This is a genomic window from Pseudacidovorax sp. 1753, assembly GCF_040544975.1.
Lineage (GTDB): Bacteria > Pseudomonadota > Gammaproteobacteria > Burkholderiales > Burkholderiaceae_C > Xenophilus.
Window position 1 is genome coordinate 112861 of sequence record NZ_JBEPKY010000008.1, and the last position, 109520, is coordinate 222380.

The following is a 109520-nucleotide window of genomic DNA, read 5'->3' on the forward strand; positions in this document are numbered from 1 at the left end:
GACTGGCAGGCGTTCTTGGCATCGCCGCTCATGTCGTCGCACTTTTCCTTGGCCACGTCGTAGGCAGCATCGGCCTTGGCCTCGGCAACCTTCTTGGCGTGGCTGTTGCTGGGCTTGTAGGACTGCTCCAGTTCGGCCTTGGCGATGTTTTCCTTGCCCTTGGCTTCCTTCTCGCACACGTCCTTGGCGTTGTCCTTCAGCGTGTCGCACTGGGCCTTGTCGGCCTTGTACTGGGCGGAGATCTTGTCCTTCTCGGCCTTGTACTCGTCCTTGGTCATGGCGCTGGCCTGGACGGCGCCGAACAGGCAGCCGGTGGCAATGGCGAGGGTGAGTGCGGTCTTCTTCATGGTGTGGTGCTCCTTGGGCAACGATTGAAATTCGGTTGTTCGGGTTCGGAGGAAGTGGCGCAGCGCGCTCAGTACTTTTCCATCCACAGGGCGGCGGGGGTGCGGCCTTCGGCGCTTTCCCAGGCCTTGACTTGCGCTTCTGCCTCGTCGCGGCTGATGCCATGACGTTCCTGGATCTTGCCCAGCAGCTGGTCGCGCTTGCCGGCCACGACGTCGAAGTCGTCGTCGGTCAGCTTGCCCCATTGCTCCTTGACCTTGCCCTTCAACTGCTTCCAGTTGCCTTCGATGATGTCCTTGTTCATGGGATCTCCTTTGGGTTGCTTGCGGGGCCCTGTCGGTGCCGCCGTGCTATGCACTGTGGTGGGGGTACGGTGCCGCCCCGGTAGGACGCCCAAAGGATGGCTCGTAGGCGCAGGCGCACCATGACCGTGATAATCCGTCTCACCATTTCCGGTGCCGGAAAGCCAGCCTTTCCGGGGAGACAACCGCGCCGCCCCGCGCCGAGCCGTTTTCATGATCATCCAGAGCCTTCTCGACACCGACCTGTACAAGTTCACGATGATGCAGGTGGTGCTCCACCACTTCCCGGGCGCCAAGGTCGAGTACCGCTTCAAGTGCCGCAACCCGGGTGTGAACCTGGCGCGCTTCGCGGCCGAGATCCGCGAGGAGGTACGGGCCCTGTGCAGCGTGCAGTTCAAGGACGCCGAGCTGGCCTACCTGCGCTCCATGCGCTTCATCAAGAGCGACTTCGTCGACTTCCTGGGCCTGTTCCGGCTCAACGAGAAGTACATCGAGATCGTGCCCGACGCGGCCACCGGCGAGATCGACATCCACATCAAGGGCCCGTGGCTGCACACCATCCTGTTCGAGATCCCGGTGCTGGCCATCGTCAACGAGGTGTACTTCCGCAATACGCAGCGGCAGCCCGACCTGGAGGAAGGCCGCCGGCGCCTGCAGGCCAAGATCGGGCAGTTGAAGGAAGCGGGCCTGGAAGACCTCAAGATCGCCGACTACGGCACCCGCCGGCGCTTCTCCAAGACCTGGCATGAGGAGGTGCTGCGGACGCTGACGGCCGAACTGGGCGCCGTGAGCCCGCAGCCGCGCGCTGCGGAGCGGCTGCCGCAGTTCGCCGGCACCAGCAACGTGCTGTTCGCGATGAAGCTCGGCCTGCTTCCGCTGGGCACCATGGCCCACGAGTACCTGCAGGCCTGCCAGGCCCTGGGCCCGCGGCTGCGCGACAGCCAGATCTACGGCTTCGAGATGTGGGCCCGCGAGTACCGCGGCGACCTGGGCATCGCGCTGTCCGACGTCTACGGCATGAGCGCCTTCCTGCGCGACTTCGACCTGTACTTCTGCAAGCTCTTCGACGGCGCCCGGCACGACAGCGGCGACCCCTTCGAATGGGGCGAGCGCATGATTGCCCACTACGTGGCCAACCGGGTCGATCCGCACACCAAGACGCTGATCTTCAGCGACGGCCTGACGGTGCCGCGCACCATCGAGCTCTATCGCCAGTTCCGCGGCCGCTGCCAGCTGGCCTTCGGCATCGGCACCAACCTCACCAACGACCTGGGCTACGAGCCGCTGCAGATCGTCATCAAGATGATCCGCTGCAACGGCCAGCCTGTCGCCAAGCTGTCGGACACGCCGGGCAAGGGCATGTGCGACGACGAGAAGTACCTGGCCTACCTGCGTCAGGTGTTCGAGATCCCCCAGCCCGCCACGCCTTGACCAACGCCAACGTGACTTCGCTTCTTCGCCGGATCCGCCCCTCGCGGGCTTTCATGGGGGCTGCACTGGCAGCCCCCGCGCTTTCGCAGGCGGCCACCTTCGACGGTGCCGCGCTGTCGCCGCTGTGGGGCCTGCCCTTCGCGGGCATCCTGCTGTCGATTGCACTGATGCCGCTGTTGGTGCCCACCTTCTGGCACCACCATTTCGGCAAGGTGGCGGCAGCCTGGGCGCTGGCCTTCCTGCTGCCCTTCGCGGCCGTCTTCGGGCCAGGCCTCGCCGGCGCGCAGGTGGTGCACGCGCTGCTGGCCGAGTACATCCCCTTCATCGTACTGCTGACGGCGCTGTTCACGGTGTCGGGCGGCATCTACATCCGCGGCAACCTGCACGGCTCTCCGGGGCTCAACACCGGGCTGCTGGCCATCGGAGGCCTGCTGGCCAGCATCATGGGCACCACGGGTGCGTCGATGCTGCTGATCCGTCCGCTCATCCGTGCCAACGACAACCGCAGGCACAAGGCGCATGTGGTGGTGTTCTTCATCTTCATCGTCTCCAACGTGGGCGGTTCGCTCACACCGCTGGGCGACCCGCCGCTGTTCCTGGGCTTCCTCAAGGGCGTGGACTTCTTCTGGACCACCTGGCACCTGCTGCCCGACACGGGCTTCGTCCTGCTGTGCCTGCTGGGCATCTTCTTCGTGCTCGACCGCTTCTATTACCGCAACGAAGGCGTGATGCCCGTCGACCCCACGCCCGACACGCGCGGCGTGCGCTTCGAGGGCCAGGTCAACTTCGCGCTGCTGGCGGTGGTGCTGGGCCTGGTGCTGCTGAGCGGCCTGTGGAAGAGCCCGGTGGTGTTCGACGTCGCCGGCACGCCCGTGGGCCTGCCGGGGCTGGTGCGCGACGTGGGCCTGGTCGGCGTGACGCTGCTGTCGCTGGCGCTGACGAAGCGCGAGGTGCACGAGGCCAACCAGTTCGGCTGGGGCCCCATGCTGGAGGTGGCCAAGCTCTTCGCCGGCATCTTCCTGACCATCGTGCCGGTGATCGCCATGCTGCGTGCCGGCACGGCCGGCCCCTTCGGCGCCGTGGTGTCGGCCGTGACCCGGCCCGACGGCCAGCCCGAGCCCGCCATGTACTTCTGGGCCACGGGGCTGCTGAGCTCCTTCCTGGACAACGCGCCGACCTACCTGGTGTTCTTCAACACCGCGGGTGGCGACCCCGCCACCCTCATGACCACCCATGCCGCGACCCTGGCCGCCATCTCGGCCGGTGCCGTGTTCATGGGCGCCAACAGCTACATCGGCAACGCGCCCAACCTGATGGTCAAGGCCATCGCCGAGGACCGCGGCGTGCGCATGCCCAGCTTCTTCGGCTACATGGCGTGGTCGGGCGCGGTGCTGCTACCGCTGTTCGTGCTCGTCACCTTCATCTTCTTCCGCTGAGCGGGGCGCGGCCGTTGGCGGCCGACCCGCATCGGCGGCTCTTTCGAAAAACGGAAACATCCATGAGCAAGCCCGCCGTCCTCGTCGCCCGCGCCGTCTTTCCCGAAGCCGTGGCGCGGCTCGCCGAGCATTTCGAGGTCGAGGCCAATCCCGCCGACGATCTCTGGTCCAAGGCCGAACTGATCCGCCGCCTGCAGGGCAAGGTGGGCGTGTTCACCACCGGCAGCGAGCGCATCGACGCCGAGGTGCTCGACGCCTGCCCGCAGCTGCGCATCTGCGCCAACATGGCGGTGGGCTTCAACAACTTCGACGTGGACGCCATGACGGCCCGCGGCGTGCTGGGCACCAATGCGCCCGACGTGCTGACCGAGACCACGGCCGACTTCGGCTTCGCGCTGCTGATGGCCACGGCCCGCCGCATCACCGAGAGCGAGCATTTCCTGCGCGCCGGCCAGTGGACCAAGTGGTCCTTCGACATGTTCGCCGGCGCCGAGGTGCATGGCAGCACGCTGGGCATCCTGGGCATGGGCCGCATCGGCCAGGGCATCGCCCGCCGCGGCGCGCACGGCTTCGGCATGAAGGTGGTCTACCACAACCGCTCGCGCCTCTCGCCCGAGCTGGAGACCGAATGCAAGGCGACGTATGTCGCCAAGGACGAGTTGCTGCGCACCGCCGACCACCTGGTGCTGGTGCTGCCCTACACGCCCGCCAACCACCACAGCATCGGCGCGGCCGAGCTGGCGCAGATGAAGCCGACGGCCACGCTGGTCAACATCGCCCGCGGCGGCATCGTGGACGACGCGGCCCTTGCCCAGGCGCTGAAGGACCGGCGCATCGCCGCCGCCGGCCTCGACGTGTTCGAGGGCGAGCCCAAGGTGCACCCCGACCTGCTCGCCGTGCCCAACGTGGTGCTCACGCCCCACATCGCCAGTTCCACGACCGCCACCCGCCGTGCCATGGCCGACCTGGCCGTGGACAACCTGATCGCCTTCCTCACCACCGGCCAGCCGCGCACGCCCGTCAATCCGCAGGTGCTGGGCCGGGTGCGCGGTCAATGACGGAGGCGATGACGCTGCAGGACTGGCTGCTGCTGGGTCTTGGGCTGCTGAACCTCCTACTGCTGGCCGTGCTGCTGCTGCGCCGGCCCGCCGAGCCCGACGTAGGGCAACTGGCGGCCCCGATCCAGGCGCTGCTGGAGCGCAACGAACGCGCACTGCGCCGCGAGATCGCCGACAACGCCCGCGCCGGCCGCCAGGAAAGCGCCGCCGCGCTGGCTACCTTCCAGCAGACCCTGCTGGCCCAGGGCGCCGAGGCCACGCGGACGCAGAACGCGCAGCTCGATGCTTTCGCGCAGCAGATCGGCACGCTCCGCCAGTCGCTGGCCGAGACGCTCACCCGCCAGCTGCAGGGCCTGAGCGAATCCAATGCCCGCCGCATCGCCGAGGTGCGCACGACCATGGAGACGCAGCTGGCCCAGTTGCAGGCCAGCAACAGCGCCAAGCTGGAGGAGATGCGCCAGACGGTCGACGAAAAGCTGCAGAGCACCCTCGAAGCGCGACTGGGCGAGAGCTTCCGCCAGGTGGCCGAGCGGCTGGAGCAGGTCTACAAGGGCCTGGGCGAGATGCAGACGCTGGCCCAGGGCGTGGGCGACCTCAAGCACCTGCTGACCAACGTCAAGACCCGCGGCATGTTCGGTGAGGCCCAACTGGCCGCGCTGCTGGAGCAGGTGCTGGCGCCCGAGCAGTACGCGGCCCAGGTCGCCACCCATCCGGAGTCGCGCCAGGTGGTGGACTTCGCCATCCGACTGCCGGGCCGAAGCGCCGACGGCACGCCGGTGTGGCTGCCCATCGACGCGAAGTTTCCCAACGAGGACTACGAGCGCCTGCTCGATGCCCAGCAGCGCGCCGACGCCCTGGCGGTGGAGGTGGCGGCCAAGGCGCTGGAGACGCGCATCCGCCTGGAGGCGCGCGGCATCCACGAGAAGTACGTGTGCCCGCCGCACACCACCGACTTCGCCATCCTCTTCCTGCCCACCGAGGGCCTGTATGCCGAGGTGCTGCGCCGGCCGGGCCTGATGGAAGCGCTGCAGCGCGACCACCGTGTGACGCTGGCGGGCCCCACGACGCTGCTGGCCATGCTCAATTCGCTGCAGATGGGCTTTCGCACCCTGGCGCTCGAAAAGCGCAGCAGCGAGGTCTGGCAGGTGCTGGGCGCCGTGAAGACCGAGTTCATGAAGTTCGGCGAGGTGCTGGACAAGGTCAAGCGCCAGACGCAGACCGTGCTCAACACGCTGGACCAGACGCAGACCCGCACCAATGTGCTGACGCGCAAGCTGCGCAGCGTCGAGGCCCTGCCCGATGCCCAGGCGCAGCAGCTGCTGCCCACGGTGGCCGAGGCGGCGGCCGACGCAGAAGAGTCCGAGGAGGGCGGCGCGCCGTGAGCGGCGCCGAACTCGCGCGATTGATCGCGGCGCAGGTCTGCCTGCACGCCACCATGGCCGGCATCCGGCTGGCGGCGCCGCTGCTGGCGCTGCAGCAAGGGCACGGTGCCGCCTCGGTGGGCGTGCTGATCGCGCTGTTCGCGCTGACGCAGGTCTTCCTGGCCCTGCCGGCCGGCCGCTACGTGGACCGGCATGGCCTGAAGCGGCCGATGGCGATGGCCGTGACCGCCGCCTTCGTCGGGGCATTGCTGCCGCTGCTGTGGCCGGCCTTTCCGGCCATGTGCGTGTCGGCCCTGCTCACCGGCGGTGCCACCGGCGCCACGGTCATCGCGCTGCAACGGCATGTGGGCCGGGCGGCGCAGGGCACGGCGCAATTGCGGCAGGTGTTCAGCTGGCTGGCCATCGCGCCGGCCGGTGCCAACTTCTTCGGACCCTTCGCGGCCGGCCTGCTGATCGACCATGCCGGCAGCACGGCCGGCGATGCGCGGGCCTACGCGATCTGCTTCGCTTTCCTGGCGACGCTGCCGCTGGCGTGCTGGATGCTGGTGCGGCCCACGCGGGAAGCGCCTTCGGCCGCGCCCGCCGTGCATGCGCCCGGCACCCGCGCCTGGGACCTGCTGCGCGAGCCCATGTTCCGGCGCCTGCTGTTCGTCAACTGGATGCAGTCCTGCAGCTGGGACGTGCATGCCTTCGTGCTGCCGCTGCTGGGTCACGAGCGGGGGCTGGGCGCCTCGGTCATCGGCACCCTGCTGGGTGGCTTCGCGATCGCGGCGGCGCTGGTGCGCATGCTGCTGCCGGTGCTGGCGGCGCGGGCCACCGAGCGGCAGGTGATTCTGACCTCCAACCTGGTGGTGCTGGCCGTGTTCGCGCTCTATCCGCTGCTGCGCGATCCGTGGGCGATGGGGGCCTGCTCCGTGCTGCTGGGCTTCGCGCTCGGCGCCGTGCAGCCTATGGTGATGAGCATGCTGCACCAGATCACGCCGCATCACCGCCAGGGTGAGGCGCTGGGGCTGCGGCTCATGACCATTAATGCGTCGAGCGTGGTGATGCCGTTGCTCTTCGGCTCGCTGGGCGCGCTGATCGGCGTGGCCGGCGTGTTCTGGGTGGTGGGCGCGGTGATGGCGGTGGGCACGCCGGCCGTGCGGGGGCTGCAGGCGCCCGACGACCACCGCGGCTGAGCGCCAGCGCGGCCGGCAAGGGGAAGAGCTGGGCCGCCGCGGCCTGAGTGTCCACAAACTGGACATGGATTGGATACAAAATGGCACGTCGATTGCTTGCGCTTCGGCATCCCTCCCGCCGGTGCACCAAACCGGCCCGAAAGTGCCCATGACCGAACCCCTCCACTTCGACCTGCTGCTGCTCGATGCCATCGCGCTGACGGCCGACCCCGCCCGCCCCGAGATCCGCGGTGCCGCCCTTGGCGTGCGCGATGGCCGCATCGCCTGGCTGGATGCCCAGCCCCCCGCGCAGTACACCGCCGACCGCACGCTGCAGCTGACCGACCATTTCGTGACGCCCGGCTTCGTGAACGTCCACACCCACAGCATCCTCAGCATGGTGCGCGGCGTGGCGGCCGACCTGGGCTTTGCGCCTTCGTACACGCCGGGCATTCCCAAGGGCACGCAGGTCGACGAGGCGCAGGCCCGCGCCCTGGCCCGTCTGGGCGCGCTGGAGGCGCTGCTGGCCGGCTCCACCCTGGTGGGCGACAACTTCGTGCATGCCGACATCTGCACCGAGGCGATGGCCGAACTGGGCCTTCGCCTGGCGCCGAGCTGGCGCATCCACGACGTGGACTTCGCGCGCGTGGCCCATGGCGACTGGCACCACAGCGCCGCCATCGGCCAGGCCACGCTGGGGGCCGGGCTGGCGCTGCACGATCGCTGGCAGGGCCATCCGCGGGTGCACGTCAACCTGGCGGCGCATGCGGTGGACACCTGCTCCGACGCCTTCCTGCGCGAGGTGGGCGAGGCCGCCGCCGCACGCGGGCTGCGCGTCAGCACCCACCTGGGCCAGAGCAAGGTGGAGGTCGAGCGCGTGCGCGCGCGCACCGGCCGCAGCTCCACCGAGGTGCTGGCCGACACCGGCCTGCTCAACGAGCGGCTGATGGGCGGGCACTGCATCTACGTGAGCGAGGCCGATGCCGCCCGCATGGCCGAGGCCGGCGCGCATGCGGTGCACATCCCCAAGTGCAACGCCGCCTCGGGCCGGCTGGCGCCCACCCCCATGCTCCAGCGCGCGGGCGTGAACATGGCACTGGCCACCGACACGCAGCATGGCGACATGGTCGAGCTGATGCGCTGGGCGCTGGCCACGGCCCGGGTGCAGGAAGGCGGCGTCGACGACGGCTGGCAGCCGCACCATGTCTTCGACATGGCCACGATGGGCGGTGCCCGGGCGCTGGGCCTGGAGGCCGAGATCGGCAGCCTGGCCGTGGGCAAGTCGGCCGACTTCGTGGTCATCGATGGCCGTCGCCCGCACCTGCGACCGCATGTGAATCCGCTGGGCGCCCTGGTGCACTGCGGCCAGGGCCGGGACGTGCGCCATGTGGCGGTGCAGGGCGAGCTGCTGGTGGAGGACGGCCTGCCCACCAAAGTGGACATGGACACCGTCTGCGCCGAGGCCGAGGCGGCATCGCGCGCGCTCTGGGGCGCGCAGGGGCGCGACTACTGGCGCTGAGGTTCCTGCGGCGCAGGGCCGCCGTCCAGGAAGTCCGCCACCTTCGACAGGAGCCGCACCTGGCTGCGGTCGATCATGGCGTTCATGGAGGCATTGCTGGCAAAGCGCACGCCGTTGGGTGCCCACAGCGTGGACGCCAGGTGGTCGTCGTGCCCGACCAGGGGCGGAAACAGCGTGCAGCAGCGCAGGCCCAGCGCTTCGAGGTAGCGGTCGATGGTGTTCTTCATCACGTCCTCGCCCTCGAAGCGGTAGTCGGCCAGGGCTTGCAGGGCCCGCGGGCCGTAGAGGCCGAAGACCATGCCGATCACCGAGTCGAGCCGGATGAGCAGGTCGCTGCCGTAGGGCTGCACGTCCAGCACCCGCGCCTGGGGCGAGAGGTCGGTGAGCAGGCCCGAGAACAGGTCCCAGCGCTCGGGGTGCGCATCCAGCTGTGCCAGCAGCGCGGGCAGACGGGTGTCGAAGTCCGTCGGCAGCCGGGCGTCGTCCTCCCACACCAGCAGCCTGTCGCGCCCGGCCTGCAGCGTGCGGCGCGCCAGGTCGCGGTAGCTGAGCGCCGTGCCCTTCCAGCCGTCCACATGGCGAAGTCCCGGAAAGAGCACGGCGCCGTGGCGCAGGCTTTCGCGCGCATGGGCGAAGCGCTCCGGCGCCTCGGGCAGGCAGAGCACCACGGCCTCGCCGTCCAGGCGGGTGCCGGCGGTGGCGGCCTCGAAGGCGGCATCGTCCAGCACGCCACAGCCATGCAGTGCCCGGGCCAGCAGGTGCGGCAGGCCGAAGGGCGTGCGGTCGTCCAGCGCGGCCGGGGCCGCGTCGGCCGGTGGCAGCGGCACATGGAAGATCTGGTGCTGCACCAGCCCGTCGGCCAGCAGCCTGGCAATGCGCGGCTGCACGGCCTCGAACACCGCGAGCGACTCCTGCAGCCGGGCCTGCAGCGGGTCGGCGTCGCCGGCCACGCCTTGCTCGTCCGGCACCTGCCACAGGATGCGCCGGTCGGCCGGAGGCAGCACCGTGAAGGCGCGCGGGTCCAGCACCAGGTACAGGTCGTCGGTGAAATCGGCCGGCATGGCGGCGTGCACCGTGCACTGCAGCGACAGGGCCTCCAGCAGCCCCGCCACGGCCGAGGCGATGTCCTGCCACAGGGCCGGGGCGACGAGCCTCACCGTGCGCACGGCCGCGAGCTGCCCCGAGGCGCGCAACGCCCGCATGCGGGTGCGGTAGTCCTGCACGGGCGCCGGCGCGGCCTGTTCGGTGGGCGGTGGAGGCGCCACCGCTGGCGTGGCGGCCGGCACAGCGGCAGGAGCGACCGCCGCCGGGGCCGGGACCGCGTGGCGCAGCAGCCGGCGAAGGTCGCGCGCCAGCCGGCGCAGCACACGGCGGGCGAAGGGCTGCCGGGCGGCCGCCAGTGCGGCGGCATGGCGCAGCCCCGCAATCTCTGCGTCCCGTCGGGCCAGTTCCTCGTTCAGACGGGCCACCTCGGCCTGCCGGTCGGTCAGCGCGGCGTGGCGTTCGGCCAGTTCGGCCGCCCGCGCGTCGAGTTCGCGGCGGTGCAGGTCGAGTTGCGCTTCCTGCGCCTGCAGGCGGCTTTGCAGATGCTGCAGGGCCGCGCGCAGGGCCTGGGCGGGCCGTGCTGCCTCCTGCGTATCGCCCGGCCGGTGGGCTTCGTTCCGATCGGCCGAGGAGGTGTTCATGGCCACAGCACCGGCGCTTCCTGGGGGCCTGACCGTTCCGCGACCTCGGCGGGCCGGCCCGGCATCAGGCCGGTGGCGTCGAGCAGGGCGCGCGGCAGGCCGTCCGCCGGCGCGGCGCGGTACGCGCGGGCCCGGCCGCGCAGCTGGGCCAGGTAGGCATCGTCCATGCACAGGCGCTCGATCTCGCGGCGCCAGGCGGGCCCGTCGTCCGGGTCGAGCGCGGGCATCAGGCCGGCCGAGGCTTCCACGATGGCCGGATGGTCCGACAGCACCACCGGCGTGCCCGCCGCCAGGCTCTCGGCCACCGGCAGGCCGAAGCCTTCGGTGAAGGACGGGAAGACGGCGAAGCGGGCATGCCGGTACAGCCACTGCAGATGCTCGTCCCGCGGCGATTCCACCACCCGCACATCGGGCACCAGCCGCCAGTTGCGTTCCACCGCCAGCCGGGCGCCGTCCACGCCCCAGCCCCAGCGGCCGGCGAGCACCAGCATCGGCAGGCGCCCGGCCGGCAGCCGCTGCCGCAGCTGCTCCCACACATGCAGCAGCAGGATGTGGTTCTTGCGGATCTCGAGGGTCGAGCAGTACAGGACGAAGGGCCGGGCCAGGTCCAGGCCCGGCGGTGGTGCGCCCGGCCGCGCGGGGCCGGTGTCCAGGCCGGCGGGGGCTGCCATGCGCAGGGGCGGCGCGGCGCGGCCCGCCTCCGCCATCGCGCGTTGTACCTGGCGCGCCGTGTGGCGCGAGACGGCCACCAGCTGGTCCGCCTCGGCGATGACGCCGAGCATGTCGGCCGTGTACTGGCGCGGATCGCGGCCGGCGGTCCACTGCGGCGTCTCCCACACCATCAGGTCGTGCACGGCCAGCACCACGCGCACGCCGCGCGCGCGCAGCGCCTGGAAGATCGGGACGCTCACATAGTCCCAGGGGTTGGAGACGCTCAGCAGCACATCGCCCGGGCCGGGCCCGTAGGGTCCCGCGCTGATGGGGGCGATGCGCACATTGGCCAGTGCACGGCCATGCAGCCAGCGGCCGAGGCGGCTGTCCGCCAGCCGGCGCAGGCGCGCCCTGCCGCCCTGGAAAGCGCCCAGCGCGCGCAGGCTGCGCCCCACCGACTGCGGCACGCGCGGCGGCGGCAATGGCGTGTTGGCCAGTTCGGCGGCAGCCAGCCGGCCGATGCCGTCGGGCGTGTTGGCCAGGAACTCCAGCTCCTGTCCGGTGAGCCGCCGATAGCCGCCGTCGTCGGCTCCGCGACGCACCAGCTGAACGGGCACGGGCTGCGCGGCCAGCAGATCGCCGGTATGGTGCTCCACCCGCGAGATGCCCACGGGCGAGTGCCAGCCCTTTTCGAGGCTGACGGAGACGTCGAACAGCAGCCCCGGGCCGGGCCGGCCGGCACCGGCCGGGGGCGCGTGGGGGCGGGGGCACCAGGCGCCGTCCAGCACGGCCGTGAGCTGGGCCAGCACCCGGGGCGTGGCGAAGTCGCGCCGGGCCCGCTCGCGCCCGGCCTGCCCCAGCCGGTCGGCCAGGGCGGTGTCACGGTGCAGTCGCTCGATGGCGGCGGCCAGGCCCGTCACGTCGCCTTCGTCGACGAGCAGGCCGTCGACCTCGTGCCGGATCAGCTGCGCCGGCGCGCCGCAGGCGAAGGCGATGACGGGCCGGCCCAGGGCCCAGGCCTCGATGATCGAGCGGCCGAAGGTCTCCGGTCCGCCATGGGCCGAGACCGAGGTGACGAGCACGGCCCGCGCCCCGCGCAGCAGCGTCGACGGATCGTCCACATGGTCGTGCAGGGCCAGGGTGGGCGCGGCGCCGGCCTCGGCCATCTGTGCCTGCAGTTCGCGGTACAGCTCGGGGATGGGCCGGTGGCCCACCGATGCGATGCGCAGGTCCGGGCAGCGCGGCCCCAGCAGTGCGGCGGCCTGCACCAGCAGGGCATGGCCCTTGAAGGGGTTGACCGTGGCCAGGTGCAGGAAGGGCGCGTCGGACGACAGTGCGGTTGCGGGCACCGGCGGAATGTCGACCGGGTTGGGCATGACCAGCGCCCGCATGGGGCCGTGCGGCCAGACATGGCGGGCGAGGTAGTCGGGTTTTTCGAGCACCGCGCGGTCGGGCACCAGCAGCGTGGCCCGGGGCACCTGGGGCAGCAGCTGCGCATGGTCGAACCACAGGAAGTCGTGCACGGCGACGCAGGCGATGACGTCCAGCCCGGGCAGCCAGCCGCCGGCCCGCGCCAGGATGCGCACCGAGTCCATCGTGTTGCTCAGGATGGCCGAGTGCCGCAGCGCCAGGAAGCGCTGCACAAGCAGCCGGGCGGCGCTGTCGGCGAAGTCTTCGCGGCCGGCGTCCACCGCGTGGATCTCCAGCGCGGGATGCGCCAGGTGCCGCAGCCGCTGCAGGTGCAGCGGGTTGCAGGCGAAGACCGTCACCGGCCGTTCGGCCAGGAGCAAGGGCAGCAGGGTCTCGATGTTGCGCTCGGCACCGCCGTAACCGGTGGCGACCGAGAGGATGAGCAGGGGCGGTCGGGCCGCGGTCGGGGCGGCGGTCGGGCGGGTGTCGGGCAAGGCGGCTTGCTGCGTCATTCGGGCGCAGGACAGGAGAGGGAGGAAGGCGACGCGAGGCAGTACTCGGCATGCAGCAGGCGCCCGGCCTCGCGCACCAGGCGCTCGGCCAGCACCGGATCGGTCAGCAGGGCGGCGCAGTGCCGTGCAAAGCGGTCCGCGCGGTCGGCCACGAGCAGGTGGCGGCCGGGCTCGACCGCCAGCCCGCGGGCGGCATGCGAGGTGGCCACCACGGGCCGTCCGTACTGCCAGGCCTCCAGCACCTTGAGCTTGGTGCCGCCGCCGCCGCGCACCGGCGCGATGACGGCCGTGGCCTGGGCGTACAGCGGTCGCAGGTCGGCGGGCTCGTGCGCATAGGCGATGCCGTGCGCCGCCAGCTGCTGTCGCAGCGACGCCTCGGCCCGGCCGGCCGCGACGACCTGCACATCGGGCACCCTTCGGCGCAGGCGGGGCAGCACGGCGCGGGCGAACCACAGCAGCGCATCCTCGTTCGGCGGATAGAACAGCGCGCCCACGAAGAGCAGCGTGCGCCCGTCCTTCGGCGGTGGTGGCAGGTCGGGCCCCGGATCGGGCACCAGCCGGTTGGGGCTGGCGTGCACCTCGCGCATGCCCGGCAGGCGCCCCACGCGGGCGGCGTCCTCGAAGGCGGAGAGATGGACGGTGCGGTAGGTGGGCAGCAGTTGCCGCTCCAGCCGGGCATAGCGCCGCGCCTGCAGCAGACCCTGCGCCGCGGCACGCCAGCGCCCGTGGCGCAGGGCCAGGCCGGCCAGGCTGCGGCGCGTGGCCGACTCCCAGTCGTCGCAGTCCATCTCGGCGACGGCGCGCCACGCGGCAGGCAGATGGGCCGCCAGGTCGTGCATGTAGAAGCGGAAGACGAGCACGCGCCCCGGCGCCGGGCCGGGCAGGGCAGCCAGCGCCGCGGCGGCGCCCGCGTCCGGCTCGAACCAGTCCGCCAGCGCGCGCGGCGCCAGGGCGGGGCCGGTGCAGTGCACCACATGCAGCCGGCCGGGCAGCGGCGTGCGCGGCACGGGCGTCTCGGCATGGCGGGTCACCAGCACGATGTCGAGTGCATGCGTGGCCGCCAGCTCGCAGGCCCAGCGCCAGCCCCGGCGCATCAGGCCCACGCCCTGCGGGTCGGGCAGCACATGGGTCAGCAGGATGGCCCGGCCGCGCGGGACCTGCGCGTCGCTCACGAGGCCCTCGACCCCCACAGCCGGCGCAACCACTGGCCCAGGGCCGACGGCGCGAGGCCGGGCGGCAGGTGCGGCCGTGCCAGGCGGGCGTAGGTGGTGCGCGCCTGCGCCACGTACTCGGGCGTGAGCTGCGTGTGGTCGAAGTCGGACATGTCGCGCCGGTCCACGTCCCACCAGAGGTGCGCCCACAGGTGCAGGCTGGTGGCGTCCGGCGGCAGCGTGCGGTCCTGCTCGAACAGGCCGGCGATGCCGTCGCGCGTCCAGTCGAGCGAGAAGAAGCGGCTTTCCGGCTCGACGCGGATCCATTCCGGGAACTCGCGGCTGAGCCGGTATGGCAGGAAGGTGGAGTGGTTGCTCCAGCTGCCGTCGAAGGCGCCCGGCATGCGCTCGATCCAGGTCCGCACGAAGGGCGAGCCGGGCTCGGCCATGATCAGCGCATTGCACAGCGAGCCCTCGGGCGAGGAGGGCGCGCCCACGTCGACGCGCTCATGGCCCATCACGCAGGATTCGTCGAACAGCGCGGCCGGCGGCGGCGCCACGAACAGGGTGTCCATGTCCGCATAGATGCCGCCCTGCTCATGCAGTACGCGCAGGCGGATGAAGTCGGACACATGCGCGTAGGCGAAGCGCCGGATGTAGTCGTCCTGGTAGTCCAGGTCGATGCGCAGCTCGTGCTCGGGAATCTGCTGCACCTCGATGCGCGGGCGGATGCGCTCCCACAGCGGCCCGTGCGGCTGGTTGTGCAGGTGCACCACCACGCGGTCCGGCCGGTTGACCTGCAGGCACGAGGCCAGGCACAGGTAGTGCAGCAGGTGGAAGGGCTCGGTCTGCGGCCGCAGGCCGAAGACGAAGTGGTAGGTGTTGGGGATGCGCGCGGGGCGCGCCGGCGCGGGAGGCGAAGTGGCGGTCAAGGTGGCTGCGGTCGCGAAAGGGCGGCAGGCGGCCATGCACTCGGGGCGCACCACCCAGCTGCCGCTTGGGGAGCCCCTGAGTCGATTTGTTATGTTTCGTCAAATATACACGACGGTTTTTTGCAATGAGCCCCAGTCCTCCCACGCCCCGCCGGGCGCTGCGCTACATCGGCCTTGGCGATACCAGCGGCTATGCCGTCGCGGCCGCGGCGCTGGTGCGCGCGCTGCGGGACGCGGGCACCGCCATCGCGTGGGAACCCATGCTGCCTGGTGGCGCGCTGGGCCTGGGCTATGCGCCGGCCGCCTCGCCGGAGGCCGGGCCCCAGGACCTCTGGCCCCTGCGCGACGACGCGCGCGAGTGCGACATCGCCATCGTGCACTTCGTGCCCGAGTACTACCCGCACTTCATCGCCCGCGAGCGCGCCCGCGGCACCCGCTGCGTGGTCGGCCACACGGTATGGGAGACCGACCGGCTGCCGCGCCACTGGCCCGCGCTCATCAACCGGCTCGACGCCGTGATCGTGCCGACCGGGTGGAACCGCCAGGTGTTCCGCGACAGTGGCGTGACGATCCCGATCTGGGTGGTGCCGCACCTGCCCCGGCCCGCGCGCGCCGCAACGGCGGCGGACCGGGAGCGGCTCCTCCAGCGCCTGCCGCCGCTGCAGGGCCGGCGCATCTTCTACACGGTGTCGACCTGGCTGGAGCGCAAGTCCATCGGGCCGCTGGTCGAGGCCTTCGCCGAGGCCTTCCGCCATGACGACCCGGTCGCGCTGGTCATCAAGACCACCGCGCACGACCTGGAGCGGGTGCGCCGCGATCCGGGCCACGAGGGCGAAAGCGTGCCGGTGCTGCCCCAGTTCGAGGCCATGGTGGGCCGCGCCGTGCTGCGCCATGGCCGCCTGCCGCCGCCCATCTGCCTGATCACCGACGAACTGCCCGACGGCGAGCTGCATGCCCTGCACGAACTGGGTGACTGCTTCGTCTCGCTGTGCCGGGCCGAAGGCTGGGGTCTGGGCGCCTTCGAGGCGGCGCAGGCCGGGCGGCCGGTGATCATCACCGGCTGGGGCGGGCCCACGGCCTTCCTGCGGCCGGATGCGGCCTATTTCGTCGAGAGCCGGCGGGTGCCCGTGCAGCCCGGCGAGGCCAATGGCAGCTACACCCCCGACCAGCACTGGGCCGAGCCGGACATCGCCGCGGCCGTCGCCGCGCTGCGGGCCGTGGCGGCCGACCCCGCCGAGGCGGCGCGGCGCGGTGCCATGGCGGCCCAGCACATCCGGCACGCCATCGAACCGGCGGCGGTGGCCGACGCGCTGCTGGAAGAGCTGGCCCGCTGCGAAGCGCGGGTCGAACCCGCGCCGGCCCCGGCTCCGGCCGATTCGGCTGCCCCCTTGGAAGCGGCGGCGCCGGCCGTGGTGCCGCCGCCGCCAGCCAGCCTGCCCCGGCGTGCGCTGCGCCGGGCGCGGCGTGTTCTCCGGGGGCTGATGGCGGGGCGGTGAGACCATCGACCTGCCGCCTTCCGCGCAGCACGATCAGGGCGCTGGCGCTCAGGGCCGCCGCTGCCGGATCAGCGTCAGCAGCGCCTGCGCCGCCGGCGACAGCGACCGGTCCCGCCGCCGCACCAGGTAGACCTGCCGGCTGAGCCCGGGCAAGGGCAGCGGCCGGGTGTGCAGCCCGGCCTGCTGGAAGTGGAACAGCGTCAGCGTCGGCACCACGCTGATGCCCAGGCCCGCGCGCACCATGCCCATCACGGTGGCCAGCTGCTCCACCTCCATCAGCGTGCGCAGCGGCTGCGGATGCAGGGCCGCCTCCAGGTACTGCCGCACGCTGCTCGTGCGCGCCAGGTGGATGAAGGGCCAGTCGCCCAGGTCGGCGGCCGTGAGCTTGCGGCGCCGCACCAGCGGATGGTCGTCGCGGCAGACCAGGTGGAAGTCGTCGCTGCAGAAGGGCTCGGCCTGCAAGAGTGGGGTGTCGGCGCGGATGGCGGCCAGCGCCAGGTCGGCCTGGCCGCCGGCCACGCGCTCGATGCAGGGCTCGGAGAGGACGTCCGCGATCTCCAGCACGATGCCAGGATGGGCCTCGCGGAATTCGGCCAGCACCTGCGGCAGCCAGCCCGCGGCCAGCGAGGGCAGCAGCGCCAGCGAGACGCGCCCGCGCCGCAGCTGGGCGCTGTCGCGCGCGGCATCGAGCGCCGCGTCGATCTCGGCGCGGATGCGCTCGGCCGCCGCCATGAAGTTGCGGCCCTCGTCGGTCAGCGCCACATGGCGCGTGCTGCGGTCGAACAGGCGCAGCCCCAGGCCTTCCTCCAGCGTGCGGATCAGCGCGCTGAAGGCCGGCTGCGACAGGTGGCACTGCTCGGCCGCGCGGGTGAAGTGGCGCTCGGTGGCCAGCGCCAGGAAGGCATCGAGCTGGCGGCTGCTCAGATTCATTGGGGATGCGGATGAATTGATCCTGACAATCTATTTCACAGAATAACGCTCCGCGCCTAGAGTGCCGTCGCAGGAGACACGCATGGCACTGAAGGAACGACTGCTGATCGGCTGCGCCGCTGGCTTCTCGGGCGACCGGGTGGACGCCGCCGCGCCCGTGGTGCGCGAGCTGATCGCCCGCGGCCAGAGCGCCGTGCTGATCTTCGAGACCCTGGCCGAGCGCACCCTGGCGCTGGCCCAGCTGGCCCGCCGCGACGACCCCGATGCCGGCTTCGAGCCGCTGCTGGACGAGCTGCTGCGCCCCGTGCTGGCCGACTGCCTGGCCCACGGCGTGCGCATCGTCAGCAACTTCGGCGCGGCCAATCCGCACGGCGCGGCGCGGCGCATCCAGCAACTGGCGCGCGGACTGGGCCTGCGCGCGCCGCGCATTGCCGTCGTGCATGGCGACGACCTCTCCGGCCCGGAACACCACGACCTGCTGGCCCGGTGCCTGGGCGCCGCCATGCCGGCCGAGCCGCCGGTCAGCGCCAACGCGTACATCGGCGCCGAGGCCATCGCCAACGCCCTGCGCGCCGGTGCCGACATCGTGGTCGCCGGCCGCGTGGCCGACCCGGCGCTGGCCCTGGGCCCGGCGCTGGCGCACCACGGCTGGGCGCTGGACGACTGGGACTGCCTGGCTGGCGCCACCATGGCGGGCCACCTGCTGGAGTGCGGCGCCCAGGTGACCGGCGGCTACTTCGCCGACCCCGGCTACAAGGAGGTGCCGGGCCTGGCCGAACTGGGCTATCCCATCGCCGAGATCGAGGCCGACGGCAGCTGCACCCTCTTCAAGCCCGAAGGCACCGGCGGCCGGCTGGACCTGCACACGGTCAAGGAGCAGCTCCTCTACGAGCTGCACGACCCCGGCGCCTATCTGACGCCCGACGTGGTGGCCGACATCCGCGAGGCCGAGGTGCTGCAGACGGCCGATGGCGTGCGGCTGCAAGGTGTGCGCGGCCATGCGCGGCCGGCCACGCTCAAGGTCAATGTGTGCCATGCCACCGGCTGGTTCGCCGAGGGCGAGATCAGCTATGCGGGCGCCCGCGCGCTGGGCCGGGCCCGCTTGGCCGGCGAGGTGCTGCGCGAGCGCCTGCGCGATGCCGGCGCGCTGCGGGTGGACCTGATCGGCGCCTGCAGCATCTTTGGTGACGACGCGGGTCGCGCCCTGGCGGCGACGCTCGATGCGGCCCCCGCTGCGCCGGACGATGCCCTGCGCGACATCCGCCTGCGCGTGGCTCTGCAGCATCCCGATGCGGCCGTTGCGCGCCGCCTGGTGCGCGAGGTCACGGCGCTGTACTGCTGCGGGCCCGCCGGTGGCGGCGGCGTGCGCACCGGCATGCGGCCCCGCCTGGGCACGCTGTCCTGCCTGGTCCCGCGCGAAGCCGTGAGCACCGGTTACTTCATGGCCGACTGAGGAGGCCGACGATGAACCCCACGCCTTTCCCCTCCGCCCCGCACGCCGATGCCGGCCGGGTCGTGCCCCTCCATCGGCTGGCCCACGGCCGCACCGGCGACAAGGGCAACCGCTCCAACATCAGCGTGATCGCCTGGCATGCCGACCTTTGGCCGCTGCTGGTCGAACAGGTGACGGAAGAAGCCGTTGGCGCGCTGTTCGCCCATCGCCGGCCCAGCCGCGTCACGCGCCACCTGCTGCCCAGGCTGCAGGCGATGAACTTCGTGCTCGACGACGTGCTGGATGGCGGCGTCAACGACGCCCTCAACCTCGACAGCCATGGCAAGGCGCTGTCGTACCTGCTGCTCGACCTGCCGGTGCGGGTGCCTGCCGCGCTGTGCGGGCATCTGGCCGGTCCACCCATCGACTGACGACCTTCCTTCATCCACCCTGACCCGAGGAGACAAGAGACATGAACCGATTCCCGCCTCTGCACCGACGCACCTGGCTCGCCGCCGCCCTGGCCGCCGCCGCCACGCTGCCCGGCCTGGCCCAGGCGCAGTCCCCGGCCTATCCGGCCAAGCCCGTCACCTTCGTCGTGCCCTTTGCGGCCGGCAGCGCCACCGACCAACTGGCGCGGGCGCTGGGCCAGTCCTTCACCGAGCAGACCGGCCAGTCGGTGGTGGTGGACAACCGCGCCGGCGCCAGCGGCATGATCGCGGCGCAGTACGTGGCCAAGGCGTCGGCCGACGGCTACATGGTGCTCATCACCACCAACACCACGCATGCGGCCAACGAGCACCTCTACCGCAAGCTGCCCTATGACCCGGTGAAGGACTTCGCGCCCGTCACCGGCCTGGGCAAGGGCGGGCAGGTGCTGGTGGTCAACGCCAGCGCGCCGTACAAGAACGTCGCCGAGCTGCTGGCCGCCGCGAAGAAGAACCCCGGCAAGATGAGCTTCGGCAGCGGCAGCTCGTCCAGCCGCGTGGCGGGCGAGATGCTCAAGCAGATGGCCCATGTCGACATCCTGCATGTGCCCTACAAGAGCAACCCGCTGGCCATCACCGACCTGCTGGGCGGTCAGATCGACATGATGATCACCGACACCTCCACCGGCGTGCCGCAGATCAAGGCCGGCAAGCTGCGGGCGCTGGGCTATTCCACGCAGAAGCGCAGCACGCAGCTGCCCGATGTGCCCACGCTGGACGAGGCCGGGGTCAAGGGCTACGACATGGGCTACTGGTTCGCCGCCTACGCGCCGGCCAACACGCCCGCGCCGGTGGTGGCCAAGCTCAACGAGGCGCTGGGCAAGGCGACGAAGAGCGCCGCCGCCAAGGGCTTCTTCGACGGCTCCGGTTCCGAGGCCTGGACCACGACGCCGGAGGAACTGGCCCGCTTCCAGGCCGGCGAGACGCGCAAGTGGGGCCAGGTGATCAAGGCGGCGGGCATCGAGGCCGAATAGCCCCAGGGCGGGCGAGGGCGCTCAGCGCCCGCCAGCGGCCCGGCCCATGCGCCGCAGCCGCGGCGTGACCATGGGCACCGTCAGCATGGTGCTGGCCACCGCCATCAGCAGCAGGGCCGTGAAGGTGGCGTTGGTGATGATGGCCTTGTCCAGCAGCACGTTGGCAAAGATGATCATGATCAGCGCCTTGGTCTGAAGCAGCCAGCCGATCAGCATCCCTTCGCCGCGGGCCCAGCCCAGGATGCGGCCGGCCAGGCCCAGCCCCGCCAGCTTGCCGGCCACCGAGGCCGCGAGCAGCAGGGCGGCCGCCCCGAAGACGGCAAAGCCGCCCACCTGCCAGCTGGTGCGCAGCCCCGTGCTCAGGAAGAACACCGGCATCACCACCAGCAGTACGTGGTGGCGCAGCAGGTCCATGTGTTCCTGGTCGAACCAGTCGCCGTCCATCACCACGCCGGCGATGAAGGCGCCCACCATGTAGTGCAGGCCGGACCAGTCGGCGCCCAGGCCGCAGGCCGCCAGCCAGATCAGGCCCAGGTACCAACGGTCGCGCTCGGGCACGCGGCGCATCAGGCGCCGGAACAGCACCGAGGCCACCGCAAACACCAGCAGGAAGCCCACCTGCCGGCCCACGCGCTCCCAGTCGGTCAGGATCACGGCCAGCACCCCCCAGATGGCGATGTCGTCCAGGCTGGCGTAGCGCAGGATGCGCTGGCCCAGCGGCTGACGAAGGATTTCCAGCTTTTCCATCAGCAGGATCAGGATCGGCAGGGCCGTCACCGCGCAGGCCATGCCGATGCCCAGCACGAATTGCCAGTGCTGGGCCTTGGCGCCCATCCAGCCGGGTTGCATCAGCAGCACCAGCGCCGCGGCACTGCCCAGCAGCAGCGGCACGCCCAGCGCCAGGCCGGCGGTCACGCTGCTTTCGCCGCGGTGCGTCCAGGCCTTGCGCAGGTCCAGCTCGATGCCGGCGATCCACACGAAGAGCATCACCGCCCACTGCGCCACGCCGTTGAGCGACTGGATCACCGGCGCGCTGAACACGAACTGGTAGTAGTCGGGAAAGGCCGCGCCCAGCACGCCCGGGCCCAGCAGGATGCCCATGATGATCTGCACCACCACCAGCGGCGCGAAGTAGTCGGTGCGCCCCAGCCGCCACAGCAGGTAGGGCAGGGAGAAGACGATCAGCATCGCGATCAGGAAGACTTCGGAGACGGTCATCGGCGCTCGGGGGGTGAAAGGCCGCGGCAGTGTGACATGGCCGCGCGTCGGCCAAAGGGCGTAGGACGGCCCAACATCGCACCCGCGGCCAGGGTTGCCGCCTTGGCGTTAGCCTTGGTGCATGTCCGCCCTTCCTTTCTCGACCGACGTGCGGGCGGCGCCCCTGCCTTCCAACCCGCCACCGCCGGCGCCGGGGCAGCCACCAGCGTCGCCGCCCATCATCGTGCCGCCGCCGGCCGGCGATCCGCCGCCGCACGAACTGCCCGTCACCGACCCGCCACCCCCGCCGCCCGTGGGCGACCCGCCCCGGCCCGTGGCCGCGCTGGGGCGGGTGCACATGCGCCGACTGCGCGAGGTGTACCGCTCGGCCGGCTGGCCCTGCTGCGATGCCATCGAAGTGGACCTGCTGGCGGCCGGGCTGCTGGAGCGCGTGCGCTCCGCCCTGGGCCACGAGACCGTGCGCCTGAGCGATGCCGGCCTGGCGCAGTTGGCCGGCGCCCTGGCCGGCAACCGCGGCGCGATGTCGGCCCACGAGGCGCTCGTTGAGCAGGTGGCGCGCGAGATGACCCGCGGCGGCCGCATCGCCTGGCGCGGCCTGAGCCTGCGGGCCCGCCTGGCGCCGCTGGAGCCCGACGGCCCGGCCCGCTGGTGCATCGCCCGGCCCGATGTCTTCTCGATCCGCAACACCACCGTCGAGGCCTACGCCCATCCCGTCGTGCACGAGGTCAAGGTCAGCCGCGCCGACCTGCTGGGCGATCTGCGCCGCCCCGACAAGCGCGCCGCCTACCTCGACCTGGGCGGCGAGTGCTGGTACGTGCTGGGCAACGATGCCCGCGGCCGGCCCGTCGGCGGGCCGGAGGACGTGCCCGCCGAATGCGGCGTGATGCTGCTGGAGGGAACGCGGCTCACGGTCGCCCGCGCCGCCGTGCACCGGCCGGTCGAGCGCCTGCCCTTCGGCGTGTGGATGGCGCTGGCCAAGGCCCAGCCCGTGGCCGGCTTCGATGACGAGGCACAGCAGTGGTTGATGGGTGCCGAAATCGAAGCGGATCCCGCTTTCACACGATAGACTGCAAATAATTGTTAATAGAGTGCCGGGGCGCCCTGGCCGGGACCCGGATGGGACCGGCCTCCCAAACACCCCGCATTCGTCGTCCGGGGATCGCTGCGTCGTGATCGCGTGCGAATGTCCTGGCGCTGTGCCTCCATGATTTCAAGTCTTGAATCCGCGCGGCCCCATCATTGGGAGGCCCTGCGCCGCGACCTTCGGGCGGGCGACTGGACCTTCCCCGAGGCCGGCACCGCCCCCGTCCTGCCGGGTGGCGAACTGTCCTTCGTCGTCCGCCGTGGCAGCGAGATCGCCATCGCTGCCGGCCGTTGGGGCCTGGTCACGCGCGAGACCCTGCGCGCCGGCCTGCCCGCGGCGCTGCGTGCCCGCACGGCCCTGATCCGCGACGACGAGCTGGGCAAGCTGGCCGTGCGAAGCGCCTGGCAGGGTGCCCAGCAGTGCCTGGTGCCCGTGGCGGCCCTGCATGTGCCCGATCACCGCAATCCCGAGGGCGAGCCGTGGCTCACCCGCATCGCGCGCCGGGACGACGGTCCCCTGTACCTGGCCGGCCTGTGGAACAGCTGGGCCGACGAGAACGGCGTGCGCCGCCTGAGCGTGGGCCTGCTCACCGTGGACGCCGCGGGCCATCCGCTGATGGGCAACTATGGCCCGCCGGGCAAGCCGCGTCGCATGCCGGTCGTCCTGCCGCGCGGCCTGGGCCGGGCCTGGCTGCTGGCGCAGGGCGAGGAGCGCGCGGCCTTCCTGCGGCCGCTGCCCGCCGCGCAGTTGAGTGCCATCTGCATGGAGAAGGGGAGCGGCGCGCAGGACGGGCCGGCCGTCCCCGACGCCGCCCTGCCGCCGCCGCCCGAGGTGCGCCGGCAGAGCCTGCTGCTGGTGGACGACGAGCCCAGCAACCTGCAGCTGCTGCGCCTGTCGCTGCAGGCGGACTACCACCTCATCTTCGCCACCGAGGGTGGGCGCGCCATCGAACTCGCCCGCGAGCGCCGGCCCGACCTGATCCTGCTCGACCTGATGATGCCGGGCGTGGATGGCTACGCCGTGTGCGAGGCGCTGAAGGCCGATCCGGGCACCGCGCACATCCCCATCGTCTTCTGCACCGCCGTGCACGACGGCGACGCCGAGGCCAAGGCGCTGCGTCTGGGCGCGGCCGACTACATCACCAAGCCCTTCTATCCGCATGTGGTGGCGGCGCGCGTGCGCACGCACCTGGCGGCGCTGGGCATGCTGGCCGCGCAGCAGTCCAGCCTGCGCCAGTTGCAGCGCCTGTGCGATGCGGCCGCCATGCGGGCCAACGTGAGCACCTCGCACATCCAGCGCATGAGCCAGACCGCGCACGAGATCGCGCTGGAGGCGGGCGCCCGCGCCGACTGGTGCGCCATGCTGCAGAGCTCGGCCCCGCTGCACGACCTGGGCATCGTGGCCGTGCCCGATGCGGTGCTGCGCAAGCCCGGTCCGCTGGATGCGGACGAATGGACCGTGATGCGTGCCCATCCGCTGCTGGGCGCCCAGCTCATCGGCGACGACCCGTCGGACGTACTGGGCATGGCCCGCGACATCGCGCTGTGCCACCACGAGCGCTGGGACGGCACCGGCTATCCGTCGGGCCTGGCGGGCGAGCAGATTCCGCTGGCGGCGCGCATCGTCGCCATTGCCGACAGCTTCGACGCCATGACCTCGCCGCGCCCCTATCGCGAGGCCTTGAGCGAAGAGGCGGCCGTGGCCCAGATCCGCGCCGGTGCCGGCGCCGCCTTCGAGCCGCGGCTGGTCGACGCCTTCCTGCGCGCGCTGCCGCGCATCCTGCGCATGCGCCAGCGCTGGGTGCGCGAGGTGGAAGGCCCGGCCGGCGCGGCGCCGGCGGCGGTCGAGGACGAGGCCGTGGACGAGCGCCGCTGAGGGCGCGAGGGGTGCGGCGCCGGGGGGAAAGGGCGCAACCCCGGTGCTACACTCCCGCGCTGTCTTTGCCGGAGCAGGCGAGACAGCCTCCAGGCCCTCCGCGGGCCGCCAGGCGGGTGTAGTTCAATGGCAGAACGGCAGCTTCCCAAGCTTCATACGAGGGTTCGATTCCCTTCACCCGCTCCACTCCCCTCAGGTCTTCTCCATCCCGCCGCCACGATGCGGCAGCCAAGCCGCCGCTTGCATCACGCCGCGGCTTCCGCGAGGTCCAGCTTCCGCTTTTCCGCGATGGACTTGCGGACGGTGCTCCAGATGGTCCAGACGAGCATGAGCGCGGTCACCGCCAGCAGGCTGGCGCTGATGGGCCGTTCGATGAACACCATGGGATCGCCGCGGGACAGCAGCATCGTGCGCCGCAGGTTTTCTTCCAGCATCGGGCCCAGGATGTAGCCCAGCAGGAGAGGTGCGGGCTCGAACTTCAGAACCATCAACGCGTAGCCCATCACCCCGAGCACGGCCACCATGTAGATGTCGAATTCGTTGCTGTTGACGCTGTAGACGCCCAACGCCACGAACACGAGGATCGCCGGATACATCCACGCGAAGGGAATTCGCAGCAACGCGACCCAGATGCCGATGGTGGGCAGGTTGAGGATCACCAGCATGATGTTGCCGATCGCGAAACTCACCACCAGGCCCCAGAAGAGCGCGGGCTGCTCGCTGATCAGCAAGGGCCCCGGCTGGATGCCGTGAATGATCAGGGCGCCCAGCATCACCGCCATGACGGCGTCGCCGGGAATGCCCAGTGAAAGCGAAGGCACGAACGCGGTCTGCGCCGCGGCGTTGTTCGCCGATTCGGGGGCGCTGATGCCGGCGATGGCGCCCTTGCCGAATTTGCGAGCGTCGCGTGCCACCCGCTTTTCGATGGCATAGGACATGAATGCCGCGATCGAAGGGCCGACCCCGGGAAGCGCACCCAGGGCGGAACCGAGGGCGGAGCCGCGCAGCATGGGCGCGACGCTTTCACGGAACTCGGCGCGCGAGGGAACCATGGACCGCATCGTGACGGGCTCGGGCTTGCGTTCCATGTCGGGGGAATTGATGCATCGCACCACCTCGGCGACGCCGAACAGTCCCATGGCCAGCGCCACAAGGTTGATGCCGTCGGTGAGTTCGATGATGCCGAAGTCGAAGCGCGAGACGCCCGAATTCACGTCCGTCCCCACCATGCCGAGCAGGAGGCCCAGCACCACCATGGCCAGGCCCTTGGCCGCCGATCCGATGCTCATGGAAGAAGCCGCCACCAGCCCGAGCACCATCATGGAAAAGAATTCGGCGGGGCCGAATTTCAATCCGATTTCGGCAATGGCCGGCGAAAAAAGCACCAGCAATACCAGCCCGGTCATGGCGCCCACCAGCGAGGCGATGGTCGTGATGAACAAGGCCAGGCCGGCGCGCCCTTTCTGCGCCATGGGATAACCGTCCAGGCAGGTCACCGCCGAAGAGGGCGTGCCGGGAAGATTGAGCAGAATGGCCGCCGTCGAGCCCCCGTATTGCGCGCCGTAATAGACGCCCGCCAGCATGATGATGGCGGCGGTCGGTTCAATATGGTAGGTAATGGGCAGCAGGAGCGAAATGGCCGCCAGTGCGCCGATGCCCGGCAGCACGCCGACGACGGTGCCCAGCAATACGCCGAAAAAGCAATACGCCAGCGTCATTGGCTCCATGGCAACCTGGAGCCCGAGAAGAAGATTGTTTGCGAGATCCATGACGCTGCTTCACCAGGGGAACGTGCGAACGTTCATCTGCAGACCGAACACGAAGATCCCCACAGTCAATGCAGACACCGCGGCGGAGATCACCAGTTTCTGTCGCACCGAGGTGCGCGCCGGCACCAGGGCCACCATCGAGGCCGCAAAAGCGGCGACCAGCACGCCTGCGGCCTGCAGGAGTGCGGCGAACAGGACGAGGCAGGCGGTGGCAGTGGCCAGGTTCCGCCATTGCACCTTGATGGGGTTGCCCTGCCGCCACCAGGCCGGCAGCGCCACCAGCAGGCCAAGCACGGCCAGCAGCCAGCCCAGCACGATGGGGAAATACCCCGGGCCCATGCGGGCGGCCGTTCCCATGGTGTAGCGGCTGGCGTACAGGCCAAAAAATACGCCGACGACCGTCAGTGCAATACCGCCGATCAGGTCGTGCGTGTCTCTGTGTTTCATGAATTTCCTTGTCTCCGCCATTGCAACCGCACAATGCCGGCCCCCGCGGGGTGGTCGGGAAATGGTAGGGGGGAAAGCCACGCCACCGCGTGACCGGAGCATTGCGATTCGGTAATGTTGTTGCGGCTTCTGAAAATTGGGTCGGAGGCGCGGAATCGAATAAAAGATGGAACAGCGGAATTTATTCCGCAATTCTGCAGCGCGCTGCGAGGTCTTTTTTTAAAAGGCGGCGGGCTCCGTCCGCGCACTGGATCAGCAACCCGACGTCGTCGGTCGCACACCGACATCGTGCTGCGCAAGCAACTGGGCGACCACGCTGGCGCCCATGTGGTCGTCGGGGTCCAGCAGGCGCAGGTGGTCCAGCCGTTCGGCGGCCTGGGCCGGCTCGCCGCGCCGCAATAGGATGAAGGCCTGGGCCTTGAGCGTGAACAGCCAGAGGCGCGCGGCTCCGGGTTGCAGGAAGTCCGTCATGCCGGGCCGCACCTGCCGCCAGTCGGAGGGCAGGCCGGCGACCTCGGCGGCGGCGACCAGCCCGCGCTCTGCGGCGCGCAGTGCCTGCGCCAGTTCGCCCTGGCTGGCGTGCAGCTTGTAGAGCAGGTAGTAGACCGGCAACGCCTGCGGCGAGGCCAGCACGGCGGTCCAGAGCGCCACGGCCGCTTCCTCGCGCGGCTTGCTGCGCGCTTCGTCCACCAGGTGCCGCACGGCTGGCGGCACCTCGCCGCCGAAGAAGGCGTCGGCCTCCTCGCCGGTGAAGAGATTCACCAGACCGCCTCGGCGGCGCGCAGCCGTTCGACAGGCTCGCCCTTTTCGAGGTGGCTGTCGAAGATCTCCTGCACGTCCTCCGGCGTCACGCGGCTGTAGAGCACGGCCTCGGGGTAGACCAGCACGTTCACGCCCTGGTCGCAGGGGCCGATGCAGCCGGAATAGGTGATGGCCACCTTCTCGTAGGCCTGGCGCTTCTGCAGTTCGGCCCAGAAGGCCTGCAGCACGGCGGTCGAGCCCTTGGCGCCGCAGGAGCCGCGCGGGTGCTGCGGCGGGCGGTTCTGGGTGCAGACGAAGACATGTCGTTCGGGGCGGGCCATGCGGGCCTCCTGGTCGTGGGCGTGGGACAGTGAAGGGCGCGGCCGCGCCGACGTGGCCGCGCGGGCGGTGCTCAGGCAGTCGCGATGTGCGCGATCCAGCGCTGCAACTCGCAGACGTGGCCGGCCTCTTCGCTGGCGAACTCATGGGCCATGCGCACGACCTCGGGGTCGCGGGCGGCGTCGGCCACGCCCTCGTAGAAGGCAGTGCCGGCGCGTTCGCCCTCGAGCGCGATCTCCAGCGCGGCCGGCACGTCGATCAGGCCGTCGATGCCGTGCCAGCTGGCGGCCTCGGGGCTGTCGCCACCCGGCCACTGGAAGTCGGCCGGCGCCAGCACGGGCAGCTCGCGGAAGCCGCCGCGCTCCATGGCCTCGTTCAGGTGCAGGCGCGAGAAGTGCGCCATGCGCTCGAAGAGCTTGCGCACCTCGTCGTTGCCGGCGGTGCGCATCACCTGGGCCAGGTCCTCGTAGCGGCGCGCGGCGTCGCGCTCCAGCGTGATGGCGTGGACCAGGAAGGTCTCGATGTCGTCGATCATCAGCCGAACTTGAAGAGGATGCCGTGGCCGCCGCGGGGATATTCCCACTCCACGTTGGCGTGCTCGCTGCAGATGATCCGGCAGCTGCCGCATTCGAGGCAGCCGTCGGTGATCAGCGTCACCCGCCCATTGCCCTCGGCCTTGTAGCAGGAGGCCGGGCACACGAAGGTGCAGCTCTGCGAGCGGCACTCGTTGGTGCAGACATCGCTGTCCTTGATGCGGATGTGCGGGCGGCCCGCATCGACGCGGTAGCGGTTCTGGAAGAGCTTCTCTTCCACATTGACGGCAATGGCGTTCATCGGAAGGCTCTCCAGAGTTTGTAGGCGTCGCCCATCAGGCCGCTCCAGCGGCGGGTCTTGCGGAAGCTGGCGAAGATCTCGCGCTCCTTGGTCTTCTTGTCCACCCCGTCCACGGTGATCATGGTGCGGGCGGCCTGCGCGACAAGATCGGGGTAGGTGGTGAAGAACTGCGGGTTCCTGTGCAGCACGCCGGGCATGTCGCGGTACTTGTGCAGGTCCTTCATCACGAAGGACTCGTCCAGCGCGGTCTTGTAGGCCTTCAGGCGGTCGGCCCGGTAGCCCTGGCCTGCGGCCTTGGCGGCGATCACGGTCTCGGCGGCAAGCCGGCCAGTGGTCATGGCCAGGTTGGAGCCCTCGCGGTGCGCCGCGTTGACGAAGCCGCCCGAGTCGCCCACGATCATCCAGCCGTTGCCGTAGACCTGCGGGATGGCGTGGAAGCCGCCCTCGGGAATGAGGTGCGCGCAGTACTCCTTCATTTCGCCGCCCTCGATCAGCGGGGCGATGGCGGGGTGGCGCTTCATCTGCTCCAGCAGCACGTAGGGGCTGGTGCGGCTGGGGTTGGCCTTGAAGTCGCCCAGCATGCAGCCCACGCCGATGGTCAGCGACTCCTTGTTGGTGTAGAGGAAGCCGGTGCCCATCATGCCGTCGGTGATGCGGCCGACCATCTCGATGACCACGCCAGACTCCTCGCCGATGTTGAAGCGCTGGCGGATGGTCTCTTCGGGCATGAAGAGGATCTCCTTGACCGCCAGGGCCACGTTGCCGGCCTGGATCTCGCCATGGAAGCCCGCCTTGCGCGCCAGCGTGGAGTTGACGCCGTCGGCCAGGATCACCACGTCGGCATACACGTCCCCGGCCTCGCGGTCGCACTGCACGCCCACCACCTGGTCGCCGTCCATGATGAGCTGCTGGACGGTGGTCTCGCAGATCAGCAGGGCGCCGGCCTCGCGCACCTTCGCGCTGAACCACTTGTCGAACTGCGCACGGATGATGGTGTAGCGGTTGTAGGGCGGCTTGTCGTAGTCGCTGCTGCGCACATGCGTGCCGACGAAGCTGGTGTCGTCCAGCACCCACAGGCGCTGTTCGATGATGTGGCGCTCCAGCGGCGCGTCCTCGCGGAAGTCGGGAATGATCTGTTCCAGCGCATTGGCGTACAGGATGGCACCCTGCACGTTCTTGCTGCCGGGGTATTCCCCGCGCTCGATCTGCAGCACCTTCAGGCCGGCCTTGGCCAGCGTGTAGGCGGCTGCGTTGCCGGACGGGCCGGCACCGACGACGATGGCGTCGAACTGGGATGGCTTTCTCATGGGGCGTGCTCCTCGGGGTGTCAGGCGACCAGGCGCCGACGCTTGCCCAGGTGCTCGGCGAAGGCGGCCGTGAGCGCGGGCAGCACCTGCAGCGCGTTGCCCACGATGCCGTAGTGCGCAAAGTCGAAGATGGGCGCGTTGGGGTCGGTGTTGATGGCGACGATCACGTCCGAGCTTTCCATGCCCACCCGGTGCTGGATGGCGCCGGAGATGCCCGCCGCGATGTAGAGCTTGGGCCGCACCGTCTTGCCGGTCTGGCCCACCTGGCGGTCGGCCTCCACCCAGCCGGCCTGCACGCAGGGGCGGGTGGCGCCCACCTCGCCGCCGAGCACACGGGCCAGCTCGAACACGAGCTTGAAGTTCTCGGGGTTCTTCAGGCCCTTGCCGCCGCTGACGATGACGTCGGCATAGGGCAGGTTGATCTGGTTGCTGGTCGCATCGGGCAGGAAGTCCAGCAGCTTGGTGACGATGCTGCTCTCGACCATGCCCAGCGTTTCCTGCACCACCTCGCCGCTGCGGCCTTCCTCGGCACGCGGCATGGCCATCACGCGCGGGCGCACGGTGGCCATCTGCGGCCGGTAGGCCAGCGTCATGATCGTGCACAGCAGCGAGCCGCCGAAAGTGGGCCGCGTGGCCGCCAGCGCGCGCGAGGTCGGGTCGATGTTCAGCTCGGTGCAGTCCGCCGTCAGGCCGGTCAGCAGCGTGGTGGCCACCGAGCCCGCCAGGTCGCGGCCCATGGAAGTGGCACCCAGCAGCAGGATCTCGGGCTGGTACTTGTTGACCAGGTCCGTCAGGCCCTTGGTGAAGGGCTCGTTGCGGTAGCCCAGCAGCACCGGGTCGTGGACGATGTAGGCCTTGTCGGCGCCGTAGCCGAAGGCCTCGGCGGCGAAGGCTTCCAGCTTCTCGTCGGGACCGCCCAGGATGGCGACGCCCACGCTGCTGCCCAGCTTGTCGGCGAGCTTGCGGGCTTCGCCCAGCAGCTCCCACGAGACGCTGTGCACATGGCCGCGGTCGTGCTCGATGAACACCCAGACGCCCTTGTAGGCCTTCAGGTGCTCGGGCAGCTCCAGGTTGCGGCCGCGCCCGGCGGGGCGCTTGGCGGCAGGCGTGGCGGGGGTGGCGGCGGCGTTCATGCGTCTTCCTTCATCGCGAGGTCGGCTTCCAGTGTGGGATGCCGGGTGAAGATCTTCTGCAGCAGGTTCAGCGAGACGTCGCGCAGGCTGGAGTCCTCCAGCGCCAGCATCTCGGCCTTCTCGCTGCGCGGCGTCGGGCCGAAGACCTTGCTGACCACGGTGGGCGAGCCCTTGAGGCCGATCTTGTCGAGGTCCTCGATGCCGGCCTGCTCCTTGTTCCACTTGCGCACCGGGTAGCCGGCGGCGTGGATCATGGCCGGCAGCGAGGCGAAACGCAGCTCGTTGGTGTTCTCCAGCATGGTGATCAGGCAGGGCAGGGCGGTGCGCAGCTGCTGCACGCCGCCTTCGGCCCGGCGCTCGACGGTGATGGTGCGGCCGTCCAGGTCGGTCTCGACGATGCGCGAGACATAGGTCAGCAGCTGCAGGCCCATCCGCTTGGCGATGCCGGGGCCCACCTGGGCCGTGTCGCCGTCGATGGTCTGCTTGCCGGTGAAGACGATGTCCACCGCCTGCTCGCGGCCGATCTGCCGGATGCCGGCCGCCAGCGCGTACGAGGTGGCCAGCGTGTCGGCACCGGCGAAGGCGCGGTCGGTGACCAGCACCGCGTCATCGGCCCCGTAGCTGATGCACTTGCGCAGCGCCTCTTCGGCCTGCGGCGGGCCCATGCACAGCACGGTGACCTTGCCGCCGAACCGGTCCTTGAGCCGCAGCGCCTCTTCGAGCGAGAACAGGTCGTAGGGGTTGACGATGGCCGGCACCCCCTGGCGCATGATGGTGTTGGTCACCGGATGGACGCGGATCTGCGCCGAGTCCGGCACCTGCTTGATGCAGACGACGATGTGCATGTCGGACCTCCGCGCCTCAGGCCGCCGCCCGCATGGGCAGCGTGCGCTTGAGGCTTTCGAGCGTGACGTGCTGCTTGCCGTCCACGTCCTGGAAGACCTTGAACACCTTCTCCTGCGCGGGCGTGGAGCTGACGAAGTCGCCGTACGCGCGCTGCAGCAGTGCCCGGTAGGCAGTGAACATCTGCAGCTCGTCGGACGGGTCCAGCGACTGCGCCTGCCGGATGTACTGGAAGAAGCGCTTGAGGATGTGCAGCCGGCTCACGTTGACGACCTTCTGTTCGAAGGGCACGCCGAAGAACTGCAGGAAGTCCTCGGCCGACGAGAGGGCCTTGAGTTGCTGGAGGAAGTTTTCCATGGCTGCTTATGCCTCGCAGGCGGGTTGGGATTGGGGGGCGGCACACACGGCGTCGCAGTCGTGGCAGGCGGCGTCGTCGGTGCCGAGGCCGCGCTCGCGCTCGAGCTGGGCCACGCGGTCGAGCAGGCAGGCGATGGCCTTGCCCACGGGGTCGGGGATGAGGTGATGGTCCAGGTCGAAGCCGTGGCGCGGCCGGCGTCCGCGCGCCACCACGCGGCCGGGGATGCCCACCACCGTGGCATCCGCGGGCACCGGCTCGATGACCACCGAGTTGGCCGCGATGCGCGCCCGGTCGCCGATGGCGATGGGTCCCAGCACCTTGGCGCCAGCACCCACGATCACGCCGCTGCCCACCGTGGGATGCCGCTTGCCCGGCGAGCCGCTGGTGCCGCCCAGCGTGACGCCGTGATAGAGCGTGACGTCGTCGCCGATCTCGGCCGTCTCGCCGATCACGACGCCGCAGCCATGGTCGATGAAGAAGCGCTGGCCGATGCGCGCGCCGGGATGGATGTCCACCTGCGTGAACCAGCGCGCCGCGAAGGAGATCCAGCGCGGCAGGTAGCGGCAGCCGCGGCGCCACAGCGCATGCGCGATGCGGTGCAGGGCAATGGCCTGCACGCCGGGGTAGATCGTCCACACCTCCAGCAGGCTGCGTGCCGCCGGATCGCGCTGCAGCACGCAACGCACGTCCCCGCGCAGCAGCGCGAACCACGAAGCCGGCACGGCTTCGGCCGGCGAAGCAGTCAGGGCGTTGGCGCTGGGTGGCATGGCGGGCTCCTCGTGTCGGTCGTTCGTCATGCGGCCAGCACGCCGGCACCGCCCTGCTGGGAGGCGCGCAGGAAGGCGTGCAGCTCGTCCTGCGTGGGCGCGCGCTTGGCCTGCACCGCATGGTGGCGGATGCGTGCCAGCAGGCGGCGCGTCAGCCCGTCGTCGTCCAGGGCCACACCCAGCGCGCGGTAGGCGTTGCGCACGGCCTGCGAGCCCGAATGCTTGCCCAGCACCGTGCGCCGTTCGCGGCCCACCTCGGCGGGGTCGAAGGCCTCGTAGGTGGCCGCGTTCTTCAGCAGCCCGTCCACATGGATGCCGGACTCGTGGGTGAACACGGCCTCGCCCACGATGCTCTTGTTGAAGGCCACGCGCCGGCCCGAGGCCTGCTCCACCAGCTGCGAAATGCCGACGAGCTGGCGCGTGTCCACGCCGGTCTCGCCCTGCTGCAGGTGGCGGGCGGCCATCACCACCTCTTCGAGCGCGGCATTGCCTGCCCGCTCGCCCAGTCCGTTGACGGTGGTGCTGGCGTGGGTGGCACCGGCGCGCAGCGCGGCCAGGGTGTTGGCCGTGGCCAGGCCCAGGTCGTTGTGGGCATGGATCTCGATCTCCATCGCATCGCCCACCGCCGCGCGCAGGTGGGCGATGGCCGCGTGCGTGGAGAAGGGGTCGAGCACACCCAGCGTGTCGGCATAGCGCACGCGGCGCGCGCCGTGGTCGCGGGCCTGGCTGGCGGCGGCAGCCAGGAAGGCGGGGTCGGCGCGCGAGGCGTCCTCGGCACCGAAGGAGATGCTGCGGCCCGTGCTCGCGGCCGCGCCGATGATGCGGCCGATCTCCTGCAGCACCCAGTCGCGCGAGCGGTCCAGCTTGTGCTGCAGCTGGATGTCCGACACCGAGATCGACAGGTGCACGATGTCGGCATCGCAGCGCAGCGCGGCGGCGAGGTCGGCCTCGGTTAGGCGGCCCCACACCATCAGGGTGGCGGGGCGGGCCTGCGCCGCGATGGCGTTGATGCAGGCGATCTCGTCCTCGCCCATGATGGGAATGCCGATCTCCATCTCGGGCACGCCGGCCGCGGCCAGCGCATGCGCGATGGCGCACTTCTCCTGCACCGTGAAGGCGACGCCGGCGGTCTGCTCGCCGTCGCGCAGGGTGGTGTCGTTGATGACGGGGGGATGTGGCATGTCGTGGGTCCTTGCGGGTGTCATCGCAAAGCGCGTGCCATGCGGAGATAGGCTGCACAGTGCGGTTTTGTCGCGATGGCTGCGACGACGAGGACTCTTTGCCTGTCGAGAATGTGCTGTTTCGGACAGGAAGCGGGTCCGTTCATGCCTTGCCAGTTTTCCATGGCGCCGCGCGCCATCCGCATGGCATGAAGCCGGTGCGGCGCCAGGTTCGAATGGCCGCGGAGCAGGCCATGCCATGGCACCCGAGGAACTGGCTCTGCCAGGCCTCGGGCTGCGCCACCCTCCAAGCCGAAGGCGTCAGAGAGAGGGGAGCCGCGAAGCGGCATGGGGGTGCCTTTTCACTTCAGCGCCGTGCGCGCATCGCATGAAACCGGTGCGGCGCCAGGATCGAATGGCCGCGGAGCAGGCCATACCAGGGCACCCGAGGAACTGGCTCTGCCAGGCCTCGGGGTGCGCCACCCTCCCAGCCGAAGGCGCCAGAGAGGGGGGAGCCGCGAAGCGGCATGGGGGTGCCTTTTCACTTCAGCGCCGCGCGCGCATCGCATGAAACCGGTGCAGCGCCAGGATCGAATGGCCGCGGAGCAGGCCATACCAGGGCACCCGAGGAACTGGCTCTGCCAGGCCTCTGGGTGCGCCCCCCTCCAAGCCGAAGGCGCCAGAGAGGGGGGAGCCGCGAAGCGGCATGGGGGGTGCTTCTCTATTTCTCCCGCGCGTGGTTGCGCGTATGCCGTGGCAGCTCGATGGTCACGTCTGCATCCCGCAGCTTCACGCAGCAGGCCAGGCGCGACTGCGCCTCGACGCCCCAGGCGTTGTCGAGCTGGTCGTTCTCTTCGTCGTCCGGCGGCGCCAGCGACGCAGCGCCTTCGCGCACATAGACGTGGCAGGTGGCGCAGGCTGCCACCATCTCGCAGGCATGCTCGATGGCGACGCCGGCCGACAGCAGGCCTTCGCACAGCGAGGCGCCGCGCTTGAGTTCGAGGATCCGGCCCTCGGGGCACAGATCGGGATGGGGCAGGACGCGGACCTGGGGCATGGCAGAAGGCTTTTGAGGGATCAGGCCAGCGTGTCCAGCGCACGGCCCGCCAGCGCGCGCTGGATCGACGCGTTCATGCGCTGGGCCGCAAAGGATTCGGTCGCGGCCGACAGGGCTGTGGATGCGGCCTTGAGCTCGGCCACGGCGGCCTGCGTCTCCAGCGCATCGGCCACCGTGAACATGGCCTGCCGGATCGCCGCCAGCTCGGCCGGCGACAGCAGCGCCGCATCCTGCGCCAGGGCCGATTCCGTCGCGTCGAGCAGGCGGCGTGCATCCACCTGCGCCTCGCGCAGCATGCGCAGCTGCATGTCGGCCTGCGAGGCGCCGATGGCCTCCTGCAGCATGCCGGCGATCTGCGCGTCGGCCAGGCCGTAGGTGGGCTTGACCTCCACATGCGCCTCGACGCCCGTGGTCAGTTCGCGCGCGCTCACCGACAGCAGGCCGTCGGCATCGATCTGGAAGGTGACGCGGATGCGTGCCGCGCCCGCGGCGGCCGGGGGAATGCCGTGCAGCGTGAAGCGCGCCAGCGAGCGGCAGTCGGCCACCGATTCGCGCTCGCCCTGCACCACATGCACGGCCATCGCGGTCTGGCCGTCCTTGAAGGTGGTGAACTCCTGCGCCCGCGCAGACGGCAGGGTGGTGTTGCGGGGAATGACCTTTTCCACCAGCCCGCCCATGGTCTCCAGGCCCAGCGACAGCGGGCACACGTCCAGCAGCAGCCATTCGTCGCCGCGGCCGTTGCCCGCCAGCGCGTCGGCCTGCAGGGCGGCGCCCAGGGCCACGACCTGGTCGGGGTCGATGCTGCACAGCGGCTCATGGCCGAAGTGCTGGCGCACGGCCTCGCGCACCAGCGGCATGCGGGTGGAGCCGCCGACGAGCACCACGCCGCTGAGCTCCTGCGCGCCGAGCCGCGCATCGCGCAGGGCGCGCCGGCACGCCGTCAGCGTGCGGGCGATGAGCGGCTGGCCCAGTTCGGCGAGGTGTGCATGCGTGAGCCGGGCCTGCCAGCGGCGGCCATCCTGCACAGCCAGGACCATGTCGGTCTCGGGTGTGTCGCTCAGCGCCTCCTTGGCGCGGCGCGCTTCTGCCAGCAATGCGCGCTGCGCGGCGGGCGGCAGCGCCGAGAGGCCGCCGAGCCCGTGCTCGCCGCAGAACCACTCGGCAATGGCGCGGTCGAAGTCGTCCCCGCCCAGGGCAGAGTCGCCGCCGGTGGCCAGCACCTCGAACACGCCGCGCGACAGGTGCAGCACCGAGATGTCGAAGGTGCCGCCGCCCAGGTCGTAGATGGCGAAGGTGCCTTCGCTGCCCTCGTCCAGTCCGTAGGCGATGGCGGCGGCCGTGGGCTCGTTCAGCAGGCGCAGCACATTGAGGCCGGCCAGCCGGGCGGCGTCCTTGGTGGCCTGACGCTGGGCGTCGTCGAAGTACGCGGGCACGGTGATCACCACGCCGGCCAGCGGGCCGCCCAGCGTGAACTCGGCCCGCTCGCGCAGGGCCGTGAGGATCTCGGCCGACACCTGCACCGGCGAGCGTTCGCCGGCCACGGTCGCCAGGCCCACCATGCCCGGGCCGTCGACGAAGTCGTAGGGCAGCCCGGCGGCCTCGGGCAGGTCGGCCAGCCGCCGCCCCATGAAGCGCTTGACCGACACGATGGTGTTGCGCGGATCCTCGGCCTGCTGATCCCGCGCCTCGTGCCCCAGCGCCAGTCCGCCCCCGGGCAGGTAGCGCACCACCGAAGGCAGCAGCAGCCGCCCCTCCTCGTCGGACAGGCAGCGCGCCTGCGCGCTCTGCACCGTGGCGATCAGCGAATGGGTGGTGCCCAGATCGATGCCCGCCGCCAGCCGATGCTGGTGCGGCGCGGCGCTCTGGCCGGGTTCGGAAATCTGAAGGAGGGCCATGTCAATGTCTTCGGATGCTGCGCGCCACCAACGGCGCATGAAACTGCCTCACCGCCACAGATCAAAAGGCCGCGGAGCAGGCCACGCGGGAGCACCCGCGGAACTGGCTTTGCCAGGCCGCTGGGTGCGCCCCCCCTCCAAGCCGAAGGCGCCAGAGAGGGGGGGAGCCGCGAAGCGGCATGGGGGGGAGCCCCTCTAGACCGCGAAGCTCTCGCCGCAACCGCAATTGGCCTTGGCGTTCGGGTTGTTGAACTTGAAGCCCTCGTTCAGGCCTTCGCGCACGAAGTCCAGCTCGGTGCCGTCCAGCATGGCCAGGCTGCGTGCGTCGATGACCACGTTCACGCCCTCGCTCTCGAAGCACTGGTCGTCCTCGTTGAGCCGGTCGACGAACTCCAGGGCATAGGCATAGCCCGAGCAGCCGCTGGTCTTGACGGCCAGGCGCAGGCCGATGCCGCCACCGCGCTTGACCAGGGAGCGGGCCACATGCCGTGCGGCGGAGGGGGTCAGGGAGACGGTCATCGCCGGGGCCTCCCGCTCAGACGGAGAAGGACGAGCCGCAGCCGCAGGTGCTCTGGGCGTTGGGGTTGTGGATCACGAAGCGCGAGCCTTCCAGCCCCTCCTCGTAGTCCACCTGGGCGCCCAGCAGGTACTGCTGGCTCATCGCGTCCACCACCAGGGCCACACCCTCGGTGACCACGGTGGTGTCGTCCTCGGCCACCTGGTCGTCGAAGGCGAAGCCGTACTGGAAGCCCGAGCAGCCGCCGCCCGTGACGTACAGGCGCAGCTTCAGGGCCGGGTTGCCTTCCTCTTCGATCAGCGAGGCCACCTTGGCGGCGGCGCGGGACGTGAATTCGAGCAGGGCGGGCATGGCGATCGGTTCGATCGCAGGATTGAGGGCGATGGCTTCGGACATCGGGTGCTCCTTGGAGATGGGCGGAAAGAGGGGGGAATCAGTGGCTGCCGGTGCTGGCGCAGGCGGGCTGCTCGGCCAGCACCTGGGCCTCGGCCGTGGCGGCCTGGCGCGTGGCCTGGCGGGCGCGGAAGTCGGCCACGGCGGCCTTGATGGCGTCCTCGGCCAGGATCGAGCAGTGGATCTTGACCGGCGGCAGCGCCAGCTCTTCGGCGATCTGCGCGTTCTTGATGGCCAGCGCCTCGTCCAGCGTGCGGCCGCGCACCCACTCGGTCACCAGCGAGCTGGAGGCGATGGCCGAGCCGCAGCCGTAGGTCTTGAACTTGGCGTCCTCGATCACGCCCTCGGCATTCACGCGGATCTGCAGGCGCATCACGTCGCCGCAGGCGGGCGCGCCCACCATGCCAGTGCCGACGTTCTCGTCGCCGGCCTCGAAGGCGCCGACGTTGCGGGGGTTCTCGTAGTGGTCGATGACCTTGTCGCTGTATGCCATGAAGCCTTGCTCCGTGTCGAAGGTTGGAAGAAGAGGGATCGGGGCCGGCCGCTGCTCAGTGCTCGGCCCACTGGATGGAATCGAGGTCCACGCCGGCCTGCACCAGGTCCCACAGCGGGCTCATGGCGCGCAGGCGTTGCACCACCTCGCGCACCTGGGCGATGGTGGCGTCGATGTCGGCCTCGGTGGTGAAGCGGCCGATGGAGAAGCGCACCGAGCTGTGGGCCAGCTCGTCGCTGCGGCCCATGGCGCGCAGGACGTAGCTGGGCTCCAGGCTGGCGGAGGTGCAGGCCGAGCCCGAGGACACGGCCACGCCCTTGATGCCCATCAGCAGCGATTCGCCTTCGACGTAGTTGAAGCTCACGTTGAGGTAGCCGGGCGCGCGCCGCTCGGCGTGGCCGTTCAGCGCCACGGCCTCCAGCGTGCACAGCCCGTTCCACAGCCGCTCGCGCAGGCGCAGGATGCGGGCGTTGTCGGCGGCCATCTGTTCGCGCGCCAGCCAGAAGGCTTCGCCCATGCCCACGATCTGGTGCACGGGCAGGGTGCCCGAGCGCATGCCGCGCTCGTGGCCGCCGCCGTGCATCTGGGCGTCGAGCCGCACGCGCGGCTTGCGGCGCACGTACAGCGCGCCGATGCCCTTGGGGCCGTAGAGCTTGTGGGCCGACAGCGACATCAGGTCCACCGGCCATTGCGCCAGGTCGATGGCGATCTTGCCGGCGGCCTGCGCGGCGTCGACGTGGAAGAACACCCCGCGCTCGCGGCACAGCGTGCCCAGCGCCTCGATGTCCTGCACCACGCCGGTCTCGTTGTTGACGGCCATGACCGAGGCCAGCAGCGTGTCGGGCCGCAGCGCGGCGGCGAAGCGCTCCAGGTCCACCAGGCCGTCGGCGTCGACCGGTAGCACCGTCACTTCATAACCCTCGCGCTCCAGCTCGCGCATGCTGTCGAGCACGGCCTTGTGCTCGGTGGCCACGGTCACCAGGTGGCGGCCCTTGCCGGCGTAGAAGTGGGCGACGCCCTTGATGGCGAGGTTGTTGGACTCGGTGGCGCCGGAGGTCCACACGATCTCACGCGGGTCGGCATTGACCAGGGCGCACACCTGTTCGCGGGCCAGCTCCACCGCCTCCTCGGCGGCCCAGCCGTAGGCGTGCGAGCGGCTGGCGGGGTTGCCGTAGATCTCGCTGAGGTAGGGCAGCATGCGCGTGGCCACGCGGCGGTCCACCGGCGTGGTGGCGGCGTAGTCCAGGTAGATGGGGCGCGCGGGGCGGGCGGTGGCTGTGTCGCGGGGCAGGTCGGACATGGCGGGCTCCTGGTGGGCTAGACGCCACTGCTTCTGCAACATCGGTGCCACACCCGAATCGCTCGAAAGCCCACTCCCGATGGGGTCCGCGCGCGTTTTTTTGTTGGATTTGTGAGCGGGATCAAGGTATGCCGCGGTGGGGCATGTCCTGTTTGTCGCGAATGTCCGGCCGGCGCCGCGACGGTGCATTCGGGGCTGTCACAGCGTTGACGAATAGGTATGTTTCTTGCGAAGAAGCCGACAAAGCCGACGTGCCTGCACCGGCCTGTGCCGGGGGCACCCGGCGGGTGGTGCGGGCGGCGGAAAGCGAGGTTCCCCATGATGGTGATTGCACGTTCCAAGGAAGCCCAGACTCGTCGCGAGCTGGATGCGGTCTACGAGGTCAGCAAGACGCTGTCGGCCTCGCTCGACGTGGGCAAGACCTTCCGCGAGGCGCTCAACTACCTGCTGCACGCCTTCGACTGGCGCCGCGCCTTCGTGGTGCTCGGTGAGTCGGGCGGGCCGCTGCGGGGGCTGTGCTCGGCCGGGCTGTCGCAGGAGGAGCGGCAGCGCCTGGTGTTCCGCGTGGGCGAGGGTATCGTGGGTCGCGTGTTCGCCAGCGGGGTGCCGGCCATCGTGCCCGACGTGCATGCGGAGCCGCTGTTCCTCAACCGCACGGGCGGCGGCGACGGGCTCGACAGCATCGCCATGCTGGCCATGCCCATCCGCGCCGACCGCCGCACGCTGGGCGTGGTGGCCATGCAGTGCGTCAACAACGGGGGCACACGCGTGTTCGCCGAAGACCTGCAGCTGCTGCGTATGGTGGCCACGCTGATGGGCCAGGCGCTGCTTCTGCAGCGCAGTGTGGCCGCCGGCCACGACAGCATGCAGGACGAGGTGCGTCGCATCCAGAAGGCGCTCAAGCCGCAGCACCGCATCGACCATGTGGTGGGCGTGTCGGCGCCGATCCAGTCGGTGTTCGAACAGGTGCACCAGGTGGCGCCCGCTCGCACCACGGTGCTGCTGCGCGGCGAGAGCGGCACGGGCAAGGAGGTGATCGCGCGTGCCATCCACAGCCTGTCGCCGCGGAGCGAGGCGCCCTTCGTCTGCGTCAACTGTGCGGCGCTGACCGAGTCGCTGCTGGAGAGCGAGCTCTTCGGCCACGAGAAGGGCTCCTTCACCGGCGCCCAGGGCCAGCGCAAGGGCCGCTTCGAGATGGCGCATGGCGGCACGCTCTTCCTCGACGAGATCGGCGACATCTCGGCCTCGTTCCAGGCCAAGCTGCTGCGGGTGCTGCAGGAGCGGCAGTTCGAGCGCGTGGGCGGCGGCACGCCGGTGAAGGTGGACGTGCGGCTGATCCTGGCGACCAACCGCAATCTCGAGCGCATGGTGCAGGCCGGCGAGTTCCGCGCCGACCTGTACTACCGCATCAACGTGGTGAGCATCCAGCTGCCGCCGCTGCGGGAGCGGCGCGAGGACATCCCGGCGATGGCGCAGCATTTCCTGGACCGATTCAACCGCGAGAACGGCCGGCGCATGCGCTTCGACCCGGGTGCCATGCGGGTGCTGAGCAGCTGCTACTGGCCGGGCAATGTGCGCGAGCTGGAGAACTGCGTGGAGCGCACGGCGACGATGACCCATGCCGAGGTGATCAGCGACCTGGCCTTCCCCTGCCAGGGCAACCGTTGCCTGACGCAGGTACTGCACCACATCGAGCGTGAGGACGCGGTGCGGCCTGGGCGGCCGGTGGACATCCCGATCACCGAGGTCCCGGGCCTGCCGCCGAAGCCGGCGCTGCCGCCGCAGCCGGTGCTGCCGGCCGAGCCGGCGGCGGCTGCGCCCTCGGCCCCGATGCCGGCTGAGGCCGCGGCGGCGGGTCCGTCAGGGCTCAGCGACAAGCCCGAGGGCGAGCATGCGCGCCTGATCTGGGCCATGGAGCATTGCGGATGGGTCCAGGCCAAGGCGGCGCGGCTGCTCAAGATCACGCCGCGCCAAATGGGCTATGCGCTGCGCAAGCATGGGATCGAGGTGAGGAAGTTCTGAGCGGCTCGGGCCGTGGCGCAACGTCTTGCACTGGTGCGGACTCTCGACTCTGACGCGTGAGGCTTGTTGGTAGCGGCCGTAGTGGTGGTGCTGGCCGTGGGCCGTGGACGAAGCGCCCGGCCTGGGGTGTGCGGCCTGGGCGCCCAGCGGCCGCGTCCCTCGCTGAACGCTCGGGCAACCTGCGGTGCTCGCCGGATGAGCGCATGGCGTAACTCGCTACGCGCTTACGCGCTCCGCTCAAACAAACGCCATGAGTCAGTCACAACCGGCCCGCGGGGGCCGCGGGCCTCGCTCATCCGGCTGCGCTCCTCGGCGCGTCCACAGGGCGCCCAGGCCGCACACCCCAGGCCGGGCTTGTGGGGAGGTGACCGTCACGTCCGCTCTTGGCAGTCACCCGCGTTCGTCGTTGGCTCCTCAGCTCAAGGCCGCAGAAGCCAGAACAGCGGCATCAGCAATGGCATAGCGAACGCACGGGCCCGGCCGCGCCACAGGCAGACGCACACGCACAGAGTCGTATGCAGGTGCAGGTGCAGGTGCAGGTGCAGGTGCAGGTGCAGGTGCGGGGGTAGGGGTAGGGGGTAGAGGTGGGCGTGGGGGCGGTGGCGCAGTGCGCGACTGCGGTCGCTGACCCGCGAGCAGTGTTGTGTGGCGGCCATGTCTCTCGAGCGGGCGGTAATGGGCGAAGGTCATGCCAAACCCCAAGCCTGGCTGGCCCCGGCGCCCAGGGCGGCCCCTCAGGCTGCGCCGAGGAGCGCAGCCGGATGAGCGAGGCCCGCGGCCCCCGCGGGCCGGTTGTGACTGACTCATGGCGTTTGTTTGAGCGGAGCGCGCCAGCGCGCAGCGAGTTACGCCATGCGCTCATCCGGCGAGCACCGCAGGTTGCCCGAGCGTTCAGCGAGGGACGCAGCATGTGGGGCCGCCCTGGGCGCCGGGGTCAGCCAGGCGCCCGTCCAGCGTCAACGGTAAAGGCCGCGACCCAAGCCAGCCAGACGCTCGTCAGGCGTCAACGGTCGAACCACACACGCAAGCAACCAACACCCCTTTGTCGCAACGCCAACACACCCAACGCGACACACATCGAGCCCTGTCGCAACCCCGCCAGACAAACGCTCCAAAACCAACGCGAAACCGCGTGAAACCCAACGCTGGAGCGCCACAACCGCGTGGCATGTTTTTGGCAGTAGAGACCCCGTACGCGGCCAAGTCGGGCCGCCATCCCGCGAGGTCCATCCATGCAGCAAGCCAGCCCAGCCAGCACCATGCCCGCCACCACCTACGTCGGCATCGGGCAGATCAAGCCACTCGGCGCCAAGTTCGAACTGCCCGATGCGGGCGGGGGCTGCGGCACCCACGGGGGCGAAGGAAAGGCCAGCTGCGGCTCTTCGGGCGGGCCGGACGACATGCCTGCCGAGATCTGGGACAAGGTCAAGAACCATCCCTGCTATTCCGAAGAGGCCCACCACCACTATGCCCGCATGCACGTGGCCGTGGCGCCCGCCTGCAACATCCAGTGCAACTACTGCAATCGCAAGTACGACTGCAGCAACGAGAGCCGCCCCGGCGTCGTCAGCCAGAAGCTCACGCCCGACCAGGCCGTCAAGAAGGTGCTGGCCGTCGCCAGCGAGATCCCGCAGATGACCGTGCTGGGCATCGCCGGCCCCGGCGACAGCCTGGCCAACCCGGCCAAGACCTTCGACACCATGCGCATGCTCCATGAGCAGGCGCCCGACATCAAGCTGTGCCTGTCCACCAACGGCCTGGCCCTGCCCGAGCAGGTGGACGAGATCGTCAAGTACAACATCGACCACGTCACCATCACCATCAACATGGTGGACCCGGCGGTGGGCGAGAAGATCTACCCCTGGATCTTCTGGAAGCACAGGCGCGTCACCGGCTACGAGGCCGCGAAGATCCTGCACGAGCAGCAGATGAAGGGCCTGGAGATGCTCACCGCCCGCGGCGTGCTCACCAAGATCAACTCGGTGCTCATCCCCGGCATCAACGACGAGCACCTGATCGAGGTCAACCGCGAGGTGAAGAAGCGCGGTGCCTTCCTGCACAACATCATGCCGCTGATCTCCGAGCCCGAGCACGGCACCGTGTTCGGCCTCACCGGCCAGCGCGGCCCCACGGCCCAGGAACTCAAGGCCGTGCAGGACGCCTGCGCCGGCGGCGCCAACCTCATGCGCCACTGCCGCCAGTGCCGCGCCGACGCGGTGGGCCTGCTGGGCGAGGACCGCAGCGAGGAATTCACCCTCGACAAGATCGAGGAGATGGAGGTCGTGTACGACCTCGACCGCCGCCGCGCCTACCAGGAGAAGGTGGAAACCGAGCGCCAGGCCCAGCACGATGCCAAGCAGGAAGCCCTCGCCGAGGCCGCCAACCTGGGCGTGGCCGACGACCTGAAGGTGCTCGTGGCCGTGGCCACCAAGGGTGGCGGTCGCGTCAACGAGCACTTCGGTCATGTGACCGAGTTCCAGATCTTCGAGGTCAGCCGCAGCGAGGCCCTGTTCGTCGGCCACCGCCGGGTGGACCTGTACTGCCAGGGCGGCTTCGGCGACGACGAGCAGCTGCCGTCGGTGGTGCGCGCCATCAACGACTGCCATGCCGTGCTGGTCGCCAAGATCGGCGCCTGCCCCAAGGACGAGCTGTCGGCCGCCGGCATCGAGCCGGTGGATCAGTACGTCGGCGAGTTCATCGAGAAGGCGGCGCTGGCCTGGTTCAACGACTACCGCGCCCGCATCGCCAGCGGCGCGCTGGTGCACCAGGACCGCGGCGACGCCGCCATCCGTCAGGGTGCCTACACCGCGGCGCAGGCCGCCTGAGCGAGGCGCCGCACGCCGCTTCATCCACCCCCCCACTAGCTAGCAATCCACGAGGAAAGCCATGTCGCTGAAGATCATCGCCTCCACCTGCACCGGCTGCTCCGCCTGCGAGCCCGAATGCCCCAACGTCGCCATCCGCGAGAAGGGCGGCATCTTCGTCATCGACCCCAAGAAGTGCACCGAGTGCGAGGGCCACTACGACGAGCCGCAGTGCATCGCCGTGTGCCCCGTGGACGGCTGCATAACGAAGGCTTAACCCCCCAGGCTGCGCGCTTCGCGCTCCGCCAACCCCCCAAGGGGGGGCACTGCCTGCGGCCCGGCAAAGCCGGTTCCGCGGCGGTCGCTGGCGTGGCCTGCTCCGCGGCCTTTCGATGCGGGTCGTGCGCGTGGTGCCGGCGATGCGGGTGCTGCGGGTAGTGCGGGCAGTGCGGATAACGCTTGCCGCGGTCTTGCCGGCGCATCGGCGCGGCCTGTGCGTTGCGCGCGCGCCCACGTCGCCTGTCCTTTTTTCTTCATCCACCACAGAGACCTTTGACCATGGTTCCCAGCCTCACCCTCACGCCCGCCGCCGAGAAGTTCGTGCGGCGCATCCTGCGCTTCTCGGGCCTGCCGGCCACGGCGGGCTTCCGGCTGGTCGTCAGCGCCGGCGGATGCTCGGGCTTCAACTCGGAGTTCAGCGCCGAGGCCGCGCCCCAGCCGGGCGAGTCGGTGCTGGAGGTGGGGGAGGGCCTGCGCCTGTTCCTGCCCGCCGAAAGCCGGCTGCTGCTCGACGGCGTGACCATGGATTTCGTGGACACGCCCACCAAGTCGGGTCTGGCCTTCATCGACCCCAAGCAGGCGCCCTGCGCCTGCAGCAGCAGTGGCGATGCCGCCGCCACGCCGCCCGGCGTGGCCCGCATCGACGTGGGCTCCATCGGCCGTGGCCGCCCGGTCACGCTGACGCACTGAGCATGGGCCGGCGCAAGGCAGCGGAGCAGCGGCGATGAATGCCATGGGGCTGGGCTTCGACGATGGCGGGATGGCCGCATTTGCCGATTCGGCACTGGGCCATGGCCTGCCGGCCGAGCCTGCTGCGCTCATCGCCAGCGCCGGCCTGCTGCGCCACCGGCCCGAGCAGGCACTGCCGTTGCTGGAGCGCGCCCGCGCGCTGGCACCGCGCCATCCGGTCCCGCTGATTGCGCTCTACCGCTTCCATTTCTACGGCCACGACCTGGAGCGCGCCAAGGCGGCGGGCGAAGACGCGCTCGCCGTCGCCCGCACCGCCCTCGGCCCCGACTTCGGCGACCGGCCGCCCACCGACGACGAGGCGCGCCACGACGCCGCGGTGCGCTTCTACCTCTTCACCCTCAAGGGCCTGGCCTACCTCCACCTGCGGCTGGGCGAGCTGGAGGAGGCCCGGCTGATGCTTGGGGAGCTGCGCCGGCTCGACCCGGGCGACCGCGTCGGCGGCGCCCTGCTGGCGCATGTGCTGCAGCGGCACGAGGCGCTGGCCGCCGGCCTGATCGACCCTGCCGAAGGGCCTGGCGCCTATCCCGCCTACGGCTGGGGGCCGGAGGCACGTCCGTGACCAACGCCGCCAGCCCGGCCGCGCGCGCACCCGCCGGCGACATCGCGCCGCTGTACTGGCGCGGCGGTCCCGTCGACTGCGGCCGTTGCGCCCACCAGGCCCTGCGCGGCCGGCCCGAGCCGCACGGCTGCGAGCCCGGCCACGCCTGCATGCAGGATGCCTATGCGCGCCGCATCGACCGCTTCTTCCGCTGGCATCCGGGACTGGCCGATGGCGAACTGGCCCATCCCTACTTCGAGGTGCGCGCCATCGCCGCCCGCCATGCCAGCCTGTTCCGGCTGACGGCGCTGATCGGCGACCCCGACGAGACCGTGCGGCTGCAGGTGGCCCTGCGCCTGCCCCAGGGCCAGCTGATCCGGCTGATGCACGACCCGCACCGCGAGGTGCGCATCCGCGTCGCGCAGCGGCTCGAAGGCAGCGCCCTGGCCGCCATGCGCCACGACCCGGACTACGGCGTGCGCGAGCTGGTCGCCCGCCGCCTGCCGCTGGCACTGCTGGCCACCCTGGCGCACGACACCGACCGCAGCGTGCGCATGCGGGTCGCCCAGAGGCTGGAGATGCCGGCCCTGCTGACCCTGGCCAGCGATGCCGAGCCCGAGGTGCGCCGCATCGTGGCCGAGCGCCTGCCCGCGCCGCTGCTGGCGCGGCTGGTGGACGACGAGGACTGGCGCGTGCGCTGGGAGGTGGCCCTGCGCGCCGCACCCGAGGCGGTGCGCCGCCTGCTGGACGACGCGGACCCCGAGGTGCGCCGCGCCGCCATCGACCGGCTGGCCCAGGCGCCGGCCCAGGGAGCTGCCCATGGCTGACATCAACCGCGACGACGACCTCATCGAGGTCGCCTTTCCGCCCCGCTTCAACTACGGCGAGCGCGTCATCGCCCGCAGCGTGATCCGCAACGACGGCACCTACAACGGCAAGGACATCGGTGAAGTGCTGGTCAACAAGGGCGACATCGGCTACGTGACCAGCATCAACACCTTCCTGCAGCAGTTCTACATCTACGCGGTGGACTTCGTGGACACGGGCCACCGCGTGGGCATGCGCGCCAAGGAGCTGTGCACGCTGGACCACCTGCCCGAGGACGTGCTGGCCCGCCTGGGCGTGGATGCCCAGACCCTGCACGCGCTCGGCCGCCCGCAGCAGCCCACAGGCCACACCGACCCCTCGTCCCTTCCGGAGAACGCCCCATGAACACGCTGCCCGCCGACGTCGCCGCCTTCGCCGAACCCCGCGCGCCCGAATACGGCTGGGGCCTGCGCGTGGTGGCGCTGGACGACCTGCTCAACGACGGCAGCCATCCCGAACTGGACGAGGGCGCCGTGCTGGCGCCGCAGGGCGCGGTGGGCGAGATCGTCAACATCGGCCACTCCACCGAGACCAACGAGCCCATCTACCTGGTCGAGTTCGGCCGTCGCGTGGTCGGCTGCTTCGAGGAAGAGATCGCGCCCGCGCCGGCCGGCCTGCTGCCGGAGGACGATGGTCCCGCCGAGGCCGCCTCCACCGAGGCAACCCCGCAGCCCTGAGCCCATCCATGGCCTGCAGCCTGCCCATGCCCGAGAGCCCGACACCGCCCCGTGGCGGGGTGGCCGACTTCCTCCTGCACCGCCTGGAGCGGGCGCTGCGCGAGCGGGCGCGCTACCGCTACGTGCGCCCGAGCGTGTTGCCCGACGGCCCGGGCTACCGCATCGAGAGCCCCTGCTGCTCGCGCAACGTGGATGCAAACGGCGGCGTGATCGACATCGCCCGGCTGCAGCCCGCAGCGGATGCGTCCGGCCTGGCCCTCGCGCACAGGGGCCAGGCCCTGTGGCAGCTGCAGGCCCGCGACCATGCCGCTGGCTGCTGGGCAGAACCCGGCCCGGCCGCGCCGCTGCCGGAACTGCTGGCGCAGCTGTGCGCCGACACCGAACGGGTGTACTGGCCATGAGCGCCCGCCCGGCCGTTCCGAAGGGCGCTCGCACCGCAGGCGAAGCCGGAGGTTGTCAGTGACGATCTACCTGGACCACAACGCCACGACGGCTCCGGCACCCGAGGTGCTCTCCGCCATGTGGCCCGTTTACGAGCGGCTCTGGGCCAATGCCTCGTCGCAGCATGCGCCGGGGCAGGACGCACGGCGTGCGCTGGCCGCCGCCCGCGCCACGGTGGCGCGGGTGTTGCGCAGCAAGCCGGCCGAGGTGATCTTCACCAGCGGCGCCACGGAGGCCAACCACCTGGCCGTGCGCGGCCTGCTGGCCGCAGCGCCCGTCGGGCGCACGCGGGTGCTGTTCAGCGCCATCGAGCATGCCGGTCATCTGCGGCTGGCCCGGGCCCTGGCCGAGGCCGGCGTGCCGGTCGAACTGCTGCCCGTTCTGCCCGACGGCCGCCTCGACCTGCAGGCCGCCGCCGAACGCATCGGCCCCGACGTGGCGCTGGTGTCTCTGATGGCCGCCAACAACGAGACCGGTCTGCTCATGCCCGTGGCCGAGGTGGCCGCGCTGGCCGGCGCTGCAGGCGCGCGGCTGCATGTGGACGCCACCCAGTTCGTCGGCAAGCTGCCCTTCGGCTTCGATGCCTGCGGTGCCGACGCCGTCTCCTTCTCGGCCCACAAGTTCCACGGCCCCAAGGGCGTGGGCGCGCTGCTGCTGCGCCAGGGTGCGCCGTTCGCGCCGCAGACCCTCGGCAGCCAGGAGCGCGGCCGGCGCGGCGGCACCGAGAACCTGCCCGGCATCGTGGGCCTGGCCGCCGCCCTGGAGCGGCTGGGCGACGACGCGGCGATCCAGGCCGAGGCCGCACGCCAGGCCGCCCTGCGCGACACGCTGGAGGCCGGCCTGATGGCCGCGCTGCCGGACGCCGTGCACGTGTGGGGCCGCGGCCTGCCGCGCCTGCCGGGCACCAGCTATTTGCGCGTGGGCCGCCTGTCGGCCGAGGTGTTGCTGCAGCGCCTGGAGCGCCTGGGCATCGCCGCCTCCTCCGGCGCGGCCTGCTCCTCCGGCGGCAGCGAACCCTCGCATGTGCTGCGCGCCATGGGCGTGCCGGCCGACGAGGCCCTGGCCGCCGTGCGCCTGTCGCTGGGCCAGGGCAGCCAGGCGCACGACATCCATGCGTTGCTCGCCGGCCTGCCGCGCCTGCTGCGCCCCCTGCTCGAAGAGGCCCCGGCCTGAACCCGTTCCTGCATCCACCGAGAAAGCACCGCAATGAAAGTCATGATCCGCAAAGACAGCAAGGGCCTGCTCTCGGCCTATGTCCCCAAGAAGGATCTGGAAGAACCCATCGTGTCGATGGTTCAGCCCGGCCTATGGGGCGGCCTGGTCACGCTGGGCAACGGCTGGCAGCTGGACCTGCCGGCCATGCCCGAGGGCACCACGCTGCCGGTGACGGTGGAAGCCCGCCGCATCGCCGCGGACGAGTGAGGCGGCCATGGCCCTCACCAGCGAACAACTGCGCACGGCCTGCGAGGTGGTGGGCGCAGCGCCGACAGTGCGCGACGCCGCGGCGCTCTGGCGCGCCCGCCATCCGGAGGTGCGCGCCATCGTGGTCGATGCGCTGGACATGCGCGACGAGACGCCGGCCCTGCAGCTGGGCGCGCGCAACGTCTACCTGGCCGCCAGCCAGGGCCATTGCTGGCACGTCACCGCCCGGCCCGAGGAGGCCACGGTGCTGATCCTCACGCAAAGCTGAACCTCGCAGGAGCACCGCCATGGACATGGAAGCCATCGGCCTGGCCGAACCCGACTGCGGCCCGCGCGAGATCGAGCTGGTCAACGCCGTGCTCGAGGCCGCCCGCTGGGGCGACGGCCCCATGCTCGCCTCCTTCGAGCAGGCCTTTGCCGGCTGGGCCGGTCGCGACCACGCGGTGGGCGTGGCCAGCGGCACGCTGGGGCTGTGGATGGTGCTGCGGGCGCAGGGCATCGGCCCAGGCGACGAGGTGGTGTGCGCCGCCCACACCTGGCACCAGATCGCCCAGGCCATCACGCTGGCGGGGGCCACGCCCGTCTTCGCCGACATCGACTACTGGAGCGGCTGCCTCAGCCCCGAGAAGGCGGCGGCGCGCATCGGCCCGAAGACCCGCGCGCTGCTGGCCGGCAACACCAACGGCCACCCCGCCGCATGGGGGCCGCTGCGCGAGCTGGCCGCGGCGCACGGCATCGCCCTGATCGAGGACAGCACCGAGGCCCTGGGCTCGCGCTACCGCGGCCAGGCGGTGGGCAGCTTCGGCGATGTGGCGGTGTTCGACTTCTCCGCACCCTCGGCCCTGTGCACGGGCGAGGGCGCCATGCTGGTCACCGACGACGAGCGCCTGGCGCACGAGCTGCGCTACCTGCGCCAGCGCCGGCTGTCCGACCGGGGTTCGGTGTCGGTGGGCGCGCGCGTGCCGCTGCAGGCCGGCATGAGCGAGCTCACGGCGGCGCTGGGCCTGGCGCAGCTGGCGGGCCTGGACGACCGGCTGGCCGTGCGCAAGCAGGTGGAGGCCTGGTACCACGAGCAGATGCAGAGCTTCGAGGGCATCAAGCCGCCCTACCTGGGCGAGGACGTGGACGAGGTGCACTGGATGCTCTACGTGGTGCACCTGGGCAAGCGCTTCACCGCCAGCGCCCGCACCCAGATGATCGAGGACCTGGCGGCCTGCGGCATCGAAACCGCGGCCTACAGCCATCCGCTGCACCAGCAGTTCTTCTACATGAACGCGGGCGACGCCATCGGCCGCAAGCGCGGCGTGCTGCCCGACACCGACCGCATCGGCGACCGCGCCTTGGCGCTGCCCCTGCACACGCAGCTGGACGCGGACCAGGTCAAGTACATCGTCAAGACGCTCAAGGACACCGCCACCAACGTGGGTGCCGGAGCGGCGATCTATCTCTGAAGAGGACACCCATGACCGACCTGATCCACGACCTCGCCCGCCGCCTCGACGCCGGTGGGCTGATTCCCTACATGGGCCCCGGCATGCTCGCCCTGTGCGACGACGCGAAGGTGCCCGGCACCTCGCTCGCCCTGGCCGAGATCATGACCGCCAAGGTCAGCGTGCCGCACAAGATCCGCAAGCGGCTCACGCAGGCGGCGCAGTTCATCGAGAACTTCAAGCACCGCAAGTCGCTGGTGTCGATCATGGACGAGGCCTTCGCCGGCACGCCGCAGCCCTCGGCCCTGCATGCGGCGCTGGCCGCCAGCGGTGCGCCCCTGTGGATCGACACCTGGTACGACGACACCTTCGGCCGCGCGCTGACCATGGCCCGGCCCGAGGGCGGCTGGGTGCGCATTCAGGGCCTGTCGCAGTCCGAACATTTCGGCCAGTGGACGGGCGTCTATGCCGACGATGGCGAGCACCTGGCCGAGCTGCCCGCCGAGCCTGTCCGCGTGCTCTACCAACCCATCGGCAGCCGCCGGCCGGCCAGCAACTACCTGGTCTCCGACAGCGACTACGTCGAGGTGCTGACCGAGATCGACATCCAGACGCCCATCCCCGCCATCGTGCAGCAGCAGCGCGCGGGGCGCGGCTTCCTGTTCGTGGGCTGCCGCTTCGACGACCAGCTCACGCGCAGCTTCGCGCGGCAGATCATGAAGCGCTCCGGCGACCGGCACTGGGCCGTGCTGCCCGAGCCGCCCACCCGCATGGAGGCGCGCTTCCTGGAAGAGCAGGGCATCGAGCGCATCGCCATGCCCTTGCCGGACTTCGCCGATGCGCTGGTGCAGGCCCTGGCGCCTGCGGCACTGGCGGCCTGAGAAGGTGTGAACGAACCCGTCATGCCCGCTCGTCCTGCCAAAACACGCCCACTCTGCGTTGCAAATGCTCGCCATAGCCCGAGCTATGGCTGCGCTTTGCGCCTTGATTGGCCGCGTTTTCGCAGTCCGCTCGGCCACGCCGGATTCATTCACACCTTCTGAGCGTCCAGCCATCCCTTTTTCACCACCACCACCACGAGACCCGCCATGAGCGACACCGTCACCACCACCGTTCCCCTCACCGTCATGCCCAGCGGCAAGACCTTCGACGCCGAGACTGGCATCACGCTGCTGGAGGCCCTGCGCCGCGCCGGCGTGCTCACGCACGAATGCGACGGTGGCGCCAAGTGCAGCGACGCCTGCCACCTCTTCGTGCTCGAAGGCCGCAAGAGCCTGTCGAAGACCACGCGCGAGGAGAACGAGCGCCTGGACGCCATCGTCGGCGTCGGCGCCAAGTCGCGCCTGGCCTGCCGCGCCGTGCTGGGCGACCAGCCGGTGACGGTGGAAGTGCTCAGCTTCGTCTGAGTCCCGCCCCTGGGCGTCTGTCATCCCTGACTGCCATGCACGCCAGGACTTCCGAGGCTGGCGCTGCCGGCCCTCTCTTCTGCGACGTCGCCATCGTCGGCGCCGGCCTGGCCGGGCTGGCGCTGGCGCGCCGCCTGCACCTGGCCGGCCGCCAGGTCCGCGTGCTGGAGGCACGCGAGCGCATCGGCGGCCGGTTGCTCACGCGCGTCAGCACCGCCACCAGCCAGCCGCTGGACCTGGGCGCCGCGTGGTTCTGGCCCGCCACCGAGCCCGGCGTCGTGGCGCTGCTGGCCGAGTTGGGCCTGGCCAGCGCGCCCCAGCACGACCCGGGCGACGCGCTCTGGCTGGACGACCCCGAGCGCGCCCCCGAACGGCACGATGCCGCCCCCGGCCAGGTGCACCAGGGCGCGCGCCGCATCGAGGGCGGCAGCGCGCGGCTGGCGCAGACGCTGGCCGACGCCCTGCCGCCGCAGGCCCTGTGCCTGACGGCCGCGGTGTGCGAAGTGCACCGGGCGGAAGGCGGCGGCGTGCTGCTGCAACTGGCCGATGGCCAGCGCCTGCACGTCGCGCAGCTGGTGCTGGCCCTGCCGCCGAGGCTGGCCGCCGAGCGCATCCGCTTCGTGCCGGCCCTGCCGGATGCGGTGGCGGATGCCCTGGCGGCCGTGCCCACCTGGATGGCCACGCAGGCCAAGGCGGCGAGCGCCTTCGGCCGGCCCTTCTGGCGCGAGGCCGGCCATTCCGGCAATGCCTTCGTGCGCCATCCGCAGGCCGTGCTGGGCGAGGTGTTCGACGCCGGCACCGGGCCGCAGGGCGCGCTGGCCGGCTTCGTGGCACTGGATGCGCAGCAGCGCCAGGACTTTCGCCGCGGCCTGCCGCTGCTGGTGCACAGCCAGCTCGGCCAGCTCTACGGCGCCGAGGCGCAGGACGGCGAGCTTCACCTGCAGGACTGGGCCGAAGAGCCCTGGACCTGTGCGCAGGCCGACCTTGGCGGCCCCGCTGAACCTCCCCACGCCGATGCGCGTCTGCGCCAACCCTGGTGGGGCGGGCGCCTGTTCTTCGCCGGCACCGAGACCGCCCTGCACGGCGCCGGCCACATGGAAGGCGCGCTGGACAGTGCGCAACGCGTTTCGCACCAGCTGCTGCAGCCGGATGGCACCGTCTTCGCTGCGGCGGTGGACGCGCCGGCCGCCGTCGCCGCCTTCTGCCAGGCCGTGCAGGGCCTGCGCGCCCAGGGCCCCGATCACTACCGCCGCCATCTGGTGCGGATGCTGTCCGGCACGGCCGCGGGCGCGGAGCTGCAGGGCGGCCTGAGCGCCCGCGCCCTGCGCGCGAGTGCCGAGCAGTGCTACGGCGAGGCGCTGGCCTGCCTCGACGCGCTGCTGCCCGTGCTGGCGGCCGAGGCCGGGGTGCCGGCGCAGGGGCGGCATCCGCTCACACCGCCGCTGCTGGCCGCCTTCTCGGGCTGGAGCCAGTCGCTGGTCGACGAGGCGCTGGGCTTCAACGCGCGCTCCTGCGCGCTGTCCAACCTGCCGCACGAGCACCGGCCCGACGACGAGGACCGGCGTGCCATCGCCCGCGCGCTGGCGGCGGCCTGGCAGGCCTTTGCGCTGGAGCTCAACGCGCGCCTGTGCGCCGCCGCCGAGGCCGCGGGGGAGTGCCTGGCATGAACGCTTCGCCGGGGCCTTCCAGCGCCGTGCCCGAAGAGGGCGTGCAGGCCGCGGGCGGCGGCATCGAGACCGGCGCCCTGCTGGGCATCGTGGAGCAGGCCGGCACCGGCATCGCCACGCTCGTCGAGGGCCTGACCCGCGACGAGCTGCTGCGCTCTCGCCTGACCCGACAGGAGGTGCAGCGCCTGCTGGGCCAGATGGCGGCGGCGCTGGGCACCCTGGCCCCGGGCGTGCGCGCCCGCATGCCCGAGCTGGACTGGGACGGCTGGCAGTCGCTCGCGCAGCGCCTGGCCCTTCCGCCCGGGCCGGCGCTGGACGAGGCCCTGGCCTTCGGCTGCGAGGCCGTGCTGCCGGCCACGCTGCTGTGGCTGCGCGTGTACCGGCAGGGGCAGCCCGAGCTGTTCCAGATGGTGCCCTGACGCGACCCCGGCGGCAGGCCCGCGCGCGCCGCGAAGCGGCCCGGGACGCTACCCGTAAGTCCGTCGCATCCAGTCGTCCGCAAGCACCTGTTCCGTCCTGCCCTGGGCCATGACGCGGCCGTCGCGCAGCAGCAGCGTTCGCCCGGCGATGGCGCGCGCATGCGCCGGGTGGTGGGTGCACAGCACGACGGCACGGCCCTGCGCGGCCAGACCGCGCAGGATCTGCAGCAGCCGCTGCTGCTGGCCCGGGTCCAGGCCGCTGTCGGGTTCGTCGCACAGCAGCAGGCGGGCGCCCTGCACCAGCGCCCGGGCGATCAGCACCCGCTGGCGCTGTCCGCCCGACAGGCGGGTGTAGGGCCGTTGCGCCAGATCGGCCAGGCCCAGTTCCGCGAGCACCGGGCCGATGCGCCCGCGCGCCCGGGCCGCACCCGGCGTGCCGGCATGCGGCAGAACACCCAGGGCGGCCACGTCGTGCACGGTGTAGGGAAAGGGCGGCTCGTGCTGCTGCGGCACGTAGGCCATGCGGCGCGCGAGCGCGCGGCGCGTCCATTGCGCCAGCGGCCGGCCTTCCAGCTGCAGCATGCCGGCCTGCAGCGGCAGCAGGCCCAGCAGCAGGCGCAGCAGCGTGCTCTTGCCGGCGCCGTTGGGACCCATCAGCGCCAGCACCTCGCCGGCCGCCACCTGCAGGTCCACGCCGCGCAGCACCTCGCGGCGCGGGCCCCACAGGCCCTCGCGCCGGGACCAGCGCAGGCCGCTGGCCTGCAGCACCACGCCGCCATCGCGTCCGGCGGCGTCCGCGTCCCGGCGGGCGGCGGGGACGGCCACGGGCAGCGGCGTCGGCTTGGGCGGTTGCGGTTGCGTCGTCGGCGCCGTCATCCGTTCCAGCCCCGGCGGGCCCGGCCCAGTACGGCCAGGAAGAGCGGAATGCCCAGCAGCTGCGTGACGATGCCGATCGGCACCTCGGCGCGCAGGCTGCTGCGCGCCAGGCTGTCGCAGCCCACCAGGAAGGCAGCGCCCAGGCAGGCCGAGGCCGGCAGCAGTCGGGCGTTGCTCGGGCCGGCCAGCAGGCGCGCCGCATGCGGCACCACCAGGCCCACCCAGCCGATCATGCCGGCCAGCGCCACGGTGAGTGCCGACAGCAGCGTGGCCAGCGCGATCACCGCCAGCCGCAGCGCAGGGGCCGGCAGGCCCAGGCTGCGCGCCTCGTCGTCGCCCATGGCCAGGGCGTCCAGCCAGGGGCCGGCCAGGCACAGCAGCAGCGCGCACAGCAGCAGCAGGGGCGCGGCCAGGGCCAGCTCGCCCAGGCCGGCGTGACCCAGGCTGCCCATCAGCCAGTAGACGATGCCCGGCAGCTGGTTGTAGGGATCGGCCAGCACCTTGGCCAGCGAGAGCAGGGCGGTGAACAGGGCGCCGCTGACGATGCCGCCCAGCACCAGCATCAGCACCGTGGCCCCGCCGAAGGCCTGGGCGATGGCCACGCCCAGGCCCACCGCCAGCAGCCCGCCGCCGAAGGCCAGTCCCTGCACAACAGGCCAGGGCCAGCCGGCCACCAGGCCCAGGGCGGCACCAGCGCTGGCGCCCGCCATCACGCCCAGCAGGTCGGGCGAGACCAGCGGATTGCGGAACACGCTCTGGTAGGCGGCGCCCGACAGGCCCAGCGCCCCGCCCACCGCCAGCGCCGCCAGCACGCGCGGCAGGCGGATGTCGATCAGCAGCCGGTGCAGCAGCTGTGCCTGCGCGTCCGGCAGCTGCACCAGGCCCAGGGCCGCGCCCAGGCCCCGCAGCACGTCCGCGAGCGGTAGCGGGTAGCGCCCGCTGCCCAGCGCGAACAGGGCGGCGGCCAGGGCCAGCGCGGCACAGGCCGCGGGCGCGCCGGCTTCAGGCCATGCAGGGCGACGGGCCGCCGCGCCCTCGGGCGCCTGCGGGTCGCACACGGCGTCCTCATGGGTCCAGCCGGTGAACATGGCAGCACGCGGCTATGGCCTGGACGGTGCCGCCATGCCGCCATGGTGCATGTGGGGCGGCGCCTCGGCCGGCGCGGACGACGAGGCCGCCATGAGCGCACGCACCTGCTGCGCATCGAGCGGGATGCCGAAGAAGAGCCGGTAGAAGGCCGGCACCGCCTGCTGCGCGTCGAAGGAGAAGCGCTGCGGATAGAACAGGCCTGCCAGCCACTGGATGCCCAGCGCGCGCGTGGCCGAGGGCGGGCGGTCGATCCAGTTGAAGGGCAGCCGCGGCACCAGGTGCACGCGGCCCTCGCGCACGGCGCGCAGTCCGCGCCAGCGCGCGTCTTCCTGCAGGCGGGCCATGAAGGCCGGCTCCTGCACCACGATCACGTCGGGGTCGTACTGCATCACCTGCTCCAGGCTCACCCGTTCCAGGCCCTGGACGGAGGACTGCAGGCAGCGGTGCACGTTGACGCCGCCGGCCAGGGCGATGGCTTCGGCGTGGAAGGACTGGTCGCATTCGGTGGCCAGTCCGTCGGGCTGCTCGGCGTAGTACACCCGAACGCGGTGCGCGGGCGGGACGCCGGCCACCGCGCCCTGCACGCGGGCCAGGGCGTCGCGGATGTAGTCGCCCAGCAGGCGGGCGCGCTCGTCCAGGCCCAGCGCCCGACCGGCCAGGGCATAGGCGCGCGGCCAGTCGGTCAGCTGCTCCAGCCGCAGCATCAGCACCGGAGCGCCGGTGCGGCGGCCCAGGGCCAGCGTCTCCTCGTCGTTGGAGAGGCTGAAGTGCCAGCCCAGGACCAGGTCGGGCTTGAGGACGATCAGGGCCTCGGGGTCGGCGAGCAGACCGTGCCCGGCCACGCCGCCGAGCACGGGCAGCGCGGCGAATCCGGGGGGTGCATACGCCGCCGCCCCGGGCGGCAGCGCGAAGTTGAGGCCGATGGCGCGCTCGGGCGCCAGGCTGGCCAGCAGCACCATGAAGGGCGGCGCGCTGCCGTAGACGCGCTGCGCGGACGCGGGCAGGTCCAGGCGATGGCCCAGGTCGTCCACCAGCTCGACGGCGCGTGCAGCGCCGGCCAGCGTGGACAGGCCCAGCAGGGCGATGGCGGCGGCGCCGCGAAGGCGCCGGGAGAGGTCGATGCGGGGCATGGAACGGTCCTTCGCCAGGGTCTCACCACAGCCGGTGCAGGTCCACCGACGCCAACTGGCGCACGAAGCGCGGGCCGGTGTGGGTGTCGTGCAGGCTCAGCAGCGCGAAGGGGGCGGTGTGGGCGTCCAGCGGCGCGCGGGCGCAGTCGAAGGCCAGGTACACGCCCTCGCCGACCTGCGTGTGGAACAGCTCGCCCCACGAGAACAGGGCCCGGTAGCCGTCCGCGCTTTCGGCCACCACGGCCGTGCGCTTGAAGTCGGGGCGCTCGCCGAAGGCGGGCTCGGCATGCTCGATCAGCCGGCGCAGCGGCACGCCGCGCATGGGCCGCGGACCGCCGTGCGCGCCGTCGAGCGTGCAACGGACGACGAAGCCCGGCACGTCCTCGGCGCCCATGGCCTCCAGGGCCTGGGCATCCAGGGCCACGGGCCGGCGGACCCAGCCGCCGATGTGGACCTGTGGCCGTGGCGGCGGCGCGGTGCGCCGCAGGCCATGTCCGCACATCGGGCCGGGGCCCGGCCAGGCCGGGGATGAGGGCTGGGGGTTCATGGTGCACTCCTGGTGGGGATGGCAGGGAAAGCGGTGAAAGCGGAATGACGCGCGCCCGGGCACGGGTCAGTCGGCGTAGTACACGGCCAGGCTCTTGATGTTCTGCTGCAGCCGCTCGCCGACGTCGATCCAGGCATTGCATTGCCAGACCGTGCTGGCGCAGGTGGCGGGCATGGGATACCAGCGGCCGAAGGGGATGAAGGGCTGGGCGTCCTCGGTGGAGACCAGCGCCACGGACATGTAGTTGACCTTGTCGCCGTTGGCGTCCATGGCGCTGGTGTAGGTCGTGGGGTCGGTGCCGTTGGTCTTGGTGCAGTTGTCCAGGCTGACCCAGCAATTCATCATCATGTTGTTGCCGGAGCCCGCACGCAGGTCGTCGGTGACCAGCAGCACGCCCTGGTGGCGGCTGCGGTTCGCACTGCCGGGGCTGCCGCCGCCGGTACCCACCACGGAGTTGTAGAGCTCGCCGCACGAGAACAGCGCCGGCTGGTTGTTGGCGCTGGTCAGCACCACGAAGCAGCGGTTCTTCTGCGCCGGCAGTTCCAGGCCGGCCGCGTCCAGCACGTCGGTCAGCCGCACGCCCTGGCCCCACAGGTAGACCGTGTGGCGCGGGCCGTAGGTGTGGAAGTAGTAGGTGGGCAGGCTGGCGGCGTCCTTGTCGCCCACCATGGTGACGGCGTAGTAGCCCTGGCTGGAACTGGTGGACAGGGCCGGCGATGTAACGGCGATGGGCCGCTTCACCCGCCCGCTCACCTGGAAGGCGATGGCGTCGGGCGTCACCGCCGCGGCCAAGGCGGGGGAAGACAGCGTGTAGCTGGTGGCCGCGTACTCGTTTCGCACGCCGATCGTCTGCAGGCGTGCCACCTTGCGCAGCGCCGGGTCGGTGTCGTTGGCGGCGAGCACCGCCATGCGGCCTTCGGCATCGGGCAGGGTGGCGCCGTTCTTGAGGTAGGCCACCACGGTGGCGTTGCCGTTGGTGGTGCGGATCAGCTCGGTGAAGCTGAACACGGCCTTGTCGCCGCCCGCGCCGCTGGCGATCACCGCGGTGGTGACGCCGAAGGCGCCGGTGTTGTAGTCGGCCGGTCGGAACCGGGTGGCGCGCACCACCACGTCCGCCAGGCGGAAGCCGGTGTAGCTGTCGCTGCCCACCTTCACCGTGACCGGGCTTTCCGCCACCGGGAAGGTGGTGGCATCGGCCATCAGCGCCTTGAGCGTGTCCACCGTGATGCCGGTGCGGGCGACGAAGTAGGGCGTCGTGCCCGAGGGGCTGTTGGCGGGGTTGGTCGGATCCTGCGCGGTGCTGGGGTCTGCCGGCATCAGGCTCTGGCTGCCCGCGGCCTGCACGTCGAAGCTCATCGCGGGTGTGACCGGCGGCGTGGCTGCGGGAGACGACGGGGTACTGGTGCTCGCCGGCGTGCTGCTGGTGGCGGAGGCTGCGGGGGATGCGGTGGATGCCGGCGCGCTCGCCGGAACGAAGGCCGCGCCGTCCCCGCCACCCCCGCCGCAGGCAGCGGCCAGGACGAGGCTGGCCAGCAGCAGGGAGGGAAGGCGCAGGGCGAAGGGTCGGTGGTGCATGGCGGTGGGGCGGGTGGGAGTGGAGAAGGGAAGGGCGGGGCGGGACAGGCGCGTCAGCGCGTCGCCGTGTTGTTGCCGTCGGTCAGCACGTCCAGGAAGGCCAGCAGGTCGGCCAGCTCGGTGTCGGTGAGCGCGACCGGCGTGCGCATCTCGGGTGCCAGCCGGGCCAGCATGTCGGCGTACAGGGCCGGGGCGTTGCGGCTGTCCTGGCAGGGCACCGGGTTGCCGGCCACGGCCGCAGTGGCCGGGCAGCGGAAGGCATTGGCCGCACCCGCGGCATCCAGGTGATGGCGCACCACCTGCTCCAACGTGGCGTACACGCCGTCGTGCATGTAGGGGAAGGTGTTCTTCACCTCCCACAGCGATGGCGTGAGGAAGGCGTAGCGGTCCGCGTCCAGCCCGCTCGTCTCGTAGCGGCCGAGGTCGCGCGGCGGCGTCTGCGCGGCGCCGCTGCCGAAGCCGGGGCCCTGCTGGGGCACGGCGAGGTTGTGGAACTGCTGGTCGCTCAGCAGCGGCCCCGTGTGGCAGCGGGCGCAGCGGGCCTGGCCGAAGAAGAGCAGGCCGCCGCGCTTGGCGGCATCCGGCAGGTCGCCGGTGCCGGAGGCGTAGGCGATCAGGCGGTTGCCGCTGCCCAGCTCGTACCAGCGCTGGGCCTGGAAGGCCGACAGCGCGTTGGCCGCCTGGGCGATGCCCATGTCCGCGGGCGCCATGCCGGGGTAGGCCGCAGCCAGCTGGGCGGCAAAGCCGGCGTTGGCGCGCAGCCGCTGCATCAGCGCGTCCCACACGGGCTGCGGGTTGTGTTCCACCGCGTCGTCGCTGACCAGGTCGGCCAGCGCGTTGCCATCCGCGGGGTCGTAGGCACCGAGCATCTCGGTGCGCGAGATCAGCGGAAAGAGCGCCTGCGCGGCCGTCACGTCGCGCAGCCCCGCGGGCAGGCGATTGCCCGCGGGTGTGTCGAAGCCGCCGTCGGCCCGCACGGCCACCCGGCCGTCCCAGAACAGGAAGCGTCGGTTGCCCTGCCCGTGGTTGACCAGGGCCGGCGTGTTGCGATGGATCACCGGTGTGCCGCTGCGCGTGGGCGGGCTGCCCGTGCCGTCGACCCCGATGCCCAGGGCCAGGCCGTCCACGCCGGCATTGCCGGTGGCATGGCAGCTGGCGCAGGCGACCTTCTGGTTGCCCGACAGCAGGGTGCTGGAGAAGAGGTTCTGGCCCAGGGCGAACAGGGCGGCGTCCACCACGGGCCGGGCCGGGGCGACGATGCCGTTGGCCGAGAGCTGGGCGCGCAGCGCGGCGTCCAGGTCGACGGCGGCCGTGGGTTGGCCGGTGGCGGGCGTGGCCGGGGAGCCTGTCGTGGAGGAGGTGCCGCTGTCCGCCGCCGTGCCGCTGGCGGCACCCGGCAGCAGCGCCAGCCCGCTGCCCACGCCACCGCCCCCGCCGCAGGCGGAACACAGCAGGGCCAGCAGGCTGCCCAGGAGGGCGATGCGCAGACGCGAAGCGGGCATGGTGGGAGCAATCCAATATGTTCTCGACTACATAGCGTTAGCAACCCGTGTGCCATCCCGTCAGGTGCCGTGAAGGGCGGATTCAAGGCGGTCTGCGTGCCGCGAAGCCGACAGAACGGACAGCGCCGGTCGGCTTTGCGACAGAGCCGGGCACGCTCCCCGGTCGCCGGCCGGTGTTCGTGCGTGCAGCGGCTGCGCAGGGGCGCGGCATGCGCCTTGCAGTCCGCAGCGGCATCGCCTGCCCGCGCCTGCCCGACCATGAACGTGCTCCAGCTCATCGAAGCCCTGCACCGCCTGCCACCACAGGCGACGGTGCTGCTGGAGGGCGACGGCGGCTATTCGCCGCTGGGCGGCGTGGAGCTGTTCAGTCCCGGCGGTGGCCAGCCGGACGAGGTGCTGCTGCAGCCGGACATGACGCCGGATTGAGGGATGCCATGAACGAGTCCGCCCAGTCCGGCTTGCTCTACTTCAGCAGCTACAGCGGGCGGGGCCTGCCCCTGCGGCTGGTGGGCGAGCTGCCGCCCGAGGCCATTGCCCACCGCAACACCTGCTTTCGCGCCAGCTACGACGAAGCCGGCCGACCGCTGTGCATCGAGAAGCTGGTGTACGGCGCGGTGGAGATGCGCCACGACTACCGCTGGGCCGCCGACGGCGCCCTGGCGGGCGTGACCGTGAGCGAGGAAGGCGAAGCCCCGCGCGAGCTGGTGCTGGGCTGAAAGAGGGGCAGGGGCGCGCAGCCGCGCCTCCCGAGAGGTGAGGCGGGCTGTTCAGGCCGCCACCGGCGTGTCCAGCACGGCCTTCACGTTCAGCGTCATGTTGTTCTTGACCGCGTCTGCATAGGGGCAGATGCCCCGCGCGCGCTCGACCAGGTTGTCGGCGGTGGGCTGGTCCAGCGTGCCGGCCATGAACAGCGTCAGGCTCAGGGCCATGCGGTAGGCGCCCTCGAAGGTGACGTACATCGACAGCGTGGCCTCCGCATAGCAGCCGCGCAGCGGCAGCTTGTCGGCACGCGCGATGTGGCGCACCGAATGCTCGAAGCAGGCGGCGAAGGCCGCTGCGAAAAGCTGCTCAGGATTGGGCGCGCCGCCCGGGCCGCCCATCTCGGTGGGCACGGCCAGCTTGAGCTTGAAGCCGCCGTCCTCGCTCTGCACCTGGCCGCTGCGGCCGCCCTGGGTGAGCATGGTGGTCTTGTAGACGATGTCCATGGCCTTGTTCCTTGTCGTCGATGGATGGGGCTGCGGCGCTGCCGTCCACTGCTACTTCAGCAGCTTCTTGCGCTCGGCCGGGCTGAAGTGGCTCAGGTGGCCGGCCGCCGCGGCCGCGCGGCGGTTGGACATGCGGATCGCCTCGATCTTGCCGGCGGGCGCGATGCGCGAGAGGGCCTTGTCCACGGCGGCGCTGCCGCAGGCAGGGCAGGCGGGCGGCGTGGCGCCGGCCCGCACCAGCGCCTCGAAGCCGTGGCCGCATGCGCTGCAGTGGTAGTCGTAGAGGGGCATGGGGCGCTCCAGATGGCAGAAGGAATGGATCTCAGGGTGACGGGGCGGGACAGCCCCCGGAGGCATGGGGCGCGGCGGCGCAGCCTTCCAGGGCCGCGGGCGCCGGGGCGTTGGGTCCCAGGCCCACCCAGTCGTGCACCTGCTGCGTGTCGAAGCCCACCATGCGGGTGTCGCCCCACTGCATCAGCGGGCGGCGGATGAGCAGCGGCTCGGCCAGCAGCAGAGCCAGGGCCGCGTCGGCGCCCAGCGCCTCGGGCACCACCTCGCCCGACTTGACGCGCGGTGCCGCACGGTTGAACCACTGGGCCACCGGCAGCGGCGCCAGGAAGTCCAGCAGCGTCCCGGCCGTCCAGGGCCAGGCGAGCAGGTCGCGGGTCTCCAGCGTGTGGCGGGCGCCGCGCAGCAGGGCCTTCTGGCGCGCGTTGCCGCCGCAGCCGGGCTTCTCGTAGAAGACGATGTGGGCCATGGCGTACTCGTTCACCGCTTCTCAGGCCGCCAGCGCGGGCCGCGCGCGGCGTTCGACCTCGCGCAGCAGCTGCAGGCATTCGAGGTTGGCCGCCATGTCCAGGGCGGTGAAGTCGTCCAGCGTGCGGGGCCGCCAGTCGGCGCCCAGGGCGAGCAGGGTGCGCAGCACCAGGGTCTTGCCGGCGGAGGAGGCATACATGAGGCAGGTCGCGCCGACCTTGTTGGCATGGTCCAGCGGCACGCCGGCCTGCACCAGCCGCTCGATCAGCGCCGGCTCGCCATGCACGCAGGCCAGCCACAGGGCGTTGTTGCCGTCGGCATTGGTGGCGTCCAGCGCCACGCCGTGGGCCAGCAGGGCCTGCACCGCCTCGGCCTCGCCGCGCCAGGCGGCGAGCATCAGCGGCGTGTTGCCATGAGCGCCGCGCGCTTCGGGGCCGGCCAGGCCCTGCTGCGCAAGCCAGGCGGCCAGCGCCGGGGCCACCGGGCGGGCGGGCGCGGCCGGGGGGGGCGCCTCCGCGTCGGCGGGGCTCGCCACGGCGCGCGGCCGGGCGAGCCAGGCTGCGTGGCCGCCAATCAGGTCCACCACCTCGGTGAAGCCGAAGTCCGCGAACATCTGCGCCCAGGTCTGGCTGGCGCGGCCGTGGTAGCAGTAGATGAACACGGGCCGCCGACGGTCGGTACGCAGCAGCAGGGCGTCCTGGTTGTCGCCGCTGAGGCGCAGCGCGCCGGGCAGGGCGTCCTGGGCGTGGTGGGCGGCGTCGCGGGCGTCCAGCACCAGCGCCTGGGGATGGCGCTCGCGCCAGGCGGGCAGTTCGGCGGCGGTGATGCGGCGGTAGGTGCGTTGTCCGGTCATGGCGGCGGGGAGGCAGGGCTTCGGTGGGGATAGGGCGGTTCGGTGCGGATGCGCTCGTCGTGCAGGGCCCGGCCGACGCTGAAGTGGTAGAGCACCTGCCACTGCGCTCCGGCGATGGGCTCGGCTGGCAGGCCGACGAGGGCATGCACCTCGTCGTCGAAATAGCAGCCGATGCCGGTGCCGGCCAGGCCGGCAGCCTCGGCTTCCAGGTACAGCACCTGGCCGGCCAGGCCGGCCTCGCGCAGCAGGGCGCGGTAGCGGGCGGGCTCGGTGCGCAAGGGGGCCAGGTCGGCCAGCAGGGCGATGACGAACACCGCGTGCGCCCCCAGGGCCTGGTGGCAGCTGAGGGTGCGCAGCGCGGCCGGCAGGCCGTCGTGCAGGGCCAGGCGCCACAGGGGCAGCGGCGCCGCCTCCACGCGCTGCCAGTCCAGGTGGGGCAGGGCGGCGTGCAGCGCGGGCGGCGCGTCATCGCCAGCGCCATCGGCGCCGCGGGGCAGAAGGTAGGCGCCGGGCGCGAGCCCGTCGACACGATGGGCAAAGAGCACGGCCTGCACGGCGGGCGGCTGCGGCAGGGCATCCCAGGGGAGCACGGCCGTGTCGCCATGGCGGGGCTGCAGGGCGCCCAGCAGGGACCAGAGCCGCTGCGCCGGCAGCCGGGCCGTAGGGTCGAAGCGCTGCGCGCTGCGGCGACGGCGGATCAGCGATTCGGCGTCCGTCTGGGCCCTCTGCACTGCGGTCGGCGCAGGGGCTGCCACGCCTGGCGCGGCCTTGCTGGCCGGCGCAGGCGGTGCGGCCTGCGCGCGCGAGGCGCGGGCGGCTTCGCCGATCACGGGCCAGCGGTACATGGGGTACGCGTCGAGCCGGTTGGCGCGGCCCTGCCAGTCGTCCAGGCCGTGCCAGTGCGCTTCCAGCGGCGCGCCAAAGTCCAGGGCCAGCAGCAGCTCGGGCTCTTCGGGCTCGGCGTCGCCGAAGTCCCCGGGCCGGTCCAGGCCCAGGCAGCGGGCGATGGCCTCGTGGCCGGGGCGCAGGTCGTGCAGGCGCCAGCCCAGCAGGGCGGCGGCGTAGCGCAGGGCGCCCAGCGCATGGCCGACATCGAGCTGGCAGTAGCGGAAGGCGCGCTCGCCGTACTTCCAGGCTTCGCGCCAGTGGATGGAGGACAGGCCCACCGCAAGGGCGGGGGCCGTGCCGGGCGCAGCGGCCAGGCTGGCGCGCTGCTCCAGCGCATGCAGCTCGGGGGTGTAGTGGTGCAGGCCGTCGGGCAGGCCCGCCACGCCGCGCGCCAGCAGGTAGCCCTCGGTGGGATGCAGGTTGCCGCTGGAGGGTGTGCAACGCACGGCCCAGCGGTCGGGGCCGGCCTGCTTCCAGGCCGACAGCGCCAGGCTCAGCTCGAAGAGCAGGCCCAGGCTCTCCAGGGTGGGGGCGGCGGGCGGGAGGGCGCCGGGCGCGAAGAGCGCGGCCCAGGGCGTGTGGCGCCGGGCCGCGGGCAGCGGCAGCGCCACCTGCGGGGCGCCGGCATAGCGGCGGAAGGGGTCGGGCTGCGCGTCCCAGTCCAGCGTCTCGGGGCCGGCCGCGTAGCGCTGCGGCCTGTGCTTGGTGCGCGCGTGGTAGGCCAGGAGGGGCATGGGGGTCTCGCGCGCAGGGCTCTCGGGCGCTCAGGCGCTCAGGCGCCGCGCATGGCGCAGCAGTTCGCGCGCGCGGTCGGCCGCCATGTCCGCCGCGGCGCGGCCATCGGGCGCGCAGGGTACGGCGCTGGCGCCCATCCGGCGCAGCAGGGCCATCAGCTCGGCGCGGCCACTGGCGGCCGCCTGCATCAGGCAGGTGAGGCCGTCGTCGTCCGCGTGGTCGATGTCGGCACCGGCCTCCAGCAACTGCACGATGGTGGCGGGCCAGCCCTGCAGGCAGGCATACCAGAGGGCGGTGCGGCCCTGGTCGTCCTCGGCGTCCACCGGCACGCCGCGGCCCAGCAATGCGGCGGTGGCCGACGCGTCGCCCTGCCAGGCGGCGCGCATGAGGGCGGTCTCGCCGTCCTCGGCGCGCGCGAAGGGGCCTGGAAAGCCCTGCTGCGCAAGCCAGTTGGACAGCGCAGCGACGGAGGCAGACCCGGCCCGCCGCGGATGCAGGCGGGCGATGGGCGCCTCGTCCGCGAGGACGCAGGGCCCGTGGGCAGGAAGCGGGGCAGGCATGGCGGTGCCGTGCGGGTTCAGACCGGCCGGTTCTCGTTGGGGTTGCGCACCGGCCCCATCAACTCCAGGCCCTCGGCGTAGGTGATGGTGTCGAAGGTGACGTCGAACTTCAGCGCGGCATCGGCCACGGCGTCGAGCTTGCCGGCGGTGTCCTTCTTCTTGAGATCGCCCTTCTCCAGGTAGAGCAGTTCGAGCATCTCGTTGTAGACCGTGTTCTCCAGGATGGGCAGCACGTAGAACATCGCGCCCTTGTAGGGCACCTGGTACTTCTTCGACAGGTCGATGTTGTCGCAGAAGAGGAAGTACTTGCCGCCGGCGCTGAGCGTGTCGCCCAGCGTCTCGGCCACGTCCTTGAGCGACTCGAAGGACAGCAGCCAGCCGCAGAAGAAGGGCAGGTGCGTGCTGCCAGCGGTGGCCACGGCCATCACCTGGTCGCAGGTCAGCTCGGGCGGGCGGGCCTCGTCGGCCAGCTTGGCCGAGAAGCGCAGCGCCAGTTCGCCGCGGAAGCCGAAGCGGCCCGGCTTGTGGGTGGGCGCCTTGAGCACCGGGTTCAGCAGGCGGCCTTCGGCTTCGAGGCGCGCGAAGGCGGTGTCCTGGATCTCGGTCTGGGTGGCCGTGGCGGTCATGGGGCTTCCTTGAGGGTGGTGAGAGAAAGGGGGTGCTGGGGCGCGGTCCGGGTGTCGGTGTTGCGCATCCAGTCGGCGGTCTTGAAGAAGGCGGCCATCAGCTCGGCCTGCAGCGCGGCGTCGGCACCCACGGCCTGCAGGGCGGCCTGCATGCAGGCCAGCCAGGCGTCGCGCTCGGCCGCGCCGATGGCGAAGCCGCCGTGGCGCATGCGCAGCCGCGGATGGCCGCGCTGCGCGGAATAGTCCTTGGGGCCGCCCAGCCACTCGCGCAGATACAGCACCAGCACGGCACGGGTGGCCGTCAGGTCGGCTTCGTGCATCGCGCGGATGCCGCGCGCGCCGGGCCAGGTGTCCATGTGGCGGTAGAAGGCCTCCACCAGCCGCGCGATGGCTGCATCGCCGCCCAGGCGCTCGTAGTGCGTGTTGTGCGGCGACGGGGCCGTGGGAATGGACGGGGTCATGGTCTGCGTTCTGCAATCGGCGTACCAGCGCCCTGGCGCGCGACAAGGCAGCCAAATGCGACAGGCTGCTGGGCGGTGTGCGGCGCAACGCCGCCGTTCGCGACGCGCGATGCAGGGTTTGTCGCGAACCGTACAAGCCCCGCGTCGGCCGCCGACGCAGGGGGCGAATGGGCCTTTCTCCCTCTGGAGAGTGGACTTTCGGAGGGATTCCATGCCGGTCGAAGGGGCATGGCATGGAAGCTGCGAAGAGGGGGTGCGCGGACACAAGTCCGGCCGATGCGTGACCCCGACAAGAAGAGCTACAGCAGGACCACGACAGGCTGACATGGGCGCGGCTTTCTGCAACGCAACCTTTCAACCCTTCACTCTCACTGGAGTAATCGCAATGTCCAAACTTCGGCAAATCGCCTTCTACGGCAAGGGCGGCATCGGCAAGTCCACCACCTCCCAGAACACGCTGGCCGCGCTCACCGAGCTGGGCCAGAAGATCCTGATCGTCGGCTGCGACCCCAAGGCCGACTCCACCCGCCTGATCCTGCACGCAAAGGCCCAGGACACCATCCTCTCGCTGGCGGCGGAAGCCGGTTCGGTGGAGGACCTGGAGCTCGAGGACGTGATGAAGATCGGCTACAAGGACATCCGCTGCGTGGAGTCCGGTGGCCCGGAGCCGGGCGTCGGCTGCGCCGGCCGCGGCGTGATCACCTCGATCAACTTCCTCGAAGAGAACGGCGCCTATGACGGCGTGGACTACGTCTCCTATGACGTGCTCGGCGACGTGGTGTGCGGCGGTTTCGCCATGCCCATCCGCGAGAACAAGGCGCAGGAGATCTACATCGTCATGTCCGGCGAGATGATGGCCATGTACGCGGCCAACAACATCTCCAAGGGCATCCTGAAGTACGCCAACAGCGGCGGCGTGCGCCTGGGCGGCCTGGTGTGCAACGAGCGCCAGACCGACAAGGAACTGGAACTGGCCGAGTCGCTGGCCAAGATGCTGGGCAGCCGGCTCATCCACTTCGTGCCGCGCGACAACATCGTGCAGCACGCCGAGCTGCGCCGCATGACGGTGATCGAGTACGCACCCGAGTCCAAGCAGGCCGAGGAATACCGCCAGCTGGCCCGCAAGGTCCACAACAACGCCGGCAACGGCACCATCCCCACGCCCATCACCATGGACCAGCTGGAAGACCTGCTGATGGAGCACGGGATCATGAAGCAGATCGACGAGTCGCAGGTCGGCAAGGCCGCGGCCGAACTGGCCGCCTGATTCCAGGCGTGCAAGCCCGGGCCCCGCGCGGCGGGGCCCGGCGCCGCCCCCTTCCCATCCTTACGGAGCATCCCCCATGACCGCCACCGTTGAAGAGCGCAAGGCCGCGAACAAGGCCCTGATCGATGAAGTGCTGAAGGCCTATCCCGAGAAGATGGCCAAGCGGCGCGCCAAGCACCTGGGCACCTTCGAAGAAGGCAAGCCCGACTGCGGCGTGAAGTCCAACATCAAATCCCTGCCGGGCGTGATGACCATCCGCGGCTGCGCCTACGCCGGCTCCAAGGGCGTGGTCTGGGGCCCGATCAAGGACATGATCCACATCAGCCACGGCCCGGTGGGCTGCGGCCAGTACAGCTGGGCCGCGCGCCGCAACTACTACATCGGCGTCACCGGCGTGGACACCTTCGTCACGATGCAGTTCACCTCCGACTTCCAGGAGAAGGACATCGTCTTCGGCGGCGACAAGAAGCTCGACAAGATCATCGACGAGATCCAGGCGCTGTTCCCGCTGAACAAGGGCATCTCCATCCAGTCCGAATGCCCCATCGGCCTGATCGGCGACGACATCGAGGCCGTCAGCAAGAAGAAGAGCAAGGAGTACGAAGGCCACACCATCGTGCCCGTGCGCTGCGAGGGCTTCCGCGGCGTGAGCCAGTCGCTGGGCCACCACCTGGCCAACGACGCCATCCGCGACTGGGTGTTCGACAAGGTCGACCCGAACAAGCGGCCCGAATTCGTCTCCACGCCCTACGACGTGGCCATCATCGGCGACTACAACATCGGCGGCGATGCCTGGTCCAGCCGCATCCTGCTGGAGGAGATCGGCCTGCGCGTGATCGCCCAGTGGTCGGGCGACGGGACCATCGCCGAGCTGGAGAACACGCCCCGCGCCAAGCTCAACGTGCTGCACTGCTACCGCTCGATGAACTACATCAGCCGGCACATGGAAGAGAAGTACGGCATCCCATGGGTGGAGTACAACTTCTTCGGCCCCACGATGATCGAGAAGAGCCTGCGCGAGATCGCCAGCCACTTCGACGACACCATCAAGGCCAACGCCGAGAAGGTCATCGCCAAGTACCGTCCGCTGATGGATGCCGTCATCGCGCGCTACAAGCCGCGCCTGCAGGGCAAGAAGGTCATGCTGTACGTGGGCGGCCTGCGTCCGCGCCACGTGATCGGCGCCTACGAGGACCTGGGCATGGACGTGGTGGGCACCGGCTACGAGTTCGGCCACAACGACGACTACCAGCGCACCACGCACTACATCAAGGACAGCACGCTGATCTACGACGACGTGACCGGCTACGAGTTCGAGCACTTCGTCGACAAGATCAAGCCCGACCTGATCGGCTCCGGCATCAAGGAGAAGTACGTCTTCCAGAAGATGGGCGTGCCCTTCCGCCAGATGCACAGCTGGGACTACTCGGGCCCCTACCACGGCTATGACGGCTTCGCCATCTTCGCCCGCGACATGGACATGGCGATCAGCTCGCCGATCTGGGGCCTGACCAAGGCGCCCTGGAAGTCCTGACCCCCGCCTGCGCAACGCCGCGGCCCGCGCGCACCCCGTGCGCGGGCCGCCCGAGCCGCCCCACGACCTCTTTTCCATCGGAGCCCGCCATGCCCCAATCCGCCGACAAGATCCTCGACCACGAACTGCTGTTCCGCGAGCCGGAATACCAGGACATCTTCAAACGCAAGAAGGAAGAGTTCGAGTTCAACCACCCCGATGACAAGATCAAGCAGGTCATCGAGTGGACCAAGACCGAGGACTACAAAGAGAAGAACTTCGCCCGCGATTCGCTGACCGTGAATCCGGCCAAGGCCTGCCAGCCGCTGGGTGCGGTGTACGTGGCCAACGGTTTCCACAAGACGCTGTCGTTCGTGCACGGCTCGCAGGGCTGCGTGGCCTACTACCGCAGCCACTTCAGCCGCCACTTCAAGGAGCCCACCTCCTGCGTCAGCTCCTCGATGACCGAGGACGCGGCGGTGTTCGGCGGCCTGAACAACATGATCGACGGCCTGGCCAACGCCTACAACCTGTACAAGCCCGAGATGATCGCCGTCAGCACCACCTGCATGGCGGAAGTGATCGGCGACGACCTGGACGCCTTCATCAAGAACAGCAAGCAGAAGGGCAGCGTGCCCGAGGCCTATGACGTGCCCTTCGCGCACACCCCGGCCTTCGTCGGCAGCCACATCACCGGCTACGACAACGCGCTGCTGGGCATCCTCAAGCACTTCTGGGACGGCAAGGCCGGCACGGCGCCCAAGCTGGAGCGCGTGCCCAACGACAGCATCAACTTCATCGGCGGCTTCGACGGCTTCGTCGTGGGCAACATGAAGGAGATCCGTCGCATCTTCAGCCTGTTCGGCGTGAAGGCGAACATCATCTGCGACCCCTCCGAGACCTGGAACACGCCCACCGACGGCGAGTTCCGCATGTACGAGGGCGGCACCACCAAGGAAGAGGTCGAGGCCGCACTGCACGCCAAGGCGACCATCGTCTTCCAGGAATACTGCTGCGAGAAGACCTCCAAGTTCATCGCCGAGCACGGCCAGGAAGTCGTGGTGCTCAACGCGCCCATGGGCGTGGCCGGCACCGACGAATTCCTGATGGCCATCTCGCGCCTGACCGGCAAGCCGATCCCGGCCGAGCTGGAGAAGGAGCGCGGCCAGCTGGTGGACGCCATGGCCGACAGCCAGGCCCATCTGCACGGCAAGCGCTTCGCGCTGTACGGAGATCCTGACCAGATGCTGGGCACCACCCGTTTCCTGCTGGAACTGGGCGCCGAGCCGGCCCACGTGCTGGCCACCAACGGCAACGACGACTGGGCCGCCAAGGTGCAGGCGCTGTTCGACGCCTCGCCCTACGGTGCCAACTGCAAGGTCTATCCCAAACGCGACCTGTGGCACATGCGCTCGCTGCTGTTCACCGAGCCGGTGGACTTCCTGATCGGCAACACCTACGGCAAGTACCTGGAGCGCGACACCAAGACGCCGCTGGTGCGCATGACCTTCCCGATCTTCGACCGCCACCACTACCACCGCTATCCCACCTGGGGCTACGACGGTGCGCTGCGCACGCTGGTGATGCTGCTGGACGAGTTCTTCGAGACCCTGGACGCGAACACCATCGTGCCGGGCAAGACGGACTACAGCTACGACATCATCCGCTGAGGACGCCGGCCGGCCTTCGCGGCCGGCCTGGCGCCTGGCTTCACTTCTTCACCGAATCGAGGATCGCCCATGTCCGAACCCGAACGCGTGTGGGTCAAGACCACGGAAGACGGCCGCAAGGTCGAAGTGATCGATGGCTGGGTCTGCCTGGCCGGGGTGCGCGAGGCCGAGCACCTGGTCGAGATCCTCGAACACCCCAACCGGCAGGCCATCCTGCGTGCCGTGCCCGGTGCCACGCATGTGGCGGGCCGGCTGCCCCTGACCCACGAGCAGGCGGCCATCGCCCAGGGCGCGCTGCTGGCCGCGCAGCGGGTGTTCGATTCCAGCCCGGCCGGCATCACCCAGCGCATCAGCAAGGCCGTCTGGGCCAAGGCGCACGCCGAAGGCGTGGAGTGAGCCGTCCGTCCGGCACTGCCTGAGGCCCCACCATGATCTACGTCGTCGAACAGCCGGACGCCGGCGAGCCGCATGCCTGGTTTGCCTATGACGACGAGGACCTGGCCCGCAAGGTCGCTGCGACCGACGCGCTGCAGCCCTGGGAGATCCACGACGTGCTCACGGCGCGCGAACTGCTGCAGGCCCATGGCCACGACGGGCCCGGGGATGCGGCCCGCGCGGCACTGCCCGCCATCTGCGGCCTGGGTGACGAGCACGGCTGGGACACCCCTCTGTACCGCGCCGATCACCTGCTGGGCCGCGGCGTGCTGCAGTCCGTGCCGGTGAGCGAGCGCGACGCCCTGGCGGCCGCCATCGCGGCGCGCGGCGCCCAGCCGTGCATCTACTGGAGCGACACCGAGGCGGTGGCCGCCTTCGAGGGCCACGACCCGCGGCTGGCCGGCGATGCGCGCTGGTGGGCCCGGCGTGCCCTCTATCGGCAACTGGTCGAGCTGGAAGTGCTGGCAGACGACAACTGACCGGACACAGGCCATGAAGCTGCGCATCGAACGACCGCACGCCCAGCAGCTTGCCAGCGAGTTCCCCGAACTGGCGATGCTGGCCGACCAGCTGCGCTTCGGCGCGCATGCCGAGATCGGGCTGGCCCAGCTGCACCCCGTGGCGCTCGACCGCCTGGGCGAGCTGTGGCAGACCGGCGGGGAGCATCAGCGCCGACGCGCCGTGCAGTTGCGCTGCCTGCGCGATGCGCTGGAAGAGCCCGACGCCGAGCGCTTCGCCGCCGACCGGCTGGAGCAGGTGGTGCCGGCGCTGGTGCGGCACATCGCCGCCGGTGCCCGGCGCGGCTGGCTCTTCAGCGCCGACACCGACAGCCGCCCCCTGGCGTGGTGCCCGACCCGCATCGACTTCGTGCCCGCCAGCAACGACGAGACCGGCAAGGTCTTCGTCGAGATGAAGGCCAACGCGCGCGGCGGCCTCATCACGCAGACCCTGCGGCTGGCCGGCGCCGACGTCGAGGGCCGGACCATCGCCCGGATGCTCCTGTCGCGCGGCCTGATGCGCGAAACCCCGGCGCTGATGGATGCCTACGACGCCACGGCCGAGCGCTACTTCGAGTGGCGCGGCGAGTACGGCAGCCAGTTTCTGGGCAGCGGCACCGGCTTCCACGCCGAGGACCCCACCGCCACCCATCGCGACAGCGACTGGCTGCGCAAGGACGTGATCGTGCTCAGCGCCCAGGGCCAGCCGGCCCGGCTGGTGAACGACGAAGGCGTGCTGCAGCAGCGCAACCCCACGCTGGAGGCGCCCGGCACGCTGCTGGCCGGCTACCTGGGCAAGGCCGCCAAGAGCAGCCAGTACGACGCCGAGGACGAGGTCAAGGCCCTGGCGGAAGAGCTGCGCCGCGACCGGCCCGGGCTGTTCACCCAGCTGCCGGTGCATCCGCTGATGCTGATGTTCCACCTGGAGCTGCACCACCACCTCTGGGTGCATGTGGACGAACTGCAGCCCTATGCCTATCAGCCCGCCCTGAAGCACAAGCTGGTACTGCCGCCCGAACAGACCGACCTGATCGACATCCTCACCGCCGAGATGGACGTGCTGATGGACGACATCGTGGCCGGCAAGTCCGGCGGTACCACCGTGCTGTGCGCGGGCCCGCCGGGCGTGGGCAAGACCCTCACCGCCGAGGTCTATGCCGAGATCGTGCGCCGGCCGCTGTACCGGGTGCACTCGGGCCAGCTCGGCCTGAACGTCTCGACCATGGAGAGCGCCCTCAAGGAGGTGCTGCTGCGCGCCCAGCGCTGGGGCGCCGTGCTGCTGATCGACGAGGCCGACGTCTACATCAAGCGCCGCGACGACGACCTGGCCATGAACGCGGTGGTGGGCGTGTTCCTGCGCGTGCTGGAGTACTTCAGCGGCCTGCTGTTCCTGACCACCAACCGCATCGACGACATCGACGAGGCCATCGTCTCGCGCTGCATCGCGCTGATCCGCTATCACGCGCCGGACGAGGCGGCGCGGCTGCGCATCTGGCAGGTCATGGGCGAGCAGTTCGGCCTGGTGCTGGATGCCGCGCTGCTGCGGCGGCTGCCCGCGCTCTTTCCCGAGGCCACCGGCCGCGACATCAAGGGCCTGGCCAAGCTGGTCGCCAAGTACTGCGGCCACAAGGGCGTGCCGGCGACGGAGGAGGCCTTCCTGCGCTGCGCGATGTTCCGCGCGCTCACGCCGGCCGGCGCCTGATCGCCACAGCACCTTCTTCGAGGAACACCATGCTGCCTCACCTGCAATGCGACATCGTGCGCCAGTGCGCGGACGCCGTGGACCGGCTTACCTGCGAGATGCAGGACGAGGCGGAGCTCTTCGCCAGCCCCAACACCCTGCAGCATGTGGAGACCCATCTGCTGACGGTGGCCCAGACGCTGGCCCACCTGTCGCCGGCGCTGCAGGCGCGTCTCGCCTGGGTGGACTGGCGCGGCTGGCAGGCCCTGTGCGGCCTGCTCGAGGCCGACGCCCAGCCGCGCCGGGAGGCCGTGTGGTATGCCGTGCGCTCGCTGCTGCCGACCACGGTGCACCTGATCGAGCAGCTGCGGCGCATCGAGCCCGTGTGGTTCGAGAACGCTTACTGAGATCCTGGAACCTGCCATGAAACTGCGTCTGGGTGCCTTGTGCCTGTTCGAGAACCCCACCGGCGAGGACGGGCGGGCGCTGATCCGGCAGTTCGTGCTGGTGCGGGAGGCCGACCGCATGGGCTTCGACGACATCTGGCTGGCCGAGTGTGCGGACGATCCGGCGCATCCCAGCACGGCGGTCGAGGCGCTGGTGGGGCATCTGGCGGGCGTGACGTCCAAGGCCCGCATCGGCGCCGTGGTGCAGCCCTCGCGGCACGAGGCCGAGGCGCTGGCGCAGAGCCTGGCGACGGCCTCGCTGCTCAGTCGGGGCCGGCTGGCGCTGGCGGCCGATGCGCGCGGCGCCCACACGGATGCGACGGCGTCGCTGGCTGCGCTGCAGGCCAGGCTGGCAGGACAGGGTGGACCCCTGATCCCGGCAGCCCCGGGCGTGCCGGTGCCGGCCTGGGCCGTGGTCGACAGTGCCGAGGCCGCGCGGCAGGCCGCCGCCCGCGGGCTGGGCCTGTGGCTGCCGGCCGAGCTGGACGAGGCGGCTGTGGAGGCACTGATTGCCGCCTTCCGCGAGGCGGGCGGATCGGCCGACCCTGGCGTGCTGCTGGCACGCTTCGCCTGCCCCGCCGCCACGCGCGAGGCGGCGCTGGCCCTGGCACAGCCCTTCGCGCACTGGTGCGCCGGCGCCGACGCAGCCCCGGCGATGCTGGCGCGCAGCCTGGTCGGCAGCCATGCCGAGGTGGCGCAGGCGCTGCGTCACCTGGGCGAGCGCTTCGGCCTGCTGGGCGTGATCGTGGTGCCGATGAGCGCGGGCTTCGACGACGCCAAGCACATCCTGGCCGACATGGTCGACGAGGTCCGGCCGCTGCTGGACGATTGAGGGTTCGCTGACCATGAGTTGGTCGCGCGCGTCCTCCGCGGTGGGGCAGCAGCTGATCCGCCTCGCGCTGGGTGCCGCCCAGAGCGCGGGCGCGGCGCCGGATGCGGCGGACCTCGCACTGATGGTGAGTGCCGTGCAGCGCGACGCCATCGAGCGGCTGACGCCCGAGCAGGCCGGCGCGGCCTTGCAGCGGGCGCTGCAGTCGCCCTACCCGGCGGGCTTCTTCCTGGCGCTGCGGGCCTGCGCCGGGCTCCGGCGCTTCCTGCCGGAGCTGGACGCGCTCTTCGGCGTGCCCCACCTGTCGGACGAGCCCCTGCCGGTGGACGTCGGCGAGCACCAGCTGCGCGCCCTGGCCCTGGCCGCACGGCGCCATGCACCGCTGGCGGTGCGTTTCGCGGTGCTGGCCCACAAGTTCGGCATGGCGGGCACGCCGCCGCACTGCTGGCCCAGCCATGTGGGCCACGAACTGCGCGGCCAGGCCCGGCTGCGGGACCTGGCCGGGCGCATGGCGCTGCCGCCCGAGGTGCTGGACCTGGCGGATCTGGCCATTGCCGAGGCCGATCGCGTGCACCGCGCCAGCGACATGCGCGCCGGTCCCATCGCCGAGCTGCTGGCACGGGTGGAGGCGGTGGAGCGGCCCGAGCGCTTCGAGCAGCTGCTGCAGGTGTGCATCTGCGACTTCTCGGCCTATGCCGGCCACGGTGAAGCCGACTACGCCAAGGCGCCGCGCATGCGGCGTGCGCTGGCCGCCTTCGCACGGGCGGGGGCCGATCCGCAGGCGCTTGCCCTGGCGGTGGCGCGCGCGCTGGGCGGATCGTCGGGTTCGCGCTGAGCGGCTGCGGCCGGGCGCCGAGGGCGAGACCTCCTCGCCTAGAACTTCACCTGCGCCGACATGGCCACGGTGCGCGGGCTGCCCAGGTAGTTGGCATTGAGCCAGTAGCGCTTGTCCGCCACGTTGGCCACGTTCAGCCGCAGCGTCACCGGAAGCCCGGCGGCGCGCAGGGCGTAGCGAAGTCCCAGGTCGAAGGTGGCGAAGCCGGGCAGGCGCTGCGTGTTCGCCGCGTCGGCGTACTGCGGGCCGGTGTAGAAGGCGCCACCGGTAAGCGTCAGGCCGGGCACGCCGTCCAGCTCGTACTCGAGGTAGAGCTTGGCGCTGCGCTCGGCCACGTTCATGGGCGTCTTGCCTTCCAGGGCGGGCGATTGACGGTTCTCCTTGACCTTGGCGTCCAGCAGTGTCAGCCCTCCCACCACCGTCAGGCCGCGCATCGGTTTGCCCGTGGCGGTGAACTCCAGGCCCTGGTGCACCTGTCGGCCGTCCTGCACATAGGTCACCGGGCCGCTGCCGCTCGCGTCGTAGTACTGCAGGCCCTTGTCGATCTTGAAGAGGGCCGCCGTCCACAGCACGTCGCGGGCTTCGGCCTTCAGGCCCAGTTCGACCTGCCTGCTCTGGAGCGGCGCCATCACGGCGCCTGCGTTGCTCACCAGGCGGCCGTTGTAGGTGGCCGCGGCCACGCCGCCCTGTTCCAGGCTGCGCATGGTGCTGCCGTAGAGCGAGAGCCAGGGCACGGGCTTGTAGATGAGCGCGGCCGTCGGCGTGACGCGGCTGTCGTCGTAGCGGCTGGTGCTGGTGCGGGTGGCGTCGTAGCCGGTGTCGAGGATGCCGGCCTGGTTCACGCCGACGAGGGCCGACCACTGGTCGTTGAAGCGGATGTCGTCGCCCAGCAGCACATTGCGGCGCAGCGTGCGCTGGGCCAGGTACTTGCTGCCGGTGGGCGAGAGGCCGGGGTCGGCCAGATAGACGGGCTGGCCGAAGCTGACCGGCGTGCTCGTCAGCGTGGTCCAGCCACCGGCGGACGAGCGGTAGTTGGTGGCGGTGGTGCGGTCGGCCGACCAGCCGGCGGTCAGGGTGTGCTGCACCGGCCCGGTGGCGAAGCGCCAGTCCGCATAGGCATAGGCGCCCTGGTTGAGGTAGTCGGGGTATTCCCAGGCGCTGGTCTGTACCCGGTAGTTGCCGTTGCCGCCGGCGATGAAGGTGTTGTTGGCCACCACCAGGTCGGAGCGGCTGGTGCGGCGGGCCACCCCCGCACGCAGCACCACGCTGTCGCCCAGCTGCCAGCGCACGCGGCTGGCGACATGGTCCTGCGCGGTGTCGGTCAGCGTGAAGGGCTGGCCGTAGAAGTTGCTGCGGGCAAGGTCGGCCGCGGGATAGCTGGCGCCCGTGGCGGCGCTCCAGTAGGCCTCGCTGCCGCGCATGCGGTAGACGCTGCGCGAGGCGTCGAACTGCACCTGCAGCCGGTCGCTCAGGTTCCAGTCGAGGGCGCCGCTGACCAGGCCGCGCCGGATCGACTGGTGGTCGGTGGCGGTGTCGCCGTCCTGGCCGACGACGTTCAGCCGGTAGGCCAGCTTGCCGCCATCGTCGATGCGGCCGCCGAAGTCGCCATGCAGGTAGCCGTTGCTGCCCTCGGTCACGCCCGCCGTCACGCTGCGCAGGGGCTCGTAGGTGGGCCGCTTGAGCACGTAGTTGAGCGTGCCGCCCACGTTGCCGGCGCCCCACAGGAAGCCGGAGAGGCCGGTGAGCACCTCCAGCCGCTCCTTGTCCTCCATGTCGACGCTGACCATGTTGGTGTTGGGCATGCCGTCGATGCGCTTGGTGGCGCCCAGGCTGAAGCCGCGCACCGTCACACCCGTGAAGAAGCGCGACTGCGGCGTGGTGAGCTGGGTGACGGGGTTGATGCGCAGCACATCGTCGGGCTTGGTGGCCTGCAGGTTCTCCATCAATGCCTGCGGCACCACGTGCACGGAGTAGGGCGTATCGAGCAGCGGTCGGGCGTCCAGCGGACCGATCTGTGCGGCGGTGCGCGCCCGGTAGCCGCTGGCGGCCGAGCCGTCCTGCTGCAGGTCGGGCACCCGTTGGTCCTCCACCTGCACCGCGGGCAACTGCGTATCGGCGGCGGTGGCGGCCTGGGCCCATGCCGGCAGGGGGCCGGCGAGCGCCGCGGCCAGCGGCCAGGCGGTGCGGGGCGTGGAACGGGGAAGGGCGCGCTTGCGCCGCGGCGACGGGTGGCGGGAGGGCAGGGTAGGCACAGCCGGACTCCAGGAGCAGGAGATGCGCGGCTGGCAGCGGCTGGCTGGCGCGGGATGCGGGCCCGGAAGGGCCTCGCGGAAGGCGCGGATTATAGGAACCGGCCCGTGTGTCACATGCCGGCAGCGCGAATGTCGCGATTGCTTCAAACCTGCCACAGGCGGCGCTGAAGACAGGCGCGATTGCCGCTTCTGCGTTGGCTTTCCAACGCATTGCGGCTGGCACCGAACCTGCAATGAAGGCCTCACCCACGCCACGTGCAAGGAGCCTCCCGATGTCCCCCTCGCTCAAAGCCAAGATCGCCCAGGTGTTCGACGAGCCCGGTTGCGACAAGAACCAGGCCAAGGGCGCCAAGGAAAAGAAGAAGGGCTGCACCAAGCAGCTGTCGCCCGGCGCGGCGGCTGGCGGCTGCGCCTTCGATGGCGCCAAGATCGCGCTGCAGCCCATCGTGGACGTGGCGCACCTCGTGCACGGCCCCATCGCCTGCGAAGGCAACTCCTGGGACAACCGGCACAGCGCCAGCAGCGGCTCGCAGCTCTACCGCACCGGCTTCACCACCGACATCAACGAGCTGGACGTGATCTACGGCGGCGAGAAGCGCCTGTTCAAGAGCGTGCGCGAGATCATCGAGAAGTACGACCCGCCCGCGGTCTTCGTCTACCAGACCTGCGTCACGGCGCTGATCGGCGACGACATCGAGGCCGTGTGCAAGCGCGCCAGCGAGAAGTTCGGCAAGCCGGTGATTCCGGTCAACTCGCCCGGCTTCGCGGGGCCCAAGAACCTGGGCAACAAGCTGGGCGGCGAGTCGGTGCTGGACTATGTGATCGGCACGCGCGAGCCCGAGTACACGACTCCCTACGACATCAACATCATCGGCGAGTACAACCTGGTGGGCGAGCTGTGGCAGACCAAGCCGCTGCTCGATGCGCTGGGCGTGCGCGTGCTCTCGTGCATCTCGGGCGACGGCCGCTACAACGAGATCGCCAGCAGCCACCGCGCCAAGGTGAACATGATGGTGTGCTCCAAGTCGATGATCAACATCGCCACCCGCATGGAGCAGCGCTGGGGCATCCCGTACTTCGAAGGCTCGTTCTACGGCATTTCGGACATGAGCGAGACGCTGCGCAACATCGCGCGGCTGCTGGTGCGCCAGGGCGCGCCCGAAGACCTGATCGAGCGCACCGAGCGGCTGATCGAGGTCGAGGAAGCCCGCGCCTGGAAGCGCATCGCCGCCTACCGCGAGCGCCTGGCCGGCAAACGGGCGCTGCTGATCACCGGCGGCGTGAAGTCGTGGTCGGTGGTGTCGGCCCTGCAGGAGGCGGGGATCGAGGTGGTGGGCACCAGCATCAAGAAGTCGACCAAGGAAGACAAGGAGAAGATCAAGGAGATCATGGGTGACGACGCCCACATGATCGACGACATGACACCGCGGCAGATGTACACCATGCTGCGCGATGCCAAGGCCGACATCATGCTGTCGGGCGGGCGCTCGCAGTTCGTGGCGCTCAAGGCCCGCATGCCCTGGCTGGACATCAACCAGGAGCGCTACTACCCCTATGGCGGCTACGAGGGCATGGTGGAGCTGGTGCACCAGGTGGACCGCGCGCTCTCCAACCCCGTGTGGCAACAGGTGCGCATTCCCGCGCCCTGGGGCGACGACGGCGAGAGCCTGGGTGCCGTGACCGCGGGCACGCCGGTGCCGGCGCCTGCACCCATCCCGCCGCAGGCGCCGCAGCCCGCCGCCCTGGCCGACTGCGCGCCCCTGCCGGGCCTGGCCTTCCTGGCCGACGTGGCGCGCAGCGCCATGGGCCTGACCCTCGACGAAATGCCCGCCTGAGGAGCCGCACCATGGCCGAAGTCGTCGAATCCAGGAAAGCCTGCGCGGTCAATCCGCTCAAGATGAGCCAGCCGCTGGGGGCGAGCTTCGCCTTCATGGGGCTGGATGCCTGCATGCCCGTGATGCACGGCTCGCAGGGCTGCACCTCCTTCGGGCTGGTGCTGCTGGTGCGGCACTTCAAGGAAGCCATTCCGCTGCAGACCACCGCGATGAACGAGGTGACCACCATCCTCGGCGGCTACGAGAACATCGAGTCCGCGCTGATGAACATCCACCAGCGCGCGGCGCCGCGCATCATCGCCATCTGCTCCACGGGCCTCACCGAGACCAAGGGCGACGACGTGGAGGGCTTCCTCGCCATCGTGCGCCAGCGCAAGCCCGAGCTGGCCGGCACCGAGATCGTCTACGTCTCCACGCCCGACTACGTGGGCGCCTTCGAGGACGGCTACCGCCACGCCGTCGCCGGCATCGTGCGGGCGATGGTCAAGCCGCTGCCCACGGTGGCCGCGCAGCTCACGCTGCTGCCGGGCAGCCATCTCTCGCCGGCGGACATCGACGAGCTGCGCGAGATCGTCGAGGCCTTCGGCCTCACGGCCGTGGTGCTGCCCGACCTCTCGGGTTCGCTCGACGGGCACATCGCGCCCGACTGGCGCGGCACCACGCTGGGCGGCACGACGGTGGAAGAGATCCGCGCCGCGGGCGCCTCGGCCTTCACGCTGGCGGTGGGCGAGCAGATGCGCGATGCCGCCCAGGCACTGCAGGACATCGCCGGCACGCCCTTCGAGGTCTACGAGCGACTCACGGGCCTGGCCTGCAACGACCGCCTGATGCAGCGGCTGGCGCAGATCAGCGGACGTCCCGTGCCGGCCAAATACCGCCGCCAGCGCAGCCAGCTGCTGGACGCGATGCTCGACGGCCACTTCTATACCGGCGGCACCAAGGTGGCGATCGGCGCCGAGCCCGACCTGCTGCTCGCCGTGGGCAGCCTGCTGCATGAGATGGGCGCCGAGCTGAAGGTGTGCGTCAGCACCACGCCCTCGGCCGCGCACGCGCTGCTGCCGGCCGCGCAGGTGGTGATTGGCGACCTGGAGGACATGGAGCGTGCTGCGGCCGAGGCCGGCTGCGAGCTGCTGGTCACGCACTCGCATGGCCGGCAGATGGCCGAGCGGCTGGGCAAGCCCTTCTTCCGGGTGGGCTTTCCGGTGTTCGACCGCATCGGCAACTCGCACCGCCGCTATGTGGGCTACCGCGGCACGATGAACCTGATCTTCGAGATCGCCAACCTGATGATCGAGCAGATCCCGCACCACCACGAAGGCGACTGGCCGCTCACGCCCGAGGCCCTGCGCGCGGCGCAGCCCGTGCCGCAGGCGGAGGCCGGCTGCGGCACGGGCTGCGGCTGCGGCGACCACGCGGCCGTGGCCGCCGCCAGCGCCTGAGCGACCTCTTTTCCACGCCACGGAGTCCCCATGAAGATCGCATTTGCCACCCAGGACAAGGTCCATGTCGACGCCCACTTCGGCTGGGCCAAGGCCATCGTCGTGTACGAGGTCACGCCCCAGGGCCACCGCTTCGTCGAAAGCTTCGACTTCGGCGGCAAGCTGGAGGAAGACGGCGACGAGGACAAGCTCGCCCCCAAGCTGGACGCCATCCGCGACTGCGCCATCCTGTATGTGGCGGCGATCGGCGGCTCGGGCGCGGCGCGGGTGGTGGCGCTGAAGATCCATCCGATCAAGGTGCCGCAGCCCGAACCCATTGCAGAGATCCTGGACAAGCTCCAGGACGTGCTCAAGGGCACGCCGCCGCCCTGGCTGCGCAAGGCGCTGGCCAAGGACGGCGGCCGTGCCTTCGATTTCGAGGACGAAGAGGAAGCCCACTCCCATGGCTGAAGAAGCAACCCTGGCCGCCGCCCCGGCGGCCGACGACAACGACGCGGCGCACCTGGCGTCGCCCTTCGTGCAGCAGCTCATCAAGCAGCTGCGCGCCCAGGACACCCACGGCACCTGGGAGGGCAAGAGCGACCTGCAGCTGCTCAAGCCCTACATCCTCACGCCCGAGGAGCGGCGTGCCATTCCGATCATGGGCGACCCCGACCCCGAGACGCTGTGGCACCTGGAGCTGTTCTACAACGCCATTGCCGTGGCCATCGAGCGCGAGACGAAGCAGATGGTCTCGCCCATGATGAAGATGAGCCACGAGGGCTTCGGCCGCATGGTGCTCATCGCCGGGCGGCTGGTGGTGGTCAACAAGCAGCTGCGCGACGTGCACCGCTTCGGCTTTCCATCGCTGGCCAAGTTGGCGGAAGCCGGTGGCAAGTTCCTGGACGAGGCGGTGCAGATGATCCGCACCTACCCGGACGTTGCCAACTACGGAGCATGAAATAGACCCACCCCCGTTTCTTGCTCACTTCGTGTAGCCGAATCCCCCCTCAAGGGGGCGCGCCCGGTGGCCCGGCAAAGCCGGTTCCACGGGCGCCCGAGCACAGTGCTTGACGTGTGCCACCAAGTACCCAGGAGCCGCCGAATGTCTGAAACAGCAGAAGAACTGAAAGCCCGCCTCAAGAAGCTCAACGCCCAGGCCGTGCAGGCCAAGATGGACCTGCATGACCTGTCGGAAGAGCTGCCGACCAACTGGGAGCGCATCCTGGAGGTGGCCCAGCGCTGCCACGAGGCCCATGCCGCGCTGATGGCCGCCCGGAAGGCCTCTGCCGCCGCAGCGGCCTGACGACGCACGCCCCGCCAGCCCCGAGCCAGCCATGACCACCTTCAACGTCACCCTGCCCAGCGGCGCCACCTGGACGCCCACCTTCGTCGCCGAACTGGACGAAGACAAGTGCATCGGCTGCGGCCGCTGTTTCAAGGTCTGCCCGCGCGGCGTGCTCGAACTCGTCGGCCTGGACGACGAGGGCGAGCACATCGCCCTCTCCGGCGACGACGACGAGGACGACGAGTACGAGCGCAAGGTGATGACCATCGCCCGCCAGGAGCTGTGCATCGGCTGCACGGCCTGCGCCAAGATCTGCCCCAAGAAGTGCTACACGCACGCCGCGGCGCAGGTGTAGGGGTCGCCCGGCCATGAATGCCCAGGCCCTCCACCCCCGCGCCCTGCTGCTGGCCTGTGCCCCGCAGCGCGGCGAGCCGGCCAGCCTGGCGCTGGCCGGTGTCATCGGCGCGGCCTTCGCGGACCATGGCACGCAATGGTTGCCCCTCGCGGGCCTGCCGGCCGCGGCCACGCGCGCGGTGATGGACCGCCGCTTTCCCGGCGCCGACCTGGCGCTCGGGCTGGACTGGCTGGCGCTCGACGGCGCCGACCGCGCCGAGCCGCGTCAGGACGAGGTGGACGACCTCGTGGCGCTGCTGCTCGACCACCTGTCTCCCGCGGCTGGCCCGCCCGAGGACGGACCGGCCGTCGCCCATGCGCTGGCCTGCGCCAGCCTGGGCGGCAACCACCTGTGGCAGGACCTGTTCCTGCCCTCGCGTCGCGAACTCTCGGCGCTGATCGGCGGCTGGTTCCCCGCGCTCGCGGCCCGCAACACGGGCGACATGAAGTGGAAGAAGTTCTTCTACAAGCAGCTGTGCGAGCGCGAGCAGGTCTTCGTCTGCAAGTCGCCCAGTTGCGGCGTGTGCAGCGACCATGGCCTGTGCTTCGGGCCGGAGGACGGCCGGGCGCGGATCTGACGCGCCGGGCACGCGGCTTGCACTAGGACGGCTAACGCGATGTAGTGAACTACATAACACGTCGCCTGTCCCGACAAAACCGACGAAGCCGCCATGTCCGCCTTCCAATCCGCCCAACCTGTGTCCCGTGGCGCCCGCTGGGTGCCCTGCGACCGGGCCTGTTATCTCACGCTCCACTGGCCGGCCGGCGATTCGCCGGGGGCCGGGGCGGCCTTTGCCGAGGCACCGTGCCTGCCGCTGCTGCCCCAGCCCGCACACCGGCTGCTGGCCCAGTGCAGCGAGGAGGGCCTGCGCCGGCTGGTGCACCTGCACATGCAGCGGCTGTGCCGCACGCCGCTCTTCGCCCGCGCGGGCCGGTGCGCCGGCTGCGTGGAGCAGCGTGTGGCCGACTTCGTGGTCGAGTCCTGCGGCGGGCCGCTCTTCTACAGCGGCCGGCACGCGCGGCTGCGCGTCGGCTCGGGCCTGCCGCTGCTGCTGGACGAGGAGGGCCGCGAGCTCTGGCTGGTGCAGCTCTGGCATGCCTTCGACGACGCCGGCTGGACGCCCGGCCTGCGGGCCGACTTCTGGCGCTGGGCCGAGCCGCTGTCGGTGCACCTGATGGCGCCGCGCAGCCGCCATGCGGGCCTGACCCGCTATCCCTACGACACCGTGCGCAGCTGGTTCCTGGAAGCGGCGCCCGCAGCAGGAGGCGGGCGATGAGCGCCCTTCCGCCAAGCACGAACCCGGCTCCCGCCACAGGCACCGCCGCCGCGCCTGCTGGCTCGCGCTACGGCGTCTTCCTCAACGTGGAAGACCCCGACGGCGATCCCCGCGATGCCCTGGCGCAGACCCTGCTCACCGGCGAGCTGGCCGAGGCCCTGGGCTTTCATTCCGTCTGGGTGGCCGAGCATCACCACAGCCGCTTCGCCATCGGCAGCGCGCTCATGGTGCTGCTGGCCCAACTGGCGGCGCGCACGCGGCGTATCCGCCTGGGCACGGGCGCCGCGCTCCTGCCCCTGAACGACCCGGTGCGGGTGGCCGAGGACATGGCTGCGCTGGATCTGCTCAGCGGCGGACGCATGGAATTCGGCGTGGCGCGCGGCGGGCCCTTTCCCGCCCAGTACCGGCATGCGGGCGTGGCGTCGGAGGCCGAGGCGCGCGAGCGACTGCTGGAGGCGCTGGCGTTCATCCGCCGTCTGTGGCGCGAGGATGCGGTCGACTTCGAGGGGCGCCACTACCGCAGCCACGGCCTGTCGGTGCATCCGCGTCCGCTGCAGCAGCCGGTGCCCGTGTGGCTGGCCAGCCTGAGCCCCGAGGCGCTGCGCCTTGCGGCGCAGGAGGGTCATGGCCTGATGGCCACGCCCTCGGCCGACCTGGCCAAGGTGGCGGCGGCCATCGCGTCCGAGCGCGGCGCCCGACCGCAGAACTGGCGCTTTGCCATCGCCCGCTTCTTTCACTGCGAGCCGGACCATGACCGGGCCGTCGCGCACGGGCTGGCCGCCGTGCGCGCCTATCCGCAGCTGATGGGCGTGGAGTTTGGGGCGCAGGGCAGGCCGCCGATGTTCCGGCCCGATGCCGACGACGACACCATCCTGGCCAATGCCGTGATCGGCGATCCGGCCCATTGCGCGGCCCGGCTGCGCACGCTGCAGGCGCAGCTGGGGCCGCACCTGCTGCTGCTCAAGCCGGCCGTGCACGCGCCTGCGGCGGCACGCGAGGCCCTGTCGCTCTTCATGCGGGACGTGGCGCTCGCCGTGTGACGTGCTTCACAACGCTGGCGCGTATATTGCACCCTCATCGTTATGTACTGGACTACGTAGCAAATGTCGCAAAGCCCTCCGTCCGCGCTGTCGGATCTGTCGCAAAGCCTCCAGGCCACCGACTGGCACCCGCTGTTCCTGTCGCTCAAGGTGGCGGGCGTGGCGACCGTGCTGGCCCTGGTGGCGGGCACGGCGCTGGGCTGGCTGTTCGCCCGCCGGCGCTTCGCCGGCAGCAGCCTGCTGGAGGCGATCTGCATCCTGCCCCTGGTGCTGCCGCCCACGGTGATCGGCTACGCCATCCTCGTTCTGGCCGGACGGCGCAGCGTGGTGGGCGGCTGGCTGTACGAGTACTTCGGCTACACGATCGTCTTCAACTGGCACGGGGCCGTCGTCGCCTCGGCCGTGGTGGCCCTGCCGCTGGTGCTCAAGTCGGCCAGCGCCGCCTTCGGTGGCGTGGACCGCAGCCTGGAGGCCGCGGCCCGCACGCTGCGCCAGTCGGCCTGGAGCAGCTTCGTGCGTGTGACGCTGCCGCTGGCCTGGCCCGGCATCCTGGCCGGCACGCTGCTGGCCTTTGCCCGCGCGATGGGCGAATTCGGCGCCTCGCTGATGGTGGCGGGCTCCATCCCCGGCAAGACCCAGACCCTGTCCATGGCCATCTACGACGCCGTCCAGGCGGGCGAGGACCGCATGGCGCTGCTGCTGGTGCTGGTCACCTCGGTGCTGTCGGTGGCGCTGCTGGTCGTGTCCAACCGCTTCCTGTCGCTGCGCTGAGCGGCCCCGCACGCCGACCACATCCCCATTCATCGTCTTTGTCGAGTCTGTCGCATCTGTTGAAAAGGAGTCTGACCATGTCCCGTCCCTTGTCCCTGGCCCGCTTTACCCGTCGAGGGCTCGCCGTGCTGGCCCTGGCCGCGCTGCCGGCGCTGGCCGCGGCCCAGCAGCTCACGGTCTCGGCCGCGGCCAGCCTGACCAATGCCTTCAAGGAACTGGGGCCCCGGTTCGAGGCCAGCCATCCGGGCGCGAAGCTGGTCTTCAACTTCGCCGCCTCGGGCACGCTGATCCAGCAGATCGCGCAGGGCGCGCCAGTGGATGTCTTCGCCAGTGCCGACCAGGCCACGGTGACGCAGGGCATCGAGAAGAAACTCTTCGACGCCGACAGCAAGCGGGACTTCGCCCTCAACACCGTGGTGGCCGTGGTACCCGCGCAGGGCGGACCGGCCCTGACCTCGGCCAAGGACCTGACCGGCGCCGCCGTCAAGCGCATCGCCATCGGCAAGACCGCCACCGTGCCGGTGGGCCGCTACACCAAGGAATCGCTGGATGCGGCCGGCCTGTGGACCACGCTGGAGCCCAAGTTCGTCTACGCCGACAGCGTGCGCCAGGTGCTCGACTATGTGGCGCGCGGCGAGGTCGATGCCGGCTTCGTCTACCGCACCGACGCCGCCATCGGCGGCGACAAGGTGAAGATCGCCTTCACCGCCACCGGCCACACGCCGGTGAGCTATCCCATCGTGGTGGTGAGCGAAAGCCGCCAGAAGGCGCTGGCGAAGGCGTTCATCCAGTTCCTGTCGACGCCGCCCGCGATGGAGGTGCTGAACAAGTACGGCTTCGGCCAGCCCTCCTGATGGCGTTGATCGATGTCGACCTGCAACTGGCCGTGAGCGACGGCCAGCGCCGCTTCGCGCTGCACACGTGCTTTCGCAGCCAGGCGCGCATGGTGGCGCTGTACGGCCCCTCGGGCGCGGGCAAGTCGCTCACGCTGCAGGCGGTGGCCGGCCTGCTGCGGCCCGAGCGCGGCCATGTGCGCATCGGCGGGCGCACGCTCTTCGATGCCGAGGCGGGCATCGACCTGCCGACGCAGCAGCGCCGCGTGGGCTACCTGTTCCAGCACTACGCGCTGTTCCCGCACCTGAGCGTGCGGCAGAACATCGGCTTCGGCCTGACCACCTGGTGGCGCCGCCGGCTGGATGCGCGCGCGGCACGGCGTGTGGATGAACTGCTGGCCAGCTTCGGCCTGGAGGCCATGGCCGATGCACGCCCATCGGCGTTGTCCGGCGGCCAGCAGCAGCGCGTGGCCCTGGCCCGCGCCCTGGCCTGCGAGCCCCAGGTGCTGCTGCTCGACGAGCCCTTCGCCGCCCTCAATCCCATGTTGCGCCACGACCTCCGGCAGGAACTGGCCGCCGTCTGCGCCCGCTGGCAACTGCCCGTGCTGATGATCACGCACGACGTCGACGACGTGCTGGCGCTGGCGCAAGAGGCTGTGCTCATCGAGCAGGGCCGCGCCGTGCGGCAGGTGAATGTGGCGCGGGGCACCGGCGTCGAGCTGGAGCTGCTCGGCGCCCCTGCACGCGCGGCCGAGCCGCCGCAGGCCGCCGCCGTACGCCGCCTGCTGGGAGCCTCCCATGCCTGACGCCACGCTGCTGCATGGCGAGCTGCGCCTGGCCGGGCGGCTGGACGCGCGCTTCTTCGCCCTGCTCGAAGCCATCGACAGCACCGGCTCCATCAACCGCGCGGCGCGCACCGCGGGCTACAGCTACAAGGGCGCGTGGCTGCTGCTGGAGACGGCCTCCAACCTGGCCAACGAGCCGCTGCTGGCGCGCGCCACTGGCGGCAAAGGCGGCGGCGGCTCGCAGCTCACGCCGGCTGGCCATTCGCTGCTGGCCGCCTGGCGCGGCCTGCAGAGCGCCCATGCCGACTTCCTGCGCGAGCAGGAAGCCCTGCTCATCCAACAGCCGGCCCTGGCCGGCCTTCTCCGGAGAATCGCCATGAAGACCACCGCCCGCAACCAGTTCGCCGGCACCGTCAGCGCCGTCGAGGCCGGCCCCGTCACCACCCAACTGACCATCGCCCTGGCCGGCGGCCAGGAGATCGTCGCCACCATGACCAGCGCCGCGGCCACGCGGCTGCAGGCGGCCGTGGGCAAGGAGGCGATCGCGCTCGTCAAGTCCTCGGCCGTGGTGCTGGTGACCGACTTCGCCGGCTACCAGCTCTCGGCACGCAACCAGTTCGCCGGCACCGTCTCGCGCGTCGAGCGCGGCGCCGTCTCCTCGCTCGTGGGCCTGACGCTGCCTGGCGGCGCGGTGATCACGGCCAGCGTCACCAACGATGCCATCGATGCCCTCGGCATCGCGGTAGGCCAAGCCGCCACGGCCGTGGTGAAGGCGTATTCGGTGATGGTGGCGATGCGGGCCTGATGGCCGGCGAGGGCTATTGGCCGGCTTCGGTTTGCCCTCCGGCAAATGGATGCTGGCATCCGAGATAACGATAGGTCACATTCTTCGGAGTCCTGTCGGCTCAGGCGGGACCCTTGCCGTCAACCATTGGCAGCGGCCTGGGCGGCGCCGAGCGCCTGACTGGACGGCTGCTGCTACGGCATTCATCTGAACTGTCCGAATGCAACTCATGGCATCTCCGAAACGCACGATCGAACTCCTGGACGAACTTCAGCGCGAAGGCTTCAACGACCAGGCTTTTGGCCTCCTGCATCACTTCCGGGTGACCCGTCAGCAGATGGATACCATCGAAAAGCACAGGAAGTACTGTCTTCAGCGGGAGAGACTGCACGCGGGAGGCACCAATGAAAAGGTCCAGAAGCGGCTGCAGCTTGTGTTGAACGCCTATCGTGCCGGTCCATTTCGCGGTGGCGCGGCCGTCTTCGAGCTTCTTGCGGAGGCAGCCGTCAGGGAAATACCGCTCGACCAATCGGAAGGTGAATGAGCCCGGCGTCCCGGCGTACGCGAACAGCATTCGGCTGCATGCAGCCGCTTGATCGCCTTTGGATTCCCGTTCGGGGGCTCCTGCTGGCCCGTTCCAGGTCAGTGGTGCCTGGAGCGATGTGGGGTCGGTCGGCTATCTGATCACTCATCAATCGCTGAACTTAATCGCCAGATCTGCGGCGCCACTAACCGCTACCACCGCGATGGCGGCGCGCAGCTCCAGGTCTGGCGCGTACTCGGCCGCGAGGCGGCTGGCGCCGATTGACGAGGTTAAGCTCTGCGACTTGCCCGTGATGATCACCTCGTCGGCAATACGGCCCGGGCGCCGCCGAGGCGCTGATAGTCGGAGGCGACGACCGAGAGGCCCTGCCGAAGCCAGCGGGCACGGCTCCGGCCGGTGCTCAGCTCTGCTTTTGGGGCTCGCTCGCCTTGGCGTGCGCGGCCTTGGCCTGCAGCCGGTACTGCGCGATCTCCGACAGTCGCAGCCCCTCGGGCAGCGCCGGCCGGTACTTGCCATTGCCCACGCGCTGGGCGTGGTAGATGCCAGTGTGGCCGGAACTGAGGTAGCTGGCCAGGCAGCCGATGGCCGCCAGCGGGCCGATGGCCGGCCCGAAGAGTTCCACCGCCATCACGATCGTCGCCACCGGCGTGTTGGCCGCGCCCGCGAACACCGCCACGAAGCCGATGCCCGCCAGCATCGACACCGGCATGTGCAGAAGCGGCGCCAGCGCATTGCCCAGCGTGGCGCCGATGTAGAACAGCGGCGTCACCTCGCCGCCCTTGAAGCCGGTGCCCAGCGAGACGATGGTGAAGGCCATCTTGCCCAGGAAGTCCCACGGTGGCAGCGGACCCTCGAAGGCCGCCACGATGGTCGGAATGCCCAGGCCGATGTAGCGGTGCGCGTCCAGTGCCCACACCGCGACCGCCACCACCATGCCGCCCGCGAAGGGGCGCAGCGGCGGGTAGGCGATGCAGCGCCGCACCCAGCCGCCCAGCCGGTGCGTGGCCACGGCGAACGCCCGGCCGACGAGGCCGAAGGCGATGCCCGCCAGCGTGACCGCCAGCACGCTCCACAGCGTCACCGGCGCCACGCTGCCGACCACGTAATGCGTGTGGTGCACACCCCAGGCCTGGCCGACCTGGTCGGCCACGATGGCCGCCACGGTGCACGGAAAGAGCGCGTCGTAGCGCATGCGACCGATGGCCAGCACCTCCAGGCCGAAGAGGGCGCCCGCCAGCGGCGTGCCGAACACCGACGAGAAGCCGGCCGCGATGCCCGCCATCAGCAGGATGCGCCGGTCCTCGTTGTCCAGCCGGAACAGGCGCGTCAGCTGGTCGGCCAGCGCACCGCCCATCTGCACCGCGGTGCCTTCGCGCCCCACCGAGGCGCCGAACAGGTGCGACACCACCGTGCCGCCCAGCACCAGCGGCGCCATGCGCAGCGGCACGGTCTTCTGGGGGTCGTGGATCTCGTCGATGATGAGGTTGTTGCCCGCCTCGACCTGCTTGCCCAGGCGCCAGTAGATCCAGCCCACGGCCGCGCCGGCCAAGGGCAACAGCCAGATGATGGCCGGATGCGTCTCTCGCCATCGCGTGGCGGCGTCCAGTGCGAAGAGGAAAAAGGCGGAGGCCGAGCCGGCCAGCGCGGCCACCAGGCTGGCCAGGGGCAGCCACTTGGCGACCGAGCGCAGCAGGGCGAGCTGCTCGAAGCGGGAATGTCGGGTCATGTCGTCGATGCGAAGGGAAGGGACCTGACCCAGCCGTCGAGTGCGGACGCGAACGCCTACAGCTTCCCGACGAGGTCAGGGGCATGTAGGCATCATCAGCCGCGGCAGGCGCCACGGCGGTTCATGGAGGAATGCCATCTCCAGGGCCGCCGATCATAGCGTTGGGTCGGGCCCGTTGCGCCAATTGAAACAAAGCGTTAATAATTCCTTCGGCTTCATTTCCTGGTGCGCCGCCCACTCCGGGTGCGCCGTGCACCTCACGACCCTCCGCCACCATGTGCCTGTGTCCGTCCGTCCCCCACTGGTCCATCGCCGGGGGACCGGTGCGTCCGGCCGGGTGGCAGGCTCATGGGGGCGGCCGCATCGCATGACGAGCCGCTGGCAGCATTGGTGGCGCTCGTTGACTGGCCGCGCCGACGCGCCCGGCGTGCCCGCGCCCGCCCCGCGCCGCACGGCGACCGCGCCTGCGCCGCTGGCACCCGAGTTCGAATGGCGCGAGGTGGAGGCCGGCCCCGACGCCGCACTCCAGGCCTACGCGCCGCCGCCCACGGGCGGCCTGCCCGAGCAGTTGGCCAGCTTCCAGCTCACCGCCGCCGACGCGCTGCTGGAGGAGCAGGCACGTCGCGTGCGCACGGTGCTGCGCGAGATCCCGCCGCCGCCGCGCGCGTTGCAGCAGCTGGTGTCGCCCGACTTCGTGTCGCGCGCCGGCGCCTCGGAGCTGGCGGCGCTGGTGATGGGCGAGCCGCTGGTGGCCGCCAAGGTGATGGCGGCCGTCAACTCGCCGCTCTACGGCGTACGCCAGCCAGTGGCCAGCGTGAGCCAGGCCATCACCTTCCTGGGGCTGACCACGGTGCGCAACATCTGCCTGCGGCACATGCTGGGCATGTCCTTCAACAGCGGCTCGCCCTTCGGCCGCCGGGTGCTGGACACGCTGGATGCCTCGGGCGGCCTGGCGGGCGCGCTGTGCCTGCGCCTGGCACCGCGCCTGCAGCTGGAGGATCCCGGCGCGCTGGCCACCGGCGTCGTGATCTCCTTCGTGGGCCACCTGGCCGCGACCACCTTCCAGCACGCGAGCCGCGCGCCCGACGACGCGGTGGCGCCCGGCGCGCTGTTGCCGCGCCTGCGGCTTCAGCAGGCCCATTGGGGCGTGTCGGCCGGCGCCCTCGGGCAACTGCTGATGCGCGAATGGAAGCTGCCCGCCCACCTGGCGGCGGATGCCTGGGCGCTCGAATCGGTGCTGGTCACGCCGCTGGAGGCGGCGCCGCCAGCGCGCGCACCCGCTCTGGCCCTCGGCTACCTCTGCGCCCGCATCGGCGAGCGCCTGGCCTGCGGCCAGTTCCTCGGGCCGCAGGAGCTGGACGCCGTGTTCGACAGCGACCCGGACTTCCACCATGTGCGCAGCTACCTGGGCCTGCCGGCGTTGGCGCCTTTGCCCGCCCTGCTGCGGGAAGAGCGGACTCTGGAGGGCCTGCGCGTCTGACGCGCCGACGCCCGCTGCTCAGCCGAAGACGCGCAAGGCGTGCAGCCCGAGGCCGCGGGCCACGCTCGATTCCCGGTCGCCGCGCACCACGCGTGCCCCGGGCACCACCTGGGCGATCCGTTCGGTGAGCGCGCGCAGGCCGGTGGAGCCCCCGGTGAAGTAGAGCGTGCGCACGTCCTGCGCCGTCACGCCGGCCTGGGCCAGCGTCTCGACGGCGGCGTCGGCGATGCGCTGCAGGTCGGCGTCCAGCGCGCCGAGCGCGGTGGCGGCATCCAGCGGCGTGGCCAGGCCGGGCTCGATCAGGTCCAGCCCCAGCGTGGTGGCGCCGCCCTCGGCCACGGCGATCTTGGCGGCCTCGGCGCGCGCCAGCAGCGCGTGGCCCAGGTGGGCCTGCACCACATGCATCAGGCGGGCGTGCAGCCGCGCGTCGGCATAGAAGCTGCGCATGCGCTGCAGCTCGAGCACGCGATTGGTGGCGTAGACGCCATTGATCAGGTGCCAGGTCGCAAGGTCGAAGTACACCGCGTTGGGCACTTCGCGCGGGCGCTCGCCCGGACGGGCCGGGCCCAGCGCCCGGTAGCCGCACAGCGGCAGGATCGCGGCCAGGTCCAGCCGGCGGTCGAAGTCGGTGCCGGCCACGTGCACGCCGTGGTTGGCCAGGATGTCGTCCTTGCGATCGAGGCGCTCGCGCCGCTGCGGCCCCACGCGCACCAGCGAGAAGTCGGAGGTACCGCCGCCGATGTCGGCCACCAGAACGAGCTCTTCCTGCGAGACCGACTGCTCGTGGTCCAGCGCGGCGGCGATGGGCTCGAACTGGAAGTGGACCTCGGCAAAGCCCACCTCGCGCGCCGCGGCCTCCAGCGAGGCCTGGGCCTTGGCGTCGCGCATGGCGTCGTCGTCGACGAAGTGCACCGGCCGGCCGAGCACCACGCGCGTCAGCGGCCCGCTGGCGGCCCGTTCGCCGAGGCGGCGCAGATGTCGCAGGTAGTCGCCGATCACGTCGAGGTAGCGCACCGAGCGGCCTTCGCCCACCTCGGTGGACTGCTCGGCCAGGCCCGAGCCCAGGATGCTCTTCATCGAGCGCATCAGCCGGCCTTCGCGGCCTTCCACATACGCGGCCAGGGCGGCCCGGCCATGCAGCTGGCGCGGCGGCTCGTGGCCTTCGAGGTCTTCCACGTCATAGAAGACGGTGGTCGGCATGGTGGGCCGTTCGTCCTCCACCAGCACCAGCTGCGCGCTGCCGTCGGCCTGGGGCAGGGCGATGGCAGAGTTGGAGGTGCCGAAGTCGATGGCGCAGCAGGACGGAGCGGTCATGGCAGGGGCGGGCAAAGGGCGCGGATTCTAGGGGGTGCGCCTTTTGTTGCCTTGGGTCGTTGGGCTGAGCAAGTGCTGGGCCGGGTGATCGACCGCTGATTCGGGTGATCGACCGGCGCGCCGCTAACCCGGCAGAGGACGCCGGCATGCGCGCTCCCGGTGCACGCTCGCGCTGACCGGCTTGCCTCACCAGGTGGGTGCTCTCCCTCCACCGACGTGCTTGGGACACTGCACGGCGCCGCGAATGGCACCTCCGCACGCACACCGGCACCCTCCGCCTTGACGCTGCGCGCGAGCCCTCCCGGTTTCGGGCCTTGGTCCTTTGGGTCCTTTGGGCTTGGGCTTGGGCTTGGGCTTGGGCTTGGGCTTCGGGTCCTTCAGTCGTTTCGGGCGTTGGGTCGTTGGGGCCCTGGAGGTAATGCCGGCCAGTCAACCCTACCCCGTTCGGGCTGAGCCTGTCGAAGCCTCGCCCCTATGGGCAGCAGGCAGGCGGGTCAGGCATCGCAGTGCACATGCGCCGCGCGCCCCTCTGCCCATCGACCAGCTCAGGGCGAACGGATTTGGGGCCCGGGCGGCCGAACCCGGCCGTTCGGGCGCAGCGTCGAGGCGGAGGGTGCCGGTGTGCGTGCGGAGGTGCCATTCGCGGCGCCGTGCAGTGCAGAAGGCGCGTCGGTGGAGAGCGGGCACCCGCCCGGTGCAGCAAGCAGGTCGGCGCGAGCGTGCACCGGGAGCGCGCATGCCGGTGCCCTCTGCCGGGTTACCGTCCCCATCACTTGCGCATGTAGCGCGCTCGCGACCGACGCAGCCGGACTCAGAGATCCTGCAGCCCCATCGCCGGATCGCTCACCGACGGCGCACCGGTCTCCACGCGGCCCGCAAAGCGCCGGTAGAAGCTCGGATCGGCGCTGCTGGTGACCGCGAAGTCGTACCAGCGGCCGCTGCCCGACAGGTCCCAATGCTGCTCGGCGCTGGCACCCGCGGCCACCGTCGCCGTCCACGGCCCGTCGTTGCGATAGGCCTTGGCGCGGATGGTGAAACTGCACGCACCGCTGCCGCCGTTGAGCATCTTCAGGTACACGTTGCCATTGGCCACGTCGTAGCACACGCGCAGCTCCGGGTTGGCCGCGCCGCCCGCGCGCAGCGCGTTCAGGTCGCCGCGGAAGTGGCGGTGATAACCGTTGGGGCCGAGCACCCACAGGTCGTACAGACCCGCGTTGTCGGTGGCGACGGCCCAGCTGTCCTCCAGCTGCTTGCCCGGCTCCACCATGTAGCGGCGCGGCAGCCGGTCCAGGTTGAGCTTGTCGTAGACGTGGAACACCGCCGCCTGCTTGCCCGTGTTGCTGAAGATCAGCCGCACGGTGCCCGCCGATGCATCCACGCGCGCGCTCGTGTGCAGTTCGTAGGGCAGGGCGCGCGAAGGGCGCATGCCCGTCGCCTGGCGCGGCAGCTGCTGCGTGGTGGGCGGCACGATCTGGGCCAGCGCTTGCTGCTGGGCGCGAAGCTGGTCCGCCTCGGCCTGGGTCTTGCGGCCGGCCAGCGTGGGCAGGGCCTCGTTGTTGGGGTTCGCGAAGTTGAAGGCGCTGGTCAGGTCACCGCACACCGCACGCCGGTAGGCGCTGATGTTGGGCTCCATCACGCCGAAGCGCTGCTCCAGGAAGCGCAGCACCGAGGTGTGGTCGAAGACCTGCGAATTGACCCAGCCGCCGCGGCTCCACGGCGAGATCACGTACATGGGCACGCGGATGCCGGGGCCGTAGACCTTGCCGTCGGGCACCGGCTGGCCGGGCGAGGCCACCGGATGGGTGAAGCGCTCGAAGGCAACGTCGGCCTCGGGCAGCGTCGTCTTGCCCGCAAAGGTGCCGTCGCCATTGGGCGAGGGGGCCGAGGGCGAGGGCACATGGTCGAAGTACCCGTCGTTCTCGTCGAAGTTGACGAAGAGCACCGTCTTGCTCCACACCTCGGGCACGGCGGTGAGCGCGTCCAGCACCTCCTGGATGTACCAGGCGCCCTGCACCGGGCTCGAGGGGCCGGGGTGCTCGGAATAGGTGGCCGGTGCCACGATCCACGACACCTGCGGCAGCTTGCCGTTCTTGATGTCCTGCTTGAAGGTCCCCAGCAGGCCGCCGTCGGGCATGGTGTTGGCGATGCCCTTGTAGAGCGGGTTGCCCGCGTTGTCGCTGGCCGGGTCGTAGGCCGGCGAGGCGGCGTCGTTGCTCACCGGCTTGCCCGAGGCCTCGTTGGCCTTGCGGTACTGCACGAAGCCGGCCAGCGGGTTGTCGGTGAAGTTGTCGGGCATGAACTGGTAGACCATCCAGCTCACCTTGGCCGCTTCCAGCCGCTCGGGATAGGTCTTCCAGTTGTAGCCCTGGGTCGAAGGGCCGATGTCGTCCCACACGTTCACCACCGAGGCCACGTTGGCGCCGGTGGGGCCGTTGGTGCCGGTCCACAGGAACATGCGGTTGGAGTTGGTGCCCGTGTGCATCGCGCAGTGGTAGGCGTCGCAGATGGTGAAGGCATTGGCCAGCGCGAACTGGAAGGGCAGCTCCGCCTCCTTGTAGTAGCTCATGGAGGCCGTGTTCTTGTAGCGCGGCCACTGATACATGCGCCCGCCGTCCCACGCGTTCTGGCCGTCGGTCCAGGAGTGGGGCGTGCCGCTCACGCGCTGGGCGTTGCCCTTGCTGCCGTCCAGGTAGTAGGGCAGCACCGGCTTGCCGTTGGCATCGGACTGCTGCCACACGTTCAGGCCCTTGGGCAGCGGGATGGTGAAGCGGTCGCCGAAGCCGCGCACGCCCATCAGCGTGCCGAAGTAGTTGTCGAAGGAGCGGTTCTCCTGCATCAGGATGACCACGTGCTCGACGTCCTTGATGGTGCCGGTGACGTTGTTGGCCGGAATGGCCAACGCCTTGCGGATGCTGGGCGGAAAGGCCGCCAGCGTGGCGGCGGCGATGCCCGAGGTGGCCGAGGCCTGGAGGAATTTGCGACGGGAATTCATGGTGTGGGTGTCGTCGTGGTTCTGCGTGGGGCGGCGGGCTCAGGGGGCGCAGCGCATGTCGGGCGCCTTGCTGCCGTCGCCGGTGGCGGGCGGCGTGGTGCCGCTGTTGCCGGTGCCGGCACCCGGCGTGCTGCCGCCGACGGCGGGCACGAAGCCGCTGCCGCCACCGCTGCCGCCGCAGGCGGACAGGGCGGCGCAGGTGGCCAGCACGACGAGGCCGGTGCGCAGGGAGAGGAGGGTGTGGGACATGGTGGGTTGCTCGTGGTCGGGGATGGAAGGGAAGAGGTGGGGCGGACGGCTCAACGTTCGGCCAGGCCCATGGCCGGGTCGCTCACCGACGGCGCGCCGGTCTCGACGCGGCCGGCGAAGCGGCGATGGAAGCTGGGGTCGGTGCTGCTGCCGACCTCGAAGTCGTACCAGCGGCCGCTGCCGGCCAGGTCCCAGTGCTGCTCGGCGGTGGCGCCGGGTGCCAGGGTGGCGGTCCAGGGGCCGTCGTCGCGGTAGGCCCTGGCGCGGATCGTCAGCGTGCAGGCGGCGGTGCCGTCGTTGCGCATGCGCAGGTAGACGTTGCCGTTGGCCACGTCGTAGCAGACGCGCAGTTCCGGGCTGGCCGTGCCTGCCGCGCGGCTCGCGTTGAGGTCGCCGCGGAAGTGGCGGTGATAACCGTTGGGGCCGAGCACCCACAGGTCGTACAGGCCCGCGTTGTCGGTGGCGGCGGCCCAGCTGTCGTCCAGCTGCTTGCCGGCCTCCACCATGTAGCGGCGCGGCACGCGGCCGAGGTTGAGCCGGTCGTAGACGTGGAACACCGCCGCCTGCTTGCCGGTGTTGCTGAAGATCAGGCGCACGGTGCCGGCGGCGGCATCCACGCGCGCGCTGGTGTGCAGCTCGTAGGGCAGGGCGCGGGAGGGCCGCGTGCCGGCGGCCTGGCGTGGCAGCTGCGGGTTGGCCGGCGGCACGATCTGTGCCAGCGCCTGCTGCTGCGTGCGCAACTGGTCGGCCTGGTCGCGCGACTTGCGGCCCGACAGCGTGGGCAGTGGCTCGCCATTGGGGTTGACGAAGTTGAAGGCGCTGGTGAGGTCGCCGCAGACGGCACGGCGGAAGGGACCGATGTTGGGCTCCGCCACGCCGAAGCGCTGTTCCAGGAAGCGCAGCACCGAGGTGTGGTCGAAGACCTGCGAATTGACCCAGCCGCCACGGCTCCAGGGCGAGATCACGTACATGGGCACGCGCGGGCCGGGGCCGTACACGCGGCCGTCGGGCTTGGGCTGGCCGGTGCTGCCCTCGGGCGCGGCATGGGTGAAGTACTCGGCGGCGAGCGCCGAGTCGGGCAGCGTGGTCTTGCCGGCGTAGCTGCCGTCGCCATTGGGCGAGGGCGCCGACGGCGAGGGCACATGGTCGAAGTAGCCGTCGTTCTCGTCGAAGTTCACCAGCAGCACCGTCTTGCTCCAGACCTCGGGCACGGCGGTGAGCGCGTCCAGGATCTCCTGGATGAACCAGGCACCCTGCACCGGGCTCGACGGGCCGGGGTGCTCGCAGTAGATGGAGGGCGCGTTGATCCACGACACCTGCGGCAGCCGGCCCTCGCGCACGTCGCGGCGGAAGGCGTCGAGGTAGTCCTCGGGCTTGCTGCCCGGCAGCGTGTTGGCGATGCCCTTGTAGAGCGGGTTGCCGGCGTTGTCGGTGGCCGGGTCGTAGGCGCGGTAGGGCGTGGCCTGGCCGCTGTTGGAGTAGGGCTGGTTGGGCGCGCCGCCGCTGCTCACGGGGTAGGGCGAGGCCAGGTTGGCCCGACGGAACTGGCGGAAGGCGCCCAGCATGTTGTCGCCCCATTCGTCGGGCATGTTCTGGTACGAGATCCAGCTGACCTTGGCGTCCTCCAGCCGCTCGGCATAGGTCTTCCAGGTGTAGCCGGTGGTGACGGCCGATGCCCGGCCGTCGAGCCAGTCCCACTCGTTGCGCACGAAGGCCACGTTCTGCGCCGTCGGGCCGTTGGTGCCGGTGAGGTGGAAGGCGCGGTTGGCATCCGTGCCCGTGTGCATCGCGCAGTGGTAGGCGTCGCACAGCGTGAAGGCATTGGCCAGCGCGAACTGGAAGGGCACCTCGGCTTCCTGGTGGTAGCCCATGGCCTTGGTGGTCTTGTAGCGCGGCCATTGCGCCAGGCGGCCGTTGTCCCAGGCCTTCTGGCTGTCGTCCCAGTCGTGGGGCGTGCCGCCGTCGCGCTGGGCGTTGCCCTTGCTGCTGTCCAGGTGGAAGGGCAGGATGACCTTGCCGTTGCCGTCGCTCTGCTGCCAGACGTTCAGGCCGCCCGGCAGCGGCACGGTGAAGCGGTCGCCAAAGCCGCGCACGCCGGGCAGCGTGCCGAAGTAGTGGTCGAAGGAGCGGTTCTCCTGCATCAGGATGACCACGTGCTCGACGTCCTTGATGGTGCCGGTGACGTTGTTGGCCGGGATGGCCAGCGCACGGCGGATGCTGGGCGGAAAGGCGGCCAGGGCGGCGGCGGCACCGGCCGTGGTGGCCGAGGCGCGCAGGAAATTGCGGCGGGTGTTCATGGGGGCGGCTCCTTCAGCGCGGCAGGGTGGACAGCGGCTGCGCCGCCTTGAACATGCTGGCGATCTCGTCGGCCGTGAGGGCCCGGCGCCAGATGGCGACGTCGTCGAAGTCCATGGCGCCGCGCGGCGAGCTGGTCTCGCGCTGGTAGTACAGGCCGGTGCCGTCCTCGTTGAGGCCGATGCCGTTCTTGAGGCCGCCGAGCTGGGCGACGAGGGTGCTGGTGAGCGTGGCGCTGCCGGTCTGCGTGCCCAGGGCCGGGTCGAGCACGTAGCCGGTCATCCTGAGGTTGGCCTTGTCGATGACCACCGCCACATAGGCCCACTGGCCGGCGCTGAGCTTGTAGCCATTGCTGTCGGCACGGCTGCCGCCGGCACCGACGTTGAAGCGGATCTCGCAGCCGCCGAACAGGCCGATGGCCAGGCCCGCGTTGGCGCCCGTGGTGTAGTTCTTGTTGCCGATCACCGTACCGCCGTTGCTCACGCCCTGGCTGCAGCTGGCGTCGGTGCGCAGCCAGAAGCCGAGGGTGTAGGCCGTGACGCTGCTGTCGGTGGCCACGTCGGTGCCCTGCAGCAGGCGGTAGCCCGACATGCCGCTGGCGTTCCTGATGGTGCTGTCCACGCGCAGCGCCTTGCCCTTGTACGGCGCGACGAAGGGGTCGTCGCTCACCAGCGAGCCGGCGGCGGCGTCCGACGCCCAGGGCGCCATCGTCGAGGCGCCGATCGCATCGATGGTGGGCAGCGCATTGAGCGGGTAGTACGCGGCCAGGCCCTGCACCAGCGTGGTCGCGAGCAGCGCGGGCTTGACGTAGGCGATCTGCGCCTGCACGCCAGTGGCCGAGTCGCCGGCCACCACGGTATAGCGGTAGGCATAGAGCCCGTCCGCGGCGGCCTGGATGTTGTCGGTGTAGCGGGTACTGGCGGCGGGCAGGGTGGCGATCAGCGTGCCGTCGCGGTACACCTTCACCGGCACCTGCGTGTTGCCGGCCATCGTCCAGCCGAGCACCAGGCTGGCCTTGTCGGCGCCGGCCACGGCGCGCAGCTGGCGCACGGCGGTGCCGGCCTGCAGCGCGATGCCGTCGTAGCTGCGCTGCTCCAGCGCGGGCAGCATGCCCAGGTGTTGCAGCACGGTGGGCGCGAGGTCGGTGGCCGCCACGGCCTGCAGCAGGGTGGCGATGTCGGCCGGCGGCGCATCGTTGACCGCGGGCAGCGAGGGCAGGGCCTTGTTGCTGGCGACGAAGCTGGTCTTGTCGTCCAGCGACTGGCTGCCGGTGGTGCTGCCGAAGGCATCCAGGCCATGGTCGGCGGTCAGCAGCACGAGCCAGTCTTCCTTCGGGTCGTTGGCCTGGCGGTGGGCGATGGTGTCCAGCAGCTGCTGCACGGCGGCGGCCGTGGCGGTGACGCTGGCGCGGTAGCCGGCGCTGCCCAGGCCGTCGGTGGCGGCGCGGGCGGGCGCGCCGTACTCGGCCACTGTGAGGTCGATGCCGGCCTCGATGAGCTGGCGCGTGCGGGTGGTGACGCAGCCGTCGTCGCCGTTGCAGTCCACGCGCCGGTCGATGGCGGCCGCCACGGCGGGGTCGGCGCTCAGGCTGGCGGCGACCGTGCTGCTGGTGACCACGCCGCTCTGAAGGGCGAAGGGCTGCGTGCGCTGGCGCAGCTGGGCCAGCAGCGTGGGCGTACGCGCGGTGTCGATGCGCTGGTCGGCGCTGTCGAAGGCGACGCCGTGGCGCGCCCAGGTGCCGGTCAGCAGCGTGGCGAAGGCCGGGCCGGTGGTGGTGGGCTGGGCGCTGGGCGTGCCGGCGATGCCGCCTGTCCAGGCCGGGGCGGCGCGCAGGCTGGTCAGCGCACCGGCCGCCTGCGCCTGACGCAGTGCGGCGTACGTCATGCCGTCGACTTGCACCAGCAGCACCTTCGGGCCGCTGCGGCCGGCATTGGTGCCGGGCGTGGCGGGCGGCGTGCTGCTGCCCGTGGTGGTCGGTGGGGTGGCCGTGGTGCTGCTGCCGGCAGCGGCAGCAGTCAGGGCGAGGTTGCTGTTGCCGCTACCCCCGCCGCAGGCGGCGAGCGAGAGGGCGGTGGCCAGGCCCAGGAGGCCCGCCTTCCAGGCGGGCGCGGGTCGGGAGGACAGGTGCATACGTGGCATGCCGGTTCTTTCTTCGAACGGTCGAATGGACGCGCGGCCCTGCAAGGCCGGCGCGTGTGCTTTCCCCCATCTGCCGTGGCCTGCCTCCCGCCCGAGGAGGCAGGAGGAAATTCACAACAAATGACTCAAATGCACAATTTGCCAACAGTCCGTGTCAGTGCCGTGACCTGAGGCCCAGTCGCAGGTGCGATCTCTGCAGCCCGGTCGGGCTGAACTTGTCGAAGCCGGGGCACGGCGCTTCGACAGGCTCGGCCCGAACGGTGGGAGGGAGCTCGGCGCGAACGGAGGAAAGGGGCTCGGCGCGCACGGGGGAAGGACGTTCAGCGCGACCGGTCCAGCGACCACGTCGCAGGCGGTGGCCGTGCCCGCCGGCTCGCACAGGGCCGGTTCAGGTGCACGCCGCTACGATGCCGGCGCGGCCTCCCGCCGTGCCGGCCCCGACGGCGCCTGGCGCCGGGCGGCACCCGCTTCCCCGATCCTTCTGCTGCGACCTTCATGCTTCAACAAGCGCGCATCCACCGAATCCGCACCCTGCTCGGCACCCAGGGCGCCGTGAGCACCGACCGCCTGGTGCAGGAGCTGGGCGTTTCGCGCGAGACGGTGCGGCGCGACCTGCAGACGCTGGAGGCCGAAGGCGCGCTGCGCCGCGTGCATGGCGGTGGCGTGGGCGTGGAGGAAAGTGGTCGCGAGGCGCCGCTGGCCGTGCGCCAGGCCACGCGGGCGCGGGAGAAGAAGGCCATCGCCCGGGCCGCCGCCCGCCTGCTGCGGCCGGGGCAGACGCTGCTGGTCGATGCCGGCACCACCACCGCGCTGCTGGCGCAGGAACTGGCCGGCCTGAGCGGCCTGACCATCGTGACCAATGGGCTGGAAGTGGCGCGGCACCTCACGCGCGACGACAAAAGCCGCCGTGCCAACGAGGTGATCCTGCTGGGCGGCCAGCTGTTGACCGAGGTTCCCGCCACCTGCGGCGCGCAGACGGTGGCGGAGATCCAGCGCTACCGCGCCGATGTGGCGCTGCTCTCACCGGTGGGCATCTGTGCCGAGCAGGGCGCCAGCAGCTTCGAGCGGCCCGAGGCCGAGGTGGCGCGCGCCATGGTGGCCGCCGCGCGCCGCTGCATCGTGCTGGCCGACCACAGCAAGATCGGCCAGCGCAGCCGCATCGCCTATGCGCCCATCGGCAGCGTGCACACGCTGGTCACCGATGCGCGGGCCCGCCAGCGGACCGGGATGGCTGCGCTGATGAACTCGACCTGCGAGGTGGTGTTCGCCTGAACCCGGCAAGAGGTACTGGCGCCAAGGTCCGTCTTCCACGGCGCTTCAGGCAAGACGTCCGAATTCAGACCGGCCGCGGCTGACGGCGCCAGCCGCCTTCCAGCAAAGAAAACAGGGCCATGCCCGCCACCATGGCTGCCACGAAGAGCCAGGCTTCGCGGTAGCCCGCGGCGGCACTGACCAGCGCCGGCCCGGGACAGAAGCCCGCCAGGCCCCAGCCTGCGCCGAAGACCAGGCTGCCCACCACCAGCCGGCGGTCGATGTGCGTGGCCTTGGGCAGTTGCATGGCCGCGCCCAGCAGGCCATGGCTGCGGCGACGCGCCAGCGCGAAGGCCGGCGCGGCCACGGCGATGGCGCCACCCATGACGAAGGCGAGCGACGGGTCCCAGGTGCCGGCCAGGTCCAGGAAGCCCAGCACCTTGGCCGGGTCGGCCATGCCGGAGAACAGCAGGCCGAGGCCGAAGATGAGGCCGGAGAGAAAGGCGGTCAATGCAGGCATGGCGGGTTCATCCGATCAGGTGGTGAAGCAGGAAGACCGTGGCAAAGCCGGCGGCCATGAAGGCGAGCGTGGCGGCCAGCGAGCGCACCGAGCCGCGAGAGAGCCCGCACACGCCATGGCCACTGGTGCAACCGCTCGCGTAGCGGGTGCCGATCCCCACCAGCAGGCCTGCCGCGATCAGCAGGCCCGGGCTGGCTGCGATGTGCGCATCCGGCAGCGCGGCGCCGATCCGCCAGACCATGGGCGCGGCGAGCAGCCCGACGAGGAAGGCCAGCCGCCAGGGGCGTTCGCCCGCGGGGCTGCGGCCCACCAGCGTGCCCAGGATGCCGCTGATGCCGGCGATGCGGCCATTGGCCAGCACCAGCAGGGCGGCGGCGAGGCCGATGAGGGCGCCGCCGGCGAGCGAGCGCCAGGGGGTGAAGTGCAGCCAGTCGAGGGTCATGGGAAGGGTCCTGGATGAAAAAGAAAAGACGCCTCACTGCGGCGCACAGAAGCTGGCATGCAGCGCCTGCATCAGCCGCAGCACCTCGGTGCTGGCCAGCGCGTAATAGATGAACTTGCCCTCGCGCCGTGTCGCCACCAGGCCTTCTTCGCGCAGTACGCCCAGCTGCTGCGACAGGCTGGGCTGCACGATCCCGGTGGCGGCCTGCAGTTCGCCGACGTTGCGCTCGCCTTCGGCCAGCATGCACAGCAGCAGCAGCCTGTCTTCGTTGGCCATGGCCTTGAGCAGGGCACAGGCGCGGCCGGCGGAGGCGCGCAGTTGGGCCAGTGCGGCGGGGCCAGGGGCGGCGTCGTGATGCAGGTCGGTGGAAGCAGAAGGCGTGGTGGCGGTGGGCATGGCCAACAGTTTATTGAAAAACAAACTATCTTTCAATAAACTGTTGGCCAGTCCTTTCCGCATCCCCTGATTTCCAGGAGCCACCGATGACCGACCAGCCTGTCGCCGCCCGGGTCCAACCCTTCTTCGACCCGGCCACCTTCACCATCAGCTACGTGCTCTTCGAGCGCGAGGGCGGGGCCTGTGCCATCGTCGATTCGGTGCTGGACTACGACCCCAAGTCCGGCCGCACCGCCACGCATTCGGCCGACCGCCTGATCGACTTCGTCCGCGCCAACGGCCTCACGGTGCAGTGGCTGCTGGAGACGCATGCGCATGCCGACCACCTCTCGGCCGCGCCGTATCTGAAGAAGGCGCTGGGCGGCACCATCGCCATCGGCTCGGCCATCCGCACGGTGCAGGGCGTGTTCAAGAAGGTGTTCAACCTGGAGCCGGGCTTCGCGCTCGATGGCTCGCAGTTCGGCCACCTGTTCGAGCCCGACGAGCTCTTCCACGTCGGCGCGTTGCGGTTGCGCGCCATGCACGTGCCCGGCCACACGCCGGCCGACATGGCCTATGTGCTGGAGGACGAAGCCGGCACCGCGCAGCTGGCCTTGGTGGGCGACACGCTCTTCATGCCCGACGTGGGAAGCGCGCGCTGCGACTTCCCCGGCGGCGATGCGCACCAGCTCTACCGCTCGGTGGAACGCCTGCTGGCGCTGCCGCCGGCCACGCGCCTCTTCATGTGCCACGACTACCCGCCCGAGGGCCGCGCGCCGGCCTGGGAGACCACGGTGGCCGAGCAGCGCCGCGCCAACATCCACCTGCACGCGGGCGTGGACGAGGCCGGCTTCGTCGCCATGCGGCAGGCGCGCGACGCCACGCTGGCCATGCCGGTGCTGATCCTGCCGGCCATCCAGGTCAACATCCGTGCCGGGGCGCTGCCGCCGGCCGAGGCCAACGGCGTGCGCTACCTCAAGATTCCGGTGGACGTGCTGTAGCCGCCGGGTGGTCGTGGCCTTCGGCGGTGTCGTCCGGCGAGGCCGGCCGGCCTCGCCGGAACAGCCGCTTGAGCCACTGCTCCAGATCGTCCACATAGGTGAAGGTGGCCGGGATCACGAGCAGGCTCAGCACCGTGGACGTGACCAGCCCGCCGATCACCGCCACCGCCATCGGCGAGCGGAAGCTCATGTCCGCCTCGCCCCAGGCCAGGGCGATGGGCATCATGCCGGCGCCCATGGCGAGCGTGGTCATGATGATCGGCCGGGCCCGCTTGTGGCAGGCGTCGAGCAGCGCGTCCCAGCGGCTCATGGGCGCGACGGCCGGCCGGCCGTCGCTGCCGTCGTGCCCGCGCCGGGCCACGATGGCGTACTCCACCAGCAGGATCGAGTTCTTGGTGGCGATGCCCATCAGCATCACCAGTCCGATCAGCGAGGGCATCGAGAAGCTCTTGCCTGCGAGCAGCAGCGCCACGAAGGCACCGCCCAGCGACAGCGGCAGCGCCGCCAGGATGGTGGCCGGCTGCAGAAAATCCTTGAACAGCAGCACCAGCACGATGTAGATGCACAGCACGCCGGTCAGCATGGCCAGGCCGAAACTGCTGAACAGCTCGCCCATCATCTCGGCGTCGCCGACGTCGATGGTGCGCACGCTGGGCGGCAGGCCCTGGATGGCGGGCAGGGCTCGGATGGCCTCGGCCACCTCGCCCAGGCCGCGTTCGCCCAGTTCGATCTCGAAGTTGACGTTGCGCGCGCGGTCGTAGCGGCTGATGACGGCCGGGCCTCCAGCTGCCTCCAGCGTGGCCACCTCGCCCAGCCGCACCGGGCCGCGGGTGCCGGGGACGGTCAGCCGCTCCAGCGTCGACAGGTTTTCGCGCGCACTGTCGGCCAGCCGCACCACGATCGGCACCTGCCGCTGCGCCAGGTTGAGCTTGGGCAGGTACTGCTCGTAGTCGCCCACCGTGGCCACGCGTAGCGTCTCGGCGATGTCGCTGCTGGTCACGCCCAGGTCGGCGGCGCGGGCGAAGTCCGGCCGCACCGCGATCTCGGGCCGTACCAGGCTCGCATTGGAGCCGACGTTGCCCACGCCGAGGATGGTGCGCAGGTCGCGCTCCACGTCGCGCGAGGCCGTGGCCAGCGCCTGCGGGTCCTCGCTGGACAGCGCCAGGATGTACTTGTCGTTGGAGCCGCCCAGGCCCACCTTGACGCGCACGCCCGGCACCTCGGCCATCACCTGGCGCAGCTCGCGCTCGATCACCTGCTTGACCGGACGCTCGCCGCGCGGCGCGAGGCGCAGCGTCATGGTGGCCTTGCGCGGGTCGCTGCCTGCGCCGCCGGACATCGGGTCGGCGCCCGCGGCCCCGCCGCCGATGGCCACATAGATGCTCTCGATGTGGCCCACCTTGCGGATGCGCTCGCTGGCCGCCTCGACCGCGCGGCGCGTGTCGGCCAGCTTGCTGCCGGGCGGCAGCTCGAGCGTGACCTGGGTCTGCACGTTGTTGTCCGGCGGGATGAAGCCAGAAGGCAGCAGCGGGATGAGTGCCAGCGAGCCGACGAAGAACACCAGCGCGCCCAGCAGCGTGAGCCCGCGGTGGCGCAGGCACCAGGCCGAGGCGCGCATATAACTGCGCATCCAGCCCGGCTCCTTGTCGTGGCCCACCAGCGGCTTGAGGATGTAGGCCGCCATCATGGGCGTGAGCAGCCGCGCCACCACCAGCGAGGCGAACACGGCCAGCGCCGCCGTCCAGCCGAACTGTTTGAAGAAGCGGCCCGGAATGCCGCTCATGAAGGCCGTGGGCAGGAACACCGCGATCAGCGTGAAGGTGGTGGCGATCACCGCCAGGCCGATCTCGTCGGCCGCCTCCATGGCCGCCTGGTACGGACTCTTGCCCATGCGCAGGTGGCGCACGATGTTCTCGACCTCCACGATGGCGTCGTCCACCAGGATGCCCACCACCAGCGACAGCGCCAGCAGCGTGATGATGTTGATCGAGAAGCCCAGCAGGTACATGCCGATGAAGGCCGGGATGACCGACAGCGGCAGCGCCACGGCCGAGACGATGGTCGCCCGCCAGTCGCGCAAAAAGAGCCACACCACCACCACCGCCAGCAGGGCGCCTTCGTAGAGCAGCCGCATCGAGCTGTCGTACTCGCCCTTGGCGATGTCCACGAAGTCGAAGGTGCGCTGCAGCGTGAGGTGCGGGTAGTCGGCCTTGAGCTGGTCCAGTGCCTTTTCCACGCCGTCGCCTACCTCCACCTCGCTGGCGCCGCGGCTGCGCGAGATCTCGAAGCCGATCACCGGCTTGCCGTCCAGCAGGGCCAGCGCGCGCGGCTCGGCCACGGTGTCGGTGACGGTGGCGACCTCGTCCACGCGCGCATGGCGTCCGTTGCCCAGCGGGATCTGCATGGCCGCCACCTCGGCGGCGGTCTTGGCGGTGGCCAGGGTGCGCAGCGGCTGCTCGGCGCCGCCCAGCTCGGCCCGGCCGCCGGCGCTTTCCATCTGCACCTGGCGCAGCGTGCGCGAGACCGTGGCTGCGGTGATGCCCAGCGACTGCATGCGCGCCGGATCGAGCGCGACGCGCACCTCGCGCGTGACGCCGCCCACGCGGGTGATGGCGCCCACGCCGGGCACGGCCAGCATGCGGCGCGACAGCGTGTCGTCGACGAACCACGACAACTGCTCGTCGTCCCAGTTGGCGGAGGCGATGGCATAGGCCTGCACCGGCTGCGAGGACAGCTCCAGCTTGGCCACGATGGGGTCGCGCAGATCGGCCGGCAGGTCGGCGCGCACGCGGCTCACGGCCGAGCGCACGTCGTCCACGGCTTCCTGCACGGGCTTCTCCAGCTCGAACTCGGTGGCGATGGTGGCCTGCCCATCGACCAGCGTGGAGGTGATGTGCTTGACGCCCTGGATGGTGGCGATCGAGTTCTCGATCTTGCGCGCCACATCGCTTTCGAGCTGCCCCGGCGCGGCGCCGGGCAGGGCGGCGGTGACGACCACCACCGGCAGGTCCATGTCCGGGAAGTTCTGCACCTTCATGGACTTGAAGGACAGCAGCCCTGCCAGCGTCAGCAGGACGAAGAGCATCGCCGCCGGAATGGGGTTGCGGATCGACCAGGCGGAAAGGTTCATGCGCGTGGCTCCTGCGTCACTGCTTGGGCGCCGGCGCGGCCGCTGCCGGCGCGGGCTGGCCCTGCACCTGCACCACGTCGCCGTCGTTGAGGAAGGCCGCGCCGCGCTCGACCAGCTTCATGTCGGGCTTGACACCCTCGGCGATGGCGATGCGGTCGCCCGCGCGCTGGCCGGTCGTCACGCGGCGCATGGCCACCTTGCCGTCGGCGCCCACCTCGAACACGCTGGCGAAGCCGTCGCGCACCACCACGGCCGACTGCGGCACGGTGAGCTGCTCGATGCGGCCGAGCATGAATTCGCCGCGCGCATACATGCCGGCGCGCACATCGCCGTTGGCCGGCAGGTCGACATAGACCAGCGCATTGCGCGTCTGCGGGTCGACGGTGGGCGCGAGGGCGCGCACCGTGCCCTCGACCGTGACGCCGCTGGCCGCCGTCACGCGCGCCTTCTGGCCCACGCGCACCTTGGGCAGTTCGTTGGAGGCGACCTCGGCCCGCCATTCGAGCCGGCCGCGCCGCACCAGGCGGAACAGCTCGGCGCCCGAGCCCAGGACGGCGCCCACGGTGGCCGTGCGCGAGGAGATGACGCCGTCGTCCGGTGCCAGCACCTGCGTGTTGCGCTGGCGCACCTGCTGCGCCTGCAGCGCGGCGCGGGCGGCCTCGACGCGGGCCTTGGCGGTCTGGCCGGTGGTGAGGTACTGGTTGATCTGGGCCTGGCTCAGCGCGCCGGTGGCCGACAGCGTCCGTGCGCGCTCGGCATTGGCGGCGGCATCGGCCGCGGCGGCCTCGGCCTCGGCCAGGCTGGCGCGGGCCTGGGCGACCTCGGCCTGCACCGTGTCGCCCGAGAAGGTGGCCAGCACCTGGCCCT

Annotated in this window: 110 protein-coding genes, 1 tRNA gene and 1 riboswitch (2 of these 112 only partly in view); of the genes, 58 read left to right on the plus strand and 53 right to left on the minus strand. The window is 71.0% G+C overall.

The genetic code is table 11. From position 1 onward, the window contains the following. Both ABIC63_RS11615 and ABIC63_RS11620 read right to left on the minus strand, forming a co-directional pair. On the minus strand, positions 1–347 hold the 5' portion of the coding sequence (locus ABIC63_RS11615) for a hypothetical protein (RefSeq protein ID WP_294368873.1). 64 nt of this gene lie to the left of the window's left edge; 347 of the gene's 411 nt are visible here — the first part of the coding sequence; its start codon is at positions 345–347; its stop codon lies off the left edge, out of view. A gap of 68 nt (positions 348–415) precedes the next feature. Beyond that, positions 416–649, minus strand: coding sequence for a CsbD family protein (locus tag ABIC63_RS11620; RefSeq protein ID WP_294368870.1), 234 nt, complete (start codon positions 647–649; stop codon positions 416–418). 211 nt (positions 650–860) lie between these two features. Here ABIC63_RS11620 and pncB point away from each other — a divergent pair, with 211 nt between their 5' ends. From pncB to ABIC63_RS11650, 6 genes are all read left to right on the plus strand, one after another. Continuing rightward, the gene (pncB, locus tag ABIC63_RS11625; RefSeq protein ID WP_354319865.1) at positions 861–2078 is read left to right on the plus strand and encodes a nicotinate phosphoribosyltransferase; all 1218 of its coding nucleotides are present in this window, start codon (positions 861–863) and stop codon (positions 2076–2078) included. Between the two features lie 53 nt (positions 2079–2131). Continuing rightward, positions 2132–3514, plus strand: coding sequence for a sodium:proton antiporter (locus tag ABIC63_RS11630; protein ID WP_354319866.1), 1383 nt, complete (start codon positions 2132–2134; stop codon positions 3512–3514). Positions 3515–3576: 62 nt separating this feature from the next. Further along, entirely contained in the window at positions 3577–4572 is a 996-nt protein-coding gene (locus tag ABIC63_RS11635) for a 2-hydroxyacid dehydrogenase (RefSeq protein ID WP_354319867.1), read from the plus strand. An 8-nt stretch (positions 4573–4580) separates the two neighbouring features. Continuing rightward, positions 4581–5954, plus strand: coding sequence for a DNA recombination protein RmuC (locus tag ABIC63_RS11640; protein ID WP_502935865.1), 1374 nt, complete (start codon positions 4581–4583; stop codon positions 5952–5954). After that, the gene (locus ABIC63_RS11645) at positions 5951–7132 is read left to right on the plus strand and encodes an MFS transporter (protein WP_294368859.1); all 1182 of its coding nucleotides are present in this window, start codon (positions 5951–5953) and stop codon (positions 7130–7132) included. Before ABIC63_RS11640 ends, ABIC63_RS11645 begins: the two co-directional genes overlap by 4 nt. 148 nt (positions 7133–7280) lie before the next feature. Continuing rightward, positions 7281–8630 (plus strand): amidohydrolase family protein, encoded by a 1350-nt coding sequence (locus ABIC63_RS11650; RefSeq protein ID WP_354319868.1) that lies wholly within the window; start codon positions 7281–7283, stop codon positions 8628–8630. Here the strand turns inward: ABIC63_RS11650 and ABIC63_RS11655 are convergent. The 4 genes from ABIC63_RS11655 to ABIC63_RS11670 are packed head-to-tail and all read right to left on the minus strand — an operon-like array spanning position 8618 to position 14971. Continuing rightward, positions 8618–10315 carry a hypothetical protein gene (locus ABIC63_RS11655; protein ID WP_354319869.1) on the minus strand — a complete coding sequence of 566 codons (1698 nt, stop codon included), beginning with the start codon at positions 10313–10315 and terminating at the stop codon, positions 8618–8620. The genes ABIC63_RS11650 and ABIC63_RS11655 overlap by 13 nt on opposite strands. Continuing rightward, a complete protein-coding gene (locus tag ABIC63_RS11660) occupies positions 10312–12888 on the minus strand; it encodes a glycosyltransferase (RefSeq protein WP_354319870.1) in 2577 nt (858 codons plus the stop codon). Before ABIC63_RS11660 ends, ABIC63_RS11655 begins: the two co-directional genes overlap by 4 nt. Next, complete coding sequence (locus ABIC63_RS11665; RefSeq protein WP_354319871.1) at positions 12885–14060, minus strand: glycosyltransferase family 4 protein; 1176 nt, start codon at positions 14058–14060, stop codon at positions 12885–12887. Before ABIC63_RS11665 ends, ABIC63_RS11660 begins: the two co-directional genes overlap by 4 nt. Continuing rightward, on the minus strand, positions 14057–14971 hold the full coding sequence (locus ABIC63_RS11670; RefSeq protein ID WP_354319872.1) for a glycosyltransferase family 32 protein: 915 nt from the start codon (positions 14969–14971) through the stop codon (positions 14057–14059). The genes ABIC63_RS11665 and ABIC63_RS11670 overlap by 4 nt, the downstream gene beginning before the upstream one ends. A 125-nt stretch (positions 14972–15096) precedes the next feature. On the opposite strand from ABIC63_RS11670, the gene ABIC63_RS11675 reads away from it, so the two are divergent. Beyond that, entirely contained in the window at positions 15097–16467 is a 1371-nt protein-coding gene (locus ABIC63_RS11675) for a glycosyltransferase family protein (RefSeq protein WP_354319873.1), read from the plus strand. Between the two features lie 48 nt (positions 16468–16515). Here the strand turns inward: ABIC63_RS11675 and ABIC63_RS11680 are convergent, their stop codons facing one another. Further along, on the minus strand, positions 16516–17397 hold the full coding sequence (locus tag ABIC63_RS11680; RefSeq protein WP_234192587.1) for a LysR family transcriptional regulator: 882 nt from the start codon (positions 17395–17397) through the stop codon (positions 16516–16518). Positions 17398–17479: 82 nt separating this feature from the next. Here ABIC63_RS11680 and ABIC63_RS11685 point away from each other — a divergent pair, with 82 nt between their 5' ends. The 3 genes from ABIC63_RS11685 to ABIC63_RS11695 are packed head-to-tail and all read left to right on the plus strand — an operon-like array spanning position 17480 to position 20291. Continuing rightward, entirely contained in the window at positions 17480–18850 is a 1371-nt protein-coding gene (locus ABIC63_RS11685) for an acyclic terpene utilization AtuA family protein (RefSeq protein WP_354319874.1), read from the plus strand. Between the two features lie 11 nt (positions 18851–18861). Continuing rightward, entirely contained in the window at positions 18862–19260 is a 399-nt protein-coding gene (locus tag ABIC63_RS11690; protein ID WP_294368835.1) for an AtuA-related protein, read from the plus strand. A gap of 41 nt (positions 19261–19301) precedes the next feature. After that, complete coding sequence (locus tag ABIC63_RS11695; protein ID WP_354319875.1) at positions 19302–20291, plus strand: Bug family tripartite tricarboxylate transporter substrate binding protein; 990 nt, start codon at positions 19302–19304, stop codon at positions 20289–20291. A 21-nt stretch (positions 20292–20312) separates the two neighbouring features. On the opposite strand, the gene ABIC63_RS11700 is transcribed toward ABIC63_RS11695, so the two are convergent. Next, positions 20313–21509: a cation:proton antiporter gene (locus ABIC63_RS11700; protein ID WP_354319876.1), complete on the minus strand. Its 1197-nt coding sequence runs from the start codon at positions 21507–21509 to the stop codon at positions 20313–20315. A gap of 121 nt (positions 21510–21630) precedes the next feature. Here ABIC63_RS11700 and ABIC63_RS11705 point away from each other — a divergent pair, with 121 nt between their 5' ends. The 3 genes from ABIC63_RS11705 (at position 21631) to ABIC63_RS11715 (ending at position 24654) form a co-directional block, all read left to right on the plus strand. Then, positions 21631–22575, plus strand: a complete 945-nt coding sequence (locus ABIC63_RS11705; RefSeq protein WP_354319877.1) for a hypothetical protein — start codon at positions 21631–21633, stop codon at positions 22573–22575. A 138-nt stretch (positions 22576–22713) separates the two neighbouring features. Next, the gene (locus ABIC63_RS11710) at positions 22714–24468 is read left to right on the plus strand and encodes an HD domain-containing phosphohydrolase (protein WP_354319878.1); all 1755 of its coding nucleotides are present in this window, start codon (positions 22714–22716) and stop codon (positions 24466–24468) included. A 112-nt stretch (positions 24469–24580) separates the two neighbouring features. Next, positions 24581–24654 (plus strand) — tRNA-Gly (locus ABIC63_RS11715). A 59-nt stretch (positions 24655–24713) separates the two neighbouring features. Here the strand turns inward: ABIC63_RS11715 and ABIC63_RS11720 are convergent. The 18 genes from ABIC63_RS11720 to ABIC63_RS11805 form a co-directional block, all read right to left on the minus strand. After that, entirely contained in the window at positions 24714–26237 is a 1524-nt protein-coding gene (locus tag ABIC63_RS11720) for a tripartite tricarboxylate transporter permease (protein ID WP_354319879.1), read from the minus strand. A 9-nt stretch (positions 26238–26246) separates the two neighbouring features. Next, positions 26247–26684 (minus strand): tripartite tricarboxylate transporter TctB family protein, encoded by a 438-nt coding sequence (locus ABIC63_RS11725; RefSeq protein ID WP_294368817.1) that lies wholly within the window; start codon positions 26682–26684, stop codon positions 26247–26249. 252 nt (positions 26685–26936) lie between these two features. After that, positions 26937–27446: a hypothetical protein gene (locus tag ABIC63_RS11730; RefSeq protein ID WP_354319880.1), complete on the minus strand. Its 510-nt coding sequence runs from the start codon at positions 27444–27446 to the stop codon at positions 26937–26939. Further along, positions 27443–27766 carry a (2Fe-2S) ferredoxin domain-containing protein gene (locus tag ABIC63_RS11735; RefSeq protein ID WP_294368812.1) on the minus strand — a complete coding sequence of 108 codons (324 nt, stop codon included), beginning with the start codon at positions 27764–27766 and terminating at the stop codon, positions 27443–27445. The genes ABIC63_RS11730 and ABIC63_RS11735 overlap by 4 nt, the downstream gene beginning before the upstream one ends. A 71-nt stretch (positions 27767–27837) precedes the next feature. Further along, positions 27838–28299: a ferritin-like domain-containing protein gene (locus ABIC63_RS11740; RefSeq protein ID WP_294368810.1), complete on the minus strand. Its 462-nt coding sequence runs from the start codon at positions 28297–28299 to the stop codon at positions 27838–27840. After that, on the minus strand, positions 28299–28598 hold the full coding sequence (locus ABIC63_RS11745; RefSeq protein WP_294368807.1) for a ferredoxin family protein: 300 nt from the start codon (positions 28596–28598) through the stop codon (positions 28299–28301). Before ABIC63_RS11745 ends, ABIC63_RS11740 begins: the two co-directional genes overlap by 1 nt. Beyond that, positions 28595–29905, minus strand: coding sequence for an FAD-dependent monooxygenase (locus ABIC63_RS11750; protein WP_354319881.1), 1311 nt, complete (start codon positions 29903–29905; stop codon positions 28595–28597). The genes ABIC63_RS11745 and ABIC63_RS11750 overlap by 4 nt, the downstream gene beginning before the upstream one ends. A 20-nt stretch (positions 29906–29925) precedes the next feature. Continuing rightward, positions 29926–31038: an electron transfer flavoprotein subunit alpha/FixB family protein gene (locus ABIC63_RS11755; RefSeq protein WP_114803494.1), complete on the minus strand. Its 1113-nt coding sequence runs from the start codon at positions 31036–31038 to the stop codon at positions 29926–29928. After that, the gene (locus tag ABIC63_RS11760) at positions 31035–31883 is read right to left on the minus strand and encodes an electron transfer flavoprotein subunit beta/FixA family protein (protein ID WP_114803495.1); all 849 of its coding nucleotides are present in this window, start codon (positions 31881–31883) and stop codon (positions 31035–31037) included. Before ABIC63_RS11760 ends, ABIC63_RS11755 begins: the two co-directional genes overlap by 4 nt. 16 nt (positions 31884–31899) lie before the next feature. Next, a complete protein-coding gene (nifW, locus tag ABIC63_RS11765) occupies positions 31900–32238 on the minus strand; it encodes a nitrogenase stabilizing/protective protein NifW (RefSeq protein WP_354319882.1) in 339 nt (112 codons plus the stop codon). Positions 32239–32244: 6 nt separating this feature from the next. Beyond that, complete coding sequence (cysE, locus tag ABIC63_RS11770; RefSeq protein ID WP_354319883.1) at positions 32245–33006, minus strand: serine O-acetyltransferase; 762 nt, start codon at positions 33004–33006, stop codon at positions 32245–32247. Between the two features lie 26 nt (positions 33007–33032). After that, entirely contained in the window at positions 33033–34187 is a 1155-nt protein-coding gene (gene nifV / locus ABIC63_RS11775) for a homocitrate synthase (protein ID WP_354319884.1), read from the minus strand. 700 nt (positions 34188–34887) lie between these two features. Next, positions 34888–35223, minus strand: a complete 336-nt coding sequence (gene fdx / locus ABIC63_RS11780; protein ID WP_354319885.1) for an ISC system 2Fe-2S type ferredoxin — start codon at positions 35221–35223, stop codon at positions 34888–34890. A gap of 20 nt (positions 35224–35243) precedes the next feature. Then, positions 35244–37118 (minus strand): Fe-S protein assembly chaperone HscA, encoded by a 1875-nt coding sequence (hscA, locus tag ABIC63_RS11785; RefSeq protein WP_354319886.1) that lies wholly within the window; start codon positions 37116–37118, stop codon positions 35244–35246. Between the two features lie 195 nt (positions 37119–37313). After that, complete coding sequence (gene iscA, locus ABIC63_RS11790) at positions 37314–37637, minus strand: iron-sulfur cluster assembly protein IscA (RefSeq protein WP_294368780.1); 324 nt, start codon at positions 37635–37637, stop codon at positions 37314–37316. A 16-nt stretch (positions 37638–37653) separates the two neighbouring features. Continuing rightward, complete coding sequence (erpA, locus tag ABIC63_RS11795; RefSeq protein WP_294368778.1) at positions 37654–38031, minus strand: iron-sulfur cluster insertion protein ErpA; 378 nt, start codon at positions 38029–38031, stop codon at positions 37654–37656. A gap of 37 nt (positions 38032–38068) precedes the next feature. Then, positions 38069–38521: a Fe-S cluster assembly scaffold IscU gene (iscU, locus tag ABIC63_RS11800; RefSeq protein WP_294368776.1), complete on the minus strand. Its 453-nt coding sequence runs from the start codon at positions 38519–38521 to the stop codon at positions 38069–38071. Between the two features lie 55 nt (positions 38522–38576). Continuing rightward, complete coding sequence (locus ABIC63_RS11805; protein WP_354319887.1) at positions 38577–39821, minus strand: IscS subfamily cysteine desulfurase; 1245 nt, start codon at positions 39819–39821, stop codon at positions 38577–38579. Between the two features lie 318 nt (positions 39822–40139). Between ABIC63_RS11805 and nifA the strand changes: the two genes are divergently transcribed. The 17 genes from nifA to ABIC63_RS11890 all read left to right on the plus strand — a co-directional run bounded on the left by nifA (position 40140) and on the right by ABIC63_RS11890 (position 54543). Then, positions 40140–41843, plus strand: a complete 1704-nt coding sequence (nifA, locus tag ABIC63_RS11810; protein WP_354319888.1) for a nif-specific transcriptional activator NifA — start codon at positions 40140–40142, stop codon at positions 41841–41843. A 1232-nt stretch (positions 41844–43075) separates the two neighbouring features. Then, complete coding sequence (gene nifB, locus ABIC63_RS11815; RefSeq protein WP_354319889.1) at positions 43076–44668, plus strand: nitrogenase cofactor biosynthesis protein NifB; 1593 nt, start codon at positions 43076–43078, stop codon at positions 44666–44668. A gap of 61 nt (positions 44669–44729) precedes the next feature. Next, on the plus strand, positions 44730–44924 hold the full coding sequence (locus tag ABIC63_RS11820) for a 4Fe-4S binding protein (RefSeq protein WP_294368764.1): 195 nt from the start codon (positions 44730–44732) through the stop codon (positions 44922–44924). A 281-nt stretch (positions 44925–45205) separates the two neighbouring features. Further along, complete coding sequence (locus tag ABIC63_RS11825; RefSeq protein WP_294368762.1) at positions 45206–45616, plus strand: HesB/IscA family protein; 411 nt, start codon at positions 45206–45208, stop codon at positions 45614–45616. 34 nt (positions 45617–45650) lie between these two features. Further along, positions 45651–46235 (plus strand): hypothetical protein, encoded by a 585-nt coding sequence (locus ABIC63_RS11830; RefSeq protein ID WP_354319890.1) that lies wholly within the window; start codon positions 45651–45653, stop codon positions 46233–46235. Continuing rightward, positions 46232–47041, plus strand: coding sequence for a 4Fe4S-binding leucine-rich repeat protein (locus ABIC63_RS11835; protein WP_354319891.1), 810 nt, complete (start codon positions 46232–46234; stop codon positions 47039–47041). The genes ABIC63_RS11830 and ABIC63_RS11835 overlap by 4 nt, the downstream gene beginning before the upstream one ends. Further along, positions 47034–47426, plus strand: coding sequence for a nitrogen fixation protein NifZ (locus tag ABIC63_RS11840; RefSeq protein ID WP_354319892.1), 393 nt, complete (start codon positions 47034–47036; stop codon positions 47424–47426). Before ABIC63_RS11835 ends, ABIC63_RS11840 begins: the two co-directional genes overlap by 8 nt. Further along, positions 47423–47758, plus strand: a complete 336-nt coding sequence (locus tag ABIC63_RS11845) for a nitrogen fixation protein NifZ (RefSeq protein WP_354319893.1) — start codon at positions 47423–47425, stop codon at positions 47756–47758. Before ABIC63_RS11840 ends, ABIC63_RS11845 begins: the two co-directional genes overlap by 4 nt. 8 nt (positions 47759–47766) lie before the next feature. Continuing rightward, positions 47767–48159, plus strand: coding sequence for a DUF3024 domain-containing protein (locus ABIC63_RS11850; protein ID WP_354319894.1), 393 nt, complete (start codon positions 47767–47769; stop codon positions 48157–48159). A gap of 118 nt (positions 48160–48277) precedes the next feature. Further along, on the plus strand, positions 48278–49372 hold the full coding sequence (locus ABIC63_RS11855; RefSeq protein WP_502935867.1) for a cysteine desulfurase family protein: 1095 nt from the start codon (positions 48278–48280) through the stop codon (positions 49370–49372). A gap of 33 nt (positions 49373–49405) precedes the next feature. Further along, the gene (nifT, locus tag ABIC63_RS11860) at positions 49406–49621 is read left to right on the plus strand and encodes a putative nitrogen fixation protein NifT (RefSeq protein WP_294368747.1); all 216 of its coding nucleotides are present in this window, start codon (positions 49406–49408) and stop codon (positions 49619–49621) included. A gap of 7 nt (positions 49622–49628) precedes the next feature. Further along, complete coding sequence (locus ABIC63_RS11865; protein WP_294368743.1) at positions 49629–49889, plus strand: hypothetical protein; 261 nt, start codon at positions 49629–49631, stop codon at positions 49887–49889. Positions 49890–49908: 19 nt separating this feature from the next. Beyond that, a complete protein-coding gene (locus ABIC63_RS11870) occupies positions 49909–51072 on the plus strand; it encodes a DegT/DnrJ/EryC1/StrS family aminotransferase (RefSeq protein ID WP_354319896.1) in 1164 nt (387 codons plus the stop codon). A gap of 11 nt (positions 51073–51083) precedes the next feature. Beyond that, the gene (locus tag ABIC63_RS11875) at positions 51084–51932 is read left to right on the plus strand and encodes an SIR2 family NAD-dependent protein deacylase (RefSeq protein ID WP_354319897.1); all 849 of its coding nucleotides are present in this window, start codon (positions 51084–51086) and stop codon (positions 51930–51932) included. A 207-nt stretch (positions 51933–52139) separates the two neighbouring features. Further along, entirely contained in the window at positions 52140–52457 is a 318-nt protein-coding gene (locus ABIC63_RS11880; RefSeq protein ID WP_294368738.1) for a 2Fe-2S iron-sulfur cluster-binding protein, read from the plus strand. A gap of 35 nt (positions 52458–52492) precedes the next feature. Then, entirely contained in the window at positions 52493–54124 is a 1632-nt protein-coding gene (locus tag ABIC63_RS11885) for a flavin monoamine oxidase family protein (protein ID WP_354319898.1), read from the plus strand. Next, complete coding sequence (locus ABIC63_RS11890; protein WP_294368733.1) at positions 54121–54543, plus strand: hypothetical protein; 423 nt, start codon at positions 54121–54123, stop codon at positions 54541–54543. Before ABIC63_RS11885 ends, ABIC63_RS11890 begins: the two co-directional genes overlap by 4 nt. A gap of 48 nt (positions 54544–54591) precedes the next feature. Here ABIC63_RS11890 and ABIC63_RS11895 read toward each other — a convergent pair whose 3' ends face one another. The 6 genes from ABIC63_RS11895 to ABIC63_RS11920 form a co-directional block, all read right to left on the minus strand. Beyond that, a complete protein-coding gene (locus ABIC63_RS11895) occupies positions 54592–55368 on the minus strand; it encodes an ABC transporter ATP-binding protein (protein ID WP_354319899.1) in 777 nt (258 codons plus the stop codon). A 47-nt stretch (positions 55369–55415) separates the two neighbouring features. Then, entirely contained in the window at positions 55416–56507 is a 1092-nt protein-coding gene (locus tag ABIC63_RS11900; RefSeq protein ID WP_354319900.1) for a FecCD family ABC transporter permease, read from the minus strand. A 12-nt stretch (positions 56508–56519) separates the two neighbouring features. Then, positions 56520–57638, minus strand: a complete 1119-nt coding sequence (locus tag ABIC63_RS11905) for an ABC transporter substrate-binding protein (protein ID WP_354319901.1) — start codon at positions 57636–57638, stop codon at positions 56520–56522. Positions 57639–57660: 22 nt separating this feature from the next. Further along, positions 57661–58185, minus strand: a complete 525-nt coding sequence (locus tag ABIC63_RS11910) for a hypothetical protein (RefSeq protein WP_354319902.1) — start codon at positions 58183–58185, stop codon at positions 57661–57663. Between the two features lie 66 nt (positions 58186–58251). Beyond that, positions 58252–59760: a hypothetical protein gene (locus ABIC63_RS11915; protein WP_354319903.1), complete on the minus strand. Its 1509-nt coding sequence runs from the start codon at positions 59758–59760 to the stop codon at positions 58252–58254. 53 nt (positions 59761–59813) lie between these two features. Next, entirely contained in the window at positions 59814–61262 is a 1449-nt protein-coding gene (locus tag ABIC63_RS11920; protein WP_354319904.1) for a cytochrome-c peroxidase, read from the minus strand. A gap of 258 nt (positions 61263–61520) precedes the next feature. Between ABIC63_RS11920 and ABIC63_RS11925 the strand changes: the two genes are divergently transcribed. Together ABIC63_RS11925 and ABIC63_RS11930 are read left to right on the plus strand one after the other, a co-directional pair. Continuing rightward, the gene (locus ABIC63_RS11925; protein WP_354319905.1) at positions 61521–61688 is read left to right on the plus strand and encodes a hypothetical protein; all 168 of its coding nucleotides are present in this window, start codon (positions 61521–61523) and stop codon (positions 61686–61688) included. An 8-nt stretch (positions 61689–61696) separates the two neighbouring features. Continuing rightward, positions 61697–61978 carry a DUF6156 family protein gene (locus ABIC63_RS11930; RefSeq protein ID WP_354319906.1) on the plus strand — a complete coding sequence of 94 codons (282 nt, stop codon included), beginning with the start codon at positions 61697–61699 and terminating at the stop codon, positions 61976–61978. Positions 61979–62029: 51 nt separating this feature from the next. Here ABIC63_RS11930 and ABIC63_RS11935 read toward each other — a convergent pair whose 3' ends face one another. The 8 genes from ABIC63_RS11935 to ABIC63_RS11970 are packed head-to-tail and all read right to left on the minus strand — an operon-like array spanning position 62030 to position 67346. Next, positions 62030–62467, minus strand: a complete 438-nt coding sequence (locus tag ABIC63_RS11935; RefSeq protein ID WP_354319907.1) for an Ohr family peroxiredoxin — start codon at positions 62465–62467, stop codon at positions 62030–62032. A gap of 51 nt (positions 62468–62518) precedes the next feature. Beyond that, the gene (locus ABIC63_RS11940; RefSeq protein ID WP_294368706.1) at positions 62519–62758 is read right to left on the minus strand and encodes an FmdB family zinc ribbon protein; all 240 of its coding nucleotides are present in this window, start codon (positions 62756–62758) and stop codon (positions 62519–62521) included. Between the two features lie 31 nt (positions 62759–62789). Beyond that, entirely contained in the window at positions 62790–63224 is a 435-nt protein-coding gene (locus ABIC63_RS11945; RefSeq protein WP_354319908.1) for an ArsC/Spx/MgsR family protein, read from the minus strand. A 21-nt stretch (positions 63225–63245) separates the two neighbouring features. After that, complete coding sequence (locus tag ABIC63_RS11950) at positions 63246–64076, minus strand: ankyrin repeat domain-containing protein (protein ID WP_354319909.1); 831 nt, start codon at positions 64074–64076, stop codon at positions 63246–63248. Next, positions 64073–65698 carry a nitroreductase family protein gene (locus ABIC63_RS11955; protein WP_354319910.1) on the minus strand — a complete coding sequence of 542 codons (1626 nt, stop codon included), beginning with the start codon at positions 65696–65698 and terminating at the stop codon, positions 64073–64075. Before ABIC63_RS11955 ends, ABIC63_RS11950 begins: the two co-directional genes overlap by 4 nt. Before the next feature lie 30 nt (positions 65699–65728). Beyond that, on the minus strand, positions 65729–66259 hold the full coding sequence (locus ABIC63_RS11960) for an ankyrin repeat domain-containing protein (RefSeq protein WP_354319911.1): 531 nt from the start codon (positions 66257–66259) through the stop codon (positions 65729–65731). A 17-nt stretch (positions 66260–66276) separates the two neighbouring features. Further along, complete coding sequence (locus ABIC63_RS11965) at positions 66277–66885, minus strand: hypothetical protein (RefSeq protein ID WP_304304928.1); 609 nt, start codon at positions 66883–66885, stop codon at positions 66277–66279. After that, entirely contained in the window at positions 66882–67346 is a 465-nt protein-coding gene (locus tag ABIC63_RS11970; protein ID WP_354319912.1) for a group II truncated hemoglobin, read from the minus strand. Before ABIC63_RS11970 ends, ABIC63_RS11965 begins: the two co-directional genes overlap by 4 nt. 385 nt (positions 67347–67731) lie before the next feature. Between ABIC63_RS11970 and nifH the strand changes: the two genes are divergently transcribed. The 9 genes from nifH to ABIC63_RS12015 all read left to right on the plus strand — a co-directional run bounded on the left by nifH (position 67732) and on the right by ABIC63_RS12015 (position 76519). After that, a complete protein-coding gene (gene nifH, locus ABIC63_RS11975) occupies positions 67732–68613 on the plus strand; it encodes a nitrogenase iron protein (protein ID WP_234192530.1) in 882 nt (293 codons plus the stop codon). Between the two features lie 76 nt (positions 68614–68689). Further along, positions 68690–70147, plus strand: a complete 1458-nt coding sequence (nifD, locus tag ABIC63_RS11980; protein WP_354319913.1) for a nitrogenase molybdenum-iron protein alpha chain — start codon at positions 68690–68692, stop codon at positions 70145–70147. 89 nt (positions 70148–70236) lie between these two features. Continuing rightward, positions 70237–71796 carry a nitrogenase molybdenum-iron protein subunit beta gene (nifK, locus tag ABIC63_RS11985; protein WP_354319915.1) on the plus strand — a complete coding sequence of 520 codons (1560 nt, stop codon included), beginning with the start codon at positions 70237–70239 and terminating at the stop codon, positions 71794–71796. A 69-nt stretch (positions 71797–71865) separates the two neighbouring features. Further along, entirely contained in the window at positions 71866–72192 is a 327-nt protein-coding gene (locus tag ABIC63_RS11990; protein ID WP_017757469.1) for a hypothetical protein, read from the plus strand. A 32-nt stretch (positions 72193–72224) separates the two neighbouring features. Then, positions 72225–72710, plus strand: coding sequence for a hypothetical protein (locus ABIC63_RS11995; protein ID WP_354319916.1), 486 nt, complete (start codon positions 72225–72227; stop codon positions 72708–72710). A 13-nt stretch (positions 72711–72723) separates the two neighbouring features. Next, on the plus strand, positions 72724–74430 hold the full coding sequence (locus tag ABIC63_RS12000) for an AAA family ATPase (protein WP_354319917.1): 1707 nt from the start codon (positions 72724–72726) through the stop codon (positions 74428–74430). 29 nt (positions 74431–74459) lie between these two features. After that, the gene (locus tag ABIC63_RS12005) at positions 74460–74816 is read left to right on the plus strand and encodes a hypothetical protein (protein ID WP_354319918.1); all 357 of its coding nucleotides are present in this window, start codon (positions 74460–74462) and stop codon (positions 74814–74816) included. A gap of 16 nt (positions 74817–74832) precedes the next feature. Then, positions 74833–75687: an LLM class flavin-dependent oxidoreductase gene (locus ABIC63_RS12010; RefSeq protein ID WP_354319919.1), complete on the plus strand. Its 855-nt coding sequence runs from the start codon at positions 74833–74835 to the stop codon at positions 75685–75687. 13 nt (positions 75688–75700) lie between these two features. Further along, entirely contained in the window at positions 75701–76519 is an 819-nt protein-coding gene (locus tag ABIC63_RS12015) for a hypothetical protein (protein WP_354319920.1), read from the plus strand. 38 nt (positions 76520–76557) lie between these two features. Here the strand turns inward: ABIC63_RS12015 and ABIC63_RS12020 are convergent, their stop codons facing one another. Then, on the minus strand, positions 76558–78771 hold the full coding sequence (locus tag ABIC63_RS12020) for a TonB-dependent receptor (protein ID WP_354319921.1): 2214 nt from the start codon (positions 78769–78771) through the stop codon (positions 76558–76560). 272 nt (positions 78772–79043) lie between these two features. Here ABIC63_RS12020 and nifE point away from each other — a divergent pair, with 272 nt between their 5' ends. The 14 genes from nifE (at position 79044) to ABIC63_RS12090 (ending at position 89739) form a co-directional block, all read left to right on the plus strand. Next, entirely contained in the window at positions 79044–80606 is a 1563-nt protein-coding gene (gene nifE / locus ABIC63_RS12025) for a nitrogenase iron-molybdenum cofactor biosynthesis protein NifE (RefSeq protein WP_354319922.1), read from the plus strand. Positions 80607–80617: 11 nt separating this feature from the next. Further along, on the plus strand, positions 80618–82045 hold the full coding sequence (gene nifN, locus ABIC63_RS12030; protein WP_354319923.1) for a nitrogenase iron-molybdenum cofactor biosynthesis protein NifN: 1428 nt from the start codon (positions 80618–80620) through the stop codon (positions 82043–82045). Positions 82046–82075: 30 nt separating this feature from the next. Continuing rightward, the gene (gene nifX, locus ABIC63_RS12035; protein WP_354319924.1) at positions 82076–82495 is read left to right on the plus strand and encodes a nitrogen fixation protein NifX; all 420 of its coding nucleotides are present in this window, start codon (positions 82076–82078) and stop codon (positions 82493–82495) included. Further along, positions 82488–82985 (plus strand): NifX-associated nitrogen fixation protein, encoded by a 498-nt coding sequence (locus ABIC63_RS12040; RefSeq protein ID WP_294368650.1) that lies wholly within the window; start codon positions 82488–82490, stop codon positions 82983–82985. Before nifX ends, ABIC63_RS12040 begins: the two co-directional genes overlap by 8 nt. Positions 82986–83129: 144 nt before the next feature. Beyond that, the gene (locus ABIC63_RS12045; RefSeq protein ID WP_017758743.1) at positions 83130–83330 is read left to right on the plus strand and encodes a CCE_0567 family metalloprotein; all 201 of its coding nucleotides are present in this window, start codon (positions 83130–83132) and stop codon (positions 83328–83330) included. Positions 83331–83361: 31 nt separating this feature from the next. Continuing rightward, complete coding sequence (gene fdxB, locus ABIC63_RS12050; RefSeq protein ID WP_354319925.1) at positions 83362–83667, plus strand: ferredoxin III, nif-specific; 306 nt, start codon at positions 83362–83364, stop codon at positions 83665–83667. 13 nt (positions 83668–83680) lie between these two features. Beyond that, the gene (locus ABIC63_RS12055) at positions 83681–84283 is read left to right on the plus strand and encodes a nitrogen fixation protein NifQ (RefSeq protein WP_354319927.1); all 603 of its coding nucleotides are present in this window, start codon (positions 83681–83683) and stop codon (positions 84281–84283) included. 93 nt (positions 84284–84376) lie between these two features. Beyond that, complete coding sequence (locus ABIC63_RS12060; RefSeq protein WP_354319928.1) at positions 84377–84982, plus strand: globin family protein; 606 nt, start codon at positions 84377–84379, stop codon at positions 84980–84982. Then, positions 84979–86022 (plus strand): LLM class flavin-dependent oxidoreductase, encoded by a 1044-nt coding sequence (locus tag ABIC63_RS12065; RefSeq protein WP_354319929.1) that lies wholly within the window; start codon positions 84979–84981, stop codon positions 86020–86022. The genes ABIC63_RS12060 and ABIC63_RS12065 overlap by 4 nt, the downstream gene beginning before the upstream one ends. 63 nt (positions 86023–86085) lie before the next feature. After that, positions 86086–86793 (plus strand): molybdate ABC transporter permease subunit, encoded by a 708-nt coding sequence (gene modB / locus ABIC63_RS12070; protein WP_294368635.1) that lies wholly within the window; start codon positions 86086–86088, stop codon positions 86791–86793. Positions 86794–86870: 77 nt separating this feature from the next. Then, on the plus strand, positions 86871–87647 hold the full coding sequence (modA, locus tag ABIC63_RS12075; RefSeq protein ID WP_354319930.1) for a molybdate ABC transporter substrate-binding protein: 777 nt from the start codon (positions 86871–86873) through the stop codon (positions 87645–87647). Then, positions 87647–88432 (plus strand): sulfate/molybdate ABC transporter ATP-binding protein, encoded by a 786-nt coding sequence (locus ABIC63_RS12080; RefSeq protein ID WP_354319931.1) that lies wholly within the window; start codon positions 87647–87649, stop codon positions 88430–88432. Before modA ends, ABIC63_RS12080 begins: the two co-directional genes overlap by 1 nt. Beyond that, a complete protein-coding gene (locus tag ABIC63_RS12085; protein ID WP_354319932.1) occupies positions 88425–89216 on the plus strand; it encodes a TOBE domain-containing protein in 792 nt (263 codons plus the stop codon). The genes ABIC63_RS12080 and ABIC63_RS12085 overlap by 8 nt, the downstream gene beginning before the upstream one ends. 199 nt (positions 89217–89415) lie before the next feature. Then, entirely contained in the window at positions 89416–89739 is a 324-nt protein-coding gene (locus tag ABIC63_RS12090; protein ID WP_294368625.1) for a hypothetical protein, read from the plus strand. A gap of 147 nt (positions 89740–89886) precedes the next feature. Here ABIC63_RS12090 and ABIC63_RS12095 read toward each other — a convergent pair whose 3' ends face one another. Continuing rightward, positions 89887–90039 (minus strand): hypothetical protein, encoded by a 153-nt coding sequence (locus tag ABIC63_RS12095; RefSeq protein WP_294368623.1) that lies wholly within the window; start codon positions 90037–90039, stop codon positions 89887–89889. A 100-nt stretch (positions 90040–90139) separates the two neighbouring features. After that, positions 90140–91465, minus strand: coding sequence for a voltage-gated chloride channel family protein (locus ABIC63_RS12100; protein WP_294368621.1), 1326 nt, complete (start codon positions 91463–91465; stop codon positions 90140–90142). A 79-nt stretch (positions 91466–91544) separates the two neighbouring features. Further along, positions 91545–91616, minus strand: a riboswitch (Fluoride riboswitch). A 216-nt stretch (positions 91617–91832) separates the two neighbouring features. Here ABIC63_RS12100 and ABIC63_RS12105 point away from each other — a divergent pair. Further along, positions 91833–92945 carry an HDOD domain-containing protein gene (locus ABIC63_RS12105; protein WP_354319933.1) on the plus strand — a complete coding sequence of 371 codons (1113 nt, stop codon included), beginning with the start codon at positions 91833–91835 and terminating at the stop codon, positions 92943–92945. A gap of 18 nt (positions 92946–92963) precedes the next feature. Here the strand turns inward: ABIC63_RS12105 and ABIC63_RS12110 are convergent, their stop codons facing one another. The 5 genes from ABIC63_RS12110 to ABIC63_RS12130 form a co-directional block, all read right to left on the minus strand. After that, positions 92964–94259, minus strand: a complete 1296-nt coding sequence (locus tag ABIC63_RS12110; protein ID WP_354319934.1) for an Hsp70 family protein — start codon at positions 94257–94259, stop codon at positions 92964–92966. 811 nt (positions 94260–95070) lie between these two features. Next, entirely contained in the window at positions 95071–97251 is a 2181-nt protein-coding gene (locus ABIC63_RS12115) for a phosphocholine-specific phospholipase C (RefSeq protein WP_354319935.1), read from the minus strand. Between the two features lie 39 nt (positions 97252–97290). Continuing rightward, complete coding sequence (locus tag ABIC63_RS12120) at positions 97291–97500, minus strand: hypothetical protein (protein ID WP_114803546.1); 210 nt, start codon at positions 97498–97500, stop codon at positions 97291–97293. A gap of 50 nt (positions 97501–97550) precedes the next feature. After that, entirely contained in the window at positions 97551–99797 is a 2247-nt protein-coding gene (locus tag ABIC63_RS12125) for a phosphocholine-specific phospholipase C (protein WP_354319936.1), read from the minus strand. Between the two features lie 13 nt (positions 99798–99810). Then, entirely contained in the window at positions 99811–101934 is a 2124-nt protein-coding gene (locus ABIC63_RS12130) for a LamG-like jellyroll fold domain-containing protein (RefSeq protein ID WP_354319937.1), read from the minus strand. A gap of 495 nt (positions 101935–102429) precedes the next feature. On the opposite strand from ABIC63_RS12130, the gene ABIC63_RS12135 reads away from it, so the two are divergent. After that, positions 102430–103206 (plus strand): DeoR/GlpR family DNA-binding transcription regulator, encoded by a 777-nt coding sequence (locus tag ABIC63_RS12135; RefSeq protein WP_354319938.1) that lies wholly within the window; start codon positions 102430–102432, stop codon positions 103204–103206. 64 nt (positions 103207–103270) lie between these two features. Here ABIC63_RS12135 and ABIC63_RS12140 read toward each other — a convergent pair whose 3' ends face one another. Genes ABIC63_RS12140 through ABIC63_RS12150 form a run of 3 tightly spaced genes read right to left on the minus strand, consistent with a single transcriptional unit; the run spans position 103271 to position 104543 of the window. Then, positions 103271–103705 (minus strand): DUF6691 family protein, encoded by a 435-nt coding sequence (locus ABIC63_RS12140; RefSeq protein ID WP_354319939.1) that lies wholly within the window; start codon positions 103703–103705, stop codon positions 103271–103273. Between the two features lie 7 nt (positions 103706–103712). Beyond that, entirely contained in the window at positions 103713–104147 is a 435-nt protein-coding gene (locus tag ABIC63_RS12145) for a YeeE/YedE family protein (RefSeq protein WP_354319940.1), read from the minus strand. Positions 104148–104180: 33 nt separating this feature from the next. Further along, the gene (locus ABIC63_RS12150) at positions 104181–104543 is read right to left on the minus strand and encodes an ArsR/SmtB family transcription factor (RefSeq protein ID WP_354319941.1); all 363 of its coding nucleotides are present in this window, start codon (positions 104541–104543) and stop codon (positions 104181–104183) included. A gap of 86 nt (positions 104544–104629) precedes the next feature. Here ABIC63_RS12150 and ABIC63_RS12155 point away from each other — a divergent pair, with 86 nt between their 5' ends. After that, on the plus strand, positions 104630–105523 hold the full coding sequence (locus ABIC63_RS12155) for an MBL fold metallo-hydrolase (protein WP_354319942.1): 894 nt from the start codon (positions 104630–104632) through the stop codon (positions 105521–105523). Here ABIC63_RS12155 and ABIC63_RS12160 read toward each other — a convergent pair. Both ABIC63_RS12160 and ABIC63_RS12165 read right to left on the minus strand, forming a co-directional pair. Continuing rightward, entirely contained in the window at positions 105498–108653 is a 3156-nt protein-coding gene (locus ABIC63_RS12160) for an efflux RND transporter permease subunit (protein WP_354319943.1), read from the minus strand. The two genes, ABIC63_RS12155 and ABIC63_RS12160, sit on opposite strands and share 26 nt — an antisense overlap. 16 nt (positions 108654–108669) lie before the next feature. Continuing rightward, on the minus strand, positions 108670–109520 hold the 3' portion of the coding sequence (locus tag ABIC63_RS12165; protein ID WP_354319944.1) for an efflux RND transporter periplasmic adaptor subunit. Its footprint extends 301 nt past the window's final position; the window shows 851 of its 1152 coding nt (coding positions 302–1152); the start codon falls outside the window, past its right edge; the stop codon is at positions 108670–108672.

What these genes read in the sequence shown, in the direction of transcription:
- ABIC63_RS11620 (WP_294368870.1), bottom strand. Translation starts at nt 649, where the DNA reads ATGAACAAGGACATCATCGAAGGCAACTGGAAGCAGTTGAAGGGCAAG.
- pncB (WP_354319865.1), top strand. Translation starts at nt 861, where the DNA reads ATGATCATCCAGAGCCTTCTCGACACCGACCTGTACAAGTTCACGATG.
- ABIC63_RS11630 (WP_354319866.1), top strand. Translation starts at nt 2,132, where the DNA reads ATGGGGGCTGCACTGGCAGCCCCCGCGCTTTCGCAGGCGGCCACCTTC.
- ABIC63_RS11635 (WP_354319867.1), top strand. Translation starts at nt 3,577, where the DNA reads ATGAGCAAGCCCGCCGTCCTCGTCGCCCGCGCCGTCTTTCCCGAAGCC.
- ABIC63_RS11640 (WP_502935865.1), top strand. Translation starts at nt 4,581, where the DNA reads ATGACGCTGCAGGACTGGCTGCTGCTGGGTCTTGGGCTGCTGAACCTC.
- ABIC63_RS11650 (WP_354319868.1), top strand. Translation starts at nt 7,281, where the DNA reads ATGACCGAACCCCTCCACTTCGACCTGCTGCTGCTCGATGCCATCGCG.
- ABIC63_RS11655 (WP_354319869.1), bottom strand. Translation starts at nt 10,315, where the DNA reads ATGAACACCTCCTCGGCCGATCGGAACGAAGCCCACCGGCCGGGCGAT.
- ABIC63_RS11660 (WP_354319870.1), bottom strand. Translation starts at nt 12,888, where the DNA reads ATGACGCAGCAAGCCGCCTTGCCCGACACCCGCCCGACCGCCGCCCCG.
- ABIC63_RS11675 (WP_354319873.1), top strand. Translation starts at nt 15,097, where the DNA reads ATGAGCCCCAGTCCTCCCACGCCCCGCCGGGCGCTGCGCTACATCGGC.
- ABIC63_RS11680 (WP_234192587.1), bottom strand. Translation starts at nt 17,397, where the DNA reads ATGAATCTGAGCAGCCGCCAGCTCGATGCCTTCCTGGCGCTGGCCACC.
- ABIC63_RS11685 (WP_354319874.1), top strand. Translation starts at nt 17,480, where the DNA reads ATGGCACTGAAGGAACGACTGCTGATCGGCTGCGCCGCTGGCTTCTCG.
- ABIC63_RS11690 (WP_294368835.1), top strand. Translation starts at nt 18,862, where the DNA reads ATGAACCCCACGCCTTTCCCCTCCGCCCCGCACGCCGATGCCGGCCGG.
- ABIC63_RS11695 (WP_354319875.1), top strand. Translation starts at nt 19,302, where the DNA reads ATGAACCGATTCCCGCCTCTGCACCGACGCACCTGGCTCGCCGCCGCC.
- ABIC63_RS11700 (WP_354319876.1), bottom strand. Translation starts at nt 21,509, where the DNA reads ATGACCGTCTCCGAAGTCTTCCTGATCGCGATGCTGATCGTCTTCTCC.
- ABIC63_RS11705 (WP_354319877.1), top strand. Translation starts at nt 21,631, where the DNA reads ATGTCCGCCCTTCCTTTCTCGACCGACGTGCGGGCGGCGCCCCTGCCT.
- ABIC63_RS11710 (WP_354319878.1), top strand. Translation starts at nt 22,714, where the DNA reads ATGATTTCAAGTCTTGAATCCGCGCGGCCCCATCATTGGGAGGCCCTG.
- ABIC63_RS11720 (WP_354319879.1), bottom strand. Translation starts at nt 26,237, where the DNA reads ATGGATCTCGCAAACAATCTTCTTCTCGGGCTCCAGGTTGCCATGGAG.
- ABIC63_RS11725 (WP_294368817.1), bottom strand. Translation starts at nt 26,684, where the DNA reads ATGAAACACAGAGACACGCACGACCTGATCGGCGGTATTGCACTGACG.
- ABIC63_RS11735 (WP_294368812.1), bottom strand. Translation starts at nt 27,766, where the DNA reads ATGGCCCGCCCCGAACGACATGTCTTCGTCTGCACCCAGAACCGCCCG.
- ABIC63_RS11740 (WP_294368810.1), bottom strand. Translation starts at nt 28,299, where the DNA reads ATGATCGACGACATCGAGACCTTCCTGGTCCACGCCATCACGCTGGAG.
- ABIC63_RS11745 (WP_294368807.1), bottom strand. Translation starts at nt 28,598, where the DNA reads ATGAACGCCATTGCCGTCAATGTGGAAGAGAAGCTCTTCCAGAACCGC.
- ABIC63_RS11750 (WP_354319881.1), bottom strand. Translation starts at nt 29,905, where the DNA reads ATGAGAAAGCCATCCCAGTTCGACGCCATCGTCGTCGGTGCCGGCCCG.
- ABIC63_RS11755 (WP_114803494.1), bottom strand. Translation starts at nt 31,038, where the DNA reads ATGAACGCCGCCGCCACCCCCGCCACGCCTGCCGCCAAGCGCCCCGCC.
- ABIC63_RS11760 (WP_114803495.1), bottom strand. Translation starts at nt 31,883, where the DNA reads ATGCACATCGTCGTCTGCATCAAGCAGGTGCCGGACTCGGCGCAGATC.
- nifW (WP_354319882.1), bottom strand. Translation starts at nt 32,238, where the DNA reads ATGGAAAACTTCCTCCAGCAACTCAAGGCCCTCTCGTCGGCCGAGGAC.
- cysE (WP_354319883.1), bottom strand. Translation starts at nt 33,006, where the DNA reads ATGCCACCCAGCGCCAACGCCCTGACTGCTTCGCCGGCCGAAGCCGTG.
- nifV (WP_354319884.1), bottom strand. Translation starts at nt 34,187, where the DNA reads ATGCCACATCCCCCCGTCATCAACGACACCACCCTGCGCGACGGCGAG.
- fdx (WP_354319885.1), bottom strand. Translation starts at nt 35,223, where the DNA reads ATGCCCCAGGTCCGCGTCCTGCCCCATCCCGATCTGTGCCCCGAGGGC.
- hscA (WP_354319886.1), bottom strand. Translation starts at nt 37,118, where the DNA reads ATGGCCCTCCTTCAGATTTCCGAACCCGGCCAGAGCGCCGCGCCGCAC.
- iscA (WP_294368780.1), bottom strand. Translation starts at nt 37,637, where the DNA reads ATGACCGTCTCCCTGACCCCCTCCGCCGCACGGCATGTGGCCCGCTCC.
- erpA (WP_294368778.1), bottom strand. Translation starts at nt 38,031, where the DNA reads ATGTCCGAAGCCATCGCCCTCAATCCTGCGATCGAACCGATCGCCATG.
- iscU (WP_294368776.1), bottom strand. Translation starts at nt 38,521, where the DNA reads ATGGCATACAGCGACAAGGTCATCGACCACTACGAGAACCCCCGCAAC.
- ABIC63_RS11805 (WP_354319887.1), bottom strand. Translation starts at nt 39,821, where the DNA reads ATGTCCGACCTGCCCCGCGACACAGCCACCGCCCGCCCCGCGCGCCCC.
- nifA (WP_354319888.1), top strand. Translation starts at nt 40,140, where the DNA reads ATGATGGTGATTGCACGTTCCAAGGAAGCCCAGACTCGTCGCGAGCTG.
- nifB (WP_354319889.1), top strand. Translation starts at nt 43,076, where the DNA reads ATGCAGCAAGCCAGCCCAGCCAGCACCATGCCCGCCACCACCTACGTC.
- ABIC63_RS11820 (WP_294368764.1), top strand. Translation starts at nt 44,730, where the DNA reads ATGTCGCTGAAGATCATCGCCTCCACCTGCACCGGCTGCTCCGCCTGC.
- ABIC63_RS11825 (WP_294368762.1), top strand. Translation starts at nt 45,206, where the DNA reads ATGGTTCCCAGCCTCACCCTCACGCCCGCCGCCGAGAAGTTCGTGCGG.
- ABIC63_RS11830 (WP_354319890.1), top strand. Translation starts at nt 45,651, where the DNA reads ATGAATGCCATGGGGCTGGGCTTCGACGATGGCGGGATGGCCGCATTT.
- ABIC63_RS11840 (WP_354319892.1), top strand. Translation starts at nt 47,034, where the DNA reads ATGGCTGACATCAACCGCGACGACGACCTCATCGAGGTCGCCTTTCCG.
- ABIC63_RS11845 (WP_354319893.1), top strand. Translation starts at nt 47,423, where the DNA reads ATGAACACGCTGCCCGCCGACGTCGCCGCCTTCGCCGAACCCCGCGCG.
- ABIC63_RS11850 (WP_354319894.1), top strand. Translation starts at nt 47,767, where the DNA reads ATGGCCTGCAGCCTGCCCATGCCCGAGAGCCCGACACCGCCCCGTGGC.
- ABIC63_RS11855 (WP_502935867.1), top strand. Translation starts at nt 48,278, where the DNA reads ATGTGGCCCGTTTACGAGCGGCTCTGGGCCAATGCCTCGTCGCAGCAT.
- nifT (WP_294368747.1), top strand. Translation starts at nt 49,406, where the DNA reads ATGAAAGTCATGATCCGCAAAGACAGCAAGGGCCTGCTCTCGGCCTAT.
- ABIC63_RS11865 (WP_294368743.1), top strand. Translation starts at nt 49,629, where the DNA reads ATGGCCCTCACCAGCGAACAACTGCGCACGGCCTGCGAGGTGGTGGGC.
- ABIC63_RS11870 (WP_354319896.1), top strand. Translation starts at nt 49,909, where the DNA reads ATGGACATGGAAGCCATCGGCCTGGCCGAACCCGACTGCGGCCCGCGC.
- ABIC63_RS11875 (WP_354319897.1), top strand. Translation starts at nt 51,084, where the DNA reads ATGACCGACCTGATCCACGACCTCGCCCGCCGCCTCGACGCCGGTGGG.
- ABIC63_RS11880 (WP_294368738.1), top strand. Translation starts at nt 52,140, where the DNA reads ATGAGCGACACCGTCACCACCACCGTTCCCCTCACCGTCATGCCCAGC.
- ABIC63_RS11885 (WP_354319898.1), top strand. Translation starts at nt 52,493, where the DNA reads ATGCACGCCAGGACTTCCGAGGCTGGCGCTGCCGGCCCTCTCTTCTGC.
- ABIC63_RS11890 (WP_294368733.1), top strand. Translation starts at nt 54,121, where the DNA reads ATGAACGCTTCGCCGGGGCCTTCCAGCGCCGTGCCCGAAGAGGGCGTG.
- ABIC63_RS11900 (WP_354319900.1), bottom strand. Translation starts at nt 56,507, where the DNA reads ATGTTCACCGGCTGGACCCATGAGGACGCCGTGTGCGACCCGCAGGCG.
- ABIC63_RS11905 (WP_354319901.1), bottom strand. Translation starts at nt 57,638, where the DNA reads ATGCCCCGCATCGACCTCTCCCGGCGCCTTCGCGGCGCCGCCGCCATC.
- ABIC63_RS11910 (WP_354319902.1), bottom strand. Translation starts at nt 58,185, where the DNA reads ATGAACCCCCAGCCCTCATCCCCGGCCTGGCCGGGCCCCGGCCCGATG.
- ABIC63_RS11915 (WP_354319903.1), bottom strand. Translation starts at nt 59,760, where the DNA reads ATGCACCACCGACCCTTCGCCCTGCGCCTTCCCTCCCTGCTGCTGGCC.
- ABIC63_RS11920 (WP_354319904.1), bottom strand. Translation starts at nt 61,262, where the DNA reads ATGCCCGCTTCGCGTCTGCGCATCGCCCTCCTGGGCAGCCTGCTGGCC.
- ABIC63_RS11925 (WP_354319905.1), top strand. Translation starts at nt 61,521, where the DNA reads ATGAACGTGCTCCAGCTCATCGAAGCCCTGCACCGCCTGCCACCACAG.
- ABIC63_RS11930 (WP_354319906.1), top strand. Translation starts at nt 61,697, where the DNA reads ATGAACGAGTCCGCCCAGTCCGGCTTGCTCTACTTCAGCAGCTACAGC.
- ABIC63_RS11935 (WP_354319907.1), bottom strand. Translation starts at nt 62,467, where the DNA reads ATGGACATCGTCTACAAGACCACCATGCTCACCCAGGGCGGCCGCAGC.
- ABIC63_RS11940 (WP_294368706.1), bottom strand. Translation starts at nt 62,758, where the DNA reads ATGCCCCTCTACGACTACCACTGCAGCGCATGCGGCCACGGCTTCGAG.
- ABIC63_RS11945 (WP_354319908.1), bottom strand. Translation starts at nt 63,224, where the DNA reads ATGGCCCACATCGTCTTCTACGAGAAGCCCGGCTGCGGCGGCAACGCG.
- ABIC63_RS11950 (WP_354319909.1), bottom strand. Translation starts at nt 64,076, where the DNA reads ATGACCGGACAACGCACCTACCGCCGCATCACCGCCGCCGAACTGCCC.
- ABIC63_RS11955 (WP_354319910.1), bottom strand. Translation starts at nt 65,698, where the DNA reads ATGCCCCTCCTGGCCTACCACGCGCGCACCAAGCACAGGCCGCAGCGC.
- ABIC63_RS11960 (WP_354319911.1), bottom strand. Translation starts at nt 66,259, where the DNA reads ATGCCTGCCCCGCTTCCTGCCCACGGGCCCTGCGTCCTCGCGGACGAG.
- ABIC63_RS11965 (WP_304304928.1), bottom strand. Translation starts at nt 66,885, where the DNA reads ATGACCGCCACGGCCACCCAGACCGAGATCCAGGACACCGCCTTCGCG.
- ABIC63_RS11970 (WP_354319912.1), bottom strand. Translation starts at nt 67,346, where the DNA reads ATGACCCCGTCCATTCCCACGGCCCCGTCGCCGCACAACACGCACTAC.
- nifH (WP_234192530.1), top strand. Translation starts at nt 67,732, where the DNA reads ATGTCCAAACTTCGGCAAATCGCCTTCTACGGCAAGGGCGGCATCGGC.
- nifD (WP_354319913.1), top strand. Translation starts at nt 68,690, where the DNA reads ATGACCGCCACCGTTGAAGAGCGCAAGGCCGCGAACAAGGCCCTGATC.
- nifK (WP_354319915.1), top strand. Translation starts at nt 70,237, where the DNA reads ATGCCCCAATCCGCCGACAAGATCCTCGACCACGAACTGCTGTTCCGC.
- ABIC63_RS11990 (WP_017757469.1), top strand. Translation starts at nt 71,866, where the DNA reads ATGTCCGAACCCGAACGCGTGTGGGTCAAGACCACGGAAGACGGCCGC.
- ABIC63_RS11995 (WP_354319916.1), top strand. Translation starts at nt 72,225, where the DNA reads ATGATCTACGTCGTCGAACAGCCGGACGCCGGCGAGCCGCATGCCTGG.
- ABIC63_RS12000 (WP_354319917.1), top strand. Translation starts at nt 72,724, where the DNA reads ATGAAGCTGCGCATCGAACGACCGCACGCCCAGCAGCTTGCCAGCGAG.
- ABIC63_RS12005 (WP_354319918.1), top strand. Translation starts at nt 74,460, where the DNA reads ATGCTGCCTCACCTGCAATGCGACATCGTGCGCCAGTGCGCGGACGCC.
- ABIC63_RS12010 (WP_354319919.1), top strand. Translation starts at nt 74,833, where the DNA reads ATGAAACTGCGTCTGGGTGCCTTGTGCCTGTTCGAGAACCCCACCGGC.
- ABIC63_RS12015 (WP_354319920.1), top strand. Translation starts at nt 75,701, where the DNA reads ATGAGTTGGTCGCGCGCGTCCTCCGCGGTGGGGCAGCAGCTGATCCGC.
- nifE (WP_354319922.1), top strand. Translation starts at nt 79,044, where the DNA reads ATGTCCCCCTCGCTCAAAGCCAAGATCGCCCAGGTGTTCGACGAGCCC.
- nifN (WP_354319923.1), top strand. Translation starts at nt 80,618, where the DNA reads ATGGCCGAAGTCGTCGAATCCAGGAAAGCCTGCGCGGTCAATCCGCTC.
- nifX (WP_354319924.1), top strand. Translation starts at nt 82,076, where the DNA reads ATGAAGATCGCATTTGCCACCCAGGACAAGGTCCATGTCGACGCCCAC.
- ABIC63_RS12040 (WP_294368650.1), top strand. Translation starts at nt 82,488, where the DNA reads ATGGCTGAAGAAGCAACCCTGGCCGCCGCCCCGGCGGCCGACGACAAC.
- ABIC63_RS12045 (WP_017758743.1), top strand. Translation starts at nt 83,130, where the DNA reads ATGTCTGAAACAGCAGAAGAACTGAAAGCCCGCCTCAAGAAGCTCAAC.
- fdxB (WP_354319925.1), top strand. Translation starts at nt 83,362, where the DNA reads ATGACCACCTTCAACGTCACCCTGCCCAGCGGCGCCACCTGGACGCCC.
- ABIC63_RS12055 (WP_354319927.1), top strand. Translation starts at nt 83,681, where the DNA reads ATGAATGCCCAGGCCCTCCACCCCCGCGCCCTGCTGCTGGCCTGTGCC.
- ABIC63_RS12060 (WP_354319928.1), top strand. Translation starts at nt 84,377, where the DNA reads ATGTCCGCCTTCCAATCCGCCCAACCTGTGTCCCGTGGCGCCCGCTGG.
- ABIC63_RS12065 (WP_354319929.1), top strand. Translation starts at nt 84,979, where the DNA reads ATGAGCGCCCTTCCGCCAAGCACGAACCCGGCTCCCGCCACAGGCACC.
- modB (WP_294368635.1), top strand. Translation starts at nt 86,086, where the DNA reads ATGTCGCAAAGCCCTCCGTCCGCGCTGTCGGATCTGTCGCAAAGCCTC.
- modA (WP_354319930.1), top strand. Translation starts at nt 86,871, where the DNA reads ATGTCCCGTCCCTTGTCCCTGGCCCGCTTTACCCGTCGAGGGCTCGCC.
- ABIC63_RS12080 (WP_354319931.1), top strand. Translation starts at nt 87,647, where the DNA reads ATGGCGTTGATCGATGTCGACCTGCAACTGGCCGTGAGCGACGGCCAG.
- ABIC63_RS12085 (WP_354319932.1), top strand. Translation starts at nt 88,425, where the DNA reads ATGCCTGACGCCACGCTGCTGCATGGCGAGCTGCGCCTGGCCGGGCGG.
- ABIC63_RS12090 (WP_294368625.1), top strand. Translation starts at nt 89,416, where the DNA reads ATGCAACTCATGGCATCTCCGAAACGCACGATCGAACTCCTGGACGAA.
- ABIC63_RS12100 (WP_294368621.1), bottom strand. Translation starts at nt 91,465, where the DNA reads ATGACCCGACATTCCCGCTTCGAGCAGCTCGCCCTGCTGCGCTCGGTC.
- ABIC63_RS12105 (WP_354319933.1), top strand. Translation starts at nt 91,833, where the DNA reads ATGACGAGCCGCTGGCAGCATTGGTGGCGCTCGTTGACTGGCCGCGCC.
- ABIC63_RS12110 (WP_354319934.1), bottom strand. Translation starts at nt 94,259, where the DNA reads ATGACCGCTCCGTCCTGCTGCGCCATCGACTTCGGCACCTCCAACTCT.
- ABIC63_RS12115 (WP_354319935.1), bottom strand. Translation starts at nt 97,251, where the DNA reads ATGAATTCCCGTCGCAAATTCCTCCAGGCCTCGGCCACCTCGGGCATC.
- ABIC63_RS12120 (WP_114803546.1), bottom strand. Translation starts at nt 97,500, where the DNA reads ATGTCCCACACCCTCCTCTCCCTGCGCACCGGCCTCGTCGTGCTGGCC.
- ABIC63_RS12125 (WP_354319936.1), bottom strand. Translation starts at nt 99,797, where the DNA reads ATGAACACCCGCCGCAATTTCCTGCGCGCCTCGGCCACCACGGCCGGT.
- ABIC63_RS12130 (WP_354319937.1), bottom strand. Translation starts at nt 101,934, where the DNA reads ATGCCACGTATGCACCTGTCCTCCCGACCCGCGCCCGCCTGGAAGGCG.
- ABIC63_RS12135 (WP_354319938.1), top strand. Translation starts at nt 102,430, where the DNA reads ATGCTTCAACAAGCGCGCATCCACCGAATCCGCACCCTGCTCGGCACC.
- ABIC63_RS12140 (WP_354319939.1), bottom strand. Translation starts at nt 103,705, where the DNA reads ATGCCTGCATTGACCGCCTTTCTCTCCGGCCTCATCTTCGGCCTCGGC.
- ABIC63_RS12145 (WP_354319940.1), bottom strand. Translation starts at nt 104,147, where the DNA reads ATGACCCTCGACTGGCTGCACTTCACCCCCTGGCGCTCGCTCGCCGGC.
- ABIC63_RS12150 (WP_354319941.1), bottom strand. Translation starts at nt 104,543, where the DNA reads ATGCCCACCGCCACCACGCCTTCTGCTTCCACCGACCTGCATCACGAC.
- ABIC63_RS12155 (WP_354319942.1), top strand. Translation starts at nt 104,630, where the DNA reads ATGACCGACCAGCCTGTCGCCGCCCGGGTCCAACCCTTCTTCGACCCG.
- ABIC63_RS12160 (WP_354319943.1), bottom strand. Translation starts at nt 108,653, where the DNA reads ATGAACCTTTCCGCCTGGTCGATCCGCAACCCCATTCCGGCGGCGATG.